Consider the following 115,343-nt stretch of genomic DNA (forward strand, 5'->3'; position numbering starts at 1 on the left):
GGGCTGAAGGTTGCCGCATTCGTTCCTGTAAATTGAGACAAACGTATTTTATTTTTTCCGTCAAGTCCTATTCTGTAAACGTCTCTATTGATAGATCCATTCTCCACTGATTGATAGAAAACAGTATTTGTTTTTTCATCTAAACCATAATAATTAGTTACTTCCCATTTTCCTTTGGTCACTTGATTTTTCAATTTCCCGTTTTTGTCATATAAGTAAATATGATTGAAACCGTCTTTTTCGCTGGTCCAAATAAAACTGTTGTCTTTCAAAAAAGTTAAATTATCAGTTACATCAACATACGCTTTGTCTTTTTCGTTCAAAACTACTTTTGCAGCTCCTGAATTACCGTCGATAAATAACAAATCCAAATTGTTTTGGTGACGATTCAATACCTGCGCAGACAATGTATTCGCATCGTTGGTCCATTTCATTCTGGCGATATAAAAATCATTGTATTTACCCAAATTTATGTTTTTTACTGCATTCGAATTGACATCATAAACGTGTAACGACACTACCGCGTTCTTCTCCCCTGCTTTTGGATACTTAAATGTTTGCATTGTTGGATATAAATCTTTTCCAAACATGGACATCGAAAATTCCGGAACTTGACTTTCGTCAAAACGAATGTAGGCTACTTTTTTGCTGTCAGCGCTCCAGTCAAAAGCCTTTACGAAAGCAAATTCTTCCTCGTAAACCCAATCCGTAATACCGTTAATAATGCTGTTTTTTTGTCCGTCTGTAGTTATTGGAGTTGATTTATCAGAAGCTAAATCATATACATACAGATTATTTTCTTTGGCGTAAGCAATCTTTTTTCCATCAGGTGAAAAAGTAGGTTCCTGAACCTGAAAATCGAATAGTTTTCTTAATTTTTTATTGTTGATGTCATACAAATAGTAATCAGCAGTAAATGAGTGGCGGAAGATTTGATTGGTGTTGCAAGCCAATAAAATCATTTTTTCCGAAGCGTCAAAAGTATAACTGTCAATCCCGGCAGATAATTCTCTGTGCGATTTTGTATCTATTAATGTAGACACTTTTTTTAGTGTGGCAAAATCATACAAATCAATCTGCATGCTTCTGGACTGCCTGTCGGCATTCAAAACCGTGTACTGGTTTGTGTTTTTCAACGATTGCAATTCATCCATTCCCTGAGCACGAAAAGTGCCGTTGTAAATTTCATCAATTGTGATTTTTTGTTGACCAACAACCGTAAAACACAAGAATAAAAATAATGCTATAATTTTTTTCGAATACATACTATTTATTTAAAGATAAAAACCGTCAATTTTAGTGAAAAAATTACAATTAATGGTCATTTTATATGTTAAATGTAAAAATTAATATAAAAAATAACCTTCTGCTGAATATAATTTGATTGTAAATAAAACGGCTAAAACCGTATCTTTGCGACTAATTACACCATAATCAATTGAGAATGAACAAGGCTATTAGCGGATTTTCTAAATTATCCAAAGAAGAAAAAATTAAATGGATTGCCAATCAGTATTTTTCAACACCTACAGAAGCCGTCGCCTTGCTGAAAAACTACTGGAATTCTGATGAAAAAATACAGAAATTACATGATGAATTTATCGAAAACACGATAACCAATTTCTACATTCCACTGGGAGTTGCCCCTAATTTCCTGATTAATGGAAAATACAACACTATTCCCATGGCTATTGAAGAAAGCTCTGTGGTTGCCGCTGCCGCAAAAGCTGCTAAATTCTGGTCCACTCGTGGCGGATTTAAAGCAACCGTAATCAATACCGAAAAAATTGGTCATGTTCATTTTATCTATAAAGGCGATGTTTCAAAATTGAATTTGTTTTTTGCCCAAAACAAAAGCAAATTTTTCTCAGAAACCGAGTCGATTACCACCAATATGCAAAAACGCGGTGGCGGAATTTTAGACATCGTTCTAAATGACAAAACTGATTTATTGCCGAACTATTTTCAGCTGCATGCCACTTTTGAAACCAAAGACAGCATGGGAGCAAATTTCATCAATTCGTGTCTGGAACAATTTTCCAAAACTTTAAAAGAAGAAGCGCACAATTATGCGTTATTTACAGAAACGGAGAAAGAGATTGAAGTAGTTATGAGCATTCTTTCCAATTATGTTCCAAATTGCATCGTAAGAGCGGAAGTTTCTTGTCCAATAGAAGAATTAGAAGAAAAACACATTCTAAATCCACAGGAGTTTGCCGAGAAATTTGTGCAAGCCGTTCAAATCGCCGAAGTGGAGCCCTATCGTGCCGTAACGCACAACAAAGGAATCATGAACGGAGTAGATGCTGTAGTTTTGGCTACTGGAAATGATTTCCGTGCCGTTGAAGCCGGAATTCACGCCTATGCTTCCCGAAACGGAAAATATTCCAGTCTTTCCCATGCCAAAATAGAAAACGGTATTTTTACTTTTTGGCTGGAAATCCCTTTAGCGTTAGGAACTGTGGGCGGTTTGACTTCCTTGCATCCATTGGTAAAATTATCACTGGAAATGCTGGAAAAACCATCCGCCAAGGAATTAATGCAGTTTGTAGCCGTAGCGGGTCTGGCCCAAAACTTCGCTGCTTTACGTTCTCTAACTACAACAGGAATTCAGGAAGGACATATGAAAATGCATTTGAACAACATCATCAACCAGTTTGAAGCCACTGATGAAGAAAGCATTTTAATAAAAAAATATTTCAAAAAAAATACCGTATCGCATAGCGCTGTGGTCACCTTTATTGAAAATTTAAGAAAATAACATTGATTTTTGATATCCCTATCAGGGTTTAAAACCCTGATAGGGATTAAAATAAGAGTAATGAAAAAAACATTCTATAGCAACGGAAAACTTTTAATCACAGGAGAATATCTGGTTCTGGATGGCGCCAAAGCTTTTGCATTACCCACAAAAATGGGACAAAATCTGATTATAGAAGAAGGAAGCAACAAAGAAATCATTTGGAAAAGCTACGATGCGGATGGAAGCATTTGGTTTGAAGACACCCTTTTATTTTCTGACATTTCTAAAGAAGTCAATCCTGAAAATGAATCGGTCAAAGCTACACTTACGACCATTTTGCACGAAGCTTTTAAACTAAATCCTGATTTCATTACTAATTCAGACGGCTACGTTATCAGTACTGAGCTTGGTTTTCCGAAAAGCTGGGGACTAGGTACGTCATCTACCTTAATAAACAACATTGCCCAGTGGTTGCAAATAAACGCCTACACACTGCTTAAAAACAGTTTTGGAGGAAGTGGCTACGATATTGCGTGTGCTCAAAACGAGACCGCAATTATATATCATCTGGAACAAGGAAATCCTGTTATTGAAAATGCATCTTTTGATCCGGATTTTACTGACAACCTTTACTTTGTATATCTTAATAAAAAGCAAAGTAGCAAAAGCGCAATAGCAGCCTACAATATCAATAAAAAGAACGATCTGGCAAAGACCATAGCTGCCAATGATCAGATCACCATGGCAGTACTGCGAGCGACTACGTTGCAGTCTTTTGCTGCAGCGATAGAAAAACATGAAATCGCAATGAGCTCAATACTGGAAATGCAGACTATTAAGGAATCATTATTTCCTGATTTTGATGGTGTGATAAAAAGTCTGGGAGCTTGGGGAGGCGATTTTGTGATGGCAGTTGCTGAAGAAAATCCAACGCAATACTTTAGATCTAAAGGATACAAAACTGTTGTGCCTTATGATGAGATGATATTATCCTGATTTTTAAAATTAGATTCCTATCTGACTCTTTGAAGACTTTTAAGTTAAAGTACATAAAAAGCAAAATCCCGATACATTCAATATGTATCGGGATTTTTTTATATTCACTAATTACTCTGTAATTAGTAATTAAATTCTAATCGATTGTCTTTTATTTTAGCGTTAGCTTTCAATGCAGGAACAACTCTGTTTGCATCTGCTGCACTTTGTGCTTTTACTTTAGCCACATATGGAGCGTGATTTTTCAAAGCCGGAGCTTTTACAGTGCTTGTGTTTTTAACCACATAAACTCCCGTATTTCCCTCAATTGGAGCCGACATTTTATTTGCCGCTAAAGCAAATGCATTACCAACTACTTTTGCTTCTTGACCAACTCCTGGCAACATTGTGTTTTCCATAGTAAGACCTGCTGCTTGCTGTACTGTTGTTCCCACCGCTTTTGCAATTGCCTCCAATGAAGAACCAGTCATTTTAGCTTTGATTAACGCTGCTTTTTTCATATTTTTAAGTATTGGCTCTACATAAGGTCTCACTAAAGATACCGCTACCAAGCCTGACTTATCAATGCTCTTGACTTTTGCAATAACGTGACCTACATTGGCCACTTCAAATCTTTTTACAGATCCTGCTTTAACTCCGTCTTCAAAAGCCCATCTTACAATTGATCTTTGATTTCCTAAAGTACCAAAATTTTCATCCATTCCTTTAACAGAAACTGCAGGAGTAACAGTAAGTCCCATTTCCTTAGCTACTTTATTAAAATCTCTATCAGAAGCATCCATTTCAAATTTAGTTGCTTGCGTAAAAATTTTATCCGAAGTAACTTCAGAAGGCTCTATTTTTTGAGCCACAGTTGCTAAACGAATTCCGTCTTGTTTGTCTGTAACTTTTATAATATGAAAACCGAATGGAGTTTCCACTAAACCAACTTTACCGATTGAATTATTAAAAACAAAATCATTAAACGGTTTAACCATTTGGTTTGGACCAAAAAAACCTAAATCACCACCTTGTTGTGCCGAAGAATCATCCGAAGATGTAAAAGCCAACATCAGGAAACTGTCTGGATTAGCATTGACTTGTGCTAGAATCTCCTCTGCTTTTACTTTCGCTTGTTCTTTTGTTCGTTTTTCTTTTTGATTAGGAACCTGCGTTCCATCATAACTGATTAATATGTGACTTGCTTTCGCATTTACTCCTGGCTTCATTCCCATAGATTTAGAAACACAAATGTATTGTCCAAACACATATGGCCCGTAAACTTCTCCCGGAGCAAGGTTAAATAATTTATCGGCATCTACAGCTGGTAAATCTTTTTTAGGAATATAAGTGGAATCATAAGGAACATCTGAATTTGAATTCACAAAATCAATTGTGTTCGAAGTCGTTCTAAATCCTGCTAAAGTGTCATTCTTCCCTGTTGCTTGGTTGTATACCACGCTTCCTGACAGTAATGCATTTATCTTTGATCTCACCTCAGTTTCATCACTCGCAGATGCTTTGTCTTCAATCAAGACATATTCTACTTCGCGAGATTCGTCCGCTTTGTATTTTTTCTCATTTTTTTTCATGAAATCCACAATTTCAGCATCGGTAATTTTTACATCACTATCTTTAATTGTAGAATATAAACCAGCAACATAAGCGAAATTCACTTTGTTAGCCTCCATTTCATATTTGAACTTTCCTTCACTTTCTGTGGTGAAAACTGCCGCTTTAACCAATGTTGTATACATTTGATATTTAGCATTCAGATCAGCATCTTTCTCTCTATCTTTTAAAAACTGCGCTTGTGCAGGATTAGCTCTAAAGTATTCTTTGAATTTTGCGACATCAAAAACACCGGCAGAATTTAAAAACAATGGATTAGCACCGATATTTTGATCAGCTTTTAAAACCTCTAATAAGTGTTTTTCACCTACTCTCAGTCCTAATTTTTCAAATTCAGACGTCAGCAAAGCAATCGAAACTTCTTGCTCCCACACTTGGTTGGCTGCAGCTGTTGAAGTAATACCTTGACTACTTTTCTCAACATTGCTTACTTTAACTCGAAAATCTTCAAATGAAATATTTTTTCCGTCAATGCTTCCCACATCTTTTGATGTCGTGTTGAAACCGCCACTGTTGAATATATCGCCTATGATAAATGCTAATAAACAAAACCCGATAACGAGTATCATAAGAAGCGAACGTTGTCTAATTTTTTGTAAAACTGCCATTTTATTGTTGTTAATTTTTATATTCAGTTTGCGAAAATACAATTATCTAATTAATAATAATAGTAGTAGCGTTTTATTTTGCAAGAAATTTTATTTTCTTAAAAAAAATCACTCTTGTATGGTCATTTTCACTAATTCTATTTTCTTATTTGTAGCTTCCTCAATTATAAAATGATAAGCACCAATGGTTATTGCATCCCCTTTTTCAGGAATTTCTTTTGTAAAATCGACAATGAAACCGCCCAGCGTCCCGTACGAATCACCCTCCGGAATTTGGAGTTTATAGGTGTCGTTTAAGTATGCGACATCAAAACGAGCTGAAAAAACAAAAACACCAGCTGCGACTTCCTTCTCCACCAACTCTTCACCGGAATCATGCTCATCCTCTATTTCACCAAAAAGTTCTTCAATGATGTCTTCAAGAGTAATGATTCCTGATGTTCCGCCATATTCATCCAAAACAACAGCCACGCTTTTTCGTTTTTTGGTAAGCAGGTTCATCGCATCTTTTATAAATATTGTTTCCGGAACAAACTCAACCGGAATTACAATTTCCTTGACACTTTTTGGCTTTTTAAACAAATCAAAAGAATGAACATAACCAACTATATCATCGAGCGAATTTTGGTACACCACAATTTTCGAATAGCCCGTTTCTATAAATAACTGCTTTAATTCTTCGATAGAATCAAAAAGATCTACCGCGATAATTTCAGTTCTGGGACTCATCACGTCTCTGGCCTTGACCCCTGAAAATTCCAAAGCATTTTGAAACATTAATATTTCCGAATCGACGGTCTCGCTATCCTCCACGCTACTCATTTGCTCCGTAATGTAATTTCCAAGCTCTAATTTACTGAAATAAAGCTGAATCGTGTCCCCTTCCGTTTTAAAGAATTTCCTTAAAATAAAATCTGAGATCTTAATAAAAATAGCGGCAATAAAATAGAACAATTTGTAGAAAAGATAGGCTGGAACCGCAAAGAATTTGATTAAGGAATTAGCATAAATTTGAAAGAAAATTTTAGGAAGAAACGCTGCGGTGAGCAACATTACTAAAAAGGAAATCACAATTTGCAGCAACAAATTCAACCAGTCTGAGAAATAATACCCCCAATCGATGGCCAAGCGCAGCAGCAGATCGCCCATGTAAAATCCATATATAACCATAGCTACAGAATTTCCAATTAACATGGAGACTATAAAGTTGGTCGGTTTTTCGGTAAGTTTGGTAAGAGTTTTTGAGACGAAATTATCTTGTTTTTTTTCAATTTCAAGATAAATTTTATTGGAAGAGACAAAGGCTATTTCCATTCCCGAAAAAAAAGCGCTTAGTATTAAACACAATATGATAATACTAATTTCCATTGTTAGGATTTTTTGTTGCGATCGTCAAATTTTTTGGCAAATTTTCTTCTGAAGAAAAACATAAAAACAGCCAATCCAGCTATCATAAAACTTAACCATGGTGTTTCTGTTTCAGGATTATTTAGTTTAGTGAAACCATCATAAATGAAATAGGCTCCAAAGACAAGATAAACGTATTGTGTGTATTTTAGGTAATTCATGTTGTTATTTTTTATTCGTTCGTTTCTACTTCGCCCGTTATTTTTTGGGAATAGATCACTTTAAAATCTTTACTAAAATCGATTCCCTGCCCATTAGAACTTCCTTTGGGATCCGTAAATTTAAACCTTCTTTCGGTAAAAAACCACTCGTTTTTTTGATCAAAATACAGTTGCTCCGTTTCCATGGTTTGACCATCCTCGGTAATTATTTTTACATTTCCCTGTAAATCGATAATATTTGTTCCTTTATACGAAATGGCGTAATTAGAACTGATAAAGGTTTTCTTCGCTTTCTTGTCGAATAAAGTAACATTAACTCCTTTAGGGAATTCCGTAAAAGGGAAATCAACACTGGCGTAATCCAACATTTTTGGACTTGCCAGAACAGCAGTTATGCGGCCAGAATCGGTGTATTTCAGATTTACCTGATCAGCATCGCTGGATGGAATAAATTCTGAAAAATTAATCTTTTGTATTTCCTTAAAATTACTTTCGCAACCAAAAAACAGTGTCACAGCCAAAACTATGACAAAGGATATCCTATACTTTTTTTGGAATAAAGTCATACGCTGAACTTGAAAAAGAACTTTGACAATAGTGCCTATTCTTAGCTTTAATTGAATTTTCTTTTCACAAACCACTGATCATTAAGCGAGAAACTTACACTAACATTCGCATAGTTTTCTTCCACTAAATTAGATTGGATTGTACCTTTTTTACCTAGTTCTAACCCCACATTTATGTTGGAGAATGTTCCACTCAATGGCAATCCTAATCCAAGAGTCAGTCCCATGTCATCTATAGATTCTGAATTAATAATCAAACCTGTTTTTTCAAATCGCACTCCACCTCTGTAAGTGATTCTTTTAGCGTAACTCGAAAATGAGTTGGCATTTGGAATAAAATAACCTCCGATACTATATTTTGAGCCCTTTTCGTAAGTCACATTATCAATTGCATTGTAATTATTGCCTAATGCGCCTGCATCTTGAAGTGAATAACCAAGTCCTAACAGCCATTTTCTTGACTCACCAAAACCTGCCCCTACACTATATTTGCTTGGCATTTCAAGGTTTCTCTCTGTTTTAACGTCATCAAGCGGGTCAACAACCACTAAATCAAAATTAGAATTAAAAGCTACAGTGGAAATATTTCTGTTGTTTTTAGCCTTTAGAATACTTTCCAAACCATAATTTAAGCTACTGAAAAATGAGATTTTTTTAGTTATTTTGGTTTGATACATCATTCCAAAATTGAAGTTTACTCCAGATAAGTCAACTGTATTTAATTCTCGAGTTCCTACCGGAACGTCTGTAATAAACTCAAGATTATTGGTTTCTATTTTTCCAAAATTATAATTTACATCAGCGCCGACACTGAAATTTGGAGCAATTTTAACCCCTACTCCTAAAAAAGCTTTATTTAATCCGCCAGTTCCGTTAAAACGTCTGCTATTTTCTGAGGGATTCGCTGCAAGAGTTTCAATTTTATAACCAACGGATGAATACGGAACCAATCCAAAACCAACACCAAATTTCCCCATAGGCAAGCCTACTGCCAAATAATCTAGGGTGGTTCTATGCGTATTTACCGATTCGCCATCCGCTTTCAACTTTGTAGTTGCCAACGAACCTCCTAAAGTAAAGGTCGTTAATTTTAGACTGGCGTAACTTGCGGGATTTTGCAAATTGATATGAATACTATCTTGTTCAATAGCTATTCCTGCCATCGATCGATTTTCAAGCGTTCCTTTGAAACGAATGTCACCAATTCCGTAAAAAGAATAAGGAGAAGCCGTTCCTTCCTGAGCAAAAGACACTAATGATAAAAGCAAACAAGCGCTTACTATAATTTTTTTAATCATTTTTGATTTTATATTGAAATGTTTGATTCAAACTTTCCAGCAGAAAATTTGAATTGGCAAATATGGTATTTTTTAATCGTTTAGCCAAAAAATCTGTATCACCGCCCGTTAAAATTATTATAAAATTTGAATACCGTGCTTTATATTCATTAATAAAACCGTCAATCTCATAAACGAAACCATTTACTACGCCAGAATGAATCGACTGAGTCGTGGAAGTTCCGATAAAATGGTCTGGACTTTCTAATGACAACAAAGGAAGTTTCGCCGTAAAATTATGCAGTGCTTGGTAGCGCAGTCGCAATCCTGGAGCAATTGCTCCGCCTAAATAATTATTTTCCTCATCAATAAAATCATAGGTTACACAGGTTCCTGCATCAATAACCAATCTGTTCTGACTTGGAAACTGCAGCGTTGCCCCGGCAGCCAGAACCATTCGGTCAATCCCTAAAGTTTTAGGAGTTGCGTAACAATTATGAAATGGAAAAGAATCTTGATGAGACAGAAAATGCACATTCAAAACTTTATTATACTCTAAAAACGACCGTTTTTCGACATCACCAACAGACGAAACAACCATATTTGTTATTTTTTCAAAATTTTTTAAAATATTTTGAATATTTTTTTGAAGTTCTATTTTCGAAAAAACAAAAATCTCAGAAAGGGTAGCACCCTCAAAAACAGCTGCTTTAATTCTGGTATTTCCAACATCGATAACTAAAATCATAATTTGGTTTTTGATGTTGCGAAGGTACGAATTGATTTTTTTTAAAAAATGTTTTGGATAAACTAAAAATCATTCTATATTTGCACCCGCAACAGCGAGGTACCTTAGCTCAGATGGTAGAGCAATGGACTGAAAATCCATGTGTCCCTGGTTCGATCCCTGGAGGTACCACAAAACCCGAATAGAAATATTCGGGTTTTTTGTTTTTAATTGCTTCTTGACAGCATGTTTTAAGAATGAGTTCCTATTGAAAACCAAATTGCACATAATTCAATACTTACAGCTTCAATGTAGAAATTATAAAAAAACCGAATCCTTATTTAACGGTTAATTTATTAAATAATTTAAAGCTGAAATAAAAACGCTGGGACGAGGAAAATTACCTCTCTAAAAATGAGGATAAAAAAATCAACGGCTGGCCAAATAATGGGTACGTTATTATTTTTCTAAATTATCTTACATAATTATTTGTAGATCATGGTTGACTTACAACAGTTGTCTTTCAACTTAAATAATTCTACTATATAAATCCGTCTTTCTACTGTTCTTCAATTGACATGCCCTACATCCAAATCGTCAGCTAACTGATCGTGTGCAACTCCTTTTAATATTTTTATTACGAATAATTAGAAAAACACTAAGCTTCATTTGAACCAAAATAACACTTTGCTGTTTTCTAAAATAAACATCTACAATGAGGGAAACCGTAACATAAAGTAAATTTCTTGTGCTACTATTGCTGAACACTTAATTTTAATAAATTAAAAATGAAGGCAAAAGAAATTGAAGGTAAAAATGGTGGTGCGTTTAAAAAATATTCGGATTCTGAAAGAAATGCAATTGACTTTAAATATGTAAATATTGGCGAAGTGAACGGTGCTTCAACAGAAGCAAGCGGATCTGCTAAAATTAGATATAAAAAAAGGAGAAAAAACAAATCTAGAAAATTTAAAGAATACTTTAATATTCATGAAAAAGTTGGCCAAATATTTATTGCAATTCTTATCATTTCATTTTTATATACATTGGGATATTTTCTTAACGATTGGAACACCAACAGTTTGTAATCCTTCGGTTTATAATCTTATTAGATATAAACACACCTACTTTCCAGTTTCCTTAACTAATGCAAAAACCGAGTAGAAATATTCAGGTTTTTCGTTTTTTTTGCCTTTTTTGTAAAACACACTCCATCATCGCGGACCAAACCACATCGGAAGGGCATTTTTTATTCAAACAAGCACTTAAATTCCACAAAATCTTACTATTGGTAAAACACGGTTAGCGGGTAAATACATATTTGGAAAAATCAATTCAAAAACCAAATTTGGATTGTGAATATAAAACTATTTCCCATAAAAATCCATCCTTTACCAAAAACGCACCAAAAAATCAACATAAATAAAGGGTTCGTATTTTTTTTGCTTTTTTTTTGCGAAATTCAAATTACAATAATTGCTAATTTACTATATTTATGCAAAATTTATATATATGGAGATTTTAACCTGCCCGAAATGCCAAAGTAATCACATCATTAAAAGCGGCATAATCAACAGTAAACAAAGGTACTTATGCAAAAAATGCAATTATTTTTTTACTGTCAGTAAAATAGGGAAAAAGATAGATGATTATTATGTTACCAAAGCACTGCAACTCTACCTTGAAGGCTTGAGCTTCCGTGAAATAGAAAGGATAATCGGGGTTTCCCATGTCACGGTAAGCAATTGGGTAAAGAGCTATAATATAAAAAAACCATCTCACGTCAATTATCATCCTACATATAAGATATTTAACCATTTAGAACTGGTGGAATATTTAAAAAACAAACAATTACTTTCCGGTGCCGGTATGATTATAACCGAACTCGGCGATAAGTTTATGCTGATAAAATGGGAACGATTCAAAGATTAACTATACCATTTTACACATAAATATATCAAAATTTTTTATCAGAATAAAATAATTGAATTTGGCACTTTATTAACCAACCATTTAGTAACCAAATTTTATTTATGAAAAAAATATTTTTTATGGTGGCAGTACTCTTACTGTCACTCAAAGGATTTTCACAAGGCTCCACCGATTACGGCTCCGGACTAAAATTCAACTTAAACGATGACGGGTCTAAATTCATGCGAGTGATTGCGTGGAACCAAATCTGGTTTCGTTCTGCAGAAATGAATCCTGGAACAATGATTGGAGGAGAACCAACATCAACTGCAACCGACATTGGTAATCGACGTTTGCGTTTTCTCGCTTATGCTCAAGTATCCAAAAGATACATGATCTTAACCCATTTTGGAATCAACAACCAAACTTTTATTAACGGTGGCGCAGCAGGAACCTCAGGTACTGGTGGCTACGGTGCCGGAAAAAAACCTGGTTTATTCTTTCATGACGCATGGAATGAATATGCAGTTGTATTGCCAGAAAAAGACAAAAAATTCAGTTTCACCCTCGGTGCTGGATTGCATTACTACATGGGATTATCTAGACTAACGATGGCTTCAACGCTAAACTTCTTAACCATAGATGCACCAATTTTTAACTGGCCACTAATTGAAAACTCTGATCAGTTTGCCAGACAAGTGGGTTTATTTGCTAAAGGGAAATATGGCAAACTAGAATACCGCTTGAGTTACAACAAACCTTATGCTACCAACTTAACACCTACAAACACCACGAATGCATCGAATGCCGTAGCTGTAGATAACAGTGGTGTGACAAAATGGTCTAAGGCTGGTTATTTAGAATACCAGTTTTTAGATCAAGAAGCCAATGTATTACCTTTTAAAGTAGGTAGTTATTTAGGAACTAAAAAAGTATTCAACATTGGTGCTGGTTTTTACACTGCGCCTGATGCCACAAAAACTTCTGTAAACAACACTATCAACAAACATGACATCAAACTTTTCTCTACCGATGTTTTTCTGGATATGCCTATTGGAAAAAAAGAAAACAAAATGGCCGTTACAGGTTACAGTGTCCTATATGATTATGATTTTGGTCCTAATTATTTGCGTAATGTTGGAATTATGAATATTGGCTCAATAGATCCAAATTTCACTGGTAGTAGAGCTATAGCGGGAGCTGGAAATGCACAGCCAACGATTGGCTCTGGAACTATATGGTATACGCAAGCGGGTATTTTATTGCCTAATCAAGAGGTAAAACCTAAAGTTAGAATCCAGCCCTTTGGTGCTGTTACTTACAAAAACTTTGATGCTTTAACACAGTCAAGTACACAGTTTGATGTGGGATCAAACTTTTTTATTGACGGACACCATGCTAAAATTACGGCACAATATTCAACCAGACCCGTATACACCTCTCTAACAAACCGCTCCGGATCATTAGGAGACTTCGTAGTACAACTTCAAATTTATCTATAATCAATTTTAAAAATAACAATACATGAAAGAAAAATCAACAAAAGGAATTTGGAAAGTTATTTCCGCATCCTCAATGGGTACCATGATCGAATGGTATGACTTTTACATCTTTGGAAGTTTAGCAGTTGTAATTTCAACTAAATTTTTCCCTTCGGATAATCCAACAGCTGCTTTCCTGTCAACTTTGGCAACATTTGCAGCAGGGTTTGTAGTTAGACCATTTGGAGCCCTTTTCTTTGGAAGATTAGGAGATTTAATTGGGCGGAAATACACCTTCATGGTTACTTTACTTTTAATGGGTGGTGCTACATTCTTGATAGGTTGTATACCGAGTTATGAAACCATTGGATTTATGGCTCCTTTATTAGTATTAATTCTTCGTTTATTACAAGGTCTTGCACTAGGTGGTGAATATGGTGGGGCGGCGACTTACGTGGCCGAACATGCGCCAGTAGGACAAAGAGGATATTGGACTTCTTGGATTCAGACTACCGCAACAGTTGGTTTGTTCATCTCTTTGATGGTGATTTTAGCGACGAGAAATGTCCTTACACCAGAACAATTTGATGAATGGGGATGGAGAGTTCCGTTTTGGTTATCTATAGTTATGGTTGGAGTTTCGTATTTGATTCGAAAAAACATGGATGAATCACCTGTTTTCGCCAAAGCGAAAAGCGAAGGAAAAACAAGTACAAATCCTTTGAAAGAAAGTTTTGGAAATCGGTACAATATGAAATTTGTATTATTGGCTTTATTTGGAGCTACAATGGGACAAGGTGTTGTTTGGTATACGGGTCAGTTTTATGCAATGAATTTCATGAAAACAGTAATGTCCATTGACTCCTCTCAAGTGGATACTTTATTAGGAGTTGCCTTAATTATTGGAACCCCATTTTTCGTGTTTTTTGGTTGGTTGAGTGATAAAGTAGGTAGAAAATACATTATGATGGGCGGAATGTTATTGGCTATCTTATTATACAGACCTATCTACAAACAAATGTACGAAACCACATCAGTAAAAAACAAAACTGAAATGGTGGAAAAAACAACTATACTGGCTGAATTAAAGGAAACCAAAAAACAGACTATGGATTCAATCTACACTACCAGTAAAGAGTATGTGGATGGAACTACTTTTCAAGAAATAAAAACCGTACATTTAGAAAACGGTGTAGCAATCATGGTGGATGGTAAAGCGAAGGTTGACACTAAAACAACTGTAAAAATTAATTCTAGTGACAATTGGGCTTTAATATTTTTAGTATTCATACAAGTGATCTTCGTGACTATGGTTTACGGTCCTATTGCCGCATTCTTAGTTGAAATGTTCCCTGTAAAAATCAGGTACACATCCATGTCATTGCCATACCACGTAGGGAATGGAATTTTTGGAGGATTACTTCCTGCTATTTCAACCTATTTTGTTACCAATGCGAAAGACCTAGGCCATCCGGAATATTATCTTGAAGGACTTTGGTATCCAATTGTTATCGCTGCAGTCAGTTTTGTAGTTGGAATGGTTTACATTAAAAATAAAGATAAAAACGCTCACGAATAAAAATACAGCTATGAATCAATTAAAAAGAATATTAGGACTAGTTTGGATTGCATTAGCAGCTGCCGCAGCCTATTTTTGCATCTTCACTTTTGGATTACCAAAATTGATGTCCGGAAAACAAGAAGACTTAGTTTTCGGAATAATTATACTCTTTATACTAACCCCATTAATTGTTTTAGGATTGGGAACCTTTGGGTACTTCTCCTTAATGGGAGATTACGATGAAAAAGACAGTTAACCGAACCATTACCAAAATAGACAGTCTCTGCATGTAATTGCAGAGATTGTTTATTTTTTTTAAACATAAAGATTCAACAACAGAATCTTTAAAAAGCGAAAGCAATACCGCTGAAAAGCAAACTGCATCTTCTTATGAAAAAGAGACATGAACAAAAGTTGGTTATTCTTTCAATGCTAATGTTATTAGCTTTGAACGTGCCACTCTTGCTGTTATTTGACAGTTCGCAACCACTTTTTGGATTCCCAATCATCTACATTTATATCTTCTCGGCTTGGCTGTTTTCAATCGCCATATCGTACCTAATCATAAAAAGATATTATGAATAGCATTGGACTCTTATTAATATTAGTGCTTTATTTGTCGATTCTTTTTTACATTGCCTATTGGTCCGAAAAAAGAAGCCATTCTAAATGGACGAATAATCCCTACATTTATTCCTTTTCGTTAGCCGTATATTGTACAGCATGGACCTATTACGGAAGTATTGGCGTTGCTGCAGAATCCGGTTTGAGTTATTTACCCATTTACTTAGGTCCCATATTAATTATCCCAACGTGGATGATTATTCTCAAGAAAATTATCCGAATTTCGAGAGTAAATAAAATTTCCAGCATTGCAGATTTTATTTCTTTACGATACGGAAACAGTAGATTTCTGGGTGCTTTAGTAACTACGATTTGCATTGTTGGTATTTTACCCTATATTTCTTTACAGTTAAAATCAATTTCAGACACTTTTCATATTGTCACCAAAACGCAGGCAAGTTCTAATATTTTCACTGACACCACAACATACGTTTGCATAGCGCTGGCTTTATTTGCTTCCTATTATGGTACTAAATATGTGGATGCCTCGGAAAAAAGACGCGGAATTGTAACCGCGGTCGCCATGGAATCTATCTTGAAGTTAGTTTTCTTCTTAATTGTGGGTATTTATGTTACCTACTTTGTTTTTGACGGCTTTGATGATATTTATCAAAAAGCGGCTGTCCTGAAAGATTTCGATAAGAAAAATACGATTGGCGGCATCACAAACGGAATCAACTGGTTCTTTCTTTGTGTTTTATCGATGTTTGCTATTTTCCTTTTGCCAAGACAATTCCACACGGCGATTGTAGAGAACAACAAAGAAACCCACATCCGAACAGCGATTTGGCTTTTTCCATTGTATTTGCTGCTTTTCAATCTCTTTGTTTTTCCAATTGCTTGGGGCGGCAATATCCTTTTTGAAGGTAAAGGCCATAATGCAGACACCTATTCCTTGCTGATACCACAGTTTTTTGACAATAATGTATTGACAGTGATGGTTTTTCTGGGCGGATTTTCGGCAGCGATTTCAATGATTATTGTATCATCAATTGCACTCGCTACCATGTTGAGCAACAACTTACTGATTCCGTATGGTTTTATTGGTTCTTTGGAAAATTCATCACAGAAAAAGAACAGCAAACGTATTGTAAACAGCAGAAAAATAGGAATTTTTTCGCTTATCATTTTGGCGTATGCCATTTATAGAATTTTCATTCTGGATTACTCGCTGGTTTCCATCGGACTAGTTTCCTTTGTCGTTATAGCCCAATTGGCTCCGTCTTTTTTTGGTGCATTATTCTGGAAAAGAGGTTCTAAAAACGGTGCAGTAACCGGAATTATTCTTGGCTTTTTAATATGTTTTTATACGTTGTTAGTTCCGTACGCTATTGGAATTTCAAAATCGACGAGCCTGTTTATTCAGGAAGGACCTTGGGGAATTGAATTGTTAAAACCTTTTCAGCTTTTTGGTTTGGATTATTTAGAACCCATTCCACATGCTGTTTTTTGGAGCTTATTAGTTAACATTCTGAGTTATTCTGCGGTTTCCGTGAGTTTCAAAGGCAATTACAGAGAACGCAATTATGCCGAAATGTTTGTCGATATTGACAAATACATCACCAATCATGAAAATGCTTTTGTATGGAAAGGAACCGCGTATATTTCTGATATACAAAAAGTGTTGCAACGCTTTTTGGGCGAAGAAAGAACCAAGCGCGCATTGACTATTTTTAATTTAAAATACAACATCGATAAAAATATTACCACAGCCGATGCACGATTTATAAAATTTGCAGAGAATTTATTGACGGGTCACATTGGTACGGCTTCCGCCAAAATATTAATATCAAGCGTAATCAAAGAAGATAAAATCAGTTTGCCTGAAGTATTGCGAATTTTGGAGGAATCCAAAGAAAATATAATCATCAACAAGAAGTTGACGGACACTTCGAATGAATTAAAAAAAATATCGGAACAACTCAAAAATGCAAATCAGGAATTAGTCAATAAAGACATTCAAAAAGATGAATTTCTGGATACGGTTACCCATGAATTAAGAACTCCGATAACCGCAATTCGGGCAGCAAGCGAAATCCTTCACGATGATGATGACATTCCCGAAGAGTTGAGAAAGCAGTTTTTGCAAAACATCATTTCGGAGTCGGACCGATTGAATCGTCTGATTGACAAAATTCTCGATTTAGAGAAATTTGAAACTGGAAAACAAAAAATTTATTTGTCTAAAAACAACATTATAAAAACGATTAAAAACACGTTGGATTCCCTCCAACAATTAATAAAAAACAAAAACATCAGTATTGAATTTAAGGATGCCTCCAAAGAAATAAAAGCTTTTTATGACGAAGAACGAATCGTACAGGTTATTCATAATTTAGTTTCGAATGCTATAAAATTCTGTTCGGAAACAGAAGGAAAAATAGTGATTTCCATTGATGAAAACAAAGACAATATCGAAGTCAAAATACACAATAACGGCAAGGGAATTATAAAAGAAGATTTTGAAGCCATTTTTGATAAATTCTATCAATCCAGAAACCAAAACGTAAAAAAACCAATAGGAAGCGGACTGGGTTTAGCCATTTGTAAACAAATTATTGAACATCATAAAGGTAAAATTTGGGCTGAAGATAATGTAGCTGAAGGAGCCACTCTCATTTTCACATTACCCAATTATAATACAACAGAAAATAATTAAAAAATGAAAAAAATTTTAATTGTAGATGACGAACCAAACATTGTAATGTCACTGGAATATACTTTCAAAAAGAACAATTTTGAAGTTTTCATAGCGCGTGACGGCCAGGAAGCACTGGATATTTTGAAAAAACAACTTCCCGATGTCATTATTCTGGATGTCATGATGCCCATGGTGGATGGTTTTGCCACATTAGAACAAATAAAAAAAGACGAAAGGTTAAAGCATTGCAAGGTCATATTCCTTTCGGCAAAAAACAAAGAAAAAGATATTGAAAAAGGACTTTCGTTAGGCGCCAATTTATATATAGTCAAGCCCTTTTCAATTAAAAAACTAGTCGATCAAGTTCATGAATTAATGCAATAAGAAACAAATTCAACACAATGACATACAAGGAAATTTATGACGACAGCATTGAGCACCCGGAAAAATTCTGGGCAGAACAAGCTGATGCAATTGAGTGGTACAATAAACCGGAAACAATTTTGTCAAAAGATGAAAATGGATATCCGCTTTGGTACAAAGATGGAGAATTGAACATTTGTTATCTGGCGTTAGACAAGCACATTCAGGATGGTTGTGGCGATCAGGTCGCTTTTATTTACGATTCTCCGGTGACACAAACCGTGAAAAAATATACTTTTTCGGAAGTAAAAACCGAAGTGGCAAAACTCGCGGGAGGCATGCAATCACTGGGATTAAAGAAAGGTGACACCGCTATAATTTACATGCCCATGATTCCTCAAACTGCTTTTGCGATGTTGGCTTGCGCGAGAATTGGCGTGATTCATTCGGTTGTTTTTGGGGGTTTTGCACCTCATGAATTGGCTATCAGAATCGACGATTGCAAACCCAGAGCGATTATTACCGCTTCATCCGGGATTGAAGTCGACCGTTTGATTGCGTACAAACCTTTAGTGGATGAAGCCATTGCTCTCGCTTCACACAGACCCAAAAAAGTAATCGTTTTCAATAGAAAATTAGGCGCCCGAATTCCGTTTAAAAAGTACGATGTGGATTATGATGCGTTGGTTTATGGTTCCGAAGAAACGCCTTGTATCCCTGTAAATTCCAATCATCCGTTGTATATATTGTACACTTCCGGAACTACTGGAAAACCAAAAGGAATTGTAAGAGATACCGGTGGATATGCCGTGGCATTAAAATTTTCGATGAAATACATTTACAATGTAAAGGAAGATGAGACTTTTTGGGCAGCTTCGGATATGGGCTGGGCAGTTGGGCACAGTTACATTCTTTACGGACCATTATTAAACCGAAATACAACTATAATTTTCGAAGGAAAACCGATAAAAACTCCAGATGCGAGTACGTTTTGGAGAATAATTTCAGAGCATAAAGTGGGCACGATGTTTACGGCTCCAACCGCCATTAGAGCTATCAAAAAAGAAGATCCTGACGGAGAATTCATCAAACAATATGATTTGAGCGCTCTAAAAAATCAATTTTTGGCGGGAGAACGGTGTGATAATGCCACACTAGAATGGTACCAACAGCACATTCCTATTCCCGTAATTGATCATTGGTGGCAAACAGAATCAGGCTGGCCAATGATTGCCAATTCTCTTGGAATTGAAAAAATGCCGGTAAAATCCGGTTCTGCCACAAAAGCAGTTTGCGGATATGATATTCGGATTTTTAATGAAAACGGTGACGAACTAAAAGCCAATGAAGAAGGTTTGGTGGTTGTAAAACTGCCTTTGCCTCCGGGAAATATGCTTGGTATTTGGGAAAACGAAGCGCGTTTCAAAGCAGGCTATTTCAGCAAATTTGACGGTTATTATTTGTCTGGCGATGGTGGTTATGAAGATGAAGACGGTTATATTTTTATCACCGGAAGAACGGATGATGTGATAAATGTAGCGGGACATCGATTGTCAACAGCTGAAATGGAGGAAGTTGTTGCTTCGCATCATTCGGTAGCTGAATGCGCTGTAATTGGAATTCAGGATGAGTTGAAAGGACAAATTCCTTTGGCTTTGGTAGTAACCAAATCAGGAGACGAAATCGAACATTATCAATTGGAACAAGAAATCATTAAACTGGTTCGCCAACAAATTGGAGCTGTTGCTTCATTGAGAAATGTTATGATTGTGCAGCGATTACCCAAAACGCGCTCGGGGAAAATCCTGAGAAAACTAATGCGCAGCATTGCTGATGGTGCGGAATTCCAAATTCCGTCCACCATTGATGACGAATCCATAGTGGAGGAAATCAGTGCAACACTAAAAAAGTATAAAATAGGAGTTTATAACATTTAAAATTTACCAAAACCATGAGTTACTATAAAATCAATAATTTAGAAGAGTACTTCAAACATTACAAAAAATCAGTTCGCGAGCCTAGAAAATTTTGGGACAAAGTAGCTGCTGAAAATTTTACATGGTACCAGCAATGGGACAAAGTAGTCGATTTCAATATGGCTGAAGCCGAAATAAAATGGTTTACCAATGCCAAAGTAAACATTGTAAAAAACTGCATCGACAGGCATCTGGCTAAAAAAGGAGATAAAACAGCCATCATTTTTGAACCAAATGATCCAACAGAACAAGCGCTTCACATTACTTACAATGAGTTGTACGAACGTGTTTGCAAAATGGCGAACGTCCTAAAAGAACAAGGCATACAAAAAGGAGATCGCGTTTGTATTTATTTACCAATGATTCCTGAATTAGCGATTACTACTTTGGCCTGCGCCAGAATTGGAGCCATTCACTCGGTTGTTTTTGCAGGATTTTCAGCTTCGGCAGTTGCAGCAAGAATCAATGACAGCGAATGCAAAATGGTCATCACTTCAGATGGAGGATATCGTGGAAACAAAACAATCGATTTAAAAAGTATCGTTGATGAAGCCTTATTGAATTGTCCTTGTGTGAAGAACGTTTTGGTTGCTAAAAGAATCAACTCCACTATCAACATGAAAGAAGGTCGTGATCAATGGTTGCAGCCTCTTTTAGACCAAGCTTCGGATAATAATGTGGCTGAAATCATGGATGCCGAAGATCCTTTATTCATCCTTTATACTTCCGGTTCAACAGGAAAACCAAAAGGAATGGTACACACTACAGCGGGTTATATGGTGTATTCAGCCTATACCTTTAAAAACGTTTTTAATTACGAAGACAATGATATTTTCTGGTGTACCGCTGATATTGGCTGGATTACCGGACATTCTTATATTCTTTACGGACCGTTATTGAATGGAGCCACGACTGTAATTTTCGAAGGTGTTCCGTCATATCCTGATTTCAGTCGCTTTTGGCAAACCATCGAAAAACACAAAGTTACCCAGTTTTATACGGCACCAACAGCGATTAGAGCTTTGGCAAAAGAAAGCATCGAATACGTACAAAGGTACCAATTGACCTCTTTGAAAGTGATTGGATCCGTAGGAGAACCTATTAATGAGGAAGCTTGGCACTGGTACAACAACCACGTAGGCGATAAAAAATGTCCTGTGGTGGATACATGGTGGCAAACCGAAACCGGAGGAATTATGATTTCACCAATTGCGTTTGTAACGCCAACAAAACCAACATACGCTTCGTTACCATTACCCGGAATCCAACCTGTTTTGATGGATGAAAGACGCAACGAAATTGAAGGCAATCAGGTTACCGGAAGTTTATGCATTAAATTTCCTTGGCCCGGAATTGCAAGAACCATTTGGGGCGATCACCAGCGATATAAAGACACTTATTTCTCCGCCTTTCCAGGTAAATATTTCACTGGCGACGGTGCTTTACGTGACGAAGTTGGGTATTACAGAATCACTGGTCGTGTAGATGATGTGGTAATTGTTTCGGGACATAATCTGGGAACTGCTCCTATCGAAGATGCCATCAATGAACATCCAGCGGTTGCGGAATCAGCTATTGTTGGATTCCCGCATGATATCAAAGGAAATGCGTTGTATGGTTTTGTAATTCTAAAAGAAACCGGAGAATACCGCGACAGAGAAAACCTTAGCAAAGAGATCAACCAACACATATCCGATCATATTGGACCAATTGCAAAATTGGACAAAATTCAGTTTGTTTCCGGTTTACCAAAAACCCGTTCCGGAAAAATCATGCGTAGGATTCTGCGTAAGATTGCCGAAGGTGATTATTCTAATTTTGGCGATACCTCAACATTGTTGAATCCTGAAATTGTGGACGAAATCAAAGACGGTAAAATTTAGTTTTTAGTTTTTAGTTTTTAGTTTTTAGTTTAAATTGTAGTTGAGAACTGCTTCATTTATGGAGCAGTTTTTTTTATACAAAAACGGCTGCCTTTTAAGGGACAGCCGTTTTTCACTAATTCAGGGTAATCTTAATTTTTCAACAGTTTCAGTACCTTCATTTCGTTATTTTCATCAAATGTTTTCACGATATAAAGTCCTTGATTCAAATCACTGACAGAAAATTGATATCCCGCCGTTTGATTGGCATCAAAACTTTTCACCAATTGTCCTGTGATAGAAAAAATCTGCACTTTAGAAGTCGTTTCATTCAACGTAAAATAATCAGCTGCCGGATTTGGATACAAAACAATCGTGGGTGATGTTTCGTAATCCGCTATTGCCAACGAAGCTGTTTTGTTTCCGTAAATTTTAAATTCTCCCGGCTGCAAAGTTATTTGCTGCGTGGTACTAATTACATTGATAGACGTATTATCCATCAAATTGTACCACATTCCAGTGTATGGAAATCCGGAAGGCACGTTTTGAGGAATCACATTAAAATTAGCTACAATCAACACATCTTTAAGTTGTGTGGATGCCAGCGCACTATTGGTAATTTTGATATTTGGAAACAATGAACTTGTAGTGTTTATTGTTGCAGTACCAGAAAATACAGGTTCAACTGTTTTCATAGTAATCATTTTCGCCCAATCATCGTAAATTTTGCTTCTGTTTGTATCTCCAAGCCAGTTACCAGTCCATTGCGGTTGTGGCTTAGTATCTAATTTACAATCTCCTGCTGTTGCATCTGAAGGAGAATTTACAGTACCATTGTTACAGGAGAATATAGATCTTTCCCAACCCAGTTCTCCAAATTGCCAAATCATTTTTGGTCCCGGAACCAATAAAGATACAGCACCCAAAGCAGACATTCTGGATAATGCCACATTTAATGTTCTTACATTATGGTCGGCGGCTGTATTATTGCCAGATTGTAAGTTATTGTACATTAAGCGTTCCTCATCATGACTCTCTGCATAGCCCATTAATCGGTGCGCAGTAAATCCTCTGCTTGTGGCATTCATTCTTGAAATATTACCCGCATACCCTTTAGTCAGGTTATTGTATTCATGCGTCATTATCCCCCACATCATGATTCCCTTACTTGGTGTTTCATTCAGTCTGTAATTTGCCCATTGCTGTTCTTCATCATTACCTCCTAAATGTTCGAAAATAACGTAATGATTGGGATCTAAATTCCAAGAATAATCAGCGTACTTTTTCAATACATCAATTCTATCTTGTTGTTTGCTACCGGTACAGTTTTCCTGACCGCCAGCTACGTTCGAAGGACAATTTTGTGTAAAACCTTTGGTTAGATCCCAACGGAAACCGTCAATTTTATATTCTTCAACCCATTGTTTAATGACACGTTGCACATAATTTTGTGTTCTTGCCTGTTGATGATTAAAATCTTCTCCAACATTATAACTGTGCATAGCTGTTGTGTTAAAATAAGGGTTTTCCGTCGAAGGAGAACCCCAACCATCACCGTCTGCATCATTCATCCACATGCGCACCATTGGATTTCTTCCAAAAGCATGGTTCAGGGCTATATCTAGAATAACGGCAATTCCGTTTTTATGGCATAAATCCACAAACTCTTTTAACTTGTCAGAAGTACCGTAGAATTTATCCAAAGCCATGTGAAAAGAGGTGTTGTAACCCCAACTTTCATTTCCTTCATATTCCATTACAGGCATTAACTCAATCGCATTTATTTTCAAATTTTTGAAATAATCAATTTTATTAATTAAGTCCTGATAGCTTCTGTTGGCATCAAAATCACGCACTAATAATTCGTAAACTACCAGTTTTTCTTTTGCAGGTTTTACGAAATTTGTTGTCGCACTACTCCAGGCAAAAGGTGTTTTGCCGGTTTGTAATACGGTAACTTCACGTTCCTGACCTGCAGGATAGACCGGAAGATTTGGATACGTAGAAGCTGGAATATACGGATCATCAAATGGTGACAATACCAAGGTCGAATAGGGATCAGCAGTTTTTACCAAAGAAGGGGTTCCAGCAATAGGCGTTGCATCGACTACCCAATATTGGTACGTGTAATTTGTACCTGAAACCAATCCTGTTAATTCTAACCAAAACTTGCCTGAAGCAGGATCTTTTTTCATGGCAAAAGAACTCGTTGGTTGCCAATTGTTGAAACTTCCCGCTACGTAAATAAAATCTTTGAACGGAGCATCCAAAACCAAAGTTGCTTTTGTAGCATCGGCAGAATTATAATTGATTCCGTCTAGCAAACCTGCTGGCATTGCTGCACTAACTACATTTGGATTCACTATAGCACTAAACTTTTTAGTGATTACCGTGGTTCCTTGAGTAACCTGCAGTTCGTAATTTTGGTTTCCGGTAATATTAGCATGATTGAAAGAATAACTAGAAGTTGCCGGATTCGTATTTAATGTAATACCGTTTGCTTTCAACACATAATTAGCGTTTCCGCCTGTATTTGAAGCTGAAATATTCAAGCTTCCACCTGATGCAATAATTGTCGAACTATTTTCAGCCGGTGTTGATAATGTCACTTGGTACGCACCAACTTCAATAAAATTATCTTGGGATTTTTTATCACCGGTTCCATCTTTAGCTTTCACAAGGAAACCTATTCTACCGATTCCATTTCTGTTATAGAAAACATTTGGAGTAAATGTTTTAGTGTAGGTATCTGTAGCTGAATTATAGGTAAATCTATTCGCTTCGTTAGATGAAGTCCATGTTCCATTAGTTGGACAATCGATACTGTTCGCATCATTGATATCAAAAGACCAGGTCCACATGTATAATGCGTTTCCTGTAATTCCCCACGTCGCTTCATTTATACTATTCCCATTGATTGTGATAGTAATAGATGTTGTTTCTTCAAAAGTGGCCGGACTCACAGTGTAAGCGACCGTCTGTTGCTGCGCGGTTGCAGCAATAGACAGGAAAAATAATATAAAAAGTATAGTTTTTTTCATGGTTTAGTGTTTATAAAATTAAAAACTAAAAAAAAAGGGCTATCACGCAGATAGCCCTTTAGTTTATTGAAATAAATTATTCTTGATTAGGAATCATTAAATAACTACCATCTAAATCATTGAAATAGATTTTATATTTTGATTTAGCAACCGGTAAATCTCCTCCGCTTGTTCCGTTATTTGGAAATGCTGAAAAAGCAGTGTTTCCACCCCAGTTTACGTCCCATGCGTTATTTGCTCTAAATTTAGCTTTACCATCATTTAATGGCAAAACATCTAATGACCAAATATGAGAATTAAAAGTAGATTGAGTTAATGCTGTTGATGCATCCCATCCTTGTGGTGTGCTATCTCCAATAATACCTACAGTAGTAAAAGTTGCAGCAGCAGCTGCATCATAAGCCACTAAAGTATACTTTAATGTTTCTGTATTCATTGTGAAAGTATAATATCCTTCAGTTGCAATTGCAAAGTTCGAAGGATCTGGATCTGCTTCAGTAGGTCTTGCCACAATAGCACCATTATCACCTTTTCCAAACATTGGCGCCCATTGTCCAGGAGTAGAAATTAATTTGAATTCACCCGCTTTAAAGAATCCTGTGAATTGATATAAATTAGGATTTGTTCCACTTCTAAATAAAGGTTGGTTCTTGTTATTATTATTCCATCCAGCAACAGTTGCATCACCTACAAAATACCAATCTGTGAATTCGTAAGGAATTAATCCTGTGTACGCATTAACTAAAATAGTCAATGGAGTTTCAGACATCATTTTTTCAATTCCTGCCAAACTTGAAACGACTTTGATATCATAAGACCCTAATTCGTCAGGTGTACCACCCAATTCAATCACCGCTTGATTCAACGTTCTTACAGATACTTCGATTTGCGTTGCTCCAGAAGTTCTTCCTAATTCGATTGCATCTGTAAAATCTCCACCTTTAACATCCATCAAAAGTTTGTATCCAATTTCAACATTACCTGCATAAGTTGCTTTAGTCCACACAAAACGTTCTGCAACATTATCTGCATTTTCTTCCAATAATATGTATGATTTATCATTTTCAGGCGCAACTAACTCAGGAGTATCAATCCCCTCAATTACTGGTCTATCTTCTACATCCTCTACGCTACAAGACAAGGCAAGTACCGCAAATAAAGCAATTACTGATTTCGTTATATTTTTCATTTTTTATTTTTTTTTATTAATTATTAATATCCAGGGTTTTGTTGTAATTTATTGTTTGATGATAATGCAGTTGCAGGAATAGGAAATAAATTTCTGAACGCTTGAGTTGGTGCTCCACCAGCTACATTTCCTTTCCAAGGCCATAAATAACTACCGCCTGTAAATTTACCAAAACGAATTAAATCGGTTCTTCTGTGTCCTTCCCAGTGTAACTCTTTTGCTCTTTCATCAAGAATCAAGTTTGCACCTGCAGCATCAGCAGTAAGTGAGCTGATTGTTGAAGCATTTGCTCTGGTTCTTAAAGCGTTTATGTATCCTCTCGCCGTTGTCAAATCTCCTACTTTACCAACTACCGCACATTCAGCATACATTAAATAAGCATCTGCCAAACGGAACATTGGAAAATCAGAATCAGAAAAGTCTCCTGATTTATCTGAACCTTGAACTCCGTTTACATCCACATTTCTAAATTTTTGAATTGCATATCCATCCGTAAAATTACTAATGTCAACAATTTCTTTAGTTTGTCCATCGGTATAGAATTGACCTCTTGCATCGGTAGTATTCGCACTAAATTTATCTACAAATGCTGATGTTGTTCTGATACCAGCCCAACCACCATTGATTCCAAATTCAGAAGCTTTCATAGTACCACCAACTGGTGCATGGGTTAAGAAAGTAGTTCCACCATAAGTTTGAGTTCTAAGACCATCAAAAGCAATTGTGAAAATAAATTCGTTCTGTGCTCCGTTTTTATCATTATCAGCAAAAAACAATTGGTTGTAGTTGGTATGTAAAGCATAACCTGCTCCAATTACTTTAGTGATCAATGGTAATGCTTCAGCATACTTATCACTATTGATGTATACTTTAGCATTCATGTACAATTTAGCTTGTAACATCCAAGCTGCTGCTTGATCTACACGATACGCCTCGTTTGACTTTGCCGCTTTCAATTCTGGAATAATAGCTGTTAATTCCTCATCAACAAACTTATATAATTCTGCTCTGCTAGCATATTCCGGATAGTAAAAACTCGTTGGAGAATCTTCAGTAACTAAAGATCCGCCACCAAACATATCAATTAAATGCCAATAGGTAAATGCTCTAATGAAACGTGCTTCTGCTCTGTATGTTTTGATTTCAGCTATTAAAGCAGCATCAAGACCTCTGGCAGCTAACTTTTCATCTGTCGTTTGTCTTAAAAACTCATTGCAGTTTACAATTTGAAAAGAAAAACGGGCAAATGTAGCCGTTATAAAACGGTCCAAAGAAGTCCATGTTTGAGAATGTAAATCTTTTATTGTTCCGTCATTCCAAGCAATAACCGCTTCATCAGTTGTCAGTTCCTGCATTAACCAAAAACCTCTAATATACTGGCTTTCCCCTTCATCAATTCCGGAGATATCAGGAGAACCCGCTGCAGTTTGACCTGAAGTAGCAAAGCCTGCGTATAATTTAGCCAGATTTTGTTTATAAGATTCTGGCGTGCTAAAAAATTGTTCTCCAGGAACTGCAACATTGCTTTCCGGAGCTTGGTTCAAATCATCTGTACACGATGGGAATAACATCACCAACAGTAACAAAGAAAGGCCCAATACTTTTATTTGTGTCTTTTTCATTTTTCTTGTTATTTGTATTAGAAATTAACGTTTAAACCTAACGTAAAAGTAATTGGTCTTGGGTATAGATTTCCATCAATACCTCCAGAAATTTCTGGATCTAATCCTTCATATTTAGTAATTACCCAAACATTTTGAGCGGCTAATGTCAATTTAACTAATGAAGAAGCATTGTCTTTTTGATTGAAAGTATATCCAACACTAACGTTGTCTAATCTTACAAAAGAAGCGTCTTGAATGTAGTAATCTGATTCGAAACGTTTGGTGTCATTTGATTTGAAACCCGTTTCTAAAAGATTTTCAACACCATTAGACAAATCTGTATTTCTGATCAAAATGTTATTGAAAGAACCTTTGCTTGAATCTACGTTGTTGTAATTAAAATTACCCCAAGAACCTCTCCAGTTCATCCCCATATCAAAGTTTTTATACGTAACACTTGTGTTAAATCCGTAAAAAACATCTGCAGCAGGTTTATGAAAACGGTATTTATCTTGTTGTGTAATTAATCCATCTTGATTTCTGTCGATATACACACCGTCTAATGCTTTCCCATCCGCTCCGTATGCTTGCTCATATACATAAAATGAACTTGGCGCATACCCTACTTGGTGGTTTTGAATCGTATTTCCTGTAGCTCCCTCATAACCTCCAATGTTAATCCCCGGAGTATTTGGTTGTGTAGTAGTCAATTTAGTAATTTTAGAATCCTGGAATGTTACGTTACCGCCAATTCTCCATTCAAAATCATCTGTACGAACTGGAATTGCTTCCGCAGCGATTTCAATTCCTTCATTTTCGATTGTTCCTACGTTATAATTATCAAAGTTTGAAAATCCAAAGAAAGAAGGATTTTGCGTGTATAATAATAAATCTTCTGTAGTTCTTCTGTATACATCAACACTACCATTAATTCTATTGTTCACAAATCCAAAATCCAAACCTGCATTTACAGTAGTCGTTTGTTCCCATTTCAAATTACTGTTGTACGGTTGTGGTCTGTAAGTAGTATAAAAATCACTTCCAAACTGGTATTGAGCAGCTGTATTAGAGGCTAAATACAAAGGAATAGAAGGATAACTAATACCAATATCTTGTTGTCCAGTAATACCCCAACCTCCACGAAGTTTTAATGTAGAAATACTGGCTACGTCTTTCAAGAAGTTTTCTTCATTCAATTTCCACGCTAAAGCAACCGCAGGGAAATTTGCCCAACGATTCGATTCTGTAAATCTTGAAGTACCATCACGTCTGTATGACAAAGTCAATAAATATTTGTCCGCAATACTGATGTTTGTTCTTGCGAAAAAAGATTGCAAGTTGATGCGTGACGGGAAATTAGGATCTACAGTAGTGTTATTACTCTGGAAATTAAAATTTGAAGAATTAAAAGTTTCTCTGAAATCTTGGTATGAATACCCTCCGGTTAAATCAAATACAGTATTGATAGATTCAACTTTTTTGTTGTAATTTAAAAACAAATCCATCAATTTATTGAAACGAGATTGTGTTCTTTCATACGTGTTATTAAATCCAGAACCGGATAAACCATTTAAAAAAGCAGCCTCAGTATTACCAAAAGACCTACCAGTTAATTGATCGTAACCAAAGTTAGCAACCGCTTTCAATTCCGGTAAAAAATGCATTTTATATTCCGTTTGGATGTTTCCAATGCTTCTGTATGCAGTTCCAAAACTGTTTTGTTGTTCAATTTGAGACAATGGATTTCTACCTGCCAATTGGTTTATTTCAGTTGGAGAAGTATACCATTGGAAAAAAGTACCATCAGCATTTCTTACAGATTGTGTTGGATCAAAGCGAATTGCTGAACCTATAGCACCACGATTACTGTAATTACTGTTGATGAGTGACGTATTGTTATTCAATTCAATTTTTAAGTGTTTGTCGAAGAAGTTACCTGTTACTCCCGCAGATAAAGTAGTACGCTCCATATTATCTCTTTTCAAGATACCATTTAAATTCGCATATCCTACAGATGCTCTATATACTACATTGTCAGAACCACCGCTTAACGCAACATTATGATCTGTACCAATAGCAGTTCTGTAAATCTCTTCTTGCCAATCCGTATCAGCAGCACCCATTAACGCTATTTGTGCAGCATTTCCGTTAGCCGTTACAAAATCTCTGAATTGAGTACTAGACAAAGCATCTACTTTATTCGTAATTTCAGATACCTGAAAATTTCCGTTATAATTTACTTGCAAATCACCCGCTTTTCCTTTTTTGGTGGTAATGATAATTACCCCATTAGAAGCACGAGATCCGTAAATAGCAGTCGCCGAAGCATCTTTCAAAACCGAAATAGATTCGATATTATTTTGATTGATAGTAGTCAATGGATTTCTACTTCCTTCCACTCCTCCAGCAGCAACTGGCACACCATCTATTACATATAAAGGATCATTGTTGGCCGACAAAGAAGATCCGCTTCTGATTCTGATAGTTGCGCCTTCCCCCGGAGAACCACCTCCATTAATGATTTGCAAACCAGCTACTTTTCCTTGAATCATTTGATCCGCAGAGGTTACCGGTCCTTTATTAAAATCTTCCGCAGTCAAAACCGTTACGGCTCCTGTTGCATCTTTCTTCTTAACCGTACCGTAACCTACCTGAATTACGACTTCCTGCAATTGATTAGCATCTTCTTCTAAAGATACATTTAATGAACTTTGAGCAACATAAGTCACGATAGTGCTTTTGTAACCAATGAAAGAAAATACGATTCGATCGCCACTCTTCACATTAGATAACTGGTATTTTCCATCAAAATCGGTAGAAACACCAGTAGCAGCACCCTGTACATTTACATTTACCCCCGGAATTGGCTGTCCTGATACCTTATCAAGAACAGTTCCGCCTACAGTATTCTGAGCCAGAACACTAAAAGGGAGCAGCAGTAATAAAATTAACAACTTTTTATAAATTGTTTTCATACTTTTTGTTTAAATTAATTTAATTTTTCTTGAGTTTTCAAGCTTAACGATTACTTCGAATGTTAAATGTATGTAAATTTTATGTTTCCAGACAAACATCGCTTTTATTTAAGTTACGAAAACGTAATAGTGTTGAAAACTTTCTGATTTTCATAAATTTTTATCGGTTTAATTACCATTTGTAAAATTAAATTTTATCTTTATTACGAAATAAATTTTACCACTTCTTCAACATGAAAAGGAAAATAACGCTTAAACAAATTGCAAAAGAATTAGATGTATCCATTTCTACCGTCTCTAAATCGTTGCGAAACAGCCTCGAAATAGGAGAAGAAACCAGATTAAAAGTGCAGGCATTTGCGAAATTCTATAATTACAAGCCTAATAATATTGCCCTCAGTTTAAAAAACAGAAAAACCAAAACCATTGGAATCATTATTCCTGAAATTGTACACCATTTTTTCTCCACAGTAATCAATGGTATCGAACAAGTGGCGAATGAAAATGGCTATAGCGTGATCATCTGTCTTTCGGACGATTCTTTTGATAAAGAGGTCCTTAACATGGAAATGCTTGCTAATGGAAGTATTGATGGTTTCATCATGTCGCTTTCTAAAGAAACCCAATTCAGAGGCGATTTTCACCACATCACCGAAGTGATTAATCAGGGAATGCCCGTGGTCATGTTTGACAGGGTTACCAATGAAATTCTTTGCGACAAAGTAATTATAGACGATAAACACGCAGCTTACGAGGCCGTTCAGAGTTTAATTGACAAAGGACGAAAAAAAATAGCGCTGGTCACCACCGTCGATTACGTAAGCGTAGGCAAGCTCCGAACTGATGGCTACATCAAAGCACTGCTGGATAATGAACTCCCTTTTGATGAAAATCTGATCATTAAAATTGAAGATATCGATTCGTGCGAAGTCACCATTGGAAAATTACTCGAAGACAAAGCTATTGACGCCGTTTTTGCAGTGAATGAACTTTTTGCCGTGACCATTATAAAAACCGCCAATAAAATAGGATTGAATGTTCCAAATGATTTAGCGGTTATCGCTTTTACAGATGGTATCATTTCAAAATATTCAACGCCAACTATCACCACAGTAAGTCAAAGCGGAATAAAAATGGGAAACAAAGCCGCAAAAATGTTAATTGACAGACTCGAATCTGAAGAAGATGAAGAAGATGAAAATTACAAAACCGAAGTAATTGAAACGCATTTAATCGAAAGAGAATCTACAAATTAGATTTTTAGATTTATAGAGAATATGAAGACTTTTACCAATAATAATTTTTAGTACAATGACCAATTTTGGAACCTAAAAAATCTACGAAATCTAAAAATCTAGCTAATCTAGGTAGTCCATTCCGTATTATATTCAGTACTACAACCTTGTAGTAAAAAATGTTTCTCATTATTTGTTTGCGAAAAACAATAGTTTGAAATATATTTTTATATTTACCTCTCAAAACTTTAACTTTTACTTCGAAAATAAGATAAGTTTTGATAAGCATAGCGCTTATCGTTTAATTTTTTAAATTACGATAATGGAAAAGCGTAGATTAAGTTTCTGGGAAATTTGGAACATGAGTTTCGGTTTCTTGGGAATACAGATGGGTTTTGCCCTTCAAAATGCTAATGCCAGCAGAATTCTCCAGATTTTTGGCGCTGACGTTCATGAATTGTCCTGGTTTTGGATCATTGCCCCTTTAATGGGACTTATTGTACAGCCCATCATAGGCCATTACAGTGACAAAACTTGGGGGAAATTTGGAAGACGAAAACCATTCTTTTTAGTGGGTGCTTTATTAGCCTCTATAGGTTTAATATTAATGCCACAAGCCGAGATTTTCATCGCTTTTCTGCCTGCCTTATGGGTTGGTGCCGGAATGCTAATGATCATGGATGCTTCTTTCAACATTGCCATGGAACCTTTCAGAGCTTTAGTTGGAGATAATTTAAGAACCGACCAAAGAACGCTGGGATTTAGCGTACAAACCGCATTAATTGGTTTTGGTGCCGTTATTGGTTCATGGTTACCGTATGTTTTAACGAATTGGTTTGGCGTTTCAAATAGAGATGAGGATGGCGGCGTTCCTATGCATTTAATCTTATCATTCATAATTGGGGCTGCTATTCTTGTTGGTTCTATCTTGGTTTCCATATTTACGACAAAAGAATATTCTCCGGAAGAATTAGCAAAATTTGAGGACGAAATGGCACATCAGCAAACTAAAGTGGCTGATGCAAATCCAAAAGAATCGAGTTTACTGGACATTTTTGATGATTTTAGAAAAATGCCTACCACAATGCGACAATTAAGTTGGGTACAATTTTTCTCTTGGTTTGGTCTTTTTGGAATGTGGGTTTTCACCACTCCTGCCATAGCCCAGCATATTTATGGTTTACCCATTACAGACAGCAAAAGCGAAGCCTATCAAAATGCAGGAGACTGGGTTGGAGTACTGTTTGGTATTTACAATTTAGTATCTGCTTTCTATGCATTTGCTTTGCCATATATTGCGAAAAAATTCGGAAGAAAATTAACACACTCCATCTCCTTAATTATCGGAGGACTAGGACTAATTTCCATCTATTTTGTACCCAATGAAGACTGGTTAATTCTTTCCATGGTTGGTGTTGGAATTGCTTGGGCAAGTATTTTATCTATGCCGTATGCCATATTAGCCGGATCAATATCTCCAATGAAAATGGGCGTTTACATGGGTATTTTCAACTTCTTTATCGTTATTCCCCAAATTATCAATGCCTTAATTGGCGGACCTTTAGTTAAATATTTATACAATGACAATGCCATATTTGCATTAGTTACCAGTGGCATCAGCTTCTTGATTGCTGCTATATTAGTAGTGAAAGTAAAAGATGTTGATGACGTAATAAAACAACAATAATGAATACAAAAGCATTTATATTCGACCTGGACGGGGTGATTGTTGACACGGCTAAATACCATTATTTAGCGTGGCAAAAAATCGCAAATGAATTAAAGATTGAATTTACACACGAACATAATGAATTATTAAAAGGAGTAAGCCGCGTGCGCTCTTTGGATATTATATTAGAGTTAGGAAAAGTGGAAGCTTCGCAAGAAGACAAAGACCGCTGGCTGGTTCAAAAAAATGAAGACTATTTATCCTATTTAGTAGACATGGATGAAAGTGAGATTCTTCCGGGAGTCTTTCCTATTTTAAAATTTTTAAAAGAAAACAACCAACCCATCGCATTGGGTTCAGCCAGTAAAAATGCCAGACCAATTTTAGAAAAAACAGGACTACTCTCCTATTTTGATGCCATTGTAGATGGAAATGATGTAACCAATGCCAAACCGGATCCTGAAGTTTTCCTAATGGCTGCAAAACTATTGAACACTACTCCCGAAAATTCAATCGTTTTTGAAGATTCAGTAGCGGGAATTCAAGCAGCAAATATTGGTAATATGACCAGCATAGGAATTGGGGAAGCATCTACTTTGCATGAAGCAAAATACATCTTTAAAGATTTTACTGAGATAGAAACATCATTCATTGCAAGTTTGATAAAATAAAACGAAATGTATTTTTAAAGTTTTGAGACAACTTGAAACCTTAAACTTTAAACAAAAAATAAAATGAATCAAGATTATATAAAACCAGACAATTGGTCTATCATAGAAGAAGGATTTGAAGCCGAGTGTGTAAAATCATCTGAAAGTCTGTTTAGCATTGGTAACGGTGCTATGGGACAACGCGCTAATTTTGAAGAAAATTATAGCGGAGAAACATTTCAGGGAAGTTATATTGCCGGAATCTATTATCCTGACAAGACTAAAGTGGGCTGGTGGAAAAACGGATATCCGGAATATTTTGCCAAAGTTTTGAATGCGCCAAACTGGATTGGAATCGACATTGAAATCAACGATGAAAAGCTGGATTTGAATACCTGTTCCGAAGTCAAAAACTTTCGCCGTGAATTGAATATGAAAGAAGGCTGGTACAATCGTTCTTTTGAAGCTACTTTAAAAAACGGGACTGAAATTTCCGTAAATGTGCGTCGTTTCCTTTCGTTGAACTTGGATGAAGTTGGTCTAATCAACTATGAAATTACACCTTTAAACAAGGATGCCAAAATAATTTACAAACCCTACATTGATGCTGGTGTAACCAATGAAGATGCGAACTGGGAAGAAAAATTCTGGGAACCGCTTGATGTGAAAAAGTCAGGAAATGAAGCTTTTGTAACGGCACAAACGTTCAAAACGCATTTCAAGGCTACCACTTTTATGCAAAACACCATTTTGTCAAATGGTAAAAAAACGGCTATTTCTCCCTCTAATATTGATTCAAAAACTGATAAAATTCAGTTTAGCTATGATGTCATTGTGGCTCAAGGCCAAAAATCATCTATCCAGAAAATTGGTGGTTACACGGTTTCCTTAAACCATGAAAACACCATTACAGCTGCCGAAAAAGTGATTCAATCCGCATTAGCATTAGGTTATGACCAAATGTTACAGGACCAGATTGATGCTTGGACAAAAATTTGGGAAATGTCAGATATTACCATTGATGGCGATGTAAAAGCACAACAAGGAATTCGTTTCAATATTTTTCAGTTGAACCAAACCTATTTAGGTAAAGATTCTCGTTTGAATATTGGACCTAAAGGATTCACAGGAGAAAAATACGGTGGATCTACGTATTGGGATACTGAAGCGTATTGCATTCCGTTTTACATGGCGACCAAAGATCAGGAAGTGGCTCGAAATTTATTGACGTACCGCTACAATCAATTGGATAAAGCCATTGAAAACGCTGCTAAATTAGGATTTACTAACGGAGCTGCTTTGTATCCAATGGTAACCATGAACGGTGAAGAATGTCATAACGAGTGGGAAATTACTTTTGAAGAAATTCATAGAAATGGAGCTATCGCATTTGCCATTTACAACTTTTACAGATACACAGGAGATTACAGTTATATTCCTGAAAAAGGTCTGGAAGTGTTAATAGCAATTGCACGTTTCTGGCATCAAAGAGCGAATTTTTCGACTAATTTAAACCAATATGTAATTCTTGGCGTTACGGGTCCAAATGAATACGAGAACAACGTAAACAATAATTTTTATACCAATTATATTGCAAAATGGTGTTTGGAATACACGTACGAACAGATTCAAAAAGTGTCTCTGGAATATCCTGTAGATCACAAACGAATCACCGAAAAGGTAAAAATCTCGGATTCCGAATTACAATCTTGGAAAAAAGTTTCGGATAACATGTACTTCCCTTTTTCAGAGGAACATAATGTTTACTTGCAGCAAGACGGTTTCTTGGACAAGGAATTAGTTCGCGTAGCTGATTTGGATAAAAGCCAAAGACCAATCAATCAAAAATGGTCTTGGGATAGAATTTTGCGTTCGCCTTACATCAAACAAGCTGATGTTTTGCAGTGTTTCTATTTCTTCGAAGATCATTTTTCGAAAGAAGAATTAAAAAACAACTTCGAATTTTACGAATCTTTCACCGTTCATGAAAGTTCACTTTCGCCTTGTGTACACTCGATTCAAGCCGCTTTATTAGACAAAATGGATATGGCCTATACTTTCTATTTGAGAACGTCACGTCTTGATCTTGATGATTACAACAAAGAAGTGGAAGAAGGCTGTCATATTACCTCAATGGCAGGAACATGGATGAGCATTGTAGAAGGTTTTGGCGGAATGAGAATTAAAGATGATACACTTCATTTCTCTCCAAAAATCCCAAAAGAATGGGAAGGCTATTCGTTTAAAATCAATTTTAGAAACCAAATTTTGAAAGTAGCGATCAATCATAAAGAAACTACTTTCTCTATTGTAGGCAATACAGATTTGACAATCGTAGTAAACGGAAAATCCGTTTTAGTAACGCCAGAAAATTTAGTTACCGTATAAAGACAATTAATAGAACGTGTAGTTTTTTCTATCATTTGATTCAAGCCGTAACAAGCAAAATAACAATCCCAATTCACATTGGGATTGTTTATATAAGTCTGATTCTTATTTGAAATATTCTATGAATAATTCCCTGACAAAACCAGTCTCTTTTTCGTCTTTCTCATTAAAAATTTAATGTAATTAACGTATTTCACCATGAATAAAATTATTTCTTTACCTTTCCCGAATAGGAGCTTTTTAAAAAAAATAACCGTATTCCTTTTTTTTATGTCTGTAACGTTACACGCTCAAATCGACAAAGTTGAACCGCCTTTTTGGTATGCAGGAATGCAAAATCCAGAACTGCAGATACTTTTTTACGGCAAAGACATTTCTCAAAACCAAGTCACCGTTTCCAATGGCATTAAAATAACTAATGTAAAAAGAACCGAGAATCCCAACTACATTTTCGTTACTATCGACACCAAAAAAGTTGCGGCCTCTGATTTCGTTTTTACCTTTAAAAGTAAAAACAAAGAAGCGTTCACACAAAAATATTCTTTAAATAAAAGAAGAGAAAATTCTGCACAACGCAAAAGCTTTGATTCTTCGGATATGATGTATTTATTGATGCCGGACCGCTTTGCAAATGGAAACAGAAACAACGACAGTGAAAATTCGACACAAGAAAAATATAACAGAGAATTACCTGGCGGAAGACACGGTGGCGATATTGAAGGGATTATAAAAAACTTGGATTACATTTCGTCCTTAGGCGCAACAACCATTTGGTGCACGCCACTTTGTGAGGATAACGACGCTAAGTATTCCTATCACACCTATGGCCAATCTGACGTTTATAAAATAGATCCACGTTATGGAACCAATGCTGATTATGTTCGATTGGCTGCCGAAATGCACAAACGAGATATGAAACTGGTTATGGATTACGTGACGAATCACTGGGGAATTGAACATTGGATGATGAAAGATTTACCTACAAAAGAATGGATCAATCATTTTGATACGTACACGCAAACCAATCATAAAAGAACGGTTATACATGATACAAACGCTTCTGAAATTGATAAAAAAATAGCTATTGACGGTTGGTTTGTTCCATCGATGCCCGATTTAAACTTGAAAAATCCTTTGACTTTAAAATACCTGATTCAAAATGCGATTTGGTGGATTGAATACGCCGATTTAGATGGTTTCAGAGTCGATACCTATAATTATTCCGACCCACAAGGTATCTCAAAATGGACAAAATCGATCACCGATGAATACCCAAATTTTAATATTGTTGGCGAAATTTGGATGCAAAGTCAAGCGCAAATGGCCTATTGGCAAAAAGACAGTAAAATTGCTCAAATTCAAAATTACAACTCCTATTTACCAAGCGTCATGGATTTTACTTTTTATGAGGCAACAACCAAAGTTTTCAATGAAGACGAAGGGACTTGGGACAAAGGAATGGTAAAAATGTATGACAATTTTACCAATGATTTTCTATACCCAAATATCAATAATATGTTGATTTTTGTCGAAAATCATGATACCAACCGTTTCAATCAAACCTACGGAAACGACATCAGAAAATACAAAATGGCAATGACTTTGATGGCTACCGTTCGTGGAATTCCACAATTGTATTATGGAAGCGAAATAGGAATGGCCGGTAATAAAGACAAAGGCGATGCTGATATTCGTCAAGATTTTCCCGGCGGTTGGGAAGGCGATCAAAAAAATGCTTTTGTCAAAGAAGGAAGAACTCCTGGACAAAGTGAGTATTTTGATTTTACTTCTAAATTATTCAACTGGAGAAAAACAAAAGCGGCAGTACATTTTGGAAAAATGACACATTATATTCCGGAGAACAATGTTTACGTTTATTTTAGATACGACAGAGATGAAACGGTAATGGTTTTAATGAACAACAGCAATGAAACAAAAACGGTAAAAACCAATCGTTTCAAAGAAAATATCAAAAACTTTAAAACCGGAAAAGATGTAATTTCTGAACTTACATTTGACGTAACAAACGAAATAATAATGGAACCAAAATCGGTTTTGATTTTAGAATTGAAATAATTTAAACCATATAAGCCATTTAAGAAAAAAAGACTTTAAAAGAAGAAGAAGAACTAATCCTTAAACTTAAATCAACTTACATGCCTTATATGTTTTAAAAAAAATAATCATTTAACATTAAAAAAATGAAAAAATATTCAATCCCACTTTTACTATTAACCATGACAATTCTAAGTAGTTGCTCCAGCACAAAAAACAGCGCTGAGAAGAACAAAACACCTTTCGTTTGGGAAGGAGCAAATGTTTATTTCCTGATGACAGACCGTTTTAACAATGGCGACACTTCAAATGATATAAATTTAAACCGAACCAAAACAACGGGAAAACTTCGTGGTTTTGAAGGTGGTGATATCAAAGGAATTTCTCAAAAAATTGACGAAGGTTATTTTGACAAACTAGGAATCAATGCCATTTGGTTTACTCCGGTTGTAGAACAAATTCACGATGCCGTTGACGAAGGAACCGGTCTGAGTTATGCCTTTCATGGCTACTGGACCAGAGACTGGACGAGTTTAGATCCTAACTTTGGGACAAAAGAAGACTTGGCTGCACTGGTTCAAAAAGCACACGCACACGGCATCCGAATCATTCTTGATGGAGTAATCAATCATACCGGTCCCGTAACTGCTGAAGATACGGTTTGGCCAAATGACTGGGTGCGAACAGGACCTACTTGTGATTACCAAAATTTTGAAAACACAACTGCCTGCACGCTCGTAGCTAATCTTCCGGATATAAAAACAGAAAGCAATCAAGCGGTTGCTCTACCTCCTTTTTTAATCGAAAAATGGAAAAAAGAAGGGCGTTACGAAAAAGAAATCAAAGAATTGGACGCGTTTTTTGCTCGTACCGGTTATCCAAGAGCACCAAAATATTACATCATCAAATGGTTGACGGATTATATTGCAGAATACGGAATTGACGGTTACAGAGGCGACACTGTAAAACATATAGATGAAACGGTTTGGGCTGATTTTAAAACCCAATGTGATTACGCTTTTGAAAATTGGAAGAAAAATAATCCAACAAAAGTGTTAGATAATAATTCCTTTTTCACCATTGGCGAAGTTTATAATTATGGTATCAGCGGCGGACAAGATTTTGATTTTGGAGATAAAAAAGTAAACTATTTTAAAAATGGTTTCAACAACATGATCAATTTCGAATTTAAATGGGATGCTCAAAAAGACTACGAATTTATATTCTCTAAATATTCAAATAAGCTGAACAATGATTTAAAAGGATATAGTGTTATGAATTATTTGTCTTCGCATGATGACGGTGGTCCTTTTGATGGGAATCGCACCAAAACTATTGAAAGCGGAACAAAATTATTACTGAGTCCCGGACTTTCTCAAGTTTATTATGGTGACGAAAGTGCTCGCTCCTTAGTTATCGAAGGAACCCAAGGCGATGCAACCTTGCGTTCTTTTATGAATTGGGAAGCTATAAAATCAAATCCTGAAACTCAAAAAACGTTGTTGCATTGGCAAAAATTAGGTCAATTCAGAAAAAATCATCCATCAGTGGGAGCAGGAATTCACAAGCAAATTTCGGCTCAACCATATGCTTTTTCCAGAACTTTTTCTAAAGGCGATTATATGGATTCAGTAGTTGTTGGATTGGATTTAGCGATTGGTACCAAAGAACTTTCAGTAAGTTCTATTTTCGCAAACGGCACCTTATTAAAAGATGCGTACTCCGGCAAAGAAGTACGTGTTGAGAATGGAAAAGTGACAATCATTTCTGAATTTGACATCGTTTTATTAGAATCGAAAAAATAATATTTAAAATATTTTCAACCAAACGCCTTTAGAAATGAAGGCGTTTTTTTTATGTTTACCTTTACCAAAAAATAAAAGACAATGCTCAAAATTGGACATCGTGGCGCAAAAGGATATGAACCCGAGAATACCTTTGTTTCGTTCCAAAAAGCATTAGACATGCAGGTGGATGGCATTGAACTTGACGTGCATTTGAGTGCTGATGGCGAAATAATCGTTATTCACGACGAAACTATTGACAGAACGACCAATGGAAAAGGTTTTGTAAATGCATTATCTTTGCGTGAATTGAACGCTTTTAGAATAAATGGCGAACATAAAATTCCAACACTAAAGGAGGTTTTTGATCTGGTAAACCAAGACTGTTTTATCAATATTGAACTCAAAAGTTATGAGGCAACCGATAAAGTAGTTTCACTTATTGAAAAATATGTCGCTAAAAAAGGCTGGAAATACCACCGATTTTTAGTTTCCAGTTTTGATTGGAATGCATTGCAGCAAGTGGCGTTTTTAAATGATAAAATTCCAACTGGCGTTTTAACGGAAACCGATTTAGACTTGGCTTTGGCTTTCGCCAAATTCATTCAGGCGAAATCCATTCATCCGCATTTTCATTTATTGACAAAAGAAAACACGGCGCAAATGCAACAAAAAGGATTGCAGGTTTTTCCTTGGACCATAAATGAATTAGAAGACATTCAAAAAATAAAAACATTTAACGTAAACGGAATCATCACTGATTTCCCAAATAGAATATGAATCAGAATTTCGATATAATAATAGTAGGCGGTGGCGCAGCAGGTTTTTTTACAGCCATTAACATCGTAGAGAAAAATCCAAAACTGAAAGTCGCAATTTTAGAACGCGGTGCTGAAGTATTGCAAAAAGTTCGGATTTCCGGTGGCGGAAGATGCAACGTGACGCACGCTTGTTTTGAACCGAACGAATTGGTAAAATTTTATCCGCGTGGCGAAAAAGAATTACGCGGTCCTTTTCATCAGTTTTGCTCCGGTGACACTATTGAATGGTTCGAGAAACATGGCGTAGAACTCAAAATTGAACCAGACGGACGTATGTTCCCCGTTTCGAATTCGTCTCAAACGATTATTGACTGTTTCTTGAAAGCAACACAAAAGCTGGGAATTGCAGTACTTACGGGACAAAGCGTACAATCTATTTTCAAGAAAGAAAATGAATGGAAAATCGAAACCCAAACGGAAAATTATCTTGCTGAAAAGCTAATTCTAGCCACAGGTAGCAATCCTAAAATTTGGGAAATGCTTCAGAATTTTGGTCACGTTGTTATCAGCCCAGTTCCTTCCCTATTCACTTTCAATATCAAAGATTCCAGAATAAAAGATTTACCCGGAGTTGCAGCACAAGTTACCGTAAAAGTAAAAGATACCAAACTCACATCTACAGGACCGTTGTTAATTACGCATTGGGGAATGAGTGGTCCGGCGATTTTGAAACTCTCCGCTTGGGGCGCCCGAATCTTGCATGACAAAAATTATCAGTTTACCATTTTTGTGAATTGGTTGAATGATGCTGACAAGGAAGATGTCGAGAAAAAACTAAAAGACTTAAAACAGGAACACGCCAAAAAGTCGGTTTCTAAGAAATCGCCATTCGAAATCACCAATAGATTATGGGAAAGTTTGGTTCTCGCTTCTGGAATTGAAGCGGAGACAAAATGGGCCGATTTGTCTAAAATGCAATTGCAGAATCTAACGAATCAATTGACGAACGGGACTTTTCAGGTCAACGGAAAAAGCACGTTTAAAGAAGAATTTGTAACTGCCGGCGGAATCGATTTAAAGGAAATTAACTTCAAAACCATGGAAAGTAAGCTTCATGAAAACCTTTATTTTGCTGGAGAAATTGTGAATATTGATGCCATTACAGGAGGATTTAACTTTCAGAATGCGTGGACAAGCGGGTTTATTGTGGCGAAAGCCATTGGATAAAGTTTTAAATCACTCAAAATCAAACCGACGTCTAAATCACTGAGCGAAAGTTTTTTGTAAATTTGTAAAAAATAAGTTATGACAACGATAACATTAAAAATAAATGAAAACACTAAAAAGGGTAAAGCCTTTTTAGAAATGGCTCGTGTATTTTTTGAAAATTCAAAAGAAATTGTGCTGATTGAGGAAGACGATAAAAGCTCCTATAATCAAGAATTTGTAAAAAAGATTAAAAAAGCAAGCAAAGAAAAAGGCCGGGTTATGGAAAGTGCAGAGGAATTATGGGAAAGTATCAAGTAATTATTAAACAAACGGCTGAAAAAGATTTATCTAAGCATAAAGTATCTGGAGATGTTGCTTCTGTAAAAAAAATCTTAAAAATACTTAACGAATTGAGAGACCATCCATACACTGGTATTGGAAAACCAGAAGAGTTAAAATATGAATTAAAAGGTTTTTGGTCAAGAAGGATTAATAAAAAAGACCGAGTAATTTATGAGGTTAAAGAAGATATCGTAACTGTTTATGTCGTTTCAGCGTTGGGTCATTATTCATGATCTAAAAAATCAAATCAATAGAGGCTAAAAAAAATGAAATATTCTGTAAATTTCTAAAGCTAACTAACCTTTCTTTTTTCCAGTTAAATCGTAAATATTGATGCCATTACAGGCGGATTTAACTTTCAGAATGCTTGGACAAGCGGGTTTATTGTGGCAAATGCTATATAAAACCAAAGTCATTACAATTCAACACTTTAATTAAGATAACTTTAGTTTTAGCTTAACAAGACTTTACCATTCTGTTTTCATTTTCACGGAATGATTTGAATATTTTTGTAATCAAATCACTACGAATGGTTAAAAACTACTTTTTTGTATCCTTACTATTTTTTGTACTTCAATCTGGTTTCTCGCAAACCGAAAAATTAATCAACGGAAAAGTTTTTTACGAACAATTTCCCGTGGAAAAAGTTGAGGTCGTTAATTTCATTTCCAAAAAAATCACCATTACAAACGCAGCTGGTGAATTTTCTATATTGGTAAAAGCGGGCGACGAACTCATTTTTATTTCAAAAAATCATGACATCAAAAAAATTATATTAGATCAAAAGACTATTGATAAAAACAACCTCATAATTTCGTTAATCCTTAAACCGGAAGAATTAAAAGAAGTAGTAGTTACAAAAATGCCTTCAATAAAATTGAGCACTGACAAAGCCTACGAACAGGGAAAACTTGATCAATACGCTGTGGAGAAAGCAGCAAGAAGCTTAAAAACGGGTGTTTACAATGGCAGTATTGAAAACGGAATGGATTTAATGCGGATTGGCGGAATGATTTTAAAGTTGTTCATCAAAGAAAAAGAAGTCGTTAAAGAAACTCCACAAATTGAATTCAAACAATTAGCAAAAAGCAGCTGTGACGAAAAATTTTATACCGAAACTTTGAAATTAAAACCAGACCAAATAGAGCTTTTCCTCCAATTTTGTGATGCTGACCCAAAATCGAAAACATTACTAGAAAATAGTAATGTTCTATCGATGATGGATTTTTTATCTACCAAGAATATTGAGTTTAAAAAACTATGAAGTTATTCAAAAATAATACAACTTTTTCATGCCGCAAACTGATCACTAAAAAACTGAATACTGAACACTATCCTTTATTCAACCACCAAATACTTCCATTCAAAACCGCAGCAAAACTAACCCAAGCCAGATACGGAATAAATAAATAGCCCGCAATTTTATTGATTTTGGAAAACTGAATGTACGTTTCAAAAATCATCAACCACAATACAATAATTTCTAATCCGGCTAACATCGGGTTGTGTAATCCAAAGAATAAATACGACCACAAAGCATTTAGTGCCAATTGTATCGCAAAAAAAATCAACGCTTTTCTCACTGCTTCTTTTTCTGCTTCTATTCGGTCCCAAACTAATCCGGCAGCAACACCCATCATCACATACAGCATACTCCAAACAGGTGCAAAAATCCAATTGGGCGGATTAAAACTTGGTTTAATCAAGGTTGGATACCAAGTGGTAATGGCAGAACGAGTAACCGTCCCAGAAAAATAGCCAATGGCCAAACACGTAACAACAACAACCAATATTCGGGTAATTTTATTCATTTTTAATTTTGTTTTATATAATATTTCCTTGAAATCAATAAGCCATTTGAGATATTAGAATTTCCTCAAAAACAACTCAACTGTTTTTTCTGCCACTTACTCACAGATTTTTTTAATTTAGATTCCTTTCCTTAATCACATAGAGTCCATCATTTATAAATATTACAATTTAAATCAGTGAATCAGTGGCAGATTTAAAAAAATCAATACAGATTGTTATTAAACCACCAATTTATTTGTGAAAACATCAGTTTTCATTGTCGTATTCACTTTACAATTCTAACCGTTAAGAAATTAAGTTCAATTCTTAATGAATCTTAATTTCTTAACGGTTAAAAATCTTGGATGGACTTATATGATTATTTTAATTGTCCAAATTTACTTAAATCTTTCTAACGATTAACCATCTAAACGAATAAACAAATAACGCAAAAAAAGTATCTTTGCGTAAATTTATACATTCATGATTTCAGCAAACGATTTTATTCCATCAAAATATACGCATTCAGTTGAAGAGGGAAATTTTCAATGGAGCGCGCCCAGCAACATTGCCCTCGTAAAATATTGGGGGAAAAAAGACAACCAAATTCCAGCGAATCCTTCGGTGAGTTTTACGTTGAATAATTGCAAAACGATTACCAAATTGGCTTTCGCCAAAAAAGACATTTCTCCCGAAGTTTCGGGATCGCTCAATACGAAGGATAATAATTTCTCTTTTGATTTACTTTTTGAAGGAAAACCAAAAGAAGATTTCAAACCGAAAATTCAAAAATTCCTGGAACGAATCGAAATCTATTTGCCTTTTTTGAAAGACTACCACTTTACGATTGACACTGAAAATACTTTTCCGCACAGTTCCGGAATTGCTTCATCGGCATCTGGAATGGCTGCTTTAGCGATGAACTTAATGAGTTTAGAAAAAGTGTTAAATCCTGAAATGACTGAGGAATATTTCTATCAAAAGGCGTCTTTATTAGCACGTTTGGGTTCCGGAAGCGCTTGCAGAAGTGTAAAAGGCCAAGTTGTGGTTTGGGGAAATCACGCCAACATCTCCGGAAGTTCTGATTTATTTGGAGTTGAATTTCCAAATGCTATTCATTCCAATTTTAAGAATTTTCAAGATACTATTTTACTCGTTGACAAAGGGGAAAAACAAGTTTCAAGTACAATTGGACATGATTTGATGCACAACCATCCTTTTGCCGAAAGGCGATTTGCACAAGCACATGAAAATTTGGATGAATTAATTTCAATTTTTGAAAATGGAAATCTGGACGAATTCATCAAAATTGTGGAAAGCGAAGCCTTGACGTTACATGCCATGATGATGACTTCCATGCCGTATTTTATACTGATGAAACCGAACACATTGGAGATTATAAATGCGATTTGGAAATTTAGAAATGAGACTAAAATTCCGGTTTGTTTCACGCTGGATGCCGGTGCAAATGTGCATGTTTTATATCCCCAAAATGTTGCCGACAAAGTTTTACAATTTATTAAGAACGAATTAGTTGGCTATTGCCAAAATGGTCAGTACATTTGTGACGAAATTGGAAATGGCGCTGTGTTGATTTAATTGATTTATTTTTCCCTATCTTTATTTTTTAAAGAGCTGAAATTATGGATATTCAATCAGAGAAATTAGAATTGATAAAGTTATTGTTAGAAACGAACGACTATGCTGTAATCGAGGCTGTAAAAAATATTTTCAAAGCACAAAAAAAAGACGTTTGGAAAGATTTATCTCCTGAACAACAAGAAGAAATTGATCTTGGAATCTTAGAAGCAAATCGCGGAGACCAAGTTGATTTATAAAAATTACGATACAAATACCTAATTACCAACCCCAAATTGTTAATTTACAACACTATATGAAAGGACCTTTGTTTTACTCAAAAATACTACTCTTTGGAGAATACGGAATTATTCGTGACTCAAAAGGGCTTTCAATTCCTTACAATTTTTACAACGGCGCACTTAAAAAAGAGGAAAATCCATCTGATGAAGCGATCAAATCAAACGGTCACTTGAAACGATTTGTAACGTATTTAGAAACCTTACAAAACGAGCAACCTGCTTTAGTAACTTTCGATTTAGACACGTTGAAAAGCGATGTAGAAACCGGAATGTATTTTGATTCCAGTATTCCTCAAGGGTATGGTGTAGGTAGCAGTGGCGCACTTGTAGCCGCTATTTACGACAAATACGCACACAATAAAATCACGGTTTTAGAGAATTTGACTCGTGAAAAATTATTGCAGTTAAAAAATATATTTTCCCAAATGGAGAGTTTTTTCCACGGAAAAAGTTCTGGTTTGGACCCTTTGAACAGTTATTTGAGTATCCCGATTCTGATTAATTCGAAAGATAATATTGAAGCAACCGGAATTCCAACACAAAGTTTTGACGGAAAAGGCGCAGTGTTTTTATTAGATTCAGGAATTGTAGGCGAAACTGCTCCGATGGTAAATATTTTCATGGAAAGCCTAAAAGACAAAGGTTTCCGTGCGATGTTGAAAAATCAATTTGTGAAATATACAGATGCTTGCGTTGAAAATTTCCTTGGAGGAGACATGAAATCATTGTTCATGAATACCAAAAAATTATCTAAAGTAGTTTTGAATAACTTCAAACCAATGATTCCGGAACAATTTCACGGAATTTGGCAACAAGGAATTGATAGCAATGATTACTATTTGAAACTTTGCGGTTCTGGTGGTGGCGGTTACATCTTAGGTTTCACTGAAGATTTAGAAAAAGCTAAAGCTTCTTTGAAAGATTACAAACTAGAAGTAGTATATCAGTTTTAAACATCCTCTCCCCAACCCTCTCCAAAGGAAAGGAAGAAAAAAACCAAAAAAAAGCATCCTTATTATTGGGAGCACATTCTTAAATAAATCTAAATGTTAAGCAGGCAGAACAAACTTCTCTTAATGAAAATTGCAAGTTTGTTCTCTGTAGTTAGAGGTTATAACATTCCGATTATAATATTAGCACAATATCTTTCCGCAATATTTATTTTGGCCCCAGAAAAAAGAGCGTTAGATATTTTATTGGACTTCAATTTATTTATTCTGGTTTTTGCATCTTCCCTTACGATTGCTTCCGGATATATCATTAACAACTTTTATGACAGTCAAAAGGATTTAATCAATCGGCCTAACAAATCGATGTTGGATCGATTAGTGAGTCAGAAGACAAAACTAAACGTCTATTTTACACTCAATTTTATAGTGGCTTTGATGGCATTGTTTGTTTCCTGGCGTGTATTTTTATTTTTTTCAGGATATATATTTTTCATCTGGTTTTATTCCCACAAAATAAAAAAATACCCCATAATAGGAAACCTGACCGCTGCTTCACTGGCCGTCCTTCCCTTTTTTGCTATACTATTGTATTTTTATACTCGGATTCCATACGAGGAGATTGAAAATTACAGAAGACAATTAGGCGTCATTTTTTCGCACGCCAGTTTTTTATTTTTGCTACTCTTGATTCGGGAAATGATTAAGGATTTAGAAAATCTAAAAGGGGATTTAGTCAATGATTATAAAACGATTCCTATTGTTTATGGCGAGGAAGTATCAAAAAAAACCATCACCGTATTAACCATTCTGACTGTTTTACCAGTTTACGCTTTGATTGATGTCTATGATGTGGGTTACATGGATATTTATTTTTACTCTTGCCTGATCGTTTTGATATTTTTCTTGTTATACTTATGGAAATCAAATGCGAAACCACAGTTTTTGCTGCTTCACAACGTTTTGAAATTCCTTATTGTTGCCGGAGTATTTTGCATTGTTTTGATTAATCCAAGTGTTTTATGGCACGGAAAAAGATTGTTGATGGTTTAAATTTGCCTTTTTTCAAACTATAAAAAGGATAAAAAACCATTCCCGAAAAACTCACAGATTCCCCAATTAGCATAGCCCCGATAGTAGAGGAAATCCTTTCTAGTCCTGAACTTGTTTCAGTATTCTGAAATAAGTTCAGGACTAGAAAGATTGAAACGATAGCGGGAAATAGCTCCAAAAAATCAAAAGAATCATTTTAATTAGCTTATTAACTAGACAGTTAGCGTTTTTATAATTGGTGGTTATTGATTGTCAAGTATATAAATAGTATCTTTGCACAAATTATTGGAATATTATGAATAACAAGGAAGGCAATAATAAGAAAAGTGGTCCAAGAGCACCTAGCTCCAGACCAAGTTCGAATAAGCCAAAACCTGCCATGCAGAAGCGCGCTCAAGGGCCGAAAAAAGTTAAAATTACTACTAAAGTTGCCGATATCGCTACTGATAAAGTAGAGAAAAAACCAAATCAAGCACCAAAGAGACCGAAAGTAAAAGACGAAATTCGTTTGAATAAATACATTGCTAATTCAGGTGCGTGCTCGCGTCGTGATGCGGATATTTATATTCAATCCGGGACGGTAAAAGTAAACGGAATTCCTGTTACCGAAATGGGATACATGGTAAAACCAGGTGATGTTGTGAATTTTGACGGTGCGACTTTGACTCCGGAGAAAAAAGTATACATCTTGTTGAACAAACCTAAAAACTTTACGACTGCGATGGACGAAGGTCAGGAATATCGTAATGTATTGGAATTGGTAAAAGGTTCTACGACTGCAAAAATTGGTGCAGTGGGAAGAATGGACAAGAATACAACTGGTTTGTTATTGTTCACGAATGATACGGATATGATTCGTAAATTCACCTTACCAAGTCAAAAATCATCTAAAATTTACCAAGTTTCACTTGATAAAAACTTGAAATTTGAGGATTTAGAAAAAATAAACAAAGGGTTGACTCTTGACGGACACCGCGTTTTTGTGGAAGATGTAAGTTATATTGACGGAGAAGCTAAAAGTGAAATTGGTTTGCAATTAAGATCAGCTAACGTGAAAGTGGTTCGTTCTATTTTTGAACACTTTAGTTATGACGTGTTGCGTATTGACAGGGTAGCTTTTGCTGGTTTGACCAAAAAGAATTTGCCAAGAGGAAACTGGAGGTTGCTTACTGAACAAGAAATTATCAATTTGAAGAACGTTTAATATTTCTTTGAAATTATATAAATGAAAATCCCATCCGTTTACATGGAATGGGATTTTTTTAATTAAAAATTCAATCCCAAATAAGTATGACACCAGAAAAATTACAATCAATTGCTTTTAAATGGTTTGAAACTTTTAATAATAAAGAATTAGAAAAATTATTGTCTTTATATGACGAAGATGCCGTTCATTTTAGTCCAAAACTAAAAATGTACAAACCGGAGAGTAACGGTTTTGTTACCGGTAAAGAAGCCTTGCGAGAATGGTGGAAAGATGCTTTTGAGCGTTTACCAAGCTTGAATTATAAAGTAAAATCGCTTACTGCCAATGGCGACCGCGTTTTTATGGAATACATAAGAACGGTTACTGGCGAAGAGGATCTTTTAGTGGCGGAAGTATTAGACATCAGAGAAGACAAAATAATTGCTTCCCGAGTGTATCACGGTTAAGATCTTCTTGAACAATAATAAAAAACCCTACAACAAATTATTTATGTTGTAGGGTTTTTAGTTTTAAAAGGAAATTACAATTATCCTTTTAATTTTCTAAGCGGTTCTGCTTTTTTGTCCAGACCACGTTTTCTCAACAGCGGTTCGATACTTGGTTCAGCACCACGGAAACGTTTGTACAAAACCATAGGATCTTCGGTTCCTCCTTTTTCCAAAACATTCTCGCGGAATAATTTTGCTTTTTCTGGATTAAATAAAGTAGTTGTTTTAAATGCTTCAAAAGCATCTGTATCTAAAACTCCTGACCAGATGTAGCTGTAATATCCTGAAGAATATCCTCCTGAGAATATATGGCTGAAATACGTGCTGCGGTATCTTGGTATGATAGAAGAAATTAAACCAATTTTTGTCATTGCAGCTTTTTCGAAAGTGTTTGCATCAACTGTAATGTCTTTGGTTTGAGAATGGTATTCTAAATCCAATAAAGAAGCTGCAAGATATTCTGTTGTGGTAAAACCTTGGTCAAAAGTACCTGCTTTCTTCAATTTATTCACTAGCGATTCCGGAATGACTTCACCAGTTTTATAATGCTTCGCATACATTTTTAAAACTTCTGGTTCAGCAGCCCAATTCTCCATAATTTGAGAAGGAAGTTCCACGAAATCTCTTGGAACACTTGTTCCTGCTAAACTTTTGTACGTCACATTCGACAATAATCCGTGTAAGGAATGTCCAAATTCATGGAAGAAAGTAGTGACTTCATCAAAAGTCAAAAGTGCCGGAGCAGTTGCTGATGGTTTTGTGAAATTACAAACGATAGAAACTACCGGAGCAACACGTTTACCATCCACCGTTTTCTGACTTCTGTATGAGGTCATCCAAGCACCACCACGTTTCGATTCACGCGGATGAAAATCCATGTATAAAACCCCAATATGCGATCCATCTTTTTCTAAAATCTCCCACACGGTTACATCTTCGTGATATTTTGGAACATTAGATAACTCTTTGAATTGTATTCCGTATAATTTTTCGGTTACTTGAAAAACTCCTTTTCTAACATTATCTAAACTGAAATATGGTTTCAATTCTTCCTCGTCAAGATCAAAACGTTCTTTTCTGATTTTTTCCGTATAATATCTCCAGTCAAACGGTTGTACCGCACCTTTAATTCCATCTTTAGCCATCATTTTCTGAATATCGGCGGCTTCTGTTTTGGCTATTTCTAAAGCTGGTTTCCACAAATCTTTCAACAGCTTATTCACATTTTCGGGTGTTTTAGCCATTGATTCTTCTAAAACATAATTGGAATGCGATTTATAGCCTAACAATCTCGCTTTTTGTCCACGAAGATTTGCTAATGCTACTGCATTCTTCTTATTATCAAATTCATTATCTTGATTACCTCTCGTTTGGTATGCATTCCAAATCTGCTTACGCAATTCTCTTTTAGCACTGTATTGCAAAAACGGCATCACGCTGGAATTAGAAAGAGTAAATACCCATTTTCCTTCTTTGCCTTTTGCTTTAGCATCAACAGCTGCAGCATCGATTAATCCTTGTGGCAATCCGGCTAAATCTTTTTTATTTTCAATAACTAACTCGTATGAATTGGTCTCGGCCAAAATATTCTGACCGTATTTTAAACTGGTCAACGAAAGGTCACCGTTTATTTTACGCAATATTTCTTTGTCAGCATTTGATAAATTGGCTCCACTTCTAACGAAATCTTTGTAGGCATTATCTAAAATTTTAGCTTGTTCTAAATTTAGGCCTAATGTTTCTTTTTTGTCCCAAAGCGTTTTTACTTTTGCGAATAATTTCTCGTTCAAGTAAATATTATCTCTGTGAGCGGAAAGATTTGGCGCCATTTCTTTGGCAATGTTTTGAATCTCTTTATTGGTATTCGCCGAATTCAAATTAGAAAAAACCGTATTTACATCCGACAATAATTCCCCTGCATTTTCCATGGCAAGAATCGTATTTTCAAAAGTGGCAGGTTGCGTATTATTTGCAATAGCATTAATCTCCGCTTGATGTTTACTGATACCTTCTAAAATAGCGGGTTTAAAATGTTCATTTTTAATTTTGTCGAAAGGCGGCACATTAAACGGCGTTTCGTAAGCTTGAAAAAATGGATTCATAGTCGTGTTTTCTTTTTTCTCTTGTGCTTCAATTGTTAGCATATTCCCAATGACTAACAAAATGAAAAAGGATTTTTTTCTCATTTAGGTGTAATTAATTAGAACAGTAAATTTAGCCGAAATGTGGCAAAAACAAGATGTCGGAAGGCGTGTTAACGAAATTTTATGACAAACAACGATACTTTTGCAAACGAAAAACTATTCTTACATTTGAAATTAAAAAAAAATCAATAAATTAGCTCGATCTATTACTAAAAATAAATTATGAGAAAAATAACCACTCTTTTACTTTCCGTAACCACTTCATTATTATTGGTTAATTGTAAATCGGAAGAAAAAAAACAGGACTTCAGCAGTCTAACGAAAAACTATTTTGACGACAAAAACACTTTAGATCCTTTGGGAGCAACACAAAGCGGTCAAAACCAATATAACGATCAGCTGCAATTTGAAATGACGGATAGTTTTAGAAACTCGCAAGCAGCTTTCTTTGACAAATACCAATCTGCGTTAAATGCAATTGAGCAAGAAAATTTATCCGAGGAAGAAAAAAACAGTTACCAAATTATCAAATGGGAAGTTGAGATTGGTAAAGATTTGTTAAAACAGCCAACAAATTTGCTTCCTGTTCATCAGTTTTGGGGAACGCATCTGACTATGGGGCAGTTTGCGGGAGGCACCAGCGCACAACCTTTTAAAACAGAAGAAGATTACACCAATTTCCTGAAAAGAATGGACAAATATGCTGTTTGGATAGATTCAGCGATGGTTTACATGAAAAAAGGGCTTGCAAAAGGTGTCGTATTACCAAAATCGTTAACCGTAAAACTAATTCCACAATTTGCAGAAATGGCTACGCCAAATATTGAAGACAATCTATTTTACTCTTCAATAAAACTAATGCCTGCGTCTTTTCCTGATAGCATAAAAGAAGATTTAACAGCAAAATACACCGCTACAATCAATACCAAACTGATTCCACAATATAAAAAAATGGCTGATTTCCTGAACAAAGAATATCTTCCTGCTTCCAGAGCCACCAGCGGAATAGGAAGCTTGCCTTTTGGAAAAGAGTTATATGCCGTGTACGTAAAACAATGGACTACTACCGAAATGACTCCCGAACAAATTCATGAATTGGGATTAAAAGAAGTAGCCCGATTGAATGCCGAAATGGAAAAGGTAAAAAACCAGGTAGGGTTCAAAGGCACATTATTAGAATTCTTTGAGGAAGTTCGAAATAAAAAGGAGTTAAAACCTTTCACCAAACCGGAAGAAGTTATTGCTAATTTCCAAAGCATTTATACGCGTATCAAACCGAATGTAGATAAATTATTCGCACTGCAACCCAAAACGAAATTTGAAATCAGACGAACGGAAGCTTTTAGAGAAAAAACAGCCAGTGCGGAATACAATCAAGGAACGGCTGACGGTACGCGTCCCGGTATTTTCTATGTTCCAATTCCTGATGTAGTCAATTATAATATGTATGGCGATGAAGATTTGTTTTTGCATGAAGCGATTCCGGGTCATCACTTTCAAATATCCTTACAACAGGAAAACGAAAGTCTTCCTGATTTCAGAAAATTCAATTGGTTTGGTGCTTACGGCGAAGGCTGGGCTTTATACACGGAAAGTTTAGGAAAAGAACTTGGATTGTATCAAGATCCGTATCAGTATTTTGGAATGCTGGGCAATGAAATGCACCGTGCGGTTCGATTAGTGGTTGACACCGGATTACACTCCAAAGGCTGGACTAGAGAGCAAGCTATAAAATATTCATTAGCAAACGAAGCCGAAAGCGAAGCGAGCATTATTCCTGAAATTGAGCGTTATATGGCAATTCCTGGACAAGCCTTATCTTATAAGATTGGCCAGCTGAAGATTATGGAGCTACGCAAAAAAGCGGAAACTAAAATGGGTACCAAATTCGACATTAAAAAATTCCATCAAAAAGTATTGGAATCCGGAGTAATGCCATTAGCATTATTGGAAAAGAAAATTAATGCTTGGATAGAAAAAAATAATTTTCAGGCATAGGTATAAAAAAAGCTTCTCGATTGAGAAGCTTTTTTTTTGTGCAGATCACAGATCTTACTAATTTCGTTAAGGTACCCAAAAAGCTCAGGCCACCTTCTCAATAATGTATTTTCACTCATATTGCATGTACAATTACATCCATTAGTTCAATTGCAGTAGAAATCGATTGATAGTGCAAGTGCTCAAGCAAAAGATTTTGGAGTTCGAAAAACAGATCATAAATTCAACGAAAGTTATACTAGTCCCTTGTCTAATACAAATACTCCTATGGCTAGTGACGGTCCTGTTGATGAAATAATTATCATAACACCACCAAAAAAACCATCGGAAGATGTGTTAATTTACAATTAAATACTAATTTCGGGGAAAGTTACTTTATATGGTGCGTTCCCCGATTTTTATTTTACTACTCTTATTTTCCATTGTCTCTTGTCAAGAGGGTACAGAAACAATTTCTTCCAGTCTTAAAAAAAATGACACTGCAAATAGTGTCTTAGCTAAGAAATTATCCGGTTTAGGCGACACTTATTATATGGATAAAAAATTTGATAAGGCATTCTATCATTATACGAAATCGAAAGATTTGTTTGAAATAGAAAAGAACGATGCTTTTGCCGCTTATAATTTAATTCAAATAGCGAGGATTCAGCAAACATTTGGTGATTACAATGATAGTGAAGAAACCTTGACAGAGGCTTTACCCTTTATAAAGAATAATATTGAATATCAAATAGCAGCAAATAATCTATTTGGAATCTCATCAAAAGAACTAAAAAATTATGATGACGCCATTTTCTTTTATAATAAAATTTTAAAAACGGTAAACGATCCATTCTTGAGAGTGACTCCTGTTAATAATATTGCAGCGGTTTATATAGAACAAGAGAAGTATAGAGAAGCAGTAGCATTTTTAGAGCCTATTTCAAAATCTACTATTTTAGATACTATCCCTCATAAAAAAGCTATAATTATTGACAATCTGGGATTTGCTTATTATAAGGGTAATGATATTCAAAAGGGACTAGCATTAATGAAACAAGCGTTAGTAATCAGATCTGATAGTAATGATCCTTATGGCAGTATTGAAAGCCATTTGCATTTAGCGGACTTTTATCAAAATAGAGATCAACAGAAATCGAAGGAGAATGCATTGCAGGCTTATAAGGTAGCCACAAAGTATCAAAGTATCGATGAACGATTGGAGGCATTGGAATTTTTAATGTCCTATAATATGGAAAAAGGGGTAAATAGTTACGCCACACTATTTGTAAATCTCAATGATAGCATTAAAACCGTACGAAACAATGCTAAAAATCAGTTTGCTAAAATTAAGTATGATTCCAGAGAAGCGACTTTGGAAAATATAACTTTCAAGGGGCAAAGAGCAGAAACCCTTTTGCAACTTGAAACGCAAAAAAACGAAAAGTACTTGCTTAGTTTTGGATTGGTTGTACTACTTGGCGGAATCGGTTTCCTTATCCACTATTTTAAAAATAAAAGTAAACGAGAGCTATTAATAGCTAGTTACAATACTGAAACTCGGATTTCTAAACAACTCCATGATGAACTTGCTAATGATGTTTTTTATGCTATGACTTTTGCCGAAACGCAAGATTTATTAAACCCTATAAAAAAAGAAACGCTGTTAGACAATCTTGATAAAATATATATTAGAACACGAGATTTCTCTAAGGAGAATAGTACTATAGAAACGGGAGAAAGTTTTGAACACAATCTAAAACAAATGCTTAGTAATTATAAATGTGAGAGTGTTGAAGTAATTATAAAAAATGGAAAATCAATAGATTGGTCAAAAATCGAAAACGGAAAAAAGATAGCATTACAAAGAGTATTGCAAGAGCTCATGGTTAATATGAAAAAATACAGCCAAGCCAATTTTGTGATCATTGGGTTTGATAGCGATCAGAATAATGTGATCATTGACTATTTAGATAATGGGGTGGGCTTCACGGAAAAACTAATTTTAAAAAATGGACTTCAAAATGCGGAAAACCGCATTCAGGCAGTAAAAGGAATACTTACATTTGATTCTCAAATCAATAAAGGTTTCAAAGCTAAAATTTTACTTCCTAAATAATACAACAAAAATAGGTTCTTAAAAGTTTTAAGTGCAAATGACATAGCTTTTAATGATGTGAGTGCGAGTCAAATACTCCGGGAACTTGCTGTTCCCGACATTCAGTATGCAAAATATTGTGATGAATCTTTGTTAAAAATTAATGAAGCACACATCGATGGTACAACTGCACATGCTAAATAAACTATTGGGAATTAATCTGAAAAACGCATACCCTTTATGGTTTCCCACATTCTCTAAGGAATATTTTTTAATGCCTTAGCGATGAATATAATTTTACAGAAATAGCATCAAATACAATGGCCACACAAGTTACCCCAAAACAAGCAAAACCAAAAAAAAAAATCAATTGAAGAAAGCCTTTGGACTTGATTCATAATATTCTAGACTATGGTTGGGCAACTCTAAAAAACAAAAAACCCAAAACATTAATTATCAATGTTTTGGGTTCTTAAAGTGCGGATAATAGGACTCGAACCTACACGCCTTGCGGCACCAGATCCTAAGTCTGGCATGTCTACCAATTTCACCATATCCGCGCAATTGTGGGTGCAAAGATACACTTAACTTCCAATTTTCAAAACTATTTAGATAAAAAATATTCATACTCTTTTTTGTACTTTTGAAATATAAACAAAATTCAAATAATGGAAAATATTAAAGCATACGTTCAAGAACACAAAGACCGCTTTATCAACGAGTTAATCGAATTATTAAAAATCCCATCCGTAAGTGCCGACACTGCTTACTCTCACGATGTTTTTGAAACAGCTGATGCCGTAAAAGCCAGTTTAGAAAAAGCAGGCTGCGATTTTGTTGAAATCTGTGATACTCCAGGGTATCCAATCGTTTATGGTGAAAAGATTATAGACCCAGCATTACCCACCGTTTTAGTTTACGGACATTATGATGTTCAACCACCGGATCCAATCGAATTATGGACTTCTCCACCCTTTGAACCCGTAATCAAGAAAACCGAAATTCATCCCGAAGGCGCCATTTTTGCCCGTGGTTCTTGTGATGACAAAGGCCAAATGTACATGCACGTAAAAGCATTAGAATATATGGTGCAATCGAATACTCTGCCTTGCAACGTGAAATTCATGATTGAAGGCGAAGAGGAAATTGGTTCTAAAAGTTTGAGTTGGTTCGTAGAACGGAATCAGGAAAAATTAAAGAACGATGTGATTTTAATTTCGGATACCGGAATGATTTCTAATCAGCAGCCGTCAATTACAACAGGTTTACGCGGCTTAAGCTATGTAGAAGTAGAAGTTACAGGACCAAACCGCGACTTGCATTCTGGATTGTACGGAGGTGCCGTTGCCAATCCTATCAATGTGTTGTCTAAGATGATTGCTTCGCTTCATGACGAAAACAACCACATTACCATTCCCGGTTTCTATGACAATGTAGCAGAATTATCCTTGGAAGAAAGAGCTGAAATGGCCAAAGCGCCTTTCAATTTAGAAAACTACAAAAAAGCATTAGACTTAAATGACGTTTATGGCGAAAAAGGCTATGTAACAAACGAAAGAAATTCCATTCGTCCTACACTCGATGTCAACGGAATCTGGGGTGGTTACACCGGTGAAGGCGCTAAAACGGTTATTGCGAGCAAAGCTTTCGCTAAAATATCGATGCGTTTGGTACCAAATCAAGACTGGGAAGAAATCACCGAATTGTTTACCAAACATTTCACAAGCCTTGCTCCTGCCGGCGTTACCGTAAAAGTAAAACCGCATCATGGCGGACAAGGTTACGTAACCCCAATAGACAGCATTGGCTACAAAGCCGCAAACATGGCGTATACGGAAACCTTTGGCGTTCCCGCAATTCCCGTGCGTTCCGGAGGAAGTATTCCTATTGTTGCCTTATTCGAAAAAGAACTGAAAAGCAAGACTATTCTAATGGGATTTGGCCTGGACAGCGATGCAATTCACTCGCCAAACGAACACTTCGGGATCTTCAATTACCTGAAAGGAATTGAAACCATTCCGTTGTTTTACAAATATTTTGTGGAGTTGTCAAAATAAATTCCTTTCCTTAAATAATTTATCCGCTCTAAACAGGGCGGATTTTTTTTGGGCGTTCCCACGCTTCCACTATCGTTCCAGCGTGGTCAGGCTGTCCGTTCTCAATCTTTTTATTTTTTGAAATAAAAAAATAAAAAGGATTTCCACTCCCATCCTTAACGCAAATTCGGAAATTATCCCATTGATAGCTATTTTAAAATCTGCGAATCTGCGGTTATAATCTTTTTATATTAAACCAAAACAGGCGGATACTGCATAATCCCGTAAGCAATTTGAAACCAATAAAAGGAATTCCTCTTCAATCCTTAACGCAAACCGCTGATTTCCAAAATATTTTTTCTTTAAAATTTGTTTATCTCAATTTTTATTCTACATTTGTAGAGCAATGTTTTAATCTGTAGAGTATGAAAGTCCAAAATCAATATAAAATTATCGTCCTTTTAATATGTATAAGCCTAACAAGCTGTAAAATTAATCAAACCAAAAACGGATTAAAAACAGGCAAATGGATACAAACAGAAAAATTCATGAACATCGAATCCAGCGCAACAGGAAGATACAAAAAAGGAGATAAGATTGGAACTTGGAAAGAGTATATCAGCGATCGATTAACTACAAAAGAAAAGTATAAAAAAAACAGTTGCCACATTATCAAATACCACAATACAGGAAAAATTCAACAAATAGGAGTTTCCAATAAAGCCATTATAAATTCAAAAATAGAATGGCTGCCCGCAGGAGAATGGATATTCTATGACTCCGAAGGCGTTTTGCTAGGAACCAAAATCTATGAAAAAGGAATACCCATTGAAGAAATTTACACCAAATAAAAAATAAACATGCAACAACTAACGAACGCCGAAGAACAAGTAATGGAACACCTTTGGAAACTCGAGAAAGCCTTCATGAAAGACTTGCTTGAAGCCTATCCAAAACCAAAACCCGCAACCACAACCATCGCTACTTTATTGAAAAGAATGATCGATAAGCAATTTGTAGCTTATAATGAATTTGGGAACTCACGGGAATATTATCCTTTGGTCAAAAAAACCGATTATTTCTCGAAACACGTCAACGGATTGATTAGTAATTTTTTCAACAATTCGGCATCACAATTCGCCTCTTTCTTTACCACCGAAACCAATTTATCGCAAACGGAACTGGAAGATCTCAAGAGAATAATAGACAGTGAAATTCTAAAAAAGAAAAAATGAGCGACTTTCTAATCAAATCGACGATTACTTTATTCGTGCTACTGGCAGTGTATTATTTGTTTTTGGAAAAAGAAAAAATACACGTTTTCAATAGGTTTTACTTGTTGTTCAGTCTTGTTTTTTCAATTGTAATTCCATTTATAACTATTGAAGTGATTCAGGAAATAGCGCAACCTACAGTCAATGCGGGAAATATCCAAATACTGCAAGGAAGCGCTGTAATCATGGAGGAAACTAACTATCTGGCAATAGGATTATGGAGTTTGTATGCTGTAGTAACACTCGTTTTGGCGGTACGTTTTTTCAGTAATATCATCAAGATTTCGTCTAAAATGAAGTCGAATACAGCAATTGATTACAAAAATGCTAAATTGATTTTGGTTCCCGAAAAAACGTTGCCGCATACTTTCCTGAATGCAATTTTCATTAACGAAGCGGAATACAACAACCGTGAAATTGAAGCTGAATTGTACACACACGAACTTACGCATGTAACCCAAAAACACACTTTGGATATTTTATTCATCGAACTATTGAAAACCGTTTTTTGGTTCAACCCTATTTTTATTTTTTACAAAAAAGCCATACAACTCAACCACGAATTTCTTGCCGATGAGAAAGTAGTGACCTCCTATAACAATGTTCCGTTCTACCAATCTTTATTACTATCGAAAGCGAACGAGAACAAAACTTTTTACTTGGCCAGTAATTTGAATTATTTAATAACTAAAAAACGATTACTTATGATGACAAAAACCACATCAAAAAACATTTCAATACTTAAGAAAATAGCAATTGCTCCAGTACTTGCAATACTATTATTTTCTTTATGTACAGAAACTGTTGCAAGAGAAAAGAAAAATACTACAGTACAAAAGCAACCAATTTTAAATAAGAAGATTGCAACTGCCAAAAGTGAATTGCAGCAAATTGAAAAGTCAGAAAAACGAAGCGACACCATCAAAAGAAAAAAACTAGAGGTAGTGAAAATTAAGAATGAAGATTTTACCAAAATTGGTAGTCTCTATTTTAATGATAAAGGCTCCATAGACATTAACGGTAATCCTGCAAATGACGGCTATATTTATATCAACAATGAGGTTCATTTTTATGTGACCAAAGGTAAAGAAAGAGAATACTACGACAGATATGGATTTAGAGTAAACAGCCAAGGAGTAAAAATAAATAATGAAACAATTACTGTTTTAGAAAAAGACTATCAGGCGGAAGCTTCAAAATTGATCGCCAGCGATGAATTTGGAGACATTTATAATACTGCAGGAATAACTACCAAACCTGATTTTCCAGGAGGAATTGGCGAATTTTATAAATTTGTGGGAACCAATTTTAATATTCCTTTAGATGCTGAAAAAAATAATGTTAAAGGAAAAGTCTACGTTACATTTATAGTTGAACTTGATGGCAGACTTACTAATATCAAAATCATAAGAGATATTGGATACGGAATTGGTACAGAGGTGGTTCGTGTTTTAGGTATATGTCCTAATTGGATTCCCGGTAAAATGAACGAGAAACCTGTGAGAGTAATGTACAGCTTACCAATCACAATTCAATCTGGAAAGGCGTAATTGTAAAAAAGAAATCCGCTTCAAAGTAGACTGCCCCCAAAAAGTTAGACACTATTTGGGGGTATTTTTATGGAAAGAAAAGTCAGGTATGACTATGCGTTTAAACTTGATGCGAAACTTTAATACCACTAAAACCCCACTATATCAAAACTGCTCTTGGTGGCTGTGTTTTTATTCAGTTGTCATTGTAAGTTTTTCCGCTTCCGTATTAAATTCTTCATCGATTTTATGTTGTTTCAGTTTCCATAACCAGTAAATACCACCTAAGGGAATTCCAAAAGTCCAAACTGAACCTAGAAACCCCATAAAACTAAAACTAATTCCAAAGAAAAATTGAAAATTTATAATTTTATATGAAAGTCCTTCAACAGCAGAATATGTAAAAGTTGGTGTGTTGAAAAATAATACAGCTAGATATTTTAACCATTTTTTCGATAATGTACTTTTCTTAATTTCTCGGATTACGTAAATATTGAATAATAGAACAGCTAATGGTAAAATTCCGAATAACCAAAATAGCATCATATTCGGCAAAGGAGATTTTACATCAAGAGTGTTTATGTTTATAATTTTTTTTGAATTGTCATCAAACAAAACTTGAAAAACACCAAATTCTTTTCCATTTGAAAATTCTATTAATGCAAGTGTTGTATTGGGAGGAGTATTTTCGCTTTCAACTGTAGAACGCTTCTTTTCAGATTTCATTAATGAATATTCAAAATTATGACCAAAGTTCTTTTCTACTAAACCACGGAATTCTTCCAAACCTAATTTTAAAGTGTCAATATTTGTGTTTTTACCCATTTCACTTTCCAAAGCCATTTGAGAAACACATTTGTCATAGTCCTTTTTCATTAAGGTTTCCACAAATTCTTTTGTCTTATCTTTAAATGTAAAACTATCTTTAAGAAAATTACAACTCGCAAGAAGTGAAATTGTCAAAAGCAAAATTGAAATTCTAATTTTATTCATATTTTCTGTTTTTTCTGTGTATTTTCTGTGGTAACATATCCACCAATTTTCCCGCACTACAAGCAGTTTGGGCTAAATCCAGCGTTATCTTTCGGATTTGCCAAATCTTCCAAATACAAAACCAATTTCAAATAAAGCCTAATACCCAAATTGTTTGTAGCGTGTGTTACCTGCTGTTTCATTCTCCCAATATTTTCCCTCCTCTTTGCGATTTAAAAGTTCCGTTTTTTATAAGTTCGGTTATCGCTTTTGAGACAATTACGTTAGAAAGTCCTAATTCTTTAGCGGTTCGCTTATGTTGATTTTTTTGCCAAGGCTGTTCAGGAAGTTTAAGCTTTATCTTTTCTATTAAGTGTTTGTCCAAAAGAATTGGTTTGTTGGAATTTTGATTAGATATTTTTGATACAATTATTGCTTTAATTTTACTTCTTTTAATTTCCGTTTCAACTATTGCGATATATGCCAAAATTTGCATTGCAGTTCCTGAAAGATAAAAAGTTGGTTTTTCAGGACTGTGAAAGACTTTTCTATCGAAAATATTATTAAACATATACAATGCATCTCCCGCCCAAAATTCATAATTAGATTCAAATATTGGTGTTGTTTTTTTAGAAAACTCTACTTCAATTTGACATTTTGCTTCAGGCTTTTTATTGTTTTTTTGCGTTGAAAAATTTTCTTTAGATCGATTTTTAACCTGTTCTAAAATTTCTTCAGAAAATTTTTTAAAATCTTCAAAACAGTTTTCAAGATAAAAATTCTCAACTGTTATGTTATGTCCTTGATAATTATATTTATCTCTATAAAATTGATCAGTTTTTCCTAGTCGATGAACTAAAAGATGTCTTCGTTGATGGTATTCCTCCATAACTTTGAATCCAGGGTAAATATTTGCAATATCAATTTTTAATGTTTTGTTATAATATTTTACAATTTCATTAAAACCACCGCTAGAAAGCCTCCTCAATTCTTTAGAAATAACGAGATTATAGATATCTGCTGTAGATTTTATTGAAAGCAAGTCTGACTGTTTAAATTCTAAAATAATATTTTCTTTTTTGAAAGGTTCTTTGTGAGAAATAAATATTTCACGGATTTGATCGATTAGAAAAACTTCTAAAGCAGAAACAAAACGTACAAATACAATTTCTGCTAAATTTTTTTGATTTTCACTTACTACTCCTTTAACTTTACTTTTGTAAAAAGTTGGAGGATTTACTTCTATGTCAATTTCGATTAAATCATCTTTCTTTTTTCGCCATTGATACAAAAAATAGTCAGTTTGGTCGTAAGCATATAAGCTCGACCTGTAAAAATTAATTAGTGTATTTAACTCGCTAATAAATTGTTGATGTGTTCTCATTTTTTTTTAGAAATGGCAGGTAACTTGTATATAGACGAAACAAACCTTCACATATACAACAAAATTGGGTAGATTGGCGAAGATTTGTTTCGCTTTACCTGATTTCAAATATATTAAAATTTTCTTACAATTCAGTAAAAAAAGGCGCGTCATTGGAATGCGTTGCGTGAGGGATGGCAGCGAAAATGCTTTATGTTTTTTCTTTAAAAACATAAAGATTGCAGCGAACAGCCCGACCCGAAGTTGTGAGGAGGAACGACGAAGCAATTTGCAGGGTCACGCCCATACTTTGGCTACGCTCAGCATAAATAAAGAATTTCAAAAAACAAATCCGCTTCAAGAGGAGCGGATTTATCAAACTAAAAATCTAAAAAAAACTACTAACTAAACTCTTTATCCGGATTGTATCCTAAATACGGCATGGATTGTTCCTTGAAAACAACGCCGTATTCTTCTAATTCTTTCAAAATAGGCTCATAAACTTCCTTACGAATGGGCAATTGCACTCCCGGAGTTGTGATTTTACCATTCAAGATTAATAAGGTCGCCATTGCAACGGGTAAACCCACTGTTTTTGCCATGGCTGTATAGGTTTGATCGTCACCAATACAAACCATTTTGGAATCTATTTGTTCTTTTTTGCCATTGAATTCGTATCCAAATTTGTGATACATGACAATCATATCTTTATCATCTTGCTGAAGTGTCCAACTATCCGTCAATATTTTTTCCAGAATTTGTGCCGGAGTAGCATTTTTCAAACCTACTTTCTTGTTTGGATTGAACAAATCGAGTTCCAATAATTTGTCCCACATGATATCGTCTTGGTCAATCTTGAGAATCAAACGGGTTTTAATTTCTACTGAATCCGTGGGATGATATGGCAGGAAAGAATTCACAAATTCCCTGTAACTCATGTTCTCCGAATCCTCCATAACGTAACTGTCATCCGTCATTCCTAATTGCACAAACATATTCCACGCTTTCGAGAATCCCACTCTTCGGATCGTTCCTCTGTATAACGTAAGTACATTATCTAAACCATACACACTGCGGTATTTCAACGAATCGCGATTCGAATAGCCTTCAAATCGACCATATCCTTCCACTTGCAAAAACTCGGTTCTGCGAAACAAATTACAGTACGGAATGTATTTATAAGTCCCTTCCTGAATAAACTTGGCAGCGCCACCCTGACCCGCAAGAACTACATTGCGTGGTGCCCAGGTAAATTTATAATTCCAAAGATTCGTATCGGATTCCGGAGCTACAAGTCCGCCACAAAAGGATTCGAATAAAATCATCTCACCGCCTTTTTCCTTAATCTCATCAATCACTTTCATCGCACTCATGTGGTCAATGCCTGGATCAAGTCCAATTTCATTCATGAAAATTAGATTATTTTCCTTTGCGGCAGCATCTAATTCCTGCATGGCATCACTCACATAAGAAGCGGTAACTAAGTGTTTTTTATAAATAATACAATCTTTGGCCACCTGAATATGCAAATGAGCCGGCAACATCGAGATGACAATATCAGCAATTTGCACGGCTTTTTTTCTTTGATCTTCATCAAAAATATCTAAGGCAATTGCCGTTGCATTGGGGTGATTGTTTGTCTTTTTTTGGGCTAAAGCCAAAGACAAATCACCAATAACAAGATGCAAATCCTCTTTTTCAGATTTATTTAAAAGATACTGAATCAAAGATGAAGCTGATCTTCCTGCCCCAATGATTAAAATTGTTCTCATTTTTATATATTTATAACACAAACATACAAAAATGTTGTATTTATAACAAATTGAAGTGAAATATTTTGGATAAAGAAAAAAGCATTCCTAGTATTTAACCTTAACAAAATAAAACAATAGTTGTAAATACTTTTAATTTCATTTGAGATGAAATACTTTTGCAGTAAAGACAAGCAAAATGAAAAAGAAGTTACTTTCAACAGCCGCCATTCTAGGCATGATCGCTATAATTTTGGGTGCTTTTGGAGCACATGCTCTAAAAAAAGTACTCTCTGTGGAGCAATTAGTGACTTTTGAAACCGGTGTACGCTACCAAATGTACCATGCGTTGTTTTTACTATTAATAGGGATGCTGGACAACATCACTGAAAAAGCAAAAAAAACTATCTACTATTTGGTCATTTTGGGTGTAATTTTATTCTCAGGCTCGATTTATTTATTGGCTACAAACGACCTGACATCTTTTGATTTTAAAACAATTGGATTTTTGACACCCATCGGTGGACTACTGTTAATAGTAGCTTGGGGCGTTTTACTAGTATCATCTTTAAATAAAAATTCACAAAATTAAAAGAATCAAAGGCTAACTGAAATATAATTTCTACTTTTGCAGTCTATAAAAAAGTAACTACAACAATAAATTTATGGACAATAGCACGCTTTCCTCGCAATCGATTTCGTTAAAAGAATTAGGAATTGAAAATGCCAAAATTCATTACCAGTTATCTCCTGAAGAATTACACGATATAACGGTAAGCGAAGGACAAGGAGTTGAAATTTCAAATGGAGCTTTAGCTGTTAATACCGGAGAGTACACCGGACGATCGCCACAAGACCGATATATTGTAAAAGACAGTATTAGTGAAGATCAAGTTTGGTGGGGGAAGGTAAACATCCCTTTTGAACCAGCAGCATTTGACACATTATATAATAAGGTTACTGCTTATTTATCCAATAAAGAAGTATATGTAAGAGATTCTTATGTGTGTTCTGACCCAAACTACCGATTAAATGTTAGGGTAATTACAGAAACTCCTTGGGCAAATTTATTTTGCTACAATATGTTTTTGAGACCAGAAATGGAAGAATTAGCAAACTTCGCTCCTGAATGGACTTTACTTTGTGTGCCAAGTTTTATGGCAGATCCTGCGGTAGACGGAACACGTCAAAGCAATTTTGCAATTCTTGATTTTACCAGAAAAATTGTTTTAATAGGCGGAACTGGATATACAGGTGAAATGAAAAAGGGAATTTTCTCTGCTTTGAATTTCATTTTACCCGTTTTCAAAAATACGTTACCAATGCACTGTAGTGCCAATGTTGGAAAAGATGGTGATACTGCAATTTTCTTTGGATTATCAGGAACCGGAAAAACAACTTTGTCAGCAGATCCAAACAGAAAATTAATTGGTGACGATGAACATGGCTGGACAAATGAAAACACAGTATTCAACTTTGAAGGAGGTTGTTATGCTAAAGTGATCAACCTTTCGGAAGAAAATGAACCAGACATTTTTCGAGCTATAAAAAAAGGAGCAATCCTTGAAAATGTGATCATTAATAAGGACACCAATGAAGTTGATTTTGAAGATATCTCTATCACTCAAAACACCCGAGTGAGTTATCCTATTTTTCATATTGACAACATACAGCCGGGTTCTATTGGTAAAAACCCGAAAAACATCTTTTTCTTAACGGCCGATTCATTCGGAATATTGCCTCCAATTTCGAAACTGACTCCAGGACAGGCTGCTTACCATTTTATTTCCGGTTACACAGCAAAAGTAGCGGGTACCGAAGCTGGAATTACAGAACCTCAGCCTAATTTTTCGGCTTGTTTTGGCGCACCTTTTATGCCATTACACCCAACAAAATATGCTGAAATGTTGAGTAAGAAAATGAAAGATGCCAATGTAAAAGTTTGGTTAATCAATACAGGTTGGACAGGTGGACCTTACGGAATAGGAAGCCGCATGAAATTAAAATACACGCGCGCCATGATAACCGCTGCCTTAAACGGAGAACTGGACGATGTGACTTACGAAAATCATAAGGTATTTGGAATTGCAAAACCGCAAACCTGTCCAGATGTTCCTAGCGAAATATTAAATCCTAGAAACACGTGGGAAGATCCAGAACTATACGATAAAAAAGCAATTGAATTAGCTGAAAAATTCAAAGCTAATTTTGCCAAATTTGAAGAATTTGCTAATGCTGAAATTATGGCAGGAGCTCCTTTAGCTTAAGTTAATTATAATTCAAAAACCTGTAGAGCCGTTCGTAAAGAGCGGCTCTATTTTTTTATATAAAAGGCTAAATAAAAACATATCAGCCCTATATAACAATTTTCATTTTTTGGCGTTAAATTTGCAATTATCAATCACCCGAGCTGGAATAGCAAACTGGCGAAGCAATCAAAAAATCATCAATCATGTTAAAACAATTTTTCATCCTTTGTTCTGGAGCCGATAAAGACTTACTTGAAGGCTGTTCCGAAGGCGAACAAACCAAATATGTAGGTATTGGCGCCACCGTTTTTTTTACCGCGGTCATGGCTTTTCTTGCCAGTTCGTATGCACTGTTCACCGTCTTTGACAGCATATATCCCTCAGTTGCATTTGGTATTGTTTGGAGTTTACTTATTTTCAATCTGGACCGTTTTATTGTTTCCACCATTCGTAAAAGAGATAAAACAGGAAGTGAATTCCTGCAGGCAACTCCCCGAATTATTTTAGCGGTAATTATTGCAATAGTAATTTCCAAGCCATTAGAAATTAAAATCTTCGAAAAAGAAATCAATACCGTTTTGTTGAAAGAGAAAAATGCGATGGCTTTGAATAATAAAAAAGAAGTAGCGAATTATTTCAAATCCGATTTGGATAAAAATAAAACAGAAATCGATAAACTAAAATCGGAAATCACAAACAAAGAGAAAGAAGTAAATACGCTGTATGAAACCTATATCACCGAAGCCGAAGGAACCGCTGGAACCAAAAAATTAGGTAAAGGTCCTGTTTTTAAAGAAAAAATTGCCAAACATGATTTGGCTAAACAAGAACTGGATACTTTACAAAAAACCAACTTGGCTAAAATTGCCGAAATGGAGAAAAATACCAAAACCCTGCAAACAGATTTAGACAAGAAAGTTATCGAAACCCAACCTATTATTGATGGATTTGACGGTTTAATGGCACGAATCAATGCCTTGGATAAATTACCGTGGCTGCCTTCGTTTTTTATCATGCTCTTGTTTTTAGCTATTGAAACTTCTCCTATTATTGCCAAACTTCTATCTCCAAAAGGGGAATATGATTATAAACTGGAAGATTTGGAAACAGCTTTGAAAGCAACTATCGAACAAGACAAATACCAACGTACTTTATTGGTAAAAACTAGTGCTACAATGCACGATAAAGTATACGGAGATATTGCTGACGATAAAAAACTTTATGATTTACAGCGGAAAAACGCTACTGATTTATTAGAATTACAATCCAATAATTTTGTAGAAAAGCAGAAAAGAACGCTTTAAGTCAAAGGTTAAAAGTCCTAAAGTCAAAAGGCAGTAAAAAATCTTTTGACTTTAGGACTTTCGGCTTTAAGACTAATTACATATAACTCAAAATTTCTTTTTTGAAAACGTCGTATTCGCCTTGTAAAATCAACCCATTGTCTAGTAATTTTTTATAATTCTGTAATTTTTCAAAAAGTTCATCTTGTGATAAATCACTTAACGATTTGTCTTTTGATGGTAATGCTACTTCTTGGAATTCTTGATTTTCCGCAATGAAATTGGGTTGTGAAACAGGCATTATTTCAGCAAAATTAGTCACTTCTTCCGTTTCCATTTCTTCGATAATCTCCACTTCTTCTATTGGTAAAACCGGAACTTCATCCATCATGGTTGCGTTTAACACAGAACCAACTTTCAGTATATCCAATTGTTCTTTCGCATACGTAAAAATCTTTCGCGCCTGGATTTTAGGAATATAATCTATAGAAACTTCCATATTAGTTCTGGTTGTAAAAGAAAACTCAGAACCCAGAATATTTTCTTTGACAAAAGTACCTTCAATTTCGTCCCAAGTGTAATCAATAAAATTCATTGAAAGTCCCAGGTTTTTGGGCTGACAGATGATAATTCTTTTATTCGTCATCACAATACTATCCGGCAAAACGGTAATCGCTGGCTTTTTTTGAACAGCTATATAGCCTATTTCTTCATTTTTCATCAATAAATCACTCAATTTTGAAGCGATTTTTTCAATAGCTTTTGGGTCTTGTTCTTCGTTTAAAAACTTTTTAAATTGTTTTTTCATATGATATGCTGAATTTACTTCAGTGTGTATTTTTAATTTTAATCCAAATTTATTCGCAAAAGTAATGCCTAATTTTCTAATTCCTGAATTTCGATTTGCAATTTCTTTGTTAAACTTTTGAAAACCAATTCATAGGAATGATCGATCAGTTCTTTAACAAGCGCATCCGAAACTGATTCATTTACAGCAATTGTATTCCAATGGGTTTTACTCATGTGAAATCCCGGTTGAATATCATCGTATTCAGCACGCAATTCCTCAGCGCGCTCCGGATCACATTTTAAATTAACGGATGGTTGTCCTTTCTCCCATTGACTTAAAGATGATAATGCAAACATTTTTCCACCCACTTTAAAAACTAAAGTATCTTCATCAAAAGGAAAATGTTCGGTCACTCCTTTTTTGGAAAGACAATATTCGTAATACGTTTCTAAGTTCATTTTTTGAAATTATTTGCATTCAAAATTTATACTTCATCATTTAAAATAGAATACAAAATCGGCTTACTCGGACTCGCATCATTCTCAAAAGATGCGATTTGTAAATTCAGCAAATAACTGCCGTCTTTCACTTCGTTAGACACAAAAATCATCTCGGTAATCGTGCATTCCAATCGCGCATCGTCATTTAGATTGTTGACATCGGTTACATTCCAAAATGCTTTGTGTGCCAATAATTTTCCATCATCTTTTTCTTTATCGACACTTGGCAAATCAATCAATAAATGCTGAATTCCGCTTTTGCGAATGAAACGCGCAGCCTCTTCAGAAAGATATGGCGGATTGGTATTCGAATATTTTAAAGATTTTTTTATTTTAAAATTAGGAAGTGTTCTAATGATTAAGGCTTCTTTTGGAAGACCTAATTTCAATGTCACATCGAGCGCAGTCGAAATACTTTCCAAAGTAATCACCAAATCTTCTCCTTGCAATTCCGGCACAACCGAAATCAATTCAGCCAAAAAGAAAAACTGTTTCAACGCTTGATTAATACTGTAAAATTCCCGTGTAATATGTCCCAAGCATTCGGTATGAGTCCCATGTCCGTGCGGATTGAAGAAAATATTGTTGAAGTTTGTCGAGGATTTCCCTTCCGAAACTTTGCCTATCCAATCCCCAAAAACTACGGGTTCAATGACTGGCTTGTCGATATACCAAGCAATTGGATTCTCATCAGTATTCGACAATGGAATCGAAATATCAATGGGATTTGATAGATCAATTTTAAATTCGTTGTTGATGGTTGCTATCATTTATGCTGAATTTATTTCAGCATCTCATCTGGAGATACTTTATAAGTTCAAATATAAATCTTTTAATTCAGGATTTGAAAGTTTTGCAATATTCCATTTCCAGTCTTTATGCCAATTTTTAAGTTGTTTTTCTCTTTGAAAAGCATCACTCCAATCAGCAAACTCTTCAAAATAGATTAAAATTGTAGCATTATATTTTTTTGTAAAAACTGCAGCCGTACCATTTCTATGACAATCAACTCTGTTTTTAAGATTTTTGGTTGCTCCTACATATAAAATAGTAGCGTTTTTATTAGTCAAAATATATGTAAATCCTTTTTCCATATAAAATCGGTTAAAAATTAACAGATCCTGAAACTAGTTCAGGATAAATAAGTCTGATGCAATTCCATCCGTCAAAAACTTTCCTTTTGGTGTTGGTTTCAAGATATTATTTTCAATAAAAACTAAATCATCATCAAGGAATTTCTGGACTTGCTTACTTAGATAGTCTAAATATTCGCTTCCAAATTCGGTTTTAATTCTATCCAAAGAAACGCCCCAAATCGTTCGCAAACCGGTCATAACATATTCGTTATAACGGTCCGCTGTCGAAAGGATTTCTATTTCATTGGGCAATTTGTCTTCTTGAATGGATTTTATATAAAGAGAATTATTTGACACATTCCAACTTCTCGAAATACCATCATAACTGTGCGCCGAAGGACCAATACCCATGTATTTTTTCCCTAACCAATACGCCGAATTATTTTTTGAAAAATAGTTTTCCTTACCAAAATTCGATAATTCGTAATGAATAAAATCATGGCCTTCGAGCTTTTCGACCAAAATAGCAAAATGCTCTTGGGCGACTTCATCCTTAGGCGCCGCAATTTTTCCTGTTTGAATCAGTTTATTCAAAGCCGTTTTAGGCTCTACCGTCAAGGCATAACTCGAAATATGTGGGATACCAAAAGACAGTGCTGTTTCAATATTTTGTTTCCATTTCTCATTGCTCATTCCTGGAACTCCATATATTAAATCAAGGGAAATATTGCCGAAATACTTGGTGGTCTCTTCTAAGCATTTTTTGGCTTCCGCCGAATTATGAGCCCGGTTCATCATTTGCAAATCATCTTCAAAAAACGATTGAATCCCAATGCTTAATCGGTTGATTTTACTTTTAGATAATTCAATTATTCGTTCACTTGACAAATCATCAGGATTTGCTTCAAGAGTGATTTCGGGATTTTCAATTACAGAATAATTGTTATAAACTGCAGCAATCAAAAAATTAATTTCTTCAGAAGATAAAACACTTGGCGTTCCTCCACCAAAATAAATAGTTTCGACTCCCGAGAATTCGGGATCATTTTCAAACTCGCTTTTACGCATTTGAATTTCTTTGGCAATAGCCAAAACCATTTCTTCTTTCTTCTTCATCGAAGTTGAAAAATGGAAGTCGCAGTAATGGCACGCCTGCTTACAAAAAGGGATATGAATGTATATTCCGCTCATTTATTAGTGGTTAGTTATAAGAAAGTGGTCAGTGGTCAGATTTTTAGTGTTCAGTCCTGAGAAAGTATATATATTTTAAATAATGATCACTCCTTTTTAACTCCAAACTTTTCAGGATTCAATATCATATAATTTACAAGTTTTCCAATTTCTAAACTTTCAGAAATAAATTCCTGATAAATAGCTTCAGAAATATATTTACAAGAAACGGCAAACTCTAACCAAACTTGCGTTTCTGAATTTTCTCCATCAGAATCAGTCAACTTACTATAAAAATGTTTTGGATAAGTCCTCTTTCTATATGCTTCAGCAATAGTTGCAGGAACACTTCTTGAAGAGCGCCGAATTTGATCTGTCAATGAATAGGTTTCTTCCTTTGGGAATGATTTTGTTATTTCAAAAACCTTCATTGCTAATGCGAACGATTTTTTATAGGCTAATAAATCTTGGAATCTCATATGATACATTTTAAAAAACGAAATACTCTAACTTAATTAAAATTACTGAAAACTAACTAATCATACCTGCCCAAAGCAACTGAACACTAAAATACTGACCACTGATCACTTTTTTATTCGTTCTTCGTTTTGTTTTACAAAAGCATCCCAACCGGTATAGCTTTTCTCGCCAACCACTTTTCCAGAATTGAAAAAATGACAAACCGCTGCAGCCAATCCATCAGTTGAATCCAGATTTTTAGGTAATTCTTTCAGTCCTAAAAGTTGCTGTAGCATTTTGGCAACTTGTTCCTTGCTGGCATTTCCATTTCCGGTAATCGCCATTTTTATTTTTTTGGGTTCATATTCCGTGATTGGAATGTCTCTCGAAAGTCCCGCTGCCATAGCAACGCCTTGTGCGCGTCCCAACTTTAGCATCGATTGTACGTTTTTTCCAAAGAAAGGTGCTTCAATTGCAATTTCATCCGGATTGTGTGTATCAATCAGCTCAATTGTGCGTTCAAAAATGATTTTCAGTTTTTGATAATGATTGTCGTATTTTGACAATTGCAGTTCATTCAGTTGCAAAAACTCCATTTTTTTATTGACAATTTTTATCAATCCAAAACCCATAATCGTCGTTCCTGGGTCAATTCCTAATATGATGCGTTCGTTTGACAAAAGATTTGTTTAAAGTTTAAAGTTCGAAGTTCAAAGTTTTCGTTTCTTTGTAACAATGATTTCAATTCCACACAAAACTAAGCAATTCCTCGTACTTCTAATCAAAGTTTTGATTGTGGGCGGTGCGTTTTATTTTATTTACAATCAATTAGCCAATAACGACAAACTGGATTGGCAGAAATTCATTGTTTTATTCCAAAAAAATCAATCCATTGGCGGAATCGCGTTTATTTTGTTTTTAAGTGTTTTGAATCGGTTTTTTGAAATATTGAAATGGCAGAATTTAGTCGAATTTATCCATAAAATCTCTTTAGGAGAAGCAACTAAACAAGTTCTTGGCGCATTAACCGCGGGACTTTTCACGCCGAATGGAGTTGGCGAATATGCTGGAAAAGCATTGTTTTTTGATAAATCAAACACTAAAAAAGTGATTTTCCTGAACTTGATTTGCAACGGAATCCAAATGATATTGACTGTTATTTTTGGAATTTTCGGGTTGTTGTATTTCAATGCGCAGTACAATGTGATTACTACAAAAACGGTTGCGCTGCTTTTTGGCTTTCTAATACTCGTTTTCATAGTTTTATTTTCGGTCAAAAAAATTACCATCAAAGGGTATTCCATCGAAAAACTGCTTCACAAAATTAATGAAATCCCAAAACCCATTCATCAAAAAAATATCTTTTTGGGCATTTGTCGTTATGTTGTTTTTTCGCACCAATACTACTTTTTGTTTCTGGCTTTTGATGTTGATTTACCTTATTTTACCTTGATTGCCACCATCTCATCCGTTTATTTTTTAGCTTCCTCCTTGCCTACTTTTCAATTTTTGGACTTTGCCGTAAAAGGAAGTGTCGCCGTTTATTTCTTTGGAATTTTGGGCGTTAACGAATGGATTGTTATTTTCATTTCGACTTTAATGTGGTTTTTGAATGTGGTTTTACCGGTGATAATTGGCACCTATTATGTTTTGAATTTTAAAGTCCTCTCCCCTCCCGAAGCTTCGGGACTATCCAAAGAAGAGGGAGACGAAACTTTATAAAATAATTATGATTACAATTGTTTTACTAATAATAATCCTCCTTTATTGCCTGGCGATAATTGTACTGATTTATGGTTTTACCAAAGTAAATACAATTGAATATTCCGACTTGAAGCCAAAAACAAAATTCTCGATTATCGTTCCTTTCCGGAATGAAGGCGAAAATCTGCCTGTTTTATTAGAAAGTTTGTCGAGGCTGAATTATCCTGTCGAATTATTCAAAGTAATTTTGGTCGATGATGATTCTAAAGAAGTGTTCAGTGTTCAGTGCTCAGTGTTCAGTGTTCGGATAATAAAGAACATTCGGGTTTCCAATTCACCAAAGAAAGATGCGATTGTAACTGCGATGCAATTTATAAATACAGACTGGATTATCACCACCGATGCCGATTGTGTAGTCAATGCAAATTGGTTATTAACCTTGGATAATTACATACAGGTGCACGATGTTGCGATGATTGCAGGCGCGGTAACGTATGATTGCGGCAATTCATTTCTGCATCATTTCCAGCAGTTGGATTTGGCGAGTTTACAGGGTGCAACCATTGGGAGTTTTGGAATTAAGAAAGGTTTCATGTGCAATGGCGCTAATTTTGCTTACACGAGATCCTTTTTTAAAGAGCTCAATGGTTTTGAAGGAAACGATGGAATCGCCAGTGGCGACGATGTTTTCCTTTTGCAAAAAGCAATTGCAAAATCCCCTGAAAAAGTTCATTATTTGAAATCTGAAAATAATATTGTTATCACAAAACCATTGGATAATTGGAAATCCTTGTTTTATCAAAGAGTGCGTTGGGCGTCGAAAACGAGTTCATATCAAAGCGGTTTTGGCAAAGGATTGGGGCTGTTAGTATTTGGAGGGAATTTGAGTTTGGTTATAGGTTTTGGGTGCTGTGTGTTTGGCGTTATTCCGATTCAAAATATAGTTTTACTGTTTTTTTTTAAGTTCATTGTAGATACCATTTTAATATACAATACCACTCAATTTTTAACCAAAACCAAAATACAGTATTTGATTTTTAGCAGTTTTTTGTATCCTTTTTTCAGTGCAAGTGTGGCTTTGTATTCGTTGTTTGGAAAATACGAATGGAAAGGCAGAAGATTCTAATTTGCACTTAAACCCTAGCCCAGATGGAAACGGCATCCTTTTTCTTTTTTCTTTAAAAAGGAAAAGATACAGTGTACAGCTGGAAATAGCTCCTAAAAAACTATTCGACTTTTAGAATTACCGGAAGAATAAATTGTGTTTTTACTGGGATTCCGCGTTTGATGGCCGGATTTATTTTTGGAAAATCAATTAAACGGGCTTTCAGAATACTGTCAATTTTTATCGTGTCATAAGCCACCGAATCTTTGGGAAATTGCGGCTCAAATTGCAGGGTTGCATTTGGGAAAACAGTAACTTTAACCTCAATCGTATCGAGTTCAGGATAGAGGACCGACAACGTATCAACGCTCAATTTCTGCTGAATGAGCTGCGTTAAAACTTCAAAAAAACATTGTTGGCGTTGTTTCTTATCATCTATTTTTTCACAATCTACTACCGAAGGGTATTCATCGACTTCTTTCCAGTTGATGGATTTTAATTCCTTTTGCAACAATTCCTTTTCCGAAGGAATTTGTTTGTCAAAGTATTGACAGGAATTGAACGTTAGAAATACTAAAAAGAGGAAATACTGCTTCAAGGCTTTATTTTTGAATGGAACTAATATTTTATAAAAATACAATTATTTTTTCTGAGAGGCTTTGTAAACCAAATAATCTTCATAGGTTTCGGCGAACCATTTCTTTTTGTTGGCAGCAGCTATTTCTTTCTCAGCCGGATACAAAGCCGCCAATCGATCTGAAAAAGCTGCAATCTTAATCGTATACTTATAATATTCCTCCTTTGTCAATATTAGACCAGGGTTGGATTTTTTATCAAAATACTCAAAGAATAGTGCATCAAACTCTTTCAAGGAAAAATTCAATACTTTTATCTTGTTTTCTTTGTAAATGGTCTCTTTCAAAAGCAGATCATTACCACTTTCCTTTGTCTCCTGAGCGTATACCGAGCTAAAAGAAACAGTAAAGAAGAGCGTTACTGAAAATAAGTGTATTAATTTAGTCCTATTCATCAGCTAAATACGTTTTGCTTTTATGTTTTCAAAATTACTAAAAATAAATTTATGGATATCTTACTTTTAATTCTTGGTTTCGCATGCATTATTACAGGTTTATTAGGCAGTTTTTTACCGGTTTTACCCGGTCCAAGTGTAAGTTGGATTGGATTAGCACTACTTTATCTCACAAAAGCGGTTCCGGCTAATTATTGGATCTTAGGAATTGCTTTACTGATTACTGTTGTTATATCCGTTCTGGATTACGTGATTCCGGCTAAAGGAACCAAGAGATTTGGCGGAAGCTCGTATGGCATTTGGGGGACAAACATCGGATTGGTTATCGGGATTGTTGCTCCAATACCTTTTGGCTTCCTTATAGGGCCGTTTGTAGGTGCGCTGATAGGTGAACTTATTTATGACTTTAAAGACCACAACAGAGCTTTGAAAGCAGCCGCAGGTTCCTTTGTGGGGTTTCTGGCTTCCAGTTTCATGAAGTTTGTGATTTGTGTAATGTATTTGGGATTGTTTATCTGGATTGTATGGCAATACAAATCCGAGTTGTTTTAATTTATAAAATACCTTAAAATTAAAAAAGCTATCCACAAAAGTGGAAAGCTTTTCATTGGTCTAACTACTAAACCCGCTACGAGTTACAAATTCGTAGCAAACAACACAACTAACGTTAAAAACCTTATGGGGCAAAAAAGCCTTTCTGTTACGAAAGGCTTTCCCCAATATTGCGGTCTGGACGGGACTCGAACCCGCGACCCCATGCGTGACAGGCATGTATTCTAACCAACTGAACTACCAAACCTCTGCGTTATTGCGGTGGCAAAGATACAATAGATTTCCGTTTACGCAAGCGTTTTTTGAAAAAAAAATTGATAAAATTTCACCTTATTATCCAAAGTTTTGTTTCTCAACTAAGTAGGTCATTAATATTTTTTCGAAACTTTCATCTACACTCACCGGAATGTACTTAATTCGGTTTTGAGAACATGTTAAAGCCAACTTCTCAAAGTAACTTTCTACCTGTTTTTCGTATTCTTCTTTCACATTATCGGCAAAAATCGCTACTTCTTCTCCTGTTTCGACATCAATAAACTTCCTTGGAGCATTATCAAAGTCAAAATTTAGCTCTGTTTTGTTATCGACAACATGAAATAAAACCACTTTATGCTTATTGTGTTTCAAATGTTGCAACGCATTAAACAGCGCTTCCTCATTGCCCGATTGGAACATATCAGTAAATAATATAATCATAGAGCGGCGGTGAATTTTCTCCGCTATTTGATGCAAGAATGTAATGGTATCAGTGCTTTTCTTAACCTCGGTTTTCTCTAAAAGTCCTTCCAGCGCGTTCAAAATCATTCTATGATGGCGATCACTGCCTTTTTCAGGCGCGTAATACTCATATGCATCTGAAAACACACTTAATCCAACAGCGTCACGCTGCTTCTTCAACAGATTCATTAAAACCGCCGAAGCCAAAACCGAAAATCCAATCTTGTTCTCAAAGAAGTTCTGACTGTCTTTTAATTTTGGATAATGCATCGATGACGAATTATCAATAATGATATGACATCTTAAATTTGTCTCCTCTTCAAATCGCTTAGTGTACAAGCGATCGGTTTTAGCGAACAATTTCCAATCAATATGTTTGGTACTTTCGCCTACATTGTAAACTTTATGTTCCGCAAATTCTGCCGAAAAGCCATGAAACGGACTTTTATGCATGCCTGAAATAAAACCCTCCACAACCTGATTTGCCAGCAACTCCAGATGTTGAAAACTAGAAATTTTCTCTATTTGCGATTCGATCTTCATATTCCAAATATATTAAAAGATTTAACGATTTAAAAATTAAACCATTACAGAAACAAAAGTAAATCAAGAAGCTGAAATAAATTCGGCCTGAACAAAAAAAAAGGCTTGACTTTCGCCAAACCTTCTCTCTGAATCCTTATGGATTCTATATAAATCGTAATCTACAGATTACAACAAAGCGTCTAAACTATCAGCGTAAGTTTGTTTCGGAGCAACTCCTACTTGCTTTCCTACTACTTCACCCTTATGAAAAACCAAGACTGTTGGGATATTTCTAACTCCGTATTTAGCAGCAAATTCCTGGTTTGCATCGACATCGACTTTTCCTATAACAACTTTTCCTTCATACTCGTTGCTCAATTCATCAATGATTGGACCTACCATTCTACAAGGTCCACACCATGCTGCCCAAAAATCCACCATTACCGGTTTGTCTGATTTCAAAACTACTTCTTCAAAAGTAGCATCTGTTATTGCTAATGCCATAATATTTTTTTTTAAAGTTTATCGTTTGAATATTTTGATGTTTCAAACTAGTTTACAAATTTAGAAATTAAAAACAAATCAAACACTATTCCCAAATTAGTTTTGACTATGAATGTATTACCAATCATTATTTAGACACATTTTTTTTTACATTTAGCTAAACTTGCAACCCTTTTAACACGCAGTCTCTATCAGGACTGTACTTGACGCTCTTAATTCAATTTAAATTTAATTTGCATCTTCTCTAATTCTACCAACAATTCATTCGAAATCTTAATTTTCAGTTTTCTACTTGGCATTGTTAGTTTTGTAACCACTTTTATTTCTTCGATTTCCTCTATTTTTGCCACAGTATTTATTTCCGAAATTTGTAATAATTCTGTTTCTGAGTCTTCATTTTCATCAACAAAAACATCTTCATCTTTTTCTAGTATCTCTGGAACCACCTCAACTAGTCGTTTGGTTTTCTCCAATTCCATAATTTCAAAAGACACTGAGTTATCACCTTTATTTTCTTGAAAAAGGTGACTTAATTTATGGATGAAATCCGTTTGCAAATCTTTAATATTCAAATATAAAATCAGTTTTTTAGCAAATGTCGACAGTACATCCTGCAATTGTTTCACTTCTGTAAACTGCATTCTTGGTTCACTTTTTTTACCGGTGTCCTGATTGACCCAACCTTCCTTTATTACTATTTTTATAAATACAAATTGATTGTTATATAAAAAATGATAGAATTTTAAATATTCCTCACCAAAAATCTTGAACTCAAAACTCTCATCAAATCCTTCTAAAGTAAAAATCGCCCAATCTTTTCCATTCTTTGCCGTTCTGCGCTGAAAATTGCTTACAATCCCTGCAAATGTCAAGCTTTTGCCCAAATACATTTCCATATTTCTGAGCGCTTCCAGCTTCGCATTACAAAAATATTTCATTTCAAATCTAAAATCGTCCAGCGGATGACCCGAAATATAAATTCCAACAACCTCTTTTTCCCTTGATAATTTTTCCATCGTACTCCAGTCCTCGCAAGGCGGCACAATCGGTTCAGCGATTTGCACTTCGCTGGCATCACCAAACAAACTTACTTGTGATGAGTTTTCGTTCTCCTGAAATTTTGACCCATACCGAATCGCTTTTTCATAAAACGTGATTCCGTCGCCATCATCATGAAAATATTGCGCTCGTGTTGTTCCTAAAAATGAATCGAAACCTCCAGCCAAAACCAGATTCTCTAATGCTTTTTTATTCGCCGCACGCAAATCAATACGCTTGGTTAAATCAAAAATCGATTTATATCTTCCGTCTTTTCTATTCTCCACAATTGTTGCCACAGCTCCAGAACCCACACCTTTTACAGCTCCCATTCCAAAACGCACCGCATAATCATCGTTAACGGTGAATTTATAAAAAGACTCGTTTACATCAGGTCCTAAAACTTGTAATCCCATTCGTTTGCATTCCTCCATGAAAAACGAAACCTGCTTAATATCACTCATGTTATTGGACAATACTGCAGCCATATATTCAGCTGGATAATTGGCTTTTAAATAAGCGGTTTGGTATGCAATCCAAGCGTAACAAGTCGAGTGTGATTTATTAAAGGCGTATTCCGCAAAGGCTTCCCAGTCTTTCCAGATTTTCTCCAACTTATCTTCGGGATGCCCTTTGGCTGCAGCCTGACTGATAAATTTAGGTTTCATTTTATCTAAAACATCCTTTTGTTTTTTTCCCATCGCTTTACGCAAAACATCGGCATCACCTTTGGAGAAATCCGCCAGTTTTTGGGATAAAAGCATTACTTGTTCTTGGTAAACGGTAATTCCGTAAGTATCTTTCAGTAATTCTTCACAGGCATCAAGGTCATAAATAATTTCCTCTTCACCGTTTTTTCGCTTAACGAAACTCGGAATGTAAGCAATCGGCCCCGGACGATACAACGCATTCATCGCAATCAAATCGGGAAAAACCGTTGGTTTCAACTCCTTCATGTATTTCTGCATTCCGGCACTTTCATACTGAAAAATTCCCACCGTTTCTCCACGTTGAAAAAGCTCGTATGTCTTTAAATCATCAATTGGAAATGTGTCTGGATCGAGATCAATATTACTTCTGTATTTTACTAATTTGACCGTATCTTTTATCAAAGTCAGGGTTTTCAAACCCAAAAAATCCATCTTTAATAAACCGGCACTTTCCACCACTGAGTTGTCAAATTGGGTTACATACAAATCAGAATCTTTCGCGGTAGCCACAGGAACAAAATTCGTAATATCGCTGGGCGTAATAATCACTCCACACGCGTGAATACCTGTATTCCTTAAGTTTCCTTCTAAAACTTTAGCTTGCTGAATGGTTTCTCCACCCAAATCGTCTTCATTAGCAAGACCTATTAATTCTTTTATTTTATCGTATTCTTCCGGACGAACCGCCTTTTTAATGACATCTTCTTTTTCATTTAAAAAACGAGCCAAATTCCATTTGGAAGGCATCATTCCCGGAATCAATTTTGCAATTTTATCGGCTTCAAATAACGGCAAATCCAACACACGAGCGGTATCTCGAATCGCTGATTTCGTGGCCATTTTACCATAGGTGATAATTTGCGCCACTTGTTTTGATCCGTATTTCCTGATCACATAATCCATCACACTGCTTCGTCCTTCATCATCAAAATCAATATCAATATCGGGTAATGACACACGATCCGGATTCAGGAAACGCTCAAAAAGCAGGTTGTACATCAACGGGTCAATGTTGGTAATTTTCAAACAATACGCCACCACCGAACCCGCAGCAGATCCCCTTCCTGGCCCTACAGAAACTCCCATGCTTCTCGCTTCGGCAATTAAATCCTGTACAATCAGGAAATATCCCGGATACCCAGAATTGGAAATGGTTAACAATTCAAAATCCAATCGTTCCTGGATTTCTTCAGTAATTACGGGATATCGTCTTCTTGCTCCTTCAAAAGTAAGATGCCTCAAATACGCATTTTCTCCTCGTACTCCACCATCGACTACATCTTCCGGATTATTGAATTCAACCGGGATTTCAAATTTTGGGAGCAAAACCTCCCGTGCCAAATCGAAAATTTCAATCTTGTCCACAATCTCCGAAATATTGGAAATCGCTTCCGGCAAATTTGCGAAAAGCTGTTTCATTTCGTCTCCCGACTTGAAATAGTATTCCTGATTAGGCAATCCGTAACGATAGCCGCGACCACGGCCTATTGGTGTTGTCTGCTTTTCGCCATCACGCACACAAAGCAAAATATCGTGTGCATTCGAATTTTCCTTGTCTATATAAAAGGTATTGTTTGTCGCAATAATTTTGACCTCATGCTTTCTGGCCAATGAAATTAAAGACGCATTCACCCGATTTTCATCTTCCTGATTGTGACGCATCACCTCAATGTAAAAATCTTCCTTGAATTCGTTTTTCCACCAAATCAAAGCTTCTTCGGCTTGGTTTTCACCAATATTCAAAATCTTATTTGGGATTTCACCATACAAATTTCCAGACAAAACAATAATATCTTCTTTGAATTGCTGAATAACTTTTCGGTCGATTCTTGGCACATAATAAAATCCTTCCGTGTAAGCGATGGAAGACATTTTAGCCAAATTATGATAGCCTTTTTTGGTCTTCGCCAAAAGGACTATTTGGTACCCATTGTCCTTAACTTTTTTGTTTGTGTGGTCTTCACATACGAAAAATTCGCAACCCACAATTGGCTTCATCGGTACTTCGGTAGGTTCCTCGCCATTTTCTATTGCCGCTTTATTTTTGGCTTCAGCCGCTTTATTATGGTATAAAATATCACGGACAAAATGAAAAGCACCCATCAAATTCGCATGATCCGTCATGGCAACCGCAGGCATTTTTTGTTGTGCCGCCGCTTTTACCAATGCCGCAATACTAATCGTCGATTGCAACACCGAGAACTGCGTATGATTGTGCAAATGAACGAACTGCGTATCAACAAGCACCTTTTTATTCTCAGAAAGTTCTGCTCTGGAAACCGCAGGAGCTTGTTTTTCGCCAAACTGCTGGCGAATTTTATCCGAAGCTTCCTTCAGATTAATATGTTTTAAACCAATGAGCTTAATCTCACTTGGATTCTTACTTTGAAAGTCCTGAAAATAACTGGCTGGAACATCGAGTTCCTCTTTTGTAAAAACATCACGACGAATTAACTCCAAAAAACAACGCGTGGTTGCCTCCACATCGGCAGTAGCGTTGTGTGCTTCGCCAAAAGGTTTATTAAAAAGATATGAGTGTAATTCCGTTAACGTAGGCAATTTAAATTTTCCTCCTCGACCTCCCGGTAATTTCAGTAAAGAAGCGGTAACTTCAGTACAGGTATCTAAAATAGGCATGGAACTCATTTGGCTTTCAACACCCATTCTATAAAATTCGCTACCCATAATATTGATGTCAAAACCTAAATTCTGACCCACAATGAATTTAGCTTTGCCTAAAGCGATATTGAATTTCTCTAAAACTTCCGCCAACGAAATACCATCGGCTTCCGCCAATTCAGTCGAAATACCGTGAATTCGTTCCGCGTCATACGGAATATTAAAACCTTCGGGCTTGACCAAATAGTCTTGATGCTCGATGAGTTTTCCCATATCATCGTGCAACTGCCAAGCGATTTGAATACAACGCGGCCAGTTATCCGTATCTGAAATGGGTGCACCCCAACGCTTTGGTAATCCTGTAGTTTCGGTATCGAATATTAAGTACATAAATCCCCTCCCCAGCCCTCCCCGCAGGGAAGGGTGCCTAAACCCATAGATTCAGACTGTGTATTTAACTGGTTTTAAACACTTTAAAATTAATAATTGTAGCAAAAAATGAATTTCAAATTTATGCTTTTTTTAGCTAAAAAAGGAACTGTGGTAATCAAATAATAGAAGAAAAATTTATACTCTTTTTATAACGCATTCTCTTATATTTCCCATTTCCGAATTCACACAATCATCTTCAAATTGCTAAACTAAAAATACAAATTTACCAGTTATCTTTTTTTTGGATGTCGTAGTATTTAATCAAAGTAAATTAAATTCTATGACTCAAAATAATTCTAAAAAGTCTAAATTAAAAGACTAAATAAGTACTCTTTAAAAGAGCAATTTCTGTTTATAACATTGACAATTATTTAATAATTAATGCGATTTCTTTATTTGTAATAAACAAAATTGATTTTTTACACAAAAAATTAATGAATTAATAGTTTTAAAGAAAGCTCTTAAACTATAAAAAAAGAGGATTAAAAACGAAACAAAACCAAATTAAAATTAGACAATTAAGCTGTCAATACTTAATCGGAAACCGTAAACTGTTTAAATCGTACTTTGGGTATCGTATATAATCAAATATTCAAAAATATAGATTTGATTCTTTTTTTAGTTTTGCTTTCATTGTTATCATCTTAGTCAACTTGGCTATAAAAAAATACATTAAAAATATATTAAAATGAGTACTACATTATTTGACAAAGTATGGGATTCGCACGTGGTGCGTAAAATTGAAGATGGACCAGACGTGTTTTTTATTGACCGTCATTTCATCCATGAAGTTACTAGTCCTGTAGCTTTTTTAGGTTTAAAAGAAAGAGGAATTTCAGTATTATATCCAGAGCGTACTTTTGCTACTGCCGATCACAACACGCCAACTATAAATCAACATTTACCGGTTCAAGATGCATTATCTGCTAACCAGCTAAAAGCTTTGGAAGATAACGCCGCAGAATATGGTATTTCTCACTGGGGATTAGGTCATAAAAAAAATGGAATTGTACACGTGGTAGGTCCTGAAAACGGAATCACTTTACCCGGTGCCACTATTGTTTGTGGAGATTCTCATACTTCTACGCATGGTGCTTTTGGTGCTATTGCTTTTGGTATCGGAACTTCGGAGGTTGAAATGGTTATGGCTACACAATGTATTATGCAGCCAAAACCAAAGAAAATGCGTATCACCGTAAATGGTAAATTAAGCAAAGGTGTGGGTCCAAAAGACGTTGCACTTTATATTATTTCTCAATTGACTACTTCTGGAGGTACCGGTTATTTTGCAGAATATGCTGGAAATGTTTTTGAAGATATGTCGATGGAAGGTCGTATGACTGTTTGCAACTTGAGTATCGAAATGGGTGCTCGTGGTGGTATGATTGCTCCTGACCAAAAAACATTTGATTTCTTAGAAGGAAGATTATACACTCCAAAAGGCGAAGCCTGGACAAAAGCAGTTGAATATTGGAAAACACTTAAAACAGATGCTGATGCTGTTTTTGATGCAGAATTAAACATTGACGCTGCAGATATTGAACCAATGATTACTTATGGTACGAATCCAGGAATGGGAATTGGTATCTCAAAAAACATCCCGAATGCCAACCAAGTGGAAGGTGGCGAGGAAACCTACAAAAAGTCTTTGGCTTACATGGGCTTTGAAGAAAATGACGTAATGATTGGCAAACCAATTGATTTTGTTTTCTTGGGAAGTTGTACTAATGGTAGAATCGAAGATTTCAGAGCTTTTACAGAAATTGTAAAAGGGCGACAAAAAGCAGATAATGTTACGGCTTGGTTAGTTCCGGGATCTCACGTTGTAGAAGCACAAATAAAAGAAGAAGGGCTTTTGGATATTCTTACCAAAGCTGGTTTTGTTTTGCGTCAGCCGGGTTGTTCCGCTTGTTTAGCAATGAACGATGATAAAGTTCCTGCAGGAAAATATGCAGTAAGTACATCCAACAGAAACTTCGAAGGTCGTCAAGGTCCTGGTTCAAGAACATTATTGGCAAGTCCAATTATGGCCGCTGCTGCTGCAGTTACAGGAGTATTGACAGACCCTAGAGATTTGTTTTAAAAGATTTCAGATTGAAGATTAACGATTTCTGAATTCAGATTTCGCTAGTCCACAAATAACAGATCTCTTTAACATCATTCATATTAGAATAGACAATTTACATTACACAAAATAATATTAACGTTTATGATTATATTTTCCTCCCGGTAAATCAAAAATCATAAATCGTTAATCAAAAATCATAAATCACAATGGCATACGATAAATTTAACATCCTAACCAGTAGTGCAGTACCACTACCAATAGAAAATGTGGATACCGATCAAATAATCCCTGCACGTTTCTTAAAAGCAACCGAACGTGTTGGTTTTGGAGACAATCTTTTCCGTGACTGGAGATACAACGGAGATGGCACTCCAAAAGCAGACTTCGTTTTGAATGACGCAACTTACAGTGGAAAAATATTAGTTGGCGGAAAAAACTTTGGTTCGGGTTCGTCAAGAGAACACGCAGCTTGGGCAGTTTATGATTATGGCTTTCGCGCTGTTGTTTCTAGTTTCTTTGCTGATATCTTTAAAGGAAACTGCTTAAACATTGGTGTTTTACCAGTACAAGTGAGTCCAGAATTCGCCGACACAATTTTCAAGGCTATAGAAGCGGATCCAAAAACAGAATTGGAAATCAATCTTCCGGAACAAACTATTACTTTATTAGCAACTGGTCAAAAAGAATCTTTTGATATTTCTGGTTATAAAAAAGACAATATGGTCAACGGTTTCGATGATATTGATTATTTGCAAAACATCAAAGAAGAGATTGTTGGATTTGCTGACAAACTTCCTTACTAAAAAAACAATAATACAACTTCAAATTACTGAAGAAAAACAGCTTTTAGCATCAAATTTATAATGGAAAAAAGAAAAATTGAAATAATGGATACGACACTCCGTGATGGTGAACAAACCTCGGGAGTATCATTTTCTGCTGCAGAAAAACTAACCATTGCGCAATTATTGCTGGAAGAATTAAATATTGACAGAATCGAAATTGCTTCTGCACGCGTGAGCGAAGGGGAATTTCACGGTGTGAAAGGAATAATGAATTGGGCTAACGAAAAAAATTACTCCAATAGAATTGAAGTTTTAACCTTTGTCGATGGCGGACTTTCCATAGATTGGATGAAAAAAACTGGTGCAAAGGTTCAGAATTTATTGACCAAAGGATCTTTGAATCATTTGACCCATCAGTTAAAAAAAACACCTGAACAACATTTTTGCGAAATTGCTCAAGCCATAACTTTGGCTCAGGAAAATAATATTGAAACAAATGTATATTTAGAAGATTGGAGTAACGGAATGCGCAATTCCCCTGAATATGTGTTTCAGTATCTAGATTTTTTGACCAAACAACCTATAAAAAGAGTTTTGTTACCGGATACTTTAGGCGTTTTGATTCCTTCTGAAACTTTTGAATTTATTTCGAAAATAATAGTAAGATACCCAAACACCCATTTTGATTTTCATGCACACAACGACTATGATTTAAGTATCGCTAATGTAATGGAAGCCGTTAAAGCTGGTATTCATGGACTTCATGTAACCGTAAACGGAATGGGAGAACGGGCTGGAAATGCGCCACTTGAAAGTACTGTTGCTGTAATCAATGACTTTTTTCCACAAATAGAAATCGGTGTAAAAGAATCATCATTATATTCCGTCAGTAAATTAGTGGAGACTTTTACCGGTTATAGAATTCCGGCAAACAAACCTATCGTTGGTGACAATGTATTTACCCAAACTGCCGGTATTCACGCTGATGGTGACAATAAAAACAACTTATATTTTAATGATTTACTTCCGGAACGTTTTGGAAGAAAAAGAAAGTATGCTCTTGGAAAAACATCAGGAAAAGCCAACATCGAAAAAAATCTTCAGGAATTAGGATTAAAATTAAATCCAGAAGATTTAAAATTAGTTACCCAAAGAATTATCGAATTAGGGGATAAAAAAGAAATGGTTACTAAAGAAGATTTGCCTTATATTATCTCTGATGTTTTGGATAGCCAAACCTATCAGGAAAAAGTCGTTGTCGAGTCCTACATACTGTCTCACGCTAAAGGATTGCGCCCATCCACCACTTTATCTTTAAAAATAGATGGTGAAATCATTGAAGAACATGCGCAAGGCGACGGGCAATTCGATGCTTTTATGAACGCTTTAGCGAAAATATACAAAAGCAAAAATCTAGAACTGCCTAAGCTAATCGATTATGCCGTGCGAATTCCTCCAGGAAGTAGTTCAGATGCGTTGTGTGAAACCATAATAACTTGGACAAATAATGAAAAAGAATTCAAAACCAGGGGACTGGATTCAGACCAAACGGTTGCCGCAATTATAGCAACTCAGAAAATGTTGAATTTCACTTAAGCTGCTTATTTATAAATCTAGTAGGCAAGATGCCATTAAAATTAGTCGAACGCAGGCCAGAGAAAGCTGAAAGTAAAAAAATATTTTTATCCCAAGTTTTTTCATTACGATTGAAAGCAATCGGAATGGCAAAATTAACGCATCTCCGACAGTAAAATATTTTAACAAATAAAAAAGGTGTCAATAAATTGACACCTTTTTTTATAGTTGTAGAGAAAAATATTAATATCCACCTCTGTTTCCACCACCACGGTTTTCTCCACCACGGCTGTTTCCACCACCATAACCACCGCGTGAATCTCCACCACGACTGTTATTGTTAAAACTTCTTCTTTCGCCTTCTGGTTTTGGCTCAGATTTGTTTACTACAATTGCACGTCCTTGAACAGTAGCACCATTCAATTCGTCAATAGCTTTTTGAGCTTCGTCATCATTTGGCATCTCAACAAAACCAAATCCTTTACTTCTTCCAGTGAATTTATCAGTAATAATTTTAACTGAATCAACTGCTCCGTAAGCCTCGAAAGACTCTCTTAAATCTGCTTCCTCAATACTGAATGGAAGACTTCCAACAAAAATATTCATATGTACTTATTTAAATAATAAAACAAATGTACTTATTTTTTTTTCTAATCTACTATATATTAGCTTATTTATGTTTTTTATTTTAAAATCAAAATAAAAAAGAGTATTGCAAAGAGTCTAAATGAAGTCTTTACAAATTTAATTTATATTATTTCTATGGAACATTTGAATTTACTGGAACTTTATAAAAAACACCGTTCTGAAAATTTAGAATAGGACCCGCTAATGAATTGTTATTGGTGTTCTTCGCATTAAATCGAAATGTCCCTGTTACGGTTTTGTTTATATCATCATATTCTGTTATGATAATTTGCCCATCCCCAATTCCATTCCCCGTAGAAAAAGTAGTGATGGCGCCTGCTGCATCAGTGACAACGTAAACCGCTTTTTTGGACTCACTGGTACCTAGTACATAGCCTTGAGCTTTAGTCGAAGTAACCTTTAAAGATAAAATTTCATTCCTTGTGTAGGCTTCAATCACTAATGAGCCATCTGGAGCTAACGTTGCTTTAGACTGAACAGCTCTCCAAAACACATTTTCTTTCATTCCTTGGATCGAAGGATTGTTAAAAGTAACATCCTCCTGACAAGAAACTAAAATAAAAATCACGGCAATAAAAAGAAAATATTTTTTCATACTACAAATCTTTTACAACAACCAAAAGTACGCTAATATCCCTGAAAAATATGAATGAATCCAAAAAAAACACAATTAATGCCTCCTACGGCTATTATCGAATATCAAAATACATACTGAATTAGCAATTATCAATAAAAGATGTATCTTTGCATCCTTAATTAATCGAGGTCGAGTACCTCAAAATTTAATCATAAGATTATGTCAGTAAAAATTAGATTACAAAGACACGGTAAAAAAGGAAAACCTTTTTACTGGGTTGTAGCTGCAGATGCACGCTCAAAAAGAGATGGTAAATACCTAGAGAAAATTGGTACTTACAATCCAAACACAAACCCAGCAACTATCGACTTAAACCTTGATAGCGCAGTAAAATGGTTGCACAATGGTGCTCAACCAACTGATACTGCAAAAGCAATTCTTTCTTACAAAGGAGCTTTATTGAAACATCACCTTGATGGTGGTATCCGTAAAGGAGCTTTAACTCAAGAACAAGCTGATGCAAAATTAGCGGATTGGTTAGATGCAAAATCTGGAAAAGTTGATGCTAAAAAAGAAGGTTTAACTAAAGCACAAGCTGATGTTAAAGCTAAAGCTTTCAAAGCAGAACAAGATGTTAACGCTAAACGTTTAGCTGCAGCTGCTCAAGCAGAAGCTGATGCTATCGCTGCTGCAACTCCAGCTGTTGAAGAAGAAGTTGCTGAAGTTGAAGCTGAAGAAGCTCCTGCTGCAGAAGAAAATAACGAAACAACTGAAGCATAATTTTAGAAGGCGACGATGCGTAAAGAAGATTGTTTCTACTTAGGTAAAATCGCTAAAAAATTTAGTTTCAAAGGAGAAGTTCTTGCCTATTTAGACACGGACGAACCTGAGTTATACGAAAACTTGGAATCAGTGTTTGTTGAATGCAACAAACACTTGGTTCCTTTTTTTATTGAAAGCAGTTCATTGCATAAAAACGACTTTCTCCGTATTCGTTTTGAAGACATGAACACCGAAGAAGATGCCGATGCTATTATAGGCAACGCCATTTATCTTCCTTTAAAAATGTTGCCAAAACTTACTGGCAATAAATTCTACTTCCATGAAGTAATTGGTTTTGAAGTGGAAGACAAACGCCTTGGTGTTGTCGGGAAAATTCAATCCATAAATGATACTACTGCCCAGCCTCTTTTTGAAGTTTTAAACGGTGATGTTGAAATTCTTATTCCAATGATTGACCATTTCCTTGTAAAAATTGACAGGGAAAACAAAAAAGTAATCATGGATTTACCAGAAGGGCTTATTGAAATGTATCTTTAAAAGATTTTTAGATTCGCTGCGCTTTTAGATTATTAGAAACGTCTGCGACTTTAGAAAAAATCTAAGTTGTCTAATATTCTAAAAAATCTAAGTTGTCTAAATTCCAATTCAAACAGTTCTCTCTTGAACAAGATCGTTGTGCCATGAAAATTGGAACCGACGGTGTTTTACTTGGCGCTTGGACTCCCATTGAAAACAATCCTTTTAGCATTTTAGATATTGGAACAGGAACAGGTGTAATCGCTTTAATGCTGGCGCAAAGAAGCAAGGCAGAACAAATTGATGCTTTGGAAATCGACGAAGAAGCCTACGAGCAATCCGTAGATAATTTTGAAAACTCCCCTTGGAGTGATCGCTTATTCTGTTTTCATGCCGGTTTAGACGAATTTGTAGAAGAACCTGAAGACGAATATGATTTAATTGTTTCTAATCCTCCTTTTTATACCGATGATTACAAATCTGATAACGAGCAGCGCGATTTAGCCCGTTTTGCTGACGCGATGCCTTTTGAAGATTTGATTGAGGCTGCTGATTTATTACTTTCGGAAAACGGAATATTCGCTATAATCATTCCTTTCAAAGAAGAAGAAAATTTTTTGGCTTTAGCCAAAGAATATGAGTTGTATCCCTTAAAAATCACTCACGTAAAAGGAACTCCAACTACAGAAATCAAACGTAGTTTATTGGCTTTTAGCCGAAATGAAAGTGTGAATTTTCGAATTGATGAATTGGTTATTGAAACCGAAAGACATATTTATACTGAAGAATATATTGCGTTGACAAAAGATTTTTATTTGAAGATGTAATTCAATATCGCATCTAAAAATTAAAGCTGTGTTACTTCAAACAAATTTCCAATGACAACTAATTATTTTATTGTAAATTAGTAAACTGATTTTTAATTAAAATTGAGCTTTTAAAAACTACTTTTTCGATTGCAAAATCCTTTAATTTTCAATTATAATAGAAAAATATAACATTTGTTAATGCTTTTGTTATATTTCTTTCTGTAAATTTGCATCACTTAAAATTACCAAACCATGAAACCAGACTTATTTCAATCTCCAGATTATTATAACTTAGACGATTTACTAACGGAAGAACACAAACTAGTGCGCGAATCTGCACGAGCTTGGGTAAAAAAAGAAGTTTCCCCTATAATAGAGGAATATGCTCAAAAGGCAGAATTCCCAAAACAAATCATAAAAGGTTTGGGCGAAATAGGCGGTTTTGGTCCTTATATCCCGGAAGAATATGGCGGTGCTGGTTTAGACCAAATATCATACGGTTTAATCATGCAGGAAATTGAACGTGGAGATTCTGGTGTACGATCTACTTCATCAGTGCAATCTTCTTTAGTGATGTATCCAATTTGGAAATATGGAAATGAGGAACAACGAGTAAAATATTTACCAAAGTTAGCTACCGGCGAATACATGGGCTGTTTTGGATTAACAGAACCAAATTATGGTTCTGATCCAGGAAGCATGATTACAAATTTTAAAGATATGGGCGACCATTATTTATTGAATGGTGCAAAAATGTGGATTTCAAATGCTCCGTTTGCTGATATTGCAATCGTTTGGGCAAAAAATGAAGAAGGCAGAATTCACGGTTTAATTGTAGAACGCGGAATGGAAGGCTTTACTACTCCAGAAACCCATAACAAATGGTCTCTTCGTGCTTCTTCAACCGGAGAATTAATTTTTGATAATGTTAAAGTTCCAAAAGAAAACTTATTACCCAATAAATCTGGATTAGGAGCGCCACTTGGCTGTCTTGATTCAGCGCGTTACGGAATTGCCTGGGGCGCTATTGGTGCTGCAATGGATTGTTACGATACCGCTTTACGTTACGCAAAAGAAAGAATTCAGTTTGACAAACCGATTGCAGGAACTCAATTACAACAGAAAAAATTAGCCGAAATGATTACTGAAATCACCAAAGCACAATTATTAACTTGGCGTTTAGGAGTTTTAAGAAATGAAGGGAAAGCAACAACAGCTCAAATCTCAATGGCTAAAAGAAACAATGTAGATATGGCGATTCATATTGCCCGTGAAGCCAGACAGATGTTGGGTGGAATGGGAATTACCGGAGAATATTCGATCATGCGACACATGATGAATTTAGAATCCGTGATTACATATGAAGGAACACATGACATCCATTTGTTGATTACAGGTATGGATATTACCGGGATCCCAGCTTTTAAATAGTAGTAAACGATTATTAAAGTATTTATAAAATTGATAGTAAAAGCTTCTTGGAAACAGGAAGCTTTTTTATATTTACATAAAAAATACCACCTATGAATATTGAAACAATCAACAATAGCATTCAGCCCCAAAAAGAACTATTGTTACAACATTCTCTATACAAAAAAGTAAAAACCGTTGAGGATTTACAGTGTTTTCTTGAAAATCATGTTTATGCAGTTTGGGATTTTATGTCTTTATTGAAAGCATTACAATCTAAATTGACTTGCACTACAACTCCGTGGTTTGCCACACCAAATCCTGAGACCAGATATTTAATTAACGAAATTGTAGTTGCCGAAGAATCTGATTTAACGATCGACGGTAAGCGATCAAGTCATTATGAAATGTATATTGAAGCTATGGAAGCTTGCAATGCAAATACAGCTGGAATCAAACAATTTCTGCATGAAGTAGATTCGCTTAAAAACATATTTGTTGCGATTAAAACCAGCAATTTACACCCCAACATCAAAGCTTTTTTAGACTTTACTTTCAGAGTCATTGAAGAGGGAAAATCTCATGAAATAGCGGCTGCTTTTACTTTTGGACGAGAAGATTTAATTCCAAGTATGTTCACTGAAATCTTGAAAAATTTTCAAGCAAATTTCCCGCAAACCGATTTGAGTAAACTCATTTATTATTTTGAAAGACACATCGAATTGGATGCTGACGAACACGGACCGATGGCGATGAAAATGATCACAGAACTATGCGGAACGGATGCACAAAAATGGTCTGATGTAGAAGAAGTTTCGAAATTAGCTTTGGAAAAACGAATCGGACTTTGGGATGCTATTGAAGAAACTATTATGATGAAAGTGGAAGTAGCATAAAACCAATACTTCCAAATAAACGTAACTATTATTTAGAAATGACTCCTTCTTAATTTCAAAATAATGAAAAAACAATATCAAATAATAGTTGCGTTCTTTTTACTCCTTTTCATCGTGGGTTGCAGTACTGAAAATCCAATTTCTGAAATAAATCCTACACCAATAGTCACAAATCCTACAACTGTACCCAATCCAGTATCCATAACCGTTACTCAAACACAAAATCAAACCTTTAGTTATTTAGCTCTTGGAGACAGTTATACCATTGGACAAAGTGTATGTGAAACTTGTAGATTTCCGGAACAACTGAAGAAAAGCCTGAGTAATTTAAATCCCAATAACGCTTATCCTTTAAGGATTATCGCGCAAACAGGCTGGACAACGAGTAATTTAATTTCGGCGATTAATTTACAAAATCCAGCGTCAGACTATGATTTGGTTACCTTACTAATTGGTGTAAACAATCAATATCAAAGCAAACCCTTTTCGTTATATGAGAAAGAATTTCCTGAATTAGTAACTAAAGCCATTGCTTTCGCAAAAGGGGATAAGACCAATGTCATTGTAGTATCTATTCCAGATTATGCTTATACGCCTTTTGGTAAAGGATCAGGAAATCAATCGAGGATTTCTATGGAGATTGATGCGTATAATGCTTTCGCCAAAAAGTATTGCATCGACAACGCAATTGAGTTTATAAATATTACTGATATCACCAGACAAGGTTTAACAAATCCTAATCTTGTAGCTCAAGACGGATTGCATCCTTCGGAATTAGCGTATTTTTTATTTGTAGAACGTATTTTGCCAAAAGCAGCTATAGCAATTCAAAAATAAAAATATCCCATTTCAAAGAAGTTATGCTATAAAACAGTTTTCATTGGTGTTTTTACATATCTTTATTTTTTTAAAATAAACAAATGTCTTCCCAAGAACGATTAACCAGAGCTTACAAAGAAGCACAAAGAATTCCTTTTGACAATCAATCAAAATTTATCCTTTTTAGCGACTGCCACCGAAGTGACAATAGCTTTGCTGATGATTTTGCGAGCAATAGAAATGTGTATTTTCATGCGATGACCCAATATTATAACGATGGATTTACCTATTGCGAATTAGGCGATGGCGATGAATTATGGGAAAATATCTTCTTTAAAACTATTTTTGAAGCGCACAAAAACGTGTATCTTCTGCTTAAAAAATTTCACGATTCCAATAGGTATCTTAAGATTTGGGGGAATCATGAAATGACTTTTCGAGATAAAGATCATGTAGAAAAAACGCTTTCAACTTACACAAACACCCAAAACGATACCCTTGCACCTTTATTTACCGGCATTAAATGTCATGAAGCTCTTGTTTTATTGCATCGGGAAACCAAACAGGAAATATTTTTGACTCATGGTCATCAAGCGGATTTTATGAACTATGTAGGCTGGAAAATCAATAGATTCATGGTGCGTATATTATGGAAACCACTTCAGATTTGGGGGATATCCGATCCTACAAGTCCTGCTAAAAATTATGTGGAACGTATAAAGATCGAACTCCGAATAAAAAAATGGATAGAGAATAACAATCGAAAAATTACCATTGTTGGCCATACACATCGTCCTAGTTTTTCGTATCCAAATGAAAAATCAACACCTTACTTTAACGACGGAAGCTGCGTACATCCCCGAAGCATTACCGGAATTGAAATAGTAAACGGAACTATAACACTTATAAAATGGTCCATTGAAACGAAGGAAAATGGAATTCTGCAAGTTGTTAGGGAAGTACTTGAAGGCCCGACAGATTTAAAGGATTATAAATAAAAAAGCGTTTGCTGAGGCAAACGCTTTCTTTATTAATTTTCCGGAGCCAACTCCAGTTCTAATCCTTCGAGGCTTTCGGTGATTGGGATTTGACAGCCCAAACGGCTGTTTGATTTTACGTAAAATGCTTCTGAAAGCATTGCTTCTTCGTCATCGCCCATTTCAGGTAATGCAACATCGTTAAGCACATAACACTGACAGGAAGCACACATAGCCATTCCGCCACAAGTTCCTTCTACAGGAAGTTCGTAGGCTTTGCATAATTCCATGATATTCATGGCCATATCTGTGGGAGCCTGCAATTCATGAACTATTCCTTCTCTATCTTTAATTTTTATTAATACATCCATAAATCAGTAATGAGTTATACATTATATGTTGTGGGTTTGCAAATTTGCGTGAGTGATAGCAGCTGGCTACCGAAGTAGCGCGGATAGCACGACCGTTTTAAGAAAAAAGGCTAATACTCGTTATGTTGAGGAGCCTTTTTTCTTAAAAGGGGCACGCCCTAATCATTTACAGGATATTTACAACAGTTTCTATTTGTGGTGCAAACTTTTTGATGGTCGTTTCCACTCCGGCTCTAAGTGTCATTTGGTTGACACTACAACTGGTGCATGCTCCCTCTAGACGTACTTTTACGTGTTTGTCATCCTCGATGGAAATCAATGTGATGTCACCTCCGTCAGAATTCAAAAAAGGTCTGATTTCTTCAAGTGCTTTTTGAACTTCTACGAATAATTCTTCTGTTGTCATTTTCTTTATTTAAATATTGAAAGATTAGAAAATTGAAAGATTAAAAATCATTTCAAACATTCTAATTTCTATTTTTTTACTGCTGAACAACCGGCCATCGTTGTAATTTTAACAGCCTCTGTTGCAGGTAAATTTTCGTTTCTGCTTACTACTTCCTGCACTACTTTTCTGGTAATTTCCTCAAAAACTGTTTGAGTAACAGAACCGGTTTGCATTGCTGCCGGACGACCGTAATCTCCTGCTTCACGGATTGATTGTACGATTGGCACTTCACCTAGAAATGGAACTTCTAAATCTTCTGCAAGATTTCTGGCTCCTTCTTTTCCAAAGATATAGTATTTATTTTCAGGTAACTCTTCCGGTGTGAAGTATGCCATGTTTTCAATAATTCCCAATACAGGAACATTTATAGCTTCAGACATGAACATCGAAACTCCTTTTTTGGCATCGGCCAAAGCTACTGCTTGTGGCGTGCTTACAATCACAACACCCGTAATTGGTAATGATTGTACGATAGAAAGGTGAATGTCCCCTGTTCCCGGAGGCAAATCGACTAACATGAAATCCAATTCACCCCAATCAGCATCAAAAATCATCTGGTTCAAAGCTTTAGAAGCCATTGGTCCTCTCCAGATTACCGCTTGACTTGGTGCCGTAAAAAACCCTATTGAAAGAATTTTTACTTCGTAGCTTTCCACGGGTTTCATTTTTGATTTCCCATCTATTGTTACAGAGATTGGTTTTTCATTTTCTACGTCAAACATAATTGGCATAGACGGTCCGTAAATATCGGCATCAAGAATCCCAACTGAAAAACCCATTTTGGCCAATGATACCGCTAAATTTGCAGTCACAGTAGATTTCCCTACTCCTCCTTTACCAGAGGCAACTCCGATAATATTTTTGATTCCTGGTATCGATTTTCCTTTGATTTCTGGCTTATCCGGAACCTCAACTTTACTGTTTATTTTGATTTTAGCATCTGCAGAGACTAATTCAAGAATTGTTTTTTTGATATCGTCCTCAGCACGTTTCTTAATGTGCATTGCTGGCGTATGCAAAACTAAATCTATTACAACTTCATCACCAAAAGTTATCACATTAGCTATTGCGCCACTCTCCACCATATTTTTTCCTTCTCCTGCTATAGTAATCGTTTCTAAAGCTTTAAGAATTTCTTTTCTGTCTAATTTCATTTTTAGTTTACTGTTTTCTATTGGCATTTTAGCGCCAGAATATTATCTTTATTTAAACTGATTTCAGATTACAAAGATACTGTGAAAAGTTCTTATTATAAAGGATTTGTATCGCATTTATTGATGTTCGAATTAGTAATTGTGATTTATAATTGTAGAATTTCAATTGCGATATTGTTTTTAAATATAATAAGGCTAGATTCCAAATTAGCGTTTTTTACAGCACTAAGCTTTCAGCAGATTACGAGCCAAAAAATCCTTTTCATTAAAAAAATGATTGACGAAGTGGCGGATATTGCGGAACCAATTAACATAGCTATAAAATTTTTGAAGAATGTTTTCCAAATAATTCTTTTACTGCTGAACTTAATTCTGCTGTAATTTACCGTTTGCACAGCATCAGCATATCACATAATAAAAAAAGAGCACTTTAAAAAAGTGCTCTTCAATTTAAACTAAAAAACGAATCTTTAATATTGTAAAAACAAATTAAAATCAATCGCAACATTATCATTAAGTGTTACAATGCCCAATAACTTTTTGGGTGATTGTAAATAAAAATCCTTGATGTTCATTTTTAAGATTCCTTTTACATTGCGCTTTTTTGAATCAAAAGTAACAGGAACTGTGTATTGTTTTTTAACTCCGGCAATTTCAACACAAATTTTAGCAGTAATCTCATTTTTATTAGTCACTAATTCTTCTAAATCAATTTCGATATGTGAATAATCGTCTGCTTTTAAGATTTTTTTAAAATCCTTGGTAATCATTTTGTGTCGGCAATCAAAGCCTTTGCTTTGTATGGAAATTTTCGCACCATCAAAAAGTATTTTTGTATTACTTCGTGTTACTGTAACTGAAATTTCATCTTCAATACAATCTGAATCATACTTACATTCAAAGGAATTGACATTTGATTTACCTTTAATGGTTACTTCACTTTTTGATGTAATCTTAACTCTGGTTTTAATGGGATTAATACTAAAACTTAAAAGGATAAAAACTAATATACTAATGCTAACTACTTTCATGGCGTTTTATAAAAAAGAAAAGCTTTCGCCTTTCTCTTTATTAATTTAATATTTAAAAACTAATAACGGCTTCAAACATTATCCCGTTGAAGTTTCCTCCAAATAAATCATTTGGATTTCCATTGGTAAATTGACTGAAATCTTTATAGCTTTGATTAACGTAAGCTGCTTTCGCTAAAATGTTTTTTGTCATAAACCAACCAAGTCCTGTTTCAAATCTGTTTACAGTTACCGCTTCAGCATCAGCATTTCTTAATTTTCCGTTTACTACATTATATTTTGCTCCTATATAAAAACTTTCATTTTTACCGAATCTGTACAATAGATCTCCAACATATTGGTTCACTGTACGTGTATTGTCAACCCCTTTTGCATCTCCCCCTGAAGTAAATTCTAAAGTTCCAAAGAACTCTATTCCTTTAAATTTCACAAACGGGTTAATCATATATGAAGTTGCCCAGTTGCCGTACCCAGGATTGAATCTACCGGTATCTTTATTTGACGCAGGATCAAAGTTGTCCGCTACTGCGCCTGAAACTCCTGTGTAAGCAGCATGAGACATTACACCGTAAAAACGACTTCCTGCTCTGTCAGAAGTGTACAAATTTCCACTTGAATTCGAAGTGTGGAATAAAGACCCTGAGATTCTAACTCTCAAATCTGCATCAATTTGTTTGTCGTATCCTAATTTAGCCAAAATAGTAGGGCTAATAGTAGTGTTTTGATCAGGAGCCGCAGCAGTAGAAGTTCCCGGAATTATTTCTTTAACATTTTGATTTAATTTTGAATTAGTAACTCCTACCATACTTACGAAACTTCCTCTGTTGTAATACACTTCAGCTCCCATTTCTGTAATGAATGCATCCATTATATTATTTCCGATAAAAGGGTTTGCAAAAGCATTTCCATTATCTGATCTTCTGAAATGGGCATCACCGTAGTTGTTTTCCATTTGCCCAATTTTAATGGTAGCATATTTCATAATCTCCGACATGAAATCTTTTTTGATAAAGTCTAACTTATCAATTTGTAAATATCCTCCTTTTACCCATGTTTCATTGTGGTGTCGTGACGCAAGATAAAGATCTAAATTGACACGAACTCCATCAAACAATTGAGCTCCAATAGTTAAATTCGCTGTAGGCAAATTAAAATTGTTTTCCAGATTGTTCAATCTGTAATTTGCAATTGGCGCTGCTAAATTCTTTTGGTCATTATATGATTTTACTCCTTGAAATTGCAACGCAAAGGCAGCTCCTAAATCCACGCTGATTCCTTTAAATTCGACCGAATCTTTTTTTACATCAAACTGATTAATTCCGTTTTGATCTCGTGTAATTTGGTTTTGTATGTGCCCAAAAGTATTTTGAGCATTAACCGCAACCATACTTAATAAAGCGGTAGCTAAAAGACAAATTCTTTTCATATTGAATATTTATTATTTTTATTATTATTTAGTTGTAAGTCACTTTAAAATCTACTATCACAACTGCACCGGTTTTTATAGTACCCATCAGCGCTTTTGGAGGTTTGATATTATACTGCGTCATATCAATTTTCGTTTTTCCTGAAAAAATTGTTTTTGACCCCTGAACCTTAACCAGAAAGATTTGATTTATTCTTTTCGTAACACCAGAAACCGTTAAATCACCTTGTGTTTCTACCGTATACTGGTTACTAGAAGTACTAGTGATTTTTGCAACATTTACCAACTTAAACTGTATATTTTTATACGTTTTGCTATTTAAAGCTTTTAGTGTATTTGCATCCATACCTTTCCTCCCGCTTACTAACTGCTCAACCTCGACTGTAAAATCTAAACTTTTAATACCTTTTAGAACACCGCCTACAATCGTAGAATGGGATTTCCCGTTCATCGCTTTAGCTTCAATTTCCCAATCATGAACATTTGAAGTTCCTAACACTGTTAGTTTACTTTCCGAAAGCACAACTTTAGAATCTTGAGCCTTTAAAGTGGAGATTGAACAAAATAATAAAAGGAAGGCTAAAAAAATATTTTGATTTATTTTTAACTTTTTCATTTGGTAATTGTTTTAAATTATACTGCAAATCTCCGACAATAAAAGAGTGCCCGGCATGATATATATCAGGTATATAAATAAAAGATAGAAAGTTTTAGCAGGAAAAAGGCGGCTATTACGTTGTAGTTCTTGAGGGAAAGAATAAAATCAATTTTATATTTTCAATGGGAGTTGTTTTATTAAACAGAAATATAAACATCCCAATGCAAAAATCATTACTAAATGCTTTTAGGCGTCCAGAAGTGCTTTTCGAAATCCATAATCTGATTATCAACCACAATAATTCCTTCGTTTTCCAATAATTGCTGCATCAAATTGGTTCCTTCAAAGTGCATTTTTCCTGTGAGCAATCCTTTTCTGTTCACCACACGATGTGCCGGAACATCTTGTAGATTATGAGAAGCATTCATTGCCCAACCAACCATTCTGGCAGAACGAGCGGTTCCCAAAGCCTTTGCAATAGCACCATAAGAAGTGACCTTCCCGAAAGGAATTTGTCTTACGATGGCGTACACACGTTCAAAAAAATTGTCATTTGACATGTTTGTAAACTTGATAAAAAAGGTTTCTATATTTTATTTTAAAAAACTACTTCAAATAATAGCGAATAATATTGATCAAAGTAATCAGCGAAATCACTCCTGTAATTGTTCCTATGATCTTATTCATATTGCGCATGAAATAATCAGTCTTGTCTTGAATTTTTTGAAAGAAAGTGACATAACAATAAAAAACAAAGAAAGAACCTAATACGACACCAGTTACAAAAACGGAAACATTGGTCATATCAAACAAAAAGAGATTGTAGGAAGCCAAAGTAATGCTTACAAAAACATAGTAGGGAATTGGGAAAAAATTAAGTCCGGAGAGCAACATTCCAAGAAAAAACCGGGTAGATGTACTCCTTTTCTTGATTTTCCCTTTTTTAACTTTTGGCTTTTTGGCAATCAGCAAAAAATAAATAGACAACGATGTGAAAATCCCAAAACCCACTTCACGCAGTAAAACAATCACATCAGGTCGGCCTTCAATGAATTGTGCAAACAATATCGCTAAATAAGCTTGAAAAAAAATAACAATGACCGCGCCTAATACGAACCAAAAAGCGCTCCTTTTCCCTTCCTTCAGATTCACTTTTGCCGCTGTCATATTGATTAGCCCAGGAGGCGTAATTCCTACAAAGGCAGTAACAAAACCCAAAAATAAGGAAGTGATTAAGTTCATAAGTGAAGTACCAGAGATCAAAAAGGGGAAACTATTCCAAATCTAAATGCAACTATTCTTTAATTTTAAACCGAATATACGTAATTGCTTTATTAACTTCCAAATATTGTTTTTCATAAAACGTCTGAAAAGCAGTCACTTCCTCCGGACTTCCTTCATTGACATACACATTGTGATTGGCATACAAAACTTCGTGACCTTCTCCGTGAAGCAACCCAAGGGTATAACCATGCATGAATTCACTGTCTGTTTTTAGATTTACAACACCGTCTTTTTTGAGTACTTTTTTATACAATTGCAAAAACTCCGAATTGGTCATTCTGTGTTTCGTGCGCTTGTATTTTATTTGCGGATCTGGAAAAGTAATCCAAATTTCATCCACTTCATTTTCGGAAAAAATATGATTGATTAATTCAATTTGAGTCCGAATGAAAGCTACATTTCGCAGTCCCGTTTCAACAGCTGTTTTGGCACCACGCCAGAAACGTGCTCCTTTAATATCGATTCCAATAAAATTTTTATTAGGATATCTCTCCGCAAGGCCCACTGAATATTCTCCTTTTCCACAACCCAATTCCAGTACCAATGGGTTTTCATTTTGGAAAAAATCCGAATTCCATTTCCCTTTTAGCGGAAACAAATCGCCTACTACTTCTTCTCTTGTTGGTTGAAAAACGTTTTCGAATGTCTCGTTTTCCTTGAATCTCTTAAGTTTATTTTTACTTCCCACGCTTTTACAAATATTTTGGCAAAATTAAGGAATTATATCAGACCGAATAGCGTAGCGATGAAAAATAAAAATTCGCTATATCTAATCCCATTTATACAACGGCAACTTCACTGTTAATTCACTTTCGGCCAACAAATTATTTCTGTACCTTTATATAAATACTGTTGTCATGAGAAATAATGCTTTATCTCTTGCAGTTTTACTATTCGGATTGGCAATAACCACGGTTTATCCCAATAGAAATAATAATCTGACGGATTGTAAAATTTCTTGTGCTGATGCGTTTTTTCAGCACAAAGCAGAAAAATCGCTTGTCAAAATTGACAGTACCGTTATTGTTCGATTTTTTAAAAAATATTCCAATTTAAAAAAATACAAATCGGATGTTAATGCTTTGTACAAAAAAAGAAAGTACAATTCGATCTGGTATGACAGTGAAGGCCTTATTGAGTTTGCAAATTTATTATACTCCAAAGTAAATCAACTTGCGCAAGAAGGCGTAAAGTCGCAGTTAGCATATCAAGACAAAATTGACCTTATATTCAGCGAGAATTCCTCAGAAAAACTAACTGCTACTGAAAGCGAATTATTATTGTCGGCAATGTATATCTTCTATGCCAAAAAAGTGTACCAAGGTATCGATATCGAACAAATAAGAGAAGTAGGCTGGTTTTTACCCGCAAAAAATCTCTCGTATCTCAGTCTTTTAAATTCATTGTTAGGTGATCCTCAATTATTGGATAAAAATGAGAAACAGCTCTTTGGACAATATTATAAATTGCGCGAAATTTTAAAGAAATACAGAAAAATAGAAGAAAACGGGGAATGGAATCTGATAAGTCTTGATTCTAGCGTATGGGAATATAAACCCACAGATAATGCAAAAGCTATAGGCCAAATCAGGCAAAGACTGCTGGTAACCGGAGATTTAAAACATGATTCTAAAAGTAACGACTATGATCAAGAGTTGATGGAAGGAATCTTGAATTTCAAAAAAAGAAACGGTTATAAAGCTGATTACAGCATTACAAAAAGCCACATTCAGCGCATGAATATTCCTATTGAAAATTACATTAAAACCATTATGGTCAACATGGAACGTTGCCGCTGGATTGCCCCTGAACTCACAAAAGCTGAGGAATATATCATTATTAACATTCCTTCTTTCAAATTAATCTTCAAAAGAAACGGCAAAACCGAATTTGAATCAAATGTGTTTGTAGGCGGAACAATGAATGAAACAGTAATTTTCAGCAGTAACATGAGTCATATTGTCTTTAGCCCGTATTGGAATATCCCCAAAAGTATCGTCGATAGCGAAATTAAGACTGCGCTAGATCGAGATAAAAATTATTTAGAAGCTAATAATATGGAGTGGAATAAAGGAAAACTGAGACAAAAACCCGGACTTAATAACCCGCTGGGACTCGTTAAGTTTATCTTTCCCAACTCAAATGATATTTACCTGCACGATACTCCGGCTAAAAGCTTGTTTGAATCCGAGTACCGCGCATACAGTCATGGATGCATCAATGTGAACAACGCCAAAGAGCTGGCTTATCTAATTTTAAAAAATGATCCTGACTGGCCTGTGGAACGGATTAACCAAGCAATGAAAGGCGAAAAAGAAATCACGTGCATTCTTAAAAAGAGAATTCCTGTTCATATTGGTTATTTCACGACTTGGGTAAATGATTCCGGAGACATCAGCTTTTTTAACGATATCTACCAGAGGGATGACCGCTTAGCTGAATTACTTTTTTCCGCTGATTAAAAATATTATTTTTATATCAACAACAGCAGCTAATCGAGTGACTGCTGACGATGCAATTTTTGATAAATAAGATTCTAAAAAACGAGCAATTTTAAAAGTTTACTGTATTCGAAGTGAAAATTATTACAATTTAAAATCCTAATAATCAATTTATTATATTCATATCGCTTTTTTTATCTACATTTGATATTCTAAAAAATAAAAATTATGAAATCAAAACCAAACCAGTTTAAAATTCTGCTTTTAGTACTAGGCACCGTTCTACTTTCGGTTGCTTTTACCACTTTAGAAAAAATAGACAAAGTCCTTTCCGGTATTAATACAGGAAACATGGATACATCCGTTAAACCTGGAGATAATTTTAATGCGTATGTCAATGGCAATTGGATGCGAAACACTAAAATACCTGCTGACAAAGCCTCTTATGGTATTGGATATATGGTTCACGAAAAATCACAAGAAGACGTGAAAGCAATTATCGAGGCTTCTGCCAAAGGCAATTTTGCAGCGGGTTCCGATGAACAAAAAATTGGGGACTTCTACGAATCTTTTATGGATATTAGAAGTCGCGATCAAAAAGGAATTAAACCTTTACTTCCGGAATACAAAAAAATTGATGCTATAACCAACTATACTGATCTGGCCGCTTATTTTGGAAATGCGAACAGAGAAGGGAGCAATATTCCTTTTTCTGTTGGAGTTATCGAAGATTTAAAAGATCCTACGCAATATATGCTTCTTACTTGGCAAGGTGGTTTAGGTTTACCCGACAGAGAATATTACTCGCTTGAAGATACCAAATCTCAGGAAATAAGAAAAAAATATGTAAATCATATTGAAAAGATGCTTCAGCTGGGAGGAGTGGATAGTTCGAATGAACTTGCTCCAAAAATCATGGCGTTAGAAAGTGCTTTGGCTGCCCAACACATGAAAAAAGAGCAAACCCGTGATATAGTGAAACTTTACAACAAGTATGAAATTAAGGATTTGAACCAACTTATGCCCGATTTTAATTGGACTGCAATGCTGAAAAATGCTGGAGTTCTAAACCAAAAAAACATCGTAATTACGCAAGTTGAATACCTCAAATCACTAAACACAATCATAAAAACAACACCTTTAAGCACTTGGAAAGCCTATTTGAAATGGAGCGCCGTTCATGGAGCTGCGAAATCATTAAACACTGCCCTTGACAATGAAAACTTTGACTTTTATGGCAAAACCCTTAATGGAATCCAGGAACAACAGCCTTTATGGCGCCGAGGTGTCGATAAAGTAAACAGCAACTTGGGCGAAATTGTTGGAAAGGTGTATGTGAAAAAACATTTCTCTCCGGAAGCTAAAGAGCAGGTAAGCCTGTTAGTTAAGAACCTTCTTAAAGCCTATGGTCAAAGTATTGAAAATCTGGACTGGATGAGTCCTGAGACTAAAAAACAAGCTTTGGACAAACTTTCTAAATTCACCCCAAAAATTGGTTATCCGGATAAATGGAGAGATTACTCCCGTTTAAAAGTCGAGAAAGGTGACCTCTACGGAAACCAGCAAAAAGCCACCGCTTTTGAATACAACCGACAAATAAGCAAACTCGGAAAACCTGTTGACAGATCCGAGTGGGGAATGACTCCGCAAACCGTAAACGCATATTACAATCCACCGCTTAATGAAATCGTATTCCCTGCTGCTATTTTGCAGCCACCGTATTTTGATTTAAAAGTGGAAGATGCCGCGAATTATGGTGGAATTGGCGCAATAATAGGTCATGAAATAGGTCATGGTTTTGATGATCAAGGAAGCACTTTTGACGGTGACGGTGTTATGCGAAATTGGTGGACACCTGAAGATTTAGCCGCTTTCAAACAAAAAACGAGTGCATTAGTCGCACAGTATAGCGGATTCAAAGTATTTCCTGATCTCAATGTAAATGGAGAATTTACGCAAGGAGAAAATATCGGGGATTTAGGAGGACTTTCTATTGCTTTAAAAGCCTATAAAATGAGTCTTAACGGTAAAAAATCTCTTGTCTTAGATGGATTTACCGGAGAACAACGTGTATTCTTGGGATGGGGACAATCTTGGTTGAATAAATCGCGTGAGGAAGCTTTAAGAAATCAAGTCGCAACCGATCCACATTCACCCGCTAAATTTAGGGTCAACGGCGTTGTGCGTAACATTCCTGAATTCTATACCGCTTTCGACATAAAACCTACTGACTCTTTATATCTGGCTCCAGAAAAACGAGTGAAAATCTGGTAGTATTTCTGTTTAAATCATAAAACCTCTTCTTTCCGGAAGATGTTTTTTATGCAAATAAACCCCAAGAATGACTTTGAGATTTAAGAAAATTCCAATACTTATCGATCATCAGATTAGATACAATTATTGTCTGGACTGCAATGTTTTAATCATCGCATCTTCGATAGGAGTTTTTATTTTTATCACTTCATTTGAGTTGTCATTTGGAATCGTCATTGACAGCACATAATGCTGTATTTTCCACTCGTTCGCTACTTTCACCAACACTCCTGAACCTCGACAAATTTTCATTTGGGTATTTAACAATTCGTCAAACCAAGCGGTTTTTCCAGTTTCATCAAAATAAATATGACGTTCCAAAGCGGTAAAATTCCAAGCTTTTCCTTTATCGAAATGTGGTTTTGCATACACTTGAAAATCGGCTTTATTCCAATTTTCGGTCGCGTCCGTGCCGATAAAAACAGCATCATCAGCCATTAAACTGAAATAGTCGTTAAAATTAGCTGTTGCCGCGGCTTTATGCCAGGCGTCAAGTGTGGCATTGATGCCTGCTTTTGAAATTGTTTGTTGTTCCATCCTGGTTTTGCATCCGGATAAAGTTATAACGATAAGAACAGTCAGTATTTTTTTCATGTTATTTACTTTTTATTTATGGTTTTTGTTCCATCTGATTTTTATTTTTCCATCTTCATCAACTGCCAGCAAATGCAAAACTACTCCCCTATTGCGCCTCTCGGCTCTTTCGATTTTATCGGTGATAAACTCATCCTTTTTTGGGTTCCTCAGCGGAATAGTCATCTCTAAATTTGTACCTCTGTTGAAAGAATACACACCTTTTACATCTAAGTTTAAAACACTGGAACTCACTTTCAAATCATTGACATGCACTAAATCTCCATTAATTTTAAAGTTTCCTGACAAATTCCTAAACACAATATTATTGACATCTCTAAAAGGGAAAGCGAATTTTCCTATATTTTTAATCGGTTCAAAATCTATCAGAGCGCCTTGGCTCACGTCGAATTTAGCAGCTCCTAAAAGTGAATTTGTTTTCAATTGGCCGCCTGCGAGCAAGGTTCCTTTTAGCGAAGCCGATGCAGAAAGAAATCCTTTTATATTTTTAGGTTTAAAAGATTGAATTCCAAAATTATTTAACGAAGTCAGGAATCGCGCTATATCCACCCGATTGATTTTTGCATTGGATTGCAAAAGGAAGTTATTGCCATTTGGAGACAATTTTCCGTCAAAAGAAATAGTCCCTCCGGAACTTTGTACCCAACCATTTTTCACAATCAATTTATTGTCGAGCAGTAAAATCGTGGCTTTGGCATTAGTCGCTTCTAGTTTACTATAGACCATTTTATCCGCTTTCAGATTCAACACCATTTGGCTTTTGTCAATAACGGAATACAATTCCTCTGAAAAATCATTTTTTTTCTGCTGCTTCTTTGGAGCTTTTTGACGTGAACTGGCAAAAACGCCCACAAACTGTTTCACATCCAGAAAGGGAGCATAAATTTCCCAATTAACAATCATTTTTTCTGGATTTTCGTAATATAAAGTCAGGAAATTGTCGATTTTTCCCTCCATAAAAACCGTGTTCCGACGGTCTTTAAAATTAATTTTTTTTATCAACAGCGCTTCTTCGGTGAAGTCAAGCTGAATGTCTGTTTTTACAAAAGTCAAATTCCGTGGACCGTAATTTATCGTCGCATTTTTTACGTCGACATTTCCAATAAACAACGGTTTTTGTATTTTTAAATCCACAATATCAAATTTAAATTCCAGATTCACTTTGGCCTGACCGTCAGAAAAATTCATAAATTCCTTATTGACGATTTCATTGAGTCGCGCCACATTAAAATCTGATTTAAAACTTCCTGCCGCGGTTGTTTTTTCAAAATTGGAAATAATTCCAATTGGTATTGTAAAAGGAACCGTTTTATATTTCCCGGAAAGGTTGCTTACCGTAATCGTGGAATTCACATCATTGCAACCAGCATCTTTTTTATATTGGTTGGTAAAACTGGCATCAAAACTGCAATCCGAAATGATTCCGTCCGGTATCTTGAGCTCATTGTCTTTTATTTTAGTAGTCACCACAATTTCTGGATCGCCGGTGGCATTCATATCACCAATGATAGTACAATCCACATTTATTGGTTTTTTCAAGTCAAACTGATTGATTCGGCTGCTGATATTAGCACTCAACAATTCCGAAGCATCTTTCCATAAAATAGTGGTACTAATCGCAATATCAAAAGGAGAATAATTTTTATCTAAACTAAAATTCGCCTTAATATCGAATAACTCTTTGCCTATTTCGAGGTTTTTTGTAGTGACACTAATTTGATTTTTTTGGTTCGAAAAGTCAACTTCCAAAACGCCTTCCACAATTTTATTCTTTATAAAACTTCCCCTGCGGGTATTAAAAGCCATATTTTTAGCCAGCGTTTTCAAATGAAGCTTAGTGTGCCAATCCTCATCATCGAAAACTATTTTGCTTTTTAAAGCAATAATATTAAAATCAAATAGCTTATTTCCCAGCTGATTTTCGGAGATGAAATGAACTTGGTCTAACACAATTTCATTGATAGAAGAAGTGGTCGAACTTTTTGATTTAACGCCTTTTGGTTTGGCTCTAAAGATGTTGGTATTAACAATGCCGTCCTTTCCCTTAAACAAATGCAAAGTGGCGTTCTGAATTTCGATTTTGCCTATGTTTATCTCATTTGAAAGCAAGTCCCAAAGATCGATACGAATCTCAATTTGTTCCGCTTTCAGAAGCGTGCGCTTGTGAACGGTCCATAAACTGTCTTTTAACTCTACTTGGCTTAACGCCAAAGTCATGTTGGGGAAACCCTTTAAAAATTTATATTTGATGTCGCCAATATCAATTGCACCGGTAATATTCTCGTTGATTTTTGCATTGATTCGGGTTATAATTTCCGCTTTATTATTGTGAAAATAAAGTGCTAAAACAGCCGATGATATCATACTAAGGGCTACAAATCCCAAAAAGAAAAAACCAATTCTTTTGAGTATTTTACTGAAACTTGCTGTTTTGAAATATGTTTTTGCGCGCTGCCAAAATTGATTCATGCGTACCCTTTTACTTTTTGAAATAAAGGTAGTATAAAAACTGGCTTTTCTGTTGCTTTCAAACTACAAATTGGAACTCGCTTTTACTGCTGGGTGATTTCGTAGAGTGGCATTTATGATCAAAAATCTGGAAAAACAGTAGCCTTATCTGCGACTTACAACACGCTCTAGAAAATAGTGATTGTAGCCTGCCCTAATCCACTGCTCTTCTAAAGGAAAAGATAAAAACAAAATAACATTTGCTTAATTCCAGACTATTTTTTTCATAATTTTTGGATTTTTGAAAATTTTTTAAACGCAAAAAAATCAAATAACAAGATAAAACAAAATCACAACTTGCTTGTTGATAGTGATTTACTGTTTTTTATAAAAAAAATACACCTTGATATTAAGCAGCTTTTATCAAACGGTACAAGCGTAGCCAATTGAAAACTGTTAATATGGCACTAGTTTTGCATTATTTTTGTAATATCTTCAATGAATTCTTTTCGATTAAAATGTTAACCTATGAAAAAATTAGTTTCACCTGTACTAATTATTGTTTTTACAATACTATTGACTGCTGTTTCTTGTAAAAAGAAAAATAATGTCCCAGAAAATCCTGGCAGTTCTGTTAATTTAGATAATGCCTCTTTCGACAGTACGCAGGTTACTACTTTTTTTGAAAAGCATCCTAAGTTAAAAATGTATCAAGCTGATGTTGAAAAACTATATCGCAAACACCAATTTCATTACATCTGGTTTGATAAAGACGGCCTGAATGAATTTGCAGGAGTGTTATATACTAAAATCAACAATTTCGCACAGGAAGGCGTTCAAACTGTTATTCCTTACAGAGAAAAAATTGATGCTATTTACGACGATACAGATGATATTCAAAAAGCAAATCTAGATATCGAGCTGCTAAGCTCCGCGCTATATTTTTTTTATGCCGACAAAGTGTATGATGGAATCAGCACCCAAAAATCGCGGGATCTGGGATGGTTTTTGCCAAGAAAAAAACAATCTTATGTCAATTATTTAGATTCATTGCTGATCGATCCTTCATTAATTCACAAGGAAGAGAAAGGTGTCTTGAAGCAATATTATCTACTCAAAGATGCATTGCAGGAATACCGTGTCATTCAGCAAAAAGGCGGCTGGAAAACTATTGCACTGGATCCAAAAGTTAAATCCTACAAACCTGGAGATAGTTCGACAGCTATTGCGCAAATCAGAACCCGATTAATGGTGACCGGCGATGTTTCCCGCGATTCAAAAAGTGCGATTTATGACGCTGAACTGGAAACAGGAATTTTAAAATTCAAAAAACGAAGCGGCAACACCCTTAACAAAACAATCCTGCCGGAACACATCAGATATATGAATGTTTCCGTAGCTGAACGTATTAAAACCATTATGGTCAATATGGAACGCTCGCGTTGGATTTCTAATGACATTTCTAAATCTAAAGAATTAATTATCGTTAATATTCCTGCTTATGAATTGACGTTTTTCAGAAATGGAGAACCTGAATTAATTTCTAAAGTTGTGGTGGGGAAAGTTTTACACAAGACGGTGATCTTTAGCGCCCCGATGAAACATATCGTATTCAGACCGTATTGGAATGTTCCCAAAAGTATTTTAGATAATGAAATACTGCCAGCCATTGAAAAGAACCCTAATTACCTGGAAGAACATGACATGGAATGGAAAGACGATTACGTAAGACAAAGACCCGGACCAGAAAATTCATTAGGATTGGTCAAGTTTTTATTTCCAAATTCGAATGCTATTTATTTACATGACACACCCTCCAAAAGTTTATTTGGCAAAGAAGACCGTGCTTTCAGTCACGGCTGTATACGTGTGGCCAGACCAAAAGACTTGGCGAATGCGATCATGAAAAACGATAAAAAATGGAATCCTGAAAGAATAGAAACTACGATGAACGGTGACGAGGAATATTGGTACACGTTAAAGAATAAAATTCCCGTTTATATTGGTTATTTTACTGCTTGGGTAAGTGATGATGGTGTTGTGCATTTTTATGAAGATGTATACAAAAGAGATGGAGCCCTAGCTTCCTTACTATTTCAAAATCAAGCATAGACCGATTCAAAAGAATCAGAAGCAAAAAAAAATGACACTGTCTTTATTCGACAATGTCATTTTTTTTTGGTATTTCCCAAAAGACAACGATTTAATAGGTTTTCTTTTTTTCGAAAGTTGTTTCTAATACTTTTTTGATTTTATCCAAGGCACCGTGAAAGGCTTTTTCGGTAGTATCGGCATGATTTGTAACGGCCACAGGCTGCATATTATTTGGTCTTGCTTCGATCAGGCATCGTTTGTCGTTGACTCCGAACTTATCACTGTTTTCGTCTGCAAGATGCACTTCTAAACGTGTTATTTTATCTTCAAAACGTGCTAAAGTTGTTGCTATTTCATCCGCTATATACGCTTTCAAACGTGCGTTTCCTTCTACATTGTTGTCTGTGTTGATTTGTACTGTCATATTTTTATTTATTTAATGTTCACTTTCAAATTTACCGATTGCAGTACAAAAAAACGACTGAATTAATAAAACATTGGGAAATAAAAGAAAGAAATTTTGGTATTTAGGAAGGGAATGGATTCTGGTTTCAAGTTCAGGATTGTCTTTCCTGATTTTGTCTCGAAATAATTTCGGATTGGATTTTACTAACACAATCCTCCAGATTTTTTATAGTACTAGAGCAGTTCTTTTTTTGTCATTCCGACGAAGGAGGAATCTCATTATCCTTTATAAAATAGGGGTTCAAAAATTCAAAATTGTGATTGAAGGAACGTATTAAATCTAACTTCTTATCTCTTCGCCAACCCTTGATTTCTTTTTCTCTGGCAATGGCGAGTTGAACCCAAGTAAACTTTTCATAATAAACTAGAAACTCAACATTATATTTTGATGCGAAAGTCTTGTTCCCATTAATAAAATTTTGCTCATGTTGTTGTAATCTCACTTTAAGATTATTAGTAATTCCAGTATAAAAAGTTGTCCGATACCTATTAGTAATAATGTAAACATAATAGGTATGACAGCCTTCTGTAAATTCAATCATGACTCCTGTTGTTTAAGTTATTCCTCAGGTTTCATAGACTAAGACAAGGTTATAAACCGCTGGAATTAATCCATGAAATTCATTCTTTTTATACATTTTAAGATCAAAAGAGTTCTCATATTATGTGATTCCTCCTGCGTCGGAATGACAAATCGCACCTATTACGTCTCTTTTATCCAGTAAGTTTGTTATCTCGACGAAACAGAGATTAGACAAGTAACTACGCAAGATAAGTAGATTAATTATCCAATTGACATTTTAGCAGATTCTTTCCAAAGATAATTCGGCATCGGCTCACTAAGTTCCCATTTGATATTCATTGGTTTTTCTCCTTCATTTTCTTTAAAATTTCCTTCTCCTATAAAAACATATCCCATAGTATTTCCCTTTTCATCATTTGATTTTTCTCTAATGAAAAGTAAAATCTTTTTATCATTTTCTTGATGTTTTATATATGATAAACCTCTACCAATATCTGGTCTTGAGGAATTTTGACTTTGCCAATGAAACATAGTTTCACTAATTGCATAATCATCATACATTGTAGTTGGAGAAAAATTTTCCTCTGATTTAATTAAATTAATGAAAAGTAATTCTGTATTTAAACCAACATTCTCTGCTACACCTTCTCGACTTGGTGATTTTCTATCAAAAGTACTTAGACCAAAAGCGGCTAAAATTTGATCTCTTGTGTAACGAGCATGTAATTTCAAAGGCTGGTTGTATGGCAATTGGATATCAATTTCTTTGAAATCAACTTTGTCAATTAATAATTCTAATACTTCAATAATCTCTTTTACTAAAACTTTATTATTGTTAATTGCTTTAATACTTTTTTCTAAAGAATCAAAACCCCCAGCACTTTGCCAAACATCATAATGTAGCATTAACAACATAGCTTTTCCATTCTCATTGAAATCATTAAAATTAATTTCAAATCCTTGCTTCGCTATTCTAAGAATAAAGTTAAAATAACTTGTTGAGTTTGTAGAAAGCCATTTATTGCTTATTGCAGAATAAATTTGTTTTTCATTAATGTTCTCAAAATCTTCAATTACTCCGGCTCTTTGACATAATCTCGACCAATTATCTTTTTTGTAAATCGTTTCAATTGAAATATGATTTAATTCAATAAAATTATTTAATGTTAGAGGCAGACTAGTTTGATGTTGAAAATTTCTAATTTTAGTTATCAGTTGATTTACATTCAATGATGTTGCTTTTCGAATGTTTTCAAGAATAGTTACTTTCGTCTTTTTCTCTAAAACTATAGAGCATCCCAATGGTAAATGTGGAAAATCATCTTCAATTTCTTTTTGAACCGAAGTTGTTGTTTTTCCAATTAACGCTCTAAACTTACTTTCAAAATCATATTCAGGTCTTGAATTCCCGACAAAATCTAGAACTGTCAAACAATCTTTTCCTTCTGACAAACGTAATCCACGTCCTAATTGTTGAAGAAAAACCGTCAAACTTTCTGTTGGCCTTAAAAACAAAACTGTATCAATTTCGGGTATATCTACACCTTCATTAAAAATATCAACAACAAATAAATAATTGAATTCTTTTTTCTTGAATTGTTCTCTAATTCTATCTCGCTCACTAGAATTTTTAGCCGTTAAACATTCTGCTTTTAATCCTGATAAATTAAATTTTTCAGCCATAAAAGAGGCATGTTCAATTGTCACACAAAATCCAATTGCTCGAACATCATTTATATCATTTGTATACTTATCAAGATTGCTAATTATCTCTCCAACTCGAATATTATTTTTTGTATATAAGCTCGTTAATTCACTTGCTACATACTTCCCTTTTTCCCATTTTACATTAGTTAAATCTATACTATCAGTAATACCGAAATATTGAAATGGACTTAAT

Annotated in this window: 97 protein-coding genes and 3 tRNA genes (2 of these 100 running past the window's edge); 54 read left to right on the plus strand and 46 right to left on the minus strand. The window is 35.2% G+C overall.

The genetic code is table 11. From position 1 onward, the window contains the following. Positions 1-1,265: the 5' portion of a S9 family peptidase gene (locus tag E0F89_RS08950; RefSeq protein ID WP_131909467.1), read on the minus strand. The gene continues 907 nt to the left of window position 1, outside the view; the window shows 1,265 of its 2,172 coding nt (coding positions 1-1,265); its start codon is at positions 1,263-1,265; its stop codon lies beyond the left edge, outside the window. Positions 1,266-1,444: 179 nt separating this feature from the next. On the opposite strand from E0F89_RS08950, the gene E0F89_RS08955 reads away from it, so the two are divergent. Further along, on the plus strand, positions 1,445-2,761 hold the full coding sequence (locus E0F89_RS08955) for a hydroxymethylglutaryl-CoA reductase, degradative (RefSeq protein WP_131909468.1): 1,317 nt from the start codon (positions 1,445-1,447) through the stop codon (positions 2,759-2,761). 60 nt (positions 2,762-2,821) lie between these two features. After that, positions 2,822-3,739, plus strand: a complete 918-nt coding sequence (locus E0F89_RS08960; RefSeq protein WP_131909469.1) for a GYDIA family GHMP kinase — start codon at positions 2,822-2,824, stop codon at positions 3,737-3,739. Positions 3,740-3,861: 122 nt separating this feature from the next. Here E0F89_RS08960 and E0F89_RS08965 read toward each other — a convergent pair whose 3' ends face one another. The 6 genes from E0F89_RS08965 to E0F89_RS08990 all read right to left on the minus strand — a co-directional run bounded on the left by E0F89_RS08965 (position 3,862) and on the right by E0F89_RS08990 (position 10,117). After that, entirely contained in the window at positions 3,862-5,958 is a 2,097-nt protein-coding gene (locus E0F89_RS08965; RefSeq protein ID WP_131909470.1) for a peptidylprolyl isomerase, read from the minus strand. Positions 5,959-6,066: 108 nt separating this feature from the next. After that, entirely contained in the window at positions 6,067-7,326 is a 1,260-nt protein-coding gene (locus E0F89_RS08970) for a hemolysin family protein (RefSeq protein WP_131909471.1), read from the minus strand. Positions 7,327-7,328: 2 nt separating this feature from the next. Further along, on the minus strand, positions 7,329-7,526 hold the full coding sequence (locus E0F89_RS08975; RefSeq protein WP_131909472.1) for a hypothetical protein: 198 nt from the start codon (positions 7,524-7,526) through the stop codon (positions 7,329-7,331). Between the two features lie 11 nt (positions 7,527-7,537). After that, positions 7,538-8,092 carry an LPS export ABC transporter periplasmic protein LptC gene (gene lptC / locus E0F89_RS08980; protein WP_131909473.1) on the minus strand — a complete coding sequence of 185 codons (555 nt, stop codon included), beginning with the start codon at positions 8,090-8,092 and terminating at the stop codon, positions 7,538-7,540. A 47-nt stretch (positions 8,093-8,139) separates the two neighbouring features. After that, a complete protein-coding gene (locus tag E0F89_RS08985) occupies positions 8,140-9,390 on the minus strand; it encodes a hypothetical protein (RefSeq protein ID WP_131909474.1) in 1,251 nt (416 codons plus the stop codon). Next, positions 9,383-10,117 carry a type III pantothenate kinase gene (locus E0F89_RS08990; RefSeq protein ID WP_131909475.1) on the minus strand — a complete coding sequence of 245 codons (735 nt, stop codon included), beginning with the start codon at positions 10,115-10,117 and terminating at the stop codon, positions 9,383-9,385. Before E0F89_RS08990 ends, E0F89_RS08985 begins: the two co-directional genes overlap by 8 nt. Positions 10,118-10,215: 98 nt before the next feature. Here E0F89_RS08990 and E0F89_RS08995 point away from each other — a divergent pair. The 10 genes from E0F89_RS08995 (at position 10,216) to acs (ending at position 22,536) form a co-directional block, all read left to right on the plus strand. Next, a tRNA-Phe gene (locus E0F89_RS08995) sits at positions 10,216-10,288 on the plus strand. Positions 10,289-10,884: 596 nt separating this feature from the next. Continuing rightward, positions 10,885-11,184: a hypothetical protein gene (locus tag E0F89_RS09000; RefSeq protein WP_131909476.1), complete on the plus strand. Its 300-nt coding sequence runs from the start codon at positions 10,885-10,887 to the stop codon at positions 11,182-11,184. Positions 11,185-11,608: 424 nt separating this feature from the next. Next, positions 11,609-12,028 carry an IS1/IS1595 family N-terminal zinc-binding domain-containing protein gene (locus tag E0F89_RS09005; protein ID WP_131909477.1) on the plus strand — a complete coding sequence of 140 codons (420 nt, stop codon included), beginning with the start codon at positions 11,609-11,611 and terminating at the stop codon, positions 12,026-12,028. Between the two features lie 101 nt (positions 12,029-12,129). Next, complete coding sequence (locus E0F89_RS09010) at positions 12,130-13,509, plus strand: porin (RefSeq protein ID WP_131909478.1); 1,380 nt, start codon at positions 12,130-12,132, stop codon at positions 13,507-13,509. A 22-nt stretch (positions 13,510-13,531) separates the two neighbouring features. Next, positions 13,532-15,067: an MFS transporter gene (locus E0F89_RS09015; RefSeq protein WP_131909479.1), complete on the plus strand. Its 1,536-nt coding sequence runs from the start codon at positions 13,532-13,534 to the stop codon at positions 15,065-15,067. A 10-nt stretch (positions 15,068-15,077) separates the two neighbouring features. Continuing rightward, a complete protein-coding gene (locus E0F89_RS09020; RefSeq protein WP_113665423.1) occupies positions 15,078-15,305 on the plus strand; it encodes a DUF6814 family protein in 228 nt (75 codons plus the stop codon). A gap of 321 nt (positions 15,306-15,626) precedes the next feature. Beyond that, entirely contained in the window at positions 15,627-18,332 is a 2,706-nt protein-coding gene (locus E0F89_RS09030; RefSeq protein ID WP_131909480.1) for a sensor histidine kinase, read from the plus strand. A 3-nt stretch (positions 18,333-18,335) separates the two neighbouring features. Continuing rightward, positions 18,336-18,698: a response regulator transcription factor gene (locus E0F89_RS09035; protein ID WP_131909481.1), complete on the plus strand. Its 363-nt coding sequence runs from the start codon at positions 18,336-18,338 to the stop codon at positions 18,696-18,698. A gap of 17 nt (positions 18,699-18,715) precedes the next feature. Continuing rightward, on the plus strand, positions 18,716-20,614 hold the full coding sequence (locus tag E0F89_RS09040; protein WP_131909482.1) for an acetate--CoA ligase: 1,899 nt from the start codon (positions 18,716-18,718) through the stop codon (positions 20,612-20,614). Between the two features lie 14 nt (positions 20,615-20,628). Then, a complete protein-coding gene (gene acs, locus E0F89_RS09045; protein ID WP_131909483.1) occupies positions 20,629-22,536 on the plus strand; it encodes an acetate--CoA ligase in 1,908 nt (635 codons plus the stop codon). 131 nt (positions 22,537-22,667) lie between these two features. Here the strand turns inward: acs and E0F89_RS09050 are convergent, their stop codons facing one another. From E0F89_RS09050 to E0F89_RS09065, 4 genes are all read right to left on the minus strand, one after another. Beyond that, the gene (locus E0F89_RS09050; RefSeq protein ID WP_131909484.1) at positions 22,668-25,556 is read right to left on the minus strand and encodes an alpha-amylase family glycosyl hydrolase; all 2,889 of its coding nucleotides are present in this window, start codon (positions 25,554-25,556) and stop codon (positions 22,668-22,670) included. Positions 25,557-25,632: 76 nt separating this feature from the next. Beyond that, a complete protein-coding gene (locus E0F89_RS09055; protein WP_131909485.1) occupies positions 25,633-26,745 on the minus strand; it encodes a SusE domain-containing protein in 1,113 nt (370 codons plus the stop codon). A gap of 23 nt (positions 26,746-26,768) precedes the next feature. Next, on the minus strand, positions 26,769-28,367 hold the full coding sequence (locus E0F89_RS09060; RefSeq protein ID WP_131909486.1) for a RagB/SusD family nutrient uptake outer membrane protein: 1,599 nt from the start codon (positions 28,365-28,367) through the stop codon (positions 26,769-26,771). A gap of 17 nt (positions 28,368-28,384) precedes the next feature. Then, positions 28,385-31,324, minus strand: a complete 2,940-nt coding sequence (locus E0F89_RS09065; RefSeq protein ID WP_131909487.1) for a SusC/RagA family TonB-linked outer membrane protein — start codon at positions 31,322-31,324, stop codon at positions 28,385-28,387. A 233-nt stretch (positions 31,325-31,557) separates the two neighbouring features. Between E0F89_RS09065 and E0F89_RS09070 the strand changes: the two genes are divergently transcribed. From E0F89_RS09070 to E0F89_RS09125, 11 genes are all read left to right on the plus strand, one after another. Continuing rightward, positions 31,558-32,580, plus strand: a complete 1,023-nt coding sequence (locus tag E0F89_RS09070; RefSeq protein ID WP_131909488.1) for a LacI family DNA-binding transcriptional regulator — start codon at positions 31,558-31,560, stop codon at positions 32,578-32,580. Between the two features lie 301 nt (positions 32,581-32,881). Then, positions 32,882-34,246, plus strand: a complete 1,365-nt coding sequence (locus E0F89_RS09075) for an MFS transporter (RefSeq protein ID WP_131909489.1) — start codon at positions 32,882-32,884, stop codon at positions 34,244-34,246. After that, the gene (pgmB, locus tag E0F89_RS09080) at positions 34,246-34,899 is read left to right on the plus strand and encodes a beta-phosphoglucomutase (RefSeq protein ID WP_131909490.1); all 654 of its coding nucleotides are present in this window, start codon (positions 34,246-34,248) and stop codon (positions 34,897-34,899) included. Before E0F89_RS09075 ends, pgmB begins: the two co-directional genes overlap by 1 nt. A gap of 63 nt (positions 34,900-34,962) precedes the next feature. Beyond that, positions 34,963-37,266 (plus strand): glycoside hydrolase family 65 protein, encoded by a 2,304-nt coding sequence (locus E0F89_RS09085; RefSeq protein WP_131909491.1) that lies wholly within the window; start codon positions 34,963-34,965, stop codon positions 37,264-37,266. A 198-nt stretch (positions 37,267-37,464) separates the two neighbouring features. Further along, positions 37,465-39,342 carry a glycoside hydrolase family 13 protein gene (locus tag E0F89_RS09090; protein ID WP_131909492.1) on the plus strand — a complete coding sequence of 626 codons (1,878 nt, stop codon included), beginning with the start codon at positions 37,465-37,467 and terminating at the stop codon, positions 39,340-39,342. A gap of 125 nt (positions 39,343-39,467) precedes the next feature. After that, positions 39,468-41,126: an alpha-amylase family glycosyl hydrolase gene (locus tag E0F89_RS09095; protein WP_131909493.1), complete on the plus strand. Its 1,659-nt coding sequence runs from the start codon at positions 39,468-39,470 to the stop codon at positions 41,124-41,126. 81 nt (positions 41,127-41,207) lie between these two features. After that, positions 41,208-41,885: a glycerophosphodiester phosphodiesterase gene (locus E0F89_RS09100; RefSeq protein WP_131909494.1), complete on the plus strand. Its 678-nt coding sequence runs from the start codon at positions 41,208-41,210 to the stop codon at positions 41,883-41,885. Next, positions 41,882-43,093, plus strand: a complete 1,212-nt coding sequence (locus E0F89_RS09105; RefSeq protein WP_131909495.1) for a BaiN/RdsA family NAD(P)/FAD-dependent oxidoreductase — start codon at positions 41,882-41,884, stop codon at positions 43,091-43,093. The genes E0F89_RS09100 and E0F89_RS09105 overlap by 4 nt, the downstream gene beginning before the upstream one ends. Before the next feature lie 78 nt (positions 43,094-43,171). Further along, positions 43,172-43,393 (plus strand): DUF2683 family protein, encoded by a 222-nt coding sequence (locus E0F89_RS09110; RefSeq protein ID WP_131909496.1) that lies wholly within the window; start codon positions 43,172-43,174, stop codon positions 43,391-43,393. Next, positions 43,375-43,650, plus strand: coding sequence for a Txe/YoeB family addiction module toxin (locus E0F89_RS09115; RefSeq protein ID WP_131909497.1), 276 nt, complete (start codon positions 43,375-43,377; stop codon positions 43,648-43,650). Before E0F89_RS09110 ends, E0F89_RS09115 begins: the two co-directional genes overlap by 19 nt. A 296-nt stretch (positions 43,651-43,946) precedes the next feature. Further along, positions 43,947-44,681, plus strand: a complete 735-nt coding sequence (locus E0F89_RS09125; RefSeq protein WP_131909498.1) for a hypothetical protein — start codon at positions 43,947-43,949, stop codon at positions 44,679-44,681. 67 nt (positions 44,682-44,748) lie between these two features. Here E0F89_RS09125 and E0F89_RS09130 read toward each other — a convergent pair whose 3' ends face one another. After that, a complete protein-coding gene (locus E0F89_RS09130) occupies positions 44,749-45,228 on the minus strand; it encodes a TspO/MBR family protein (protein ID WP_131909499.1) in 480 nt (159 codons plus the stop codon). Positions 45,229-45,691: 463 nt separating this feature from the next. On the opposite strand from E0F89_RS09130, the gene E0F89_RS09135 reads away from it, so the two are divergent. From E0F89_RS09135 to E0F89_RS09160, 6 genes are all read left to right on the plus strand, one after another. Next, positions 45,692-46,807, plus strand: coding sequence for a diphosphomevalonate/mevalonate 3,5-bisphosphate decarboxylase family protein (locus E0F89_RS09135; RefSeq protein ID WP_131909500.1), 1,116 nt, complete (start codon positions 45,692-45,694; stop codon positions 46,805-46,807). A gap of 44 nt (positions 46,808-46,851) precedes the next feature. Beyond that, positions 46,852-47,046 carry a hypothetical protein gene (locus E0F89_RS09140; protein WP_131909501.1) on the plus strand — a complete coding sequence of 65 codons (195 nt, stop codon included), beginning with the start codon at positions 46,852-46,854 and terminating at the stop codon, positions 47,044-47,046. Between the two features lie 56 nt (positions 47,047-47,102). Then, a complete protein-coding gene (locus E0F89_RS09145) occupies positions 47,103-48,041 on the plus strand; it encodes a mevalonate kinase family protein (protein ID WP_131909502.1) in 939 nt (312 codons plus the stop codon). Positions 48,042-48,134: 93 nt separating this feature from the next. Then, positions 48,135-49,088, plus strand: a complete 954-nt coding sequence (locus tag E0F89_RS09150; RefSeq protein ID WP_131909503.1) for a geranylgeranylglycerol-phosphate geranylgeranyltransferase — start codon at positions 48,135-48,137, stop codon at positions 49,086-49,088. A gap of 295 nt (positions 49,089-49,383) precedes the next feature. Then, the gene (locus E0F89_RS09155; protein ID WP_131909504.1) at positions 49,384-50,292 is read left to right on the plus strand and encodes a pseudouridine synthase; all 909 of its coding nucleotides are present in this window, start codon (positions 49,384-49,386) and stop codon (positions 50,290-50,292) included. 86 nt (positions 50,293-50,378) lie between these two features. Next, the gene (locus E0F89_RS09160) at positions 50,379-50,741 is read left to right on the plus strand and encodes a nuclear transport factor 2 family protein (protein ID WP_073352809.1); all 363 of its coding nucleotides are present in this window, start codon (positions 50,379-50,381) and stop codon (positions 50,739-50,741) included. An 80-nt stretch (positions 50,742-50,821) separates the two neighbouring features. On the opposite strand, the gene E0F89_RS09165 is transcribed toward E0F89_RS09160, so the two are convergent. Continuing rightward, on the minus strand, positions 50,822-52,969 hold the full coding sequence (locus tag E0F89_RS09165; protein ID WP_131909505.1) for a M3 family metallopeptidase: 2,148 nt from the start codon (positions 52,967-52,969) through the stop codon (positions 50,822-50,824). Positions 52,970-53,149: 180 nt separating this feature from the next. On the opposite strand from E0F89_RS09165, the gene E0F89_RS09170 reads away from it, so the two are divergent. Both E0F89_RS09170 and E0F89_RS09175 read left to right on the plus strand, forming a co-directional pair. Continuing rightward, positions 53,150-54,925 carry a DUF885 domain-containing protein gene (locus E0F89_RS09170; RefSeq protein WP_131909506.1) on the plus strand — a complete coding sequence of 592 codons (1,776 nt, stop codon included), beginning with the start codon at positions 53,150-53,152 and terminating at the stop codon, positions 54,923-54,925. Between the two features lie 379 nt (positions 54,926-55,304). Beyond that, positions 55,305-57,023 (plus strand): tetratricopeptide repeat-containing sensor histidine kinase, encoded by a 1,719-nt coding sequence (locus tag E0F89_RS09175; protein ID WP_131909507.1) that lies wholly within the window; start codon positions 55,305-55,307, stop codon positions 57,021-57,023. 457 nt (positions 57,024-57,480) lie between these two features. On the opposite strand, the gene E0F89_RS09185 is transcribed toward E0F89_RS09175, so the two are convergent. Then, positions 57,481-57,562, minus strand: a tRNA-Leu gene (locus tag E0F89_RS09185). 108 nt (positions 57,563-57,670) lie between these two features. Here E0F89_RS09185 and E0F89_RS09190 point away from each other — a divergent pair. From E0F89_RS09190 to E0F89_RS17355, 4 genes are all read left to right on the plus strand, one after another. Continuing rightward, positions 57,671-59,059 carry a dipeptidase gene (locus tag E0F89_RS09190; protein WP_131909508.1) on the plus strand — a complete coding sequence of 463 codons (1,389 nt, stop codon included), beginning with the start codon at positions 57,671-57,673 and terminating at the stop codon, positions 59,057-59,059. Between the two features lie 527 nt (positions 59,060-59,586). Continuing rightward, positions 59,587-59,889, plus strand: coding sequence for a hypothetical protein (locus tag E0F89_RS09195; protein WP_131909509.1), 303 nt, complete (start codon positions 59,587-59,589; stop codon positions 59,887-59,889). 9 nt (positions 59,890-59,898) lie between these two features. Next, positions 59,899-60,273, plus strand: coding sequence for a BlaI/MecI/CopY family transcriptional regulator (locus tag E0F89_RS09200; protein ID WP_131909510.1), 375 nt, complete (start codon positions 59,899-59,901; stop codon positions 60,271-60,273). Continuing rightward, positions 60,270-61,862: an energy transducer TonB gene (locus E0F89_RS17355; RefSeq protein WP_131909511.1), complete on the plus strand. Its 1,593-nt coding sequence runs from the start codon at positions 60,270-60,272 to the stop codon at positions 61,860-61,862. Before E0F89_RS09200 ends, E0F89_RS17355 begins: the two co-directional genes overlap by 4 nt. A 171-nt stretch (positions 61,863-62,033) precedes the next feature. On the opposite strand, the gene E0F89_RS09210 is transcribed toward E0F89_RS17355, so the two are convergent. The 3 genes from E0F89_RS09210 to E0F89_RS09220 form a co-directional block, all read right to left on the minus strand. Further along, positions 62,034-62,834, minus strand: coding sequence for a hypothetical protein (locus E0F89_RS09210; protein ID WP_131909512.1), 801 nt, complete (start codon positions 62,832-62,834; stop codon positions 62,034-62,036). 178 nt (positions 62,835-63,012) lie between these two features. Next, positions 63,013-64,197 carry a hypothetical protein gene (locus E0F89_RS09215; protein ID WP_131909513.1) on the minus strand — a complete coding sequence of 395 codons (1,185 nt, stop codon included), beginning with the start codon at positions 64,195-64,197 and terminating at the stop codon, positions 63,013-63,015. Positions 64,198-64,577: 380 nt separating this feature from the next. Then, entirely contained in the window at positions 64,578-65,948 is a 1,371-nt protein-coding gene (locus E0F89_RS09220) for a saccharopine dehydrogenase family protein (RefSeq protein ID WP_131909514.1), read from the minus strand. 178 nt (positions 65,949-66,126) lie between these two features. Here E0F89_RS09220 and E0F89_RS09225 point away from each other — a divergent pair, with 178 nt between their 5' ends. The 3 genes from E0F89_RS09225 to E0F89_RS09235 all read left to right on the plus strand — a co-directional run bounded on the left by E0F89_RS09225 (position 66,127) and on the right by E0F89_RS09235 (position 69,480). Next, positions 66,127-66,519: a DUF423 domain-containing protein gene (locus E0F89_RS09225; protein WP_131909515.1), complete on the plus strand. Its 393-nt coding sequence runs from the start codon at positions 66,127-66,129 to the stop codon at positions 66,517-66,519. 73 nt (positions 66,520-66,592) lie between these two features. Then, positions 66,593-68,194 (plus strand): phosphoenolpyruvate carboxykinase (ATP), encoded by a 1,602-nt coding sequence (gene pckA, locus E0F89_RS09230; protein ID WP_131909516.1) that lies wholly within the window; start codon positions 66,593-66,595, stop codon positions 68,192-68,194. 185 nt (positions 68,195-68,379) lie between these two features. Further along, a complete protein-coding gene (locus E0F89_RS09235) occupies positions 68,380-69,480 on the plus strand; it encodes a DUF4407 domain-containing protein (protein WP_131909517.1) in 1,101 nt (366 codons plus the stop codon). A 76-nt stretch (positions 69,481-69,556) separates the two neighbouring features. On the opposite strand, the gene E0F89_RS09240 is transcribed toward E0F89_RS09235, so the two are convergent. The 7 genes from E0F89_RS09240 to ruvC form a co-directional block, all read right to left on the minus strand. Continuing rightward, a complete protein-coding gene (locus E0F89_RS09240; protein ID WP_131909518.1) occupies positions 69,557-70,267 on the minus strand; it encodes a PH domain-containing protein in 711 nt (236 codons plus the stop codon). Positions 70,268-70,335: 68 nt separating this feature from the next. Further along, the gene (locus E0F89_RS09245; protein ID WP_131909519.1) at positions 70,336-70,707 is read right to left on the minus strand and encodes an MmcQ/YjbR family DNA-binding protein; all 372 of its coding nucleotides are present in this window, start codon (positions 70,705-70,707) and stop codon (positions 70,336-70,338) included. Positions 70,708-70,733: 26 nt separating this feature from the next. After that, positions 70,734-71,519 carry a cyclase family protein gene (locus E0F89_RS09250; RefSeq protein WP_131909520.1) on the minus strand — a complete coding sequence of 262 codons (786 nt, stop codon included), beginning with the start codon at positions 71,517-71,519 and terminating at the stop codon, positions 70,734-70,736. Positions 71,520-71,558: 39 nt separating this feature from the next. Continuing rightward, a complete protein-coding gene (locus E0F89_RS09255; protein WP_131909521.1) occupies positions 71,559-71,843 on the minus strand; it encodes a GIY-YIG nuclease family protein in 285 nt (94 codons plus the stop codon). A 33-nt stretch (positions 71,844-71,876) separates the two neighbouring features. Then, positions 71,877-73,016 carry a radical SAM family heme chaperone HemW gene (gene hemW / locus E0F89_RS09260; RefSeq protein ID WP_131909522.1) on the minus strand — a complete coding sequence of 380 codons (1,140 nt, stop codon included), beginning with the start codon at positions 73,014-73,016 and terminating at the stop codon, positions 71,877-71,879. Positions 73,017-73,102: 86 nt separating this feature from the next. Next, entirely contained in the window at positions 73,103-73,474 is a 372-nt protein-coding gene (locus tag E0F89_RS09265; protein WP_114755184.1) for a four helix bundle protein, read from the minus strand. A gap of 105 nt (positions 73,475-73,579) precedes the next feature. Beyond that, entirely contained in the window at positions 73,580-74,134 is a 555-nt protein-coding gene (ruvC, locus tag E0F89_RS09270) for a crossover junction endodeoxyribonuclease RuvC (RefSeq protein ID WP_131909523.1), read from the minus strand. A 55-nt stretch (positions 74,135-74,189) separates the two neighbouring features. On the opposite strand from ruvC, the gene E0F89_RS09275 reads away from it, so the two are divergent. After that, entirely contained in the window at positions 74,190-75,176 is a 987-nt protein-coding gene (locus E0F89_RS09275; protein WP_131909524.1) for a lysylphosphatidylglycerol synthase transmembrane domain-containing protein, read from the plus strand. Positions 75,177-75,186: 10 nt separating this feature from the next. Next, positions 75,187-76,284, plus strand: a complete 1,098-nt coding sequence (locus tag E0F89_RS09280; protein WP_131909597.1) for a glycosyltransferase family 2 protein — start codon at positions 75,187-75,189, stop codon at positions 76,282-76,284. A 100-nt stretch (positions 76,285-76,384) separates the two neighbouring features. Here E0F89_RS09280 and E0F89_RS09285 read toward each other — a convergent pair whose 3' ends face one another. Continuing rightward, positions 76,385-76,861 carry a hypothetical protein gene (locus E0F89_RS09285; protein WP_131909525.1) on the minus strand — a complete coding sequence of 159 codons (477 nt, stop codon included), beginning with the start codon at positions 76,859-76,861 and terminating at the stop codon, positions 76,385-76,387. Positions 76,862-76,903: 42 nt separating this feature from the next. Continuing rightward, complete coding sequence (locus tag E0F89_RS09290) at positions 76,904-77,293, minus strand: hypothetical protein (protein WP_131909526.1); 390 nt, start codon at positions 77,291-77,293, stop codon at positions 76,904-76,906. 51 nt (positions 77,294-77,344) lie between these two features. Between E0F89_RS09290 and E0F89_RS09295 the strand changes: the two genes are divergently transcribed. Next, positions 77,345-77,845, plus strand: a complete 501-nt coding sequence (locus tag E0F89_RS09295) for a DUF456 domain-containing protein (RefSeq protein WP_131909527.1) — start codon at positions 77,345-77,347, stop codon at positions 77,843-77,845. A 173-nt stretch (positions 77,846-78,018) separates the two neighbouring features. Here the strand turns inward: E0F89_RS09295 and E0F89_RS09300 are convergent. The 4 genes from E0F89_RS09300 to dnaE form a co-directional block, all read right to left on the minus strand. Continuing rightward, positions 78,019-78,092 (minus strand) — tRNA-Asp (locus tag E0F89_RS09300). 86 nt (positions 78,093-78,178) lie between these two features. Then, positions 78,179-79,105 carry a DUF58 domain-containing protein gene (locus tag E0F89_RS09305; RefSeq protein WP_131909528.1) on the minus strand — a complete coding sequence of 309 codons (927 nt, stop codon included), beginning with the start codon at positions 79,103-79,105 and terminating at the stop codon, positions 78,179-78,181. 168 nt (positions 79,106-79,273) lie between these two features. Beyond that, complete coding sequence (gene trxA / locus E0F89_RS09310) at positions 79,274-79,591, minus strand: thioredoxin (protein WP_073020738.1); 318 nt, start codon at positions 79,589-79,591, stop codon at positions 79,274-79,276. A 212-nt stretch (positions 79,592-79,803) separates the two neighbouring features. Continuing rightward, positions 79,804-84,348 carry a DNA polymerase III subunit alpha gene (gene dnaE / locus E0F89_RS09315; protein WP_131909529.1) on the minus strand — a complete coding sequence of 1,515 codons (4,545 nt, stop codon included), beginning with the start codon at positions 84,346-84,348 and terminating at the stop codon, positions 79,804-79,806. Positions 84,349-85,078: 730 nt separating this feature from the next. Here dnaE and leuC point away from each other — a divergent pair. From leuC to E0F89_RS09330, 3 genes are all read left to right on the plus strand, one after another. After that, positions 85,079-86,473, plus strand: coding sequence for a 3-isopropylmalate dehydratase large subunit (leuC, locus tag E0F89_RS09320; protein ID WP_131909530.1), 1,395 nt, complete (start codon positions 85,079-85,081; stop codon positions 86,471-86,473). 191 nt (positions 86,474-86,664) lie between these two features. Further along, positions 86,665-87,261 carry a 3-isopropylmalate dehydratase small subunit gene (gene leuD / locus E0F89_RS09325; RefSeq protein WP_131909531.1) on the plus strand — a complete coding sequence of 199 codons (597 nt, stop codon included), beginning with the start codon at positions 86,665-86,667 and terminating at the stop codon, positions 87,259-87,261. A gap of 60 nt (positions 87,262-87,321) precedes the next feature. Then, positions 87,322-88,839: an alpha-isopropylmalate synthase regulatory domain-containing protein gene (locus tag E0F89_RS09330; protein WP_131909532.1), complete on the plus strand. Its 1,518-nt coding sequence runs from the start codon at positions 87,322-87,324 to the stop codon at positions 88,837-88,839. Between the two features lie 222 nt (positions 88,840-89,061). Here the strand turns inward: E0F89_RS09330 and E0F89_RS09335 are convergent, their stop codons facing one another. Together E0F89_RS09335 and E0F89_RS09340 are read right to left on the minus strand one after the other, a co-directional pair. Next, positions 89,062-89,424, minus strand: a complete 363-nt coding sequence (locus E0F89_RS09335) for an RNA recognition motif domain-containing protein (RefSeq protein WP_066079550.1) — start codon at positions 89,422-89,424, stop codon at positions 89,062-89,064. A gap of 154 nt (positions 89,425-89,578) precedes the next feature. Then, the gene (locus E0F89_RS09340; RefSeq protein ID WP_131909533.1) at positions 89,579-90,061 is read right to left on the minus strand and encodes a DUF6252 family protein; all 483 of its coding nucleotides are present in this window, start codon (positions 90,059-90,061) and stop codon (positions 89,579-89,581) included. 201 nt (positions 90,062-90,262) lie between these two features. Between E0F89_RS09340 and E0F89_RS09345 the strand changes: the two genes are divergently transcribed. The 7 genes from E0F89_RS09345 (at position 90,263) to E0F89_RS09375 (ending at position 96,274) form a co-directional block, all read left to right on the plus strand. Further along, a complete protein-coding gene (locus tag E0F89_RS09345) occupies positions 90,263-90,823 on the plus strand; it encodes a 30S ribosomal protein S16 (protein ID WP_131909534.1) in 561 nt (186 codons plus the stop codon). Positions 90,824-90,838: 15 nt separating this feature from the next. Further along, the gene (gene rimM / locus E0F89_RS09350) at positions 90,839-91,363 is read left to right on the plus strand and encodes a ribosome maturation factor RimM (protein WP_103998370.1); all 525 of its coding nucleotides are present in this window, start codon (positions 90,839-90,841) and stop codon (positions 91,361-91,363) included. A gap of 143 nt (positions 91,364-91,506) precedes the next feature. Next, positions 91,507-92,169 (plus strand): tRNA1(Val) (adenine(37)-N6)-methyltransferase, encoded by a 663-nt coding sequence (locus E0F89_RS09355; RefSeq protein WP_131909598.1) that lies wholly within the window; start codon positions 91,507-91,509, stop codon positions 92,167-92,169. A 234-nt stretch (positions 92,170-92,403) separates the two neighbouring features. Continuing rightward, entirely contained in the window at positions 92,404-93,582 is a 1,179-nt protein-coding gene (locus E0F89_RS09360) for an acyl-CoA dehydrogenase family protein (protein WP_131909535.1), read from the plus strand. Between the two features lie 92 nt (positions 93,583-93,674). Then, entirely contained in the window at positions 93,675-94,457 is a 783-nt protein-coding gene (locus E0F89_RS09365) for a DUF3050 domain-containing protein (protein ID WP_131909536.1), read from the plus strand. Between the two features lie 63 nt (positions 94,458-94,520). Next, positions 94,521-95,294, plus strand: coding sequence for an SGNH/GDSL hydrolase family protein (locus tag E0F89_RS09370; RefSeq protein ID WP_131909537.1), 774 nt, complete (start codon positions 94,521-94,523; stop codon positions 95,292-95,294). 83 nt (positions 95,295-95,377) lie between these two features. Further along, a complete protein-coding gene (locus E0F89_RS09375) occupies positions 95,378-96,274 on the plus strand; it encodes a serine/threonine protein phosphatase (RefSeq protein WP_131909538.1) in 897 nt (298 codons plus the stop codon). Positions 96,275-96,306: 32 nt separating this feature from the next. On the opposite strand, the gene E0F89_RS09380 is transcribed toward E0F89_RS09375, so the two are convergent. The 9 genes from E0F89_RS09380 to trmB all read right to left on the minus strand — a co-directional run bounded on the left by E0F89_RS09380 (position 96,307) and on the right by trmB (position 103,253). Beyond that, a complete protein-coding gene (locus tag E0F89_RS09380) occupies positions 96,307-96,624 on the minus strand; it encodes a 2Fe-2S iron-sulfur cluster-binding family protein (protein WP_131909539.1) in 318 nt (105 codons plus the stop codon). Between the two features lie 166 nt (positions 96,625-96,790). Continuing rightward, positions 96,791-97,030, minus strand: a complete 240-nt coding sequence (locus tag E0F89_RS09385) for a NifU family protein (protein WP_113636516.1) — start codon at positions 97,028-97,030, stop codon at positions 96,791-96,793. Between the two features lie 68 nt (positions 97,031-97,098). Continuing rightward, a complete protein-coding gene (locus E0F89_RS09390) occupies positions 97,099-98,226 on the minus strand; it encodes an Mrp/NBP35 family ATP-binding protein (protein ID WP_131909540.1) in 1,128 nt (375 codons plus the stop codon). Positions 98,227-98,696: 470 nt separating this feature from the next. Then, the gene (locus tag E0F89_RS09395) at positions 98,697-99,257 is read right to left on the minus strand and encodes a YceI family protein (protein WP_131909541.1); all 561 of its coding nucleotides are present in this window, start codon (positions 99,255-99,257) and stop codon (positions 98,697-98,699) included. Positions 99,258-99,309: 52 nt separating this feature from the next. Continuing rightward, positions 99,310-100,683: a hypothetical protein gene (locus tag E0F89_RS09400; protein ID WP_131909542.1), complete on the minus strand. Its 1,374-nt coding sequence runs from the start codon at positions 100,681-100,683 to the stop codon at positions 99,310-99,312. Positions 100,684-100,711: 28 nt separating this feature from the next. Then, positions 100,712-101,299: a YceI family protein gene (locus E0F89_RS09405; protein ID WP_131909543.1), complete on the minus strand. Its 588-nt coding sequence runs from the start codon at positions 101,297-101,299 to the stop codon at positions 100,712-100,714. Between the two features lie 218 nt (positions 101,300-101,517). After that, positions 101,518-101,841: an MGMT family protein gene (locus E0F89_RS09410; RefSeq protein WP_131909544.1), complete on the minus strand. Its 324-nt coding sequence runs from the start codon at positions 101,839-101,841 to the stop codon at positions 101,518-101,520. Positions 101,842-101,887: 46 nt separating this feature from the next. After that, complete coding sequence (locus E0F89_RS09415; protein WP_131909545.1) at positions 101,888-102,523, minus strand: LysE family transporter; 636 nt, start codon at positions 102,521-102,523, stop codon at positions 101,888-101,890. 52 nt (positions 102,524-102,575) lie between these two features. Next, positions 102,576-103,253, minus strand: coding sequence for a tRNA (guanosine(46)-N7)-methyltransferase TrmB (trmB, locus tag E0F89_RS09420; RefSeq protein ID WP_131909546.1), 678 nt, complete (start codon positions 103,251-103,253; stop codon positions 102,576-102,578). A gap of 169 nt (positions 103,254-103,422) precedes the next feature. On the opposite strand from trmB, the gene E0F89_RS09425 reads away from it, so the two are divergent. After that, the gene (locus E0F89_RS09425; RefSeq protein ID WP_131909547.1) at positions 103,423-105,027 is read left to right on the plus strand and encodes a L,D-transpeptidase family protein; all 1,605 of its coding nucleotides are present in this window, start codon (positions 103,423-103,425) and stop codon (positions 105,025-105,027) included. Positions 105,028-105,234: 207 nt separating this feature from the next. Continuing rightward, positions 105,235-107,280 (plus strand): M13 family metallopeptidase, encoded by a 2,046-nt coding sequence (locus tag E0F89_RS09430; protein ID WP_131909548.1) that lies wholly within the window; start codon positions 105,235-105,237, stop codon positions 107,278-107,280. A gap of 123 nt (positions 107,281-107,403) precedes the next feature. Here the strand turns inward: E0F89_RS09430 and E0F89_RS09435 are convergent, their stop codons facing one another. Together E0F89_RS09435 and E0F89_RS09440 are read right to left on the minus strand one after the other, a co-directional pair. Further along, positions 107,404-107,913, minus strand: a complete 510-nt coding sequence (locus E0F89_RS09435; RefSeq protein WP_131909549.1) for a nuclear transport factor 2 family protein — start codon at positions 107,911-107,913, stop codon at positions 107,404-107,406. Positions 107,914-107,925: 12 nt separating this feature from the next. Beyond that, a complete protein-coding gene (locus tag E0F89_RS09440; protein WP_131909550.1) occupies positions 107,926-110,382 on the minus strand; it encodes an AsmA family protein in 2,457 nt (818 codons plus the stop codon). A 507-nt stretch (positions 110,383-110,889) separates the two neighbouring features. Here E0F89_RS09440 and E0F89_RS09445 point away from each other — a divergent pair. After that, entirely contained in the window at positions 110,890-112,473 is a 1,584-nt protein-coding gene (locus E0F89_RS09445) for a L,D-transpeptidase family protein (protein ID WP_131909551.1), read from the plus strand. Between the two features lie 91 nt (positions 112,474-112,564). Here the strand turns inward: E0F89_RS09445 and E0F89_RS09450 are convergent, their stop codons facing one another. The 3 genes from E0F89_RS09450 to E0F89_RS09460 form a co-directional block, all read right to left on the minus strand. Continuing rightward, positions 112,565-112,879, minus strand: coding sequence for an HPF/RaiA family ribosome-associated protein (locus E0F89_RS09450; protein WP_131909552.1), 315 nt, complete (start codon positions 112,877-112,879; stop codon positions 112,565-112,567). 235 nt (positions 112,880-113,114) lie between these two features. Then, positions 113,115-113,462: a GIY-YIG nuclease family protein gene (locus E0F89_RS09455; protein WP_131909553.1), complete on the minus strand. Its 348-nt coding sequence runs from the start codon at positions 113,460-113,462 to the stop codon at positions 113,115-113,117. A 242-nt stretch (positions 113,463-113,704) separates the two neighbouring features. Beyond that, on the minus strand, positions 113,705-115,343 hold the 3' portion of the coding sequence (locus E0F89_RS09460) for a DUF3427 domain-containing protein (RefSeq protein WP_131909554.1). The gene runs 1,502 nt beyond the window's last position; only the last 1,639 of its 3,141 coding nucleotides appear in the window; its start codon lies beyond the right edge, outside the window — the gene reads right to left on this strand; the stop codon is at positions 113,705-113,707.

This window comes from Flavobacterium caseinilyticum, from assembly GCF_004349085.1.
Classification (GTDB): Bacteria; Bacteroidota; Bacteroidia; order Flavobacteriales; family Flavobacteriaceae; genus Flavobacterium; species Flavobacterium caseinilyticum.

What these genes read in the sequence shown, in the direction of transcription:
- E0F89_RS08955 (WP_131909468.1), top strand. Translation starts at nt 1,445, where the DNA reads ATGAACAAGGCTATTAGCGGATTTTCTAAATTATCCAAAGAAGAAAAA.
- E0F89_RS08960 (WP_131909469.1), top strand. Translation starts at nt 2,822, where the DNA reads ATGAAAAAAACATTCTATAGCAACGGAAAACTTTTAATCACAGGAGAA.
- E0F89_RS08965 (WP_131909470.1), bottom strand. Translation starts at nt 5,958, where the DNA reads ATGGCAGTTTTACAAAAAATTAGACAACGTTCGCTTCTTATGATACTC.
- E0F89_RS08970 (WP_131909471.1), bottom strand. Translation starts at nt 7,326, where the DNA reads ATGGAAATTAGTATTATCATATTGTGTTTAATACTAAGCGCTTTTTTT.
- E0F89_RS08975 (WP_131909472.1), bottom strand. Translation starts at nt 7,526, where the DNA reads ATGAATTACCTAAAATACACACAATACGTTTATCTTGTCTTTGGAGCC.
- lptC (WP_131909473.1), bottom strand. Translation starts at nt 8,092, where the DNA reads ATGACTTTATTCCAAAAAAAGTATAGGATATCCTTTGTCATAGTTTTG.
- E0F89_RS08985 (WP_131909474.1), bottom strand. Translation starts at nt 9,390, where the DNA reads ATGATTAAAAAAATTATAGTAAGCGCTTGTTTGCTTTTATCATTAGTG.
- E0F89_RS08990 (WP_131909475.1), bottom strand. Translation starts at nt 10,117, where the DNA reads ATGATTTTAGTTATCGATGTTGGAAATACCAGAATTAAAGCAGCTGTT.
- E0F89_RS09000 (WP_131909476.1), top strand. Translation starts at nt 10,885, where the DNA reads ATGAAGGCAAAAGAAATTGAAGGTAAAAATGGTGGTGCGTTTAAAAAA.
- E0F89_RS09005 (WP_131909477.1), top strand. Translation starts at nt 11,609, where the DNA reads ATGGAGATTTTAACCTGCCCGAAATGCCAAAGTAATCACATCATTAAA.
- E0F89_RS09010 (WP_131909478.1), top strand. Translation starts at nt 12,130, where the DNA reads ATGAAAAAAATATTTTTTATGGTGGCAGTACTCTTACTGTCACTCAAA.
- E0F89_RS09015 (WP_131909479.1), top strand. Translation starts at nt 13,532, where the DNA reads ATGAAAGAAAAATCAACAAAAGGAATTTGGAAAGTTATTTCCGCATCC.
- E0F89_RS09020 (WP_113665423.1), top strand. Translation starts at nt 15,078, where the DNA reads ATGAATCAATTAAAAAGAATATTAGGACTAGTTTGGATTGCATTAGCA.
- E0F89_RS09030 (WP_131909480.1), top strand. Translation starts at nt 15,627, where the DNA reads ATGAATAGCATTGGACTCTTATTAATATTAGTGCTTTATTTGTCGATT.
- E0F89_RS09035 (WP_131909481.1), top strand. Translation starts at nt 18,336, where the DNA reads ATGAAAAAAATTTTAATTGTAGATGACGAACCAAACATTGTAATGTCA.
- E0F89_RS09040 (WP_131909482.1), top strand. Translation starts at nt 18,716, where the DNA reads ATGACATACAAGGAAATTTATGACGACAGCATTGAGCACCCGGAAAAA.
- acs (WP_131909483.1), top strand. Translation starts at nt 20,629, where the DNA reads ATGAGTTACTATAAAATCAATAATTTAGAAGAGTACTTCAAACATTAC.
- E0F89_RS09050 (WP_131909484.1), bottom strand. Translation starts at nt 25,556, where the DNA reads ATGAAAAAAACTATACTTTTTATATTATTTTTCCTGTCTATTGCTGCA.
- E0F89_RS09055 (WP_131909485.1), bottom strand. Translation starts at nt 26,745, where the DNA reads ATGAAAAATATAACGAAATCAGTAATTGCTTTATTTGCGGTACTTGCC.
- E0F89_RS09060 (WP_131909486.1), bottom strand. Translation starts at nt 28,367, where the DNA reads ATGAAAAAGACACAAATAAAAGTATTGGGCCTTTCTTTGTTACTGTTG.
- E0F89_RS09065 (WP_131909487.1), bottom strand. Translation starts at nt 31,324, where the DNA reads ATGAAAACAATTTATAAAAAGTTGTTAATTTTATTACTGCTGCTCCCT.
- E0F89_RS09070 (WP_131909488.1), top strand. Translation starts at nt 31,558, where the DNA reads ATGAAAAGGAAAATAACGCTTAAACAAATTGCAAAAGAATTAGATGTA.
- E0F89_RS09075 (WP_131909489.1), top strand. Translation starts at nt 32,882, where the DNA reads ATGGAAAAGCGTAGATTAAGTTTCTGGGAAATTTGGAACATGAGTTTC.
- pgmB (WP_131909490.1), top strand. Translation starts at nt 34,246, where the DNA reads ATGAATACAAAAGCATTTATATTCGACCTGGACGGGGTGATTGTTGAC.
- E0F89_RS09085 (WP_131909491.1), top strand. Translation starts at nt 34,963, where the DNA reads ATGAATCAAGATTATATAAAACCAGACAATTGGTCTATCATAGAAGAA.
- E0F89_RS09090 (WP_131909492.1), top strand. Translation starts at nt 37,465, where the DNA reads ATGAATAAAATTATTTCTTTACCTTTCCCGAATAGGAGCTTTTTAAAA.
- E0F89_RS09095 (WP_131909493.1), top strand. Translation starts at nt 39,468, where the DNA reads ATGAAAAAATATTCAATCCCACTTTTACTATTAACCATGACAATTCTA.
- E0F89_RS09100 (WP_131909494.1), top strand. Translation starts at nt 41,208, where the DNA reads ATGCTCAAAATTGGACATCGTGGCGCAAAAGGATATGAACCCGAGAAT.
- E0F89_RS09105 (WP_131909495.1), top strand. Translation starts at nt 41,882, where the DNA reads ATGAATCAGAATTTCGATATAATAATAGTAGGCGGTGGCGCAGCAGGT.
- E0F89_RS09110 (WP_131909496.1), top strand. Translation starts at nt 43,172, where the DNA reads ATGACAACGATAACATTAAAAATAAATGAAAACACTAAAAAGGGTAAA.
- E0F89_RS09115 (WP_131909497.1), top strand. Translation starts at nt 43,375, where the DNA reads ATGGGAAAGTATCAAGTAATTATTAAACAAACGGCTGAAAAAGATTTA.
- E0F89_RS09125 (WP_131909498.1), top strand. Translation starts at nt 43,947, where the DNA reads ATGGTTAAAAACTACTTTTTTGTATCCTTACTATTTTTTGTACTTCAA.
- E0F89_RS09130 (WP_131909499.1), bottom strand. Translation starts at nt 45,228, where the DNA reads ATGAATAAAATTACCCGAATATTGGTTGTTGTTGTTACGTGTTTGGCC.
- E0F89_RS09135 (WP_131909500.1), top strand. Translation starts at nt 45,692, where the DNA reads ATGATTTCAGCAAACGATTTTATTCCATCAAAATATACGCATTCAGTT.
- E0F89_RS09140 (WP_131909501.1), top strand. Translation starts at nt 46,852, where the DNA reads ATGGATATTCAATCAGAGAAATTAGAATTGATAAAGTTATTGTTAGAA.
- E0F89_RS09145 (WP_131909502.1), top strand. Translation starts at nt 47,103, where the DNA reads ATGAAAGGACCTTTGTTTTACTCAAAAATACTACTCTTTGGAGAATAC.
- E0F89_RS09150 (WP_131909503.1), top strand. Translation starts at nt 48,135, where the DNA reads ATGTTAAGCAGGCAGAACAAACTTCTCTTAATGAAAATTGCAAGTTTG.
- E0F89_RS09155 (WP_131909504.1), top strand. Translation starts at nt 49,384, where the DNA reads ATGAATAACAAGGAAGGCAATAATAAGAAAAGTGGTCCAAGAGCACCT.
- E0F89_RS09160 (WP_073352809.1), top strand. Translation starts at nt 50,379, where the DNA reads ATGACACCAGAAAAATTACAATCAATTGCTTTTAAATGGTTTGAAACT.
- E0F89_RS09165 (WP_131909505.1), bottom strand. Translation starts at nt 52,969, where the DNA reads ATGAGAAAAAAATCCTTTTTCATTTTGTTAGTCATTGGGAATATGCTA.
- E0F89_RS09170 (WP_131909506.1), top strand. Translation starts at nt 53,150, where the DNA reads ATGAGAAAAATAACCACTCTTTTACTTTCCGTAACCACTTCATTATTA.
- E0F89_RS09175 (WP_131909507.1), top strand. Translation starts at nt 55,305, where the DNA reads ATGGTGCGTTCCCCGATTTTTATTTTACTACTCTTATTTTCCATTGTC.
- E0F89_RS09190 (WP_131909508.1), top strand. Translation starts at nt 57,671, where the DNA reads ATGGAAAATATTAAAGCATACGTTCAAGAACACAAAGACCGCTTTATC.
- E0F89_RS09195 (WP_131909509.1), top strand. Translation starts at nt 59,587, where the DNA reads ATGAACATCGAATCCAGCGCAACAGGAAGATACAAAAAAGGAGATAAG.
- E0F89_RS09200 (WP_131909510.1), top strand. Translation starts at nt 59,899, where the DNA reads ATGCAACAACTAACGAACGCCGAAGAACAAGTAATGGAACACCTTTGG.
- E0F89_RS17355 (WP_131909511.1), top strand. Translation starts at nt 60,270, where the DNA reads ATGAGCGACTTTCTAATCAAATCGACGATTACTTTATTCGTGCTACTG.
- E0F89_RS09210 (WP_131909512.1), bottom strand. Translation starts at nt 62,834, where the DNA reads ATGAATAAAATTAGAATTTCAATTTTGCTTTTGACAATTTCACTTCTT.
- E0F89_RS09215 (WP_131909513.1), bottom strand. Translation starts at nt 64,197, where the DNA reads ATGAGAACACATCAACAATTTATTAGCGAGTTAAATACACTAATTAAT.
- E0F89_RS09220 (WP_131909514.1), bottom strand. Translation starts at nt 65,948, where the DNA reads ATGAGAACAATTTTAATCATTGGGGCAGGAAGATCAGCTTCATCTTTG.
- E0F89_RS09225 (WP_131909515.1), top strand. Translation starts at nt 66,127, where the DNA reads ATGAAAAAGAAGTTACTTTCAACAGCCGCCATTCTAGGCATGATCGCT.
- pckA (WP_131909516.1), top strand. Translation starts at nt 66,593, where the DNA reads ATGGACAATAGCACGCTTTCCTCGCAATCGATTTCGTTAAAAGAATTA.
- E0F89_RS09235 (WP_131909517.1), top strand. Translation starts at nt 68,380, where the DNA reads ATGTTAAAACAATTTTTCATCCTTTGTTCTGGAGCCGATAAAGACTTA.
- E0F89_RS09240 (WP_131909518.1), bottom strand. Translation starts at nt 70,267, where the DNA reads ATGAAAAAACAATTTAAAAAGTTTTTAAACGAAGAACAAGACCCAAAA.
- E0F89_RS09245 (WP_131909519.1), bottom strand. Translation starts at nt 70,707, where the DNA reads ATGAACTTAGAAACGTATTACGAATATTGTCTTTCCAAAAAAGGAGTG.
- E0F89_RS09250 (WP_131909520.1), bottom strand. Translation starts at nt 71,519, where the DNA reads ATGATAGCAACCATCAACAACGAATTTAAAATTGATCTATCAAATCCC.
- E0F89_RS09255 (WP_131909521.1), bottom strand. Translation starts at nt 71,843, where the DNA reads ATGGAAAAAGGATTTACATATATTTTGACTAATAAAAACGCTACTATT.
- hemW (WP_131909522.1), bottom strand. Translation starts at nt 73,016, where the DNA reads ATGAGCGGAATATACATTCATATCCCTTTTTGTAAGCAGGCGTGCCAT.
- E0F89_RS09265 (WP_114755184.1), bottom strand. Translation starts at nt 73,474, where the DNA reads ATGAGATTCCAAGATTTATTAGCCTATAAAAAATCGTTCGCATTAGCA.
- E0F89_RS09275 (WP_131909524.1), top strand. Translation starts at nt 74,190, where the DNA reads ATGATTTCAATTCCACACAAAACTAAGCAATTCCTCGTACTTCTAATC.
- E0F89_RS09290 (WP_131909526.1), bottom strand. Translation starts at nt 77,293, where the DNA reads ATGAATAGGACTAAATTAATACACTTATTTTCAGTAACGCTCTTCTTT.
- E0F89_RS09295 (WP_131909527.1), top strand. Translation starts at nt 77,345, where the DNA reads ATGGATATCTTACTTTTAATTCTTGGTTTCGCATGCATTATTACAGGT.
- E0F89_RS09305 (WP_131909528.1), bottom strand. Translation starts at nt 79,105, where the DNA reads ATGAAGATCGAATCGCAAATAGAGAAAATTTCTAGTTTTCAACATCTG.
- trxA (WP_073020738.1), bottom strand. Translation starts at nt 79,591, where the DNA reads ATGGCATTAGCAATAACAGATGCTACTTTTGAAGAAGTAGTTTTGAAA.
- dnaE (WP_131909529.1), bottom strand. Translation starts at nt 84,348, where the DNA reads ATGTACTTAATATTCGATACCGAAACTACAGGATTACCAAAGCGTTGG.
- leuC (WP_131909530.1), top strand. Translation starts at nt 85,079, where the DNA reads ATGAGTACTACATTATTTGACAAAGTATGGGATTCGCACGTGGTGCGT.
- leuD (WP_131909531.1), top strand. Translation starts at nt 86,665, where the DNA reads ATGGCATACGATAAATTTAACATCCTAACCAGTAGTGCAGTACCACTA.
- E0F89_RS09330 (WP_131909532.1), top strand. Translation starts at nt 87,322, where the DNA reads ATGGAAAAAAGAAAAATTGAAATAATGGATACGACACTCCGTGATGGT.
- E0F89_RS09335 (WP_066079550.1), bottom strand. Translation starts at nt 89,424, where the DNA reads ATGAATATTTTTGTTGGAAGTCTTCCATTCAGTATTGAGGAAGCAGAT.
- E0F89_RS09340 (WP_131909533.1), bottom strand. Translation starts at nt 90,061, where the DNA reads ATGAAAAAATATTTTCTTTTTATTGCCGTGATTTTTATTTTAGTTTCT.
- E0F89_RS09345 (WP_131909534.1), top strand. Translation starts at nt 90,263, where the DNA reads ATGTCAGTAAAAATTAGATTACAAAGACACGGTAAAAAAGGAAAACCT.
- rimM (WP_103998370.1), top strand. Translation starts at nt 90,839, where the DNA reads ATGCGTAAAGAAGATTGTTTCTACTTAGGTAAAATCGCTAAAAAATTT.
- E0F89_RS09355 (WP_131909598.1), top strand. Translation starts at nt 91,507, where the DNA reads ATGAAAATTGGAACCGACGGTGTTTTACTTGGCGCTTGGACTCCCATT.
- E0F89_RS09360 (WP_131909535.1), top strand. Translation starts at nt 92,404, where the DNA reads ATGAAACCAGACTTATTTCAATCTCCAGATTATTATAACTTAGACGAT.
- E0F89_RS09365 (WP_131909536.1), top strand. Translation starts at nt 93,675, where the DNA reads ATGAATATTGAAACAATCAACAATAGCATTCAGCCCCAAAAAGAACTA.
- E0F89_RS09370 (WP_131909537.1), top strand. Translation starts at nt 94,521, where the DNA reads ATGAAAAAACAATATCAAATAATAGTTGCGTTCTTTTTACTCCTTTTC.
- E0F89_RS09375 (WP_131909538.1), top strand. Translation starts at nt 95,378, where the DNA reads ATGTCTTCCCAAGAACGATTAACCAGAGCTTACAAAGAAGCACAAAGA.
- E0F89_RS09380 (WP_131909539.1), bottom strand. Translation starts at nt 96,624, where the DNA reads ATGGATGTATTAATAAAAATTAAAGATAGAGAAGGAATAGTTCATGAA.
- E0F89_RS09385 (WP_113636516.1), bottom strand. Translation starts at nt 97,030, where the DNA reads ATGACAACAGAAGAATTATTCGTAGAAGTTCAAAAAGCACTTGAAGAA.
- E0F89_RS09390 (WP_131909540.1), bottom strand. Translation starts at nt 98,226, where the DNA reads ATGAAATTAGACAGAAAAGAAATTCTTAAAGCTTTAGAAACGATTACT.
- E0F89_RS09395 (WP_131909541.1), bottom strand. Translation starts at nt 99,257, where the DNA reads ATGAAAGTAGTTAGCATTAGTATATTAGTTTTTATCCTTTTAAGTTTT.
- E0F89_RS09400 (WP_131909542.1), bottom strand. Translation starts at nt 100,683, where the DNA reads ATGAAAAGAATTTGTCTTTTAGCTACCGCTTTATTAAGTATGGTTGCG.
- E0F89_RS09405 (WP_131909543.1), bottom strand. Translation starts at nt 101,299, where the DNA reads ATGAAAAAGTTAAAAATAAATCAAAATATTTTTTTAGCCTTCCTTTTA.
- E0F89_RS09410 (WP_131909544.1), bottom strand. Translation starts at nt 101,841, where the DNA reads ATGTCAAATGACAATTTTTTTGAACGTGTGTACGCCATCGTAAGACAA.
- E0F89_RS09415 (WP_131909545.1), bottom strand. Translation starts at nt 102,523, where the DNA reads ATGAACTTAATCACTTCCTTATTTTTGGGTTTTGTTACTGCCTTTGTA.
- E0F89_RS09425 (WP_131909547.1), top strand. Translation starts at nt 103,423, where the DNA reads ATGAGAAATAATGCTTTATCTCTTGCAGTTTTACTATTCGGATTGGCA.
- E0F89_RS09430 (WP_131909548.1), top strand. Translation starts at nt 105,235, where the DNA reads ATGAAATCAAAACCAAACCAGTTTAAAATTCTGCTTTTAGTACTAGGC.
- E0F89_RS09435 (WP_131909549.1), bottom strand. Translation starts at nt 107,913, where the DNA reads ATGAAAAAAATACTGACTGTTCTTATCGTTATAACTTTATCCGGATGC.
- E0F89_RS09440 (WP_131909550.1), bottom strand. Translation starts at nt 110,382, where the DNA reads ATGAATCAATTTTGGCAGCGCGCAAAAACATATTTCAAAACAGCAAGT.
- E0F89_RS09445 (WP_131909551.1), top strand. Translation starts at nt 110,890, where the DNA reads ATGAAAAAATTAGTTTCACCTGTACTAATTATTGTTTTTACAATACTA.
- E0F89_RS09450 (WP_131909552.1), bottom strand. Translation starts at nt 112,879, where the DNA reads ATGACAGTACAAATCAACACAGACAACAATGTAGAAGGAAACGCACGT.
- E0F89_RS09455 (WP_131909553.1), bottom strand. Translation starts at nt 113,462, where the DNA reads ATGATTGAATTTACAGAAGGCTGTCATACCTATTATGTTTACATTATT.